98 protein-coding genes, 3 tRNA genes and 2 pseudogenes (1 of these 103 running past the window's edge) are annotated in these 115,343 nt (G+C 43.3%); 51 read left to right on the plus strand and 52 right to left on the minus strand.

The features are described 5' to 3' along the window. Nucleotides 1–84: 84 nt before the first annotated feature. The 3 genes and pseudogenes from NI455_RS01325 to NI455_RS01335 form a co-directional block, all read right to left on the minus strand. Nucleotides 85–1,218, minus strand: a pseudogene (locus tag NI455_RS01325) (carotenoid oxygenase family protein); the annotation flags it as partial. Between the two features lie 147 nt (nucleotides 1,219–1,365). Continuing rightward, the gene (locus NI455_RS01330) at nucleotides 1,366–1,683 is read right to left on the minus strand and encodes a YqfO family protein (protein ID WP_253112048.1); all 318 of its coding nucleotides are present in this window, start codon (nucleotides 1,681–1,683) and stop codon (nucleotides 1,366–1,368) included. Between the two features lie 17 nt (nucleotides 1,684–1,700). Further along, nucleotides 1,701–2,581 (minus strand): annotated as a pseudogene (locus NI455_RS01335) (LysR substrate-binding domain-containing protein). Between the two features lie 170 nt (nucleotides 2,582–2,751). Here NI455_RS01335 and NI455_RS01340 point away from each other — a divergent pair. Next, nucleotides 2,752–4,494, plus strand: a complete 1,743-nt coding sequence (locus NI455_RS01340; RefSeq protein WP_253112050.1) for an FAD-dependent monooxygenase — start codon at nucleotides 2,752–2,754, stop codon at nucleotides 4,492–4,494. Nucleotides 4,495–4,536: 42 nt separating this feature from the next. On the opposite strand, the gene NI455_RS15470 is transcribed toward NI455_RS01340, so the two are convergent. The 3 genes from NI455_RS15470 to purL form a co-directional block, all read right to left on the minus strand. Beyond that, nucleotides 4,537–4,662 carry a KGW motif small protein gene (locus NI455_RS15470; protein WP_290446990.1) on the minus strand — a complete coding sequence of 42 codons (126 nt, stop codon included), beginning with the start codon at nucleotides 4,660–4,662 and terminating at the stop codon, nucleotides 4,537–4,539. A 286-nt stretch (nucleotides 4,663–4,948) separates the two neighbouring features. Beyond that, nucleotides 4,949–5,692: an abortive infection family protein gene (locus tag NI455_RS01345; protein ID WP_253112051.1), complete on the minus strand. Its 744-nt coding sequence runs from the start codon at nucleotides 5,690–5,692 to the stop codon at nucleotides 4,949–4,951. A 120-nt stretch (nucleotides 5,693–5,812) separates the two neighbouring features. Continuing rightward, a complete protein-coding gene (gene purL, locus NI455_RS01350) occupies nucleotides 5,813–9,646 on the minus strand; it encodes a phosphoribosylformylglycinamidine synthase (RefSeq protein WP_253112053.1) in 3,834 nt (1,277 codons plus the stop codon). Nucleotides 9,647–10,949: 1,303 nt separating this feature from the next. Here purL and NI455_RS01355 point away from each other — a divergent pair. The 6 genes from NI455_RS01355 to NI455_RS01380 all read left to right on the plus strand — a co-directional run bounded on the left by NI455_RS01355 (nucleotide 10,950) and on the right by NI455_RS01380 (nucleotide 16,789). Beyond that, on the plus strand, nucleotides 10,950–12,587 hold the full coding sequence (locus tag NI455_RS01355; RefSeq protein WP_253112055.1) for a sodium:solute symporter family transporter: 1,638 nt from the start codon (nucleotides 10,950–10,952) through the stop codon (nucleotides 12,585–12,587). Between the two features lie 11 nt (nucleotides 12,588–12,598). After that, nucleotides 12,599–12,730, plus strand: a complete 132-nt coding sequence (locus NI455_RS01360; protein WP_004645659.1) for a putative transporter small subunit — start codon at nucleotides 12,599–12,601, stop codon at nucleotides 12,728–12,730. 195 nt (nucleotides 12,731–12,925) lie between these two features. Next, a complete protein-coding gene (locus NI455_RS01365; RefSeq protein ID WP_005103835.1) occupies nucleotides 12,926–14,266 on the plus strand; it encodes a deoxyguanosinetriphosphate triphosphohydrolase in 1,341 nt (446 codons plus the stop codon). A gap of 117 nt (nucleotides 14,267–14,383) precedes the next feature. Next, complete coding sequence (gene ruvA / locus NI455_RS01370; protein WP_005106411.1) at nucleotides 14,384–14,986, plus strand: Holliday junction branch migration protein RuvA; 603 nt, start codon at nucleotides 14,384–14,386, stop codon at nucleotides 14,984–14,986. A 335-nt stretch (nucleotides 14,987–15,321) separates the two neighbouring features. After that, on the plus strand, nucleotides 15,322–16,329 hold the full coding sequence (gene ruvB, locus NI455_RS01375; protein WP_064096247.1) for a Holliday junction branch migration DNA helicase RuvB: 1,008 nt from the start codon (nucleotides 15,322–15,324) through the stop codon (nucleotides 16,327–16,329). A 73-nt stretch (nucleotides 16,330–16,402) separates the two neighbouring features. Then, the gene (locus tag NI455_RS01380; RefSeq protein ID WP_168730834.1) at nucleotides 16,403–16,789 is read left to right on the plus strand and encodes a hypothetical protein; all 387 of its coding nucleotides are present in this window, start codon (nucleotides 16,403–16,405) and stop codon (nucleotides 16,787–16,789) included. A 66-nt stretch (nucleotides 16,790–16,855) separates the two neighbouring features. Here the strand turns inward: NI455_RS01380 and NI455_RS01385 are convergent, their stop codons facing one another. Beyond that, complete coding sequence (locus NI455_RS01385) at nucleotides 16,856–17,437, minus strand: hypothetical protein (RefSeq protein ID WP_253112057.1); 582 nt, start codon at nucleotides 17,435–17,437, stop codon at nucleotides 16,856–16,858. A 305-nt stretch (nucleotides 17,438–17,742) separates the two neighbouring features. Between NI455_RS01385 and NI455_RS01390 the strand changes: the two genes are divergently transcribed. The 7 genes from NI455_RS01390 to pal all read left to right on the plus strand — a co-directional run bounded on the left by NI455_RS01390 (nucleotide 17,743) and on the right by pal (nucleotide 24,302). Then, the gene (locus tag NI455_RS01390) at nucleotides 17,743–19,086 is read left to right on the plus strand and encodes an amidohydrolase (RefSeq protein ID WP_168731001.1); all 1,344 of its coding nucleotides are present in this window, start codon (nucleotides 17,743–17,745) and stop codon (nucleotides 19,084–19,086) included. A gap of 267 nt (nucleotides 19,087–19,353) precedes the next feature. Then, complete coding sequence (gene ybgC, locus NI455_RS01395; protein ID WP_004645668.1) at nucleotides 19,354–19,761, plus strand: tol-pal system-associated acyl-CoA thioesterase; 408 nt, start codon at nucleotides 19,354–19,356, stop codon at nucleotides 19,759–19,761. A gap of 27 nt (nucleotides 19,762–19,788) precedes the next feature. Continuing rightward, nucleotides 19,789–20,487, plus strand: coding sequence for a protein TolQ (gene tolQ, locus NI455_RS01400; RefSeq protein WP_004645669.1), 699 nt, complete (start codon nucleotides 19,789–19,791; stop codon nucleotides 20,485–20,487). Next, on the plus strand, nucleotides 20,487–20,936 hold the full coding sequence (gene tolR / locus NI455_RS01405; protein WP_005103851.1) for a protein TolR: 450 nt from the start codon (nucleotides 20,487–20,489) through the stop codon (nucleotides 20,934–20,936). The genes tolQ and tolR overlap by 1 nt, the downstream gene beginning before the upstream one ends. A gap of 3 nt (nucleotides 20,937–20,939) precedes the next feature. Then, nucleotides 20,940–22,187 (plus strand): cell envelope integrity protein TolA, encoded by a 1,248-nt coding sequence (gene tolA / locus NI455_RS01410; protein ID WP_253112058.1) that lies wholly within the window; start codon nucleotides 20,940–20,942, stop codon nucleotides 22,185–22,187. Between the two features lie 204 nt (nucleotides 22,188–22,391). Continuing rightward, nucleotides 22,392–23,675 (plus strand): Tol-Pal system beta propeller repeat protein TolB, encoded by a 1,284-nt coding sequence (tolB, locus tag NI455_RS01415; RefSeq protein WP_171064287.1) that lies wholly within the window; start codon nucleotides 22,392–22,394, stop codon nucleotides 23,673–23,675. A gap of 54 nt (nucleotides 23,676–23,729) precedes the next feature. Continuing rightward, nucleotides 23,730–24,302, plus strand: coding sequence for a peptidoglycan-associated lipoprotein Pal (gene pal / locus NI455_RS01420; protein WP_004279115.1), 573 nt, complete (start codon nucleotides 23,730–23,732; stop codon nucleotides 24,300–24,302). A gap of 79 nt (nucleotides 24,303–24,381) precedes the next feature. Here the strand turns inward: pal and NI455_RS01425 are convergent, their stop codons facing one another. After that, nucleotides 24,382–24,567 (minus strand): NF038105 family protein, encoded by a 186-nt coding sequence (locus NI455_RS01425; protein ID WP_004645674.1) that lies wholly within the window; start codon nucleotides 24,565–24,567, stop codon nucleotides 24,382–24,384. Nucleotides 24,568–24,747: 180 nt separating this feature from the next. On the opposite strand from NI455_RS01425, the gene NI455_RS01430 reads away from it, so the two are divergent. The 5 genes from NI455_RS01430 (at nucleotide 24,748) to NI455_RS01450 (ending at nucleotide 28,046) form a co-directional block, all read left to right on the plus strand. Then, the gene (locus tag NI455_RS01430) at nucleotides 24,748–25,722 is read left to right on the plus strand and encodes a class 1 fructose-bisphosphatase (protein WP_004731742.1); all 975 of its coding nucleotides are present in this window, start codon (nucleotides 24,748–24,750) and stop codon (nucleotides 25,720–25,722) included. Between the two features lie 51 nt (nucleotides 25,723–25,773). Next, on the plus strand, nucleotides 25,774–26,550 hold the full coding sequence (locus NI455_RS01435) for a TrmH family RNA methyltransferase (RefSeq protein WP_253112060.1): 777 nt from the start codon (nucleotides 25,774–25,776) through the stop codon (nucleotides 26,548–26,550). Between the two features lie 167 nt (nucleotides 26,551–26,717). Further along, nucleotides 26,718–27,332, plus strand: a complete 615-nt coding sequence (locus tag NI455_RS01440; protein ID WP_004645678.1) for an RNA polymerase sigma factor — start codon at nucleotides 26,718–26,720, stop codon at nucleotides 27,330–27,332. Further along, nucleotides 27,329–27,646: a hypothetical protein gene (locus NI455_RS01445; protein WP_004279120.1), complete on the plus strand. Its 318-nt coding sequence runs from the start codon at nucleotides 27,329–27,331 to the stop codon at nucleotides 27,644–27,646. Before NI455_RS01440 ends, NI455_RS01445 begins: the two co-directional genes overlap by 4 nt. Then, nucleotides 27,636–28,046: a DUF3106 domain-containing protein gene (locus NI455_RS01450; protein ID WP_005252453.1), complete on the plus strand. Its 411-nt coding sequence runs from the start codon at nucleotides 27,636–27,638 to the stop codon at nucleotides 28,044–28,046. The genes NI455_RS01445 and NI455_RS01450 overlap by 11 nt, the downstream gene beginning before the upstream one ends. Before the next feature lie 56 nt (nucleotides 28,047–28,102). Here the strand turns inward: NI455_RS01450 and NI455_RS01455 are convergent, their stop codons facing one another. The 4 genes from NI455_RS01455 to cxpE all read right to left on the minus strand — a co-directional run bounded on the left by NI455_RS01455 (nucleotide 28,103) and on the right by cxpE (nucleotide 34,383). Further along, nucleotides 28,103–30,514, minus strand: coding sequence for a CSLREA domain-containing protein (locus NI455_RS01455; protein WP_253112061.1), 2,412 nt, complete (start codon nucleotides 30,512–30,514; stop codon nucleotides 28,103–28,105). Between the two features lie 9 nt (nucleotides 30,515–30,523). Beyond that, nucleotides 30,524–32,323: a rhombotarget A gene (rbtA, locus tag NI455_RS01460; RefSeq protein ID WP_005247619.1), complete on the minus strand. Its 1,800-nt coding sequence runs from the start codon at nucleotides 32,321–32,323 to the stop codon at nucleotides 30,524–30,526. Nucleotides 32,324–32,443: 120 nt separating this feature from the next. Continuing rightward, complete coding sequence (gene hda / locus NI455_RS01465) at nucleotides 32,444–33,148, minus strand: DnaA regulatory inactivator Hda (RefSeq protein ID WP_004645685.1); 705 nt, start codon at nucleotides 33,146–33,148, stop codon at nucleotides 32,444–32,446. A gap of 14 nt (nucleotides 33,149–33,162) precedes the next feature. Then, complete coding sequence (gene cxpE / locus NI455_RS01470) at nucleotides 33,163–34,383, minus strand: chloramphenicol efflux transporter CxpE (RefSeq protein ID WP_004279126.1); 1,221 nt, start codon at nucleotides 34,381–34,383, stop codon at nucleotides 33,163–33,165. Between the two features lie 135 nt (nucleotides 34,384–34,518). Here cxpE and purM point away from each other — a divergent pair, with 135 nt between their 5' ends. Beyond that, complete coding sequence (purM, locus tag NI455_RS01475) at nucleotides 34,519–35,589, plus strand: phosphoribosylformylglycinamidine cyclo-ligase (protein WP_253112062.1); 1,071 nt, start codon at nucleotides 34,519–34,521, stop codon at nucleotides 35,587–35,589. 6 nt (nucleotides 35,590–35,595) lie between these two features. Beyond that, nucleotides 35,596–36,225, plus strand: coding sequence for a phosphoribosylglycinamide formyltransferase (gene purN / locus NI455_RS01480; RefSeq protein ID WP_253112063.1), 630 nt, complete (start codon nucleotides 35,596–35,598; stop codon nucleotides 36,223–36,225). A 64-nt stretch (nucleotides 36,226–36,289) separates the two neighbouring features. Here the strand turns inward: purN and NI455_RS01485 are convergent, their stop codons facing one another. Together NI455_RS01485 and sppA are read right to left on the minus strand one after the other, a co-directional pair. Beyond that, on the minus strand, nucleotides 36,290–37,093 hold the full coding sequence (locus NI455_RS01485; protein WP_213687512.1) for an alpha/beta fold hydrolase: 804 nt from the start codon (nucleotides 37,091–37,093) through the stop codon (nucleotides 36,290–36,292). Then, nucleotides 37,090–38,112 (minus strand): signal peptide peptidase SppA, encoded by a 1,023-nt coding sequence (gene sppA, locus NI455_RS01490; RefSeq protein WP_004731760.1) that lies wholly within the window; start codon nucleotides 38,110–38,112, stop codon nucleotides 37,090–37,092. The genes NI455_RS01485 and sppA overlap by 4 nt, the downstream gene beginning before the upstream one ends. A gap of 125 nt (nucleotides 38,113–38,237) precedes the next feature. On the opposite strand from sppA, the gene NI455_RS01495 reads away from it, so the two are divergent. After that, complete coding sequence (locus NI455_RS01495; RefSeq protein WP_253112064.1) at nucleotides 38,238–39,212, plus strand: lysophospholipid acyltransferase family protein; 975 nt, start codon at nucleotides 38,238–38,240, stop codon at nucleotides 39,210–39,212. On the opposite strand, the gene NI455_RS01500 is transcribed toward NI455_RS01495, so the two are convergent. The 3 genes from NI455_RS01500 to NI455_RS01510 form a co-directional block, all read right to left on the minus strand. Then, nucleotides 39,201–41,663 carry a DNA internalization-related competence protein ComEC/Rec2 gene (locus NI455_RS01500; protein ID WP_253112065.1) on the minus strand — a complete coding sequence of 821 codons (2,463 nt, stop codon included), beginning with the start codon at nucleotides 41,661–41,663 and terminating at the stop codon, nucleotides 39,201–39,203. The genes NI455_RS01495 and NI455_RS01500 overlap by 12 nt on opposite strands. 86 nt (nucleotides 41,664–41,749) lie before the next feature. Then, the gene (lolD, locus tag NI455_RS01505) at nucleotides 41,750–42,433 is read right to left on the minus strand and encodes a lipoprotein-releasing ABC transporter ATP-binding protein LolD (RefSeq protein ID WP_004645694.1); all 684 of its coding nucleotides are present in this window, start codon (nucleotides 42,431–42,433) and stop codon (nucleotides 41,750–41,752) included. Beyond that, a complete protein-coding gene (locus tag NI455_RS01510; protein ID WP_253112066.1) occupies nucleotides 42,426–43,661 on the minus strand; it encodes a lipoprotein-releasing ABC transporter permease subunit in 1,236 nt (411 codons plus the stop codon). The genes lolD and NI455_RS01510 overlap by 8 nt, the downstream gene beginning before the upstream one ends. Nucleotides 43,662–43,687: 26 nt before the next feature. Between NI455_RS01510 and NI455_RS01515 the strand changes: the two genes are divergently transcribed. Further along, nucleotides 43,688–44,251, plus strand: coding sequence for a PilZ domain-containing protein (locus NI455_RS01515; protein ID WP_004279140.1), 564 nt, complete (start codon nucleotides 43,688–43,690; stop codon nucleotides 44,249–44,251). 9 nt (nucleotides 44,252–44,260) lie between these two features. Here NI455_RS01515 and NI455_RS01520 read toward each other — a convergent pair whose 3' ends face one another. Then, a complete protein-coding gene (locus NI455_RS01520) occupies nucleotides 44,261–45,175 on the minus strand; it encodes a DMT family transporter (RefSeq protein ID WP_004645697.1) in 915 nt (304 codons plus the stop codon). Nucleotides 45,176–45,196: 21 nt separating this feature from the next. Then, on the minus strand, nucleotides 45,197–45,682 hold the full coding sequence (locus NI455_RS01525) for a YaiI/YqxD family protein (protein WP_171054293.1): 486 nt from the start codon (nucleotides 45,680–45,682) through the stop codon (nucleotides 45,197–45,199). 251 nt (nucleotides 45,683–45,933) lie between these two features. On the opposite strand from NI455_RS01525, the gene NI455_RS01530 reads away from it, so the two are divergent. After that, a complete protein-coding gene (locus NI455_RS01530) occupies nucleotides 45,934–46,866 on the plus strand; it encodes a hypothetical protein (protein ID WP_253112067.1) in 933 nt (310 codons plus the stop codon). Nucleotides 46,867–47,277: 411 nt separating this feature from the next. Here NI455_RS01530 and NI455_RS15475 read toward each other — a convergent pair whose 3' ends face one another. Both NI455_RS15475 and serC read right to left on the minus strand, forming a co-directional pair. Further along, nucleotides 47,278–47,409 (minus strand): hypothetical protein, encoded by a 132-nt coding sequence (locus NI455_RS15475; RefSeq protein WP_005103875.1) that lies wholly within the window; start codon nucleotides 47,407–47,409, stop codon nucleotides 47,278–47,280. Between the two features lie 39 nt (nucleotides 47,410–47,448). Further along, a complete protein-coding gene (serC, locus tag NI455_RS01535) occupies nucleotides 47,449–48,528 on the minus strand; it encodes a 3-phosphoserine/phosphohydroxythreonine transaminase (protein ID WP_253112068.1) in 1,080 nt (359 codons plus the stop codon). 360 nt (nucleotides 48,529–48,888) lie between these two features. On the opposite strand from serC, the gene NI455_RS01540 reads away from it, so the two are divergent. Genes NI455_RS01540 through NI455_RS01555 form a run of 4 tightly spaced genes read left to right on the plus strand, consistent with a single transcriptional unit; the run spans nucleotide 48,889 to nucleotide 53,718 of the window. After that, nucleotides 48,889–50,349, plus strand: coding sequence for a TolC family protein (locus tag NI455_RS01540; protein WP_253112070.1), 1,461 nt, complete (start codon nucleotides 48,889–48,891; stop codon nucleotides 50,347–50,349). A gap of 11 nt (nucleotides 50,350–50,360) precedes the next feature. Continuing rightward, complete coding sequence (locus tag NI455_RS01545; RefSeq protein WP_253112072.1) at nucleotides 50,361–51,491, plus strand: HlyD family secretion protein; 1,131 nt, start codon at nucleotides 50,361–50,363, stop codon at nucleotides 51,489–51,491. After that, the gene (locus tag NI455_RS01550) at nucleotides 51,491–52,621 is read left to right on the plus strand and encodes an ABC transporter permease (protein WP_253112074.1); all 1,131 of its coding nucleotides are present in this window, start codon (nucleotides 51,491–51,493) and stop codon (nucleotides 52,619–52,621) included. The genes NI455_RS01545 and NI455_RS01550 overlap by 1 nt, the downstream gene beginning before the upstream one ends. Then, complete coding sequence (locus NI455_RS01555) at nucleotides 52,618–53,718, plus strand: ABC transporter permease (RefSeq protein WP_253112076.1); 1,101 nt, start codon at nucleotides 52,618–52,620, stop codon at nucleotides 53,716–53,718. The genes NI455_RS01550 and NI455_RS01555 overlap by 4 nt, the downstream gene beginning before the upstream one ends. An 18-nt stretch (nucleotides 53,719–53,736) precedes the next feature. Here the strand turns inward: NI455_RS01555 and NI455_RS01560 are convergent, their stop codons facing one another. From NI455_RS01560 to NI455_RS01585, 6 genes are all read right to left on the minus strand, one after another. Next, nucleotides 53,737–54,171 carry a DUF3887 domain-containing protein gene (locus NI455_RS01560; RefSeq protein WP_253112078.1) on the minus strand — a complete coding sequence of 145 codons (435 nt, stop codon included), beginning with the start codon at nucleotides 54,169–54,171 and terminating at the stop codon, nucleotides 53,737–53,739. Between the two features lie 68 nt (nucleotides 54,172–54,239). After that, nucleotides 54,240–57,221, minus strand: coding sequence for a DNA gyrase subunit A (gene gyrA, locus NI455_RS01565; RefSeq protein ID WP_253112080.1), 2,982 nt, complete (start codon nucleotides 57,219–57,221; stop codon nucleotides 54,240–54,242). 319 nt (nucleotides 57,222–57,540) lie between these two features. Beyond that, nucleotides 57,541–58,200: a hypothetical protein gene (locus NI455_RS01570; protein ID WP_148334287.1), complete on the minus strand. Its 660-nt coding sequence runs from the start codon at nucleotides 58,198–58,200 to the stop codon at nucleotides 57,541–57,543. Nucleotides 58,201–58,380: 180 nt separating this feature from the next. After that, entirely contained in the window at nucleotides 58,381–59,313 is a 933-nt protein-coding gene (locus NI455_RS01575; RefSeq protein WP_005252481.1) for an FAD-binding protein, read from the minus strand. Between the two features lie 18 nt (nucleotides 59,314–59,331). Continuing rightward, the gene (locus NI455_RS01580; protein WP_004280496.1) at nucleotides 59,332–60,084 is read right to left on the minus strand and encodes an electron transfer flavoprotein subunit beta/FixA family protein; all 753 of its coding nucleotides are present in this window, start codon (nucleotides 60,082–60,084) and stop codon (nucleotides 59,332–59,334) included. A gap of 523 nt (nucleotides 60,085–60,607) precedes the next feature. Then, nucleotides 60,608–61,213, minus strand: a complete 606-nt coding sequence (locus NI455_RS01585) for a LysE family translocator (protein ID WP_253112082.1) — start codon at nucleotides 61,211–61,213, stop codon at nucleotides 60,608–60,610. A 112-nt stretch (nucleotides 61,214–61,325) separates the two neighbouring features. Here NI455_RS01585 and NI455_RS01590 point away from each other — a divergent pair, with 112 nt between their 5' ends. Next, nucleotides 61,326–61,820, plus strand: a complete 495-nt coding sequence (locus NI455_RS01590) for an Lrp/AsnC family transcriptional regulator (RefSeq protein WP_004645712.1) — start codon at nucleotides 61,326–61,328, stop codon at nucleotides 61,818–61,820. 209 nt (nucleotides 61,821–62,029) lie between these two features. On the opposite strand, the gene NI455_RS01595 is transcribed toward NI455_RS01590, so the two are convergent. The 7 genes from NI455_RS01595 to NI455_RS01625 all read right to left on the minus strand — a co-directional run bounded on the left by NI455_RS01595 (nucleotide 62,030) and on the right by NI455_RS01625 (nucleotide 68,170). Further along, entirely contained in the window at nucleotides 62,030–62,413 is a 384-nt protein-coding gene (locus tag NI455_RS01595) for a hypothetical protein (protein WP_164543195.1), read from the minus strand. Nucleotides 62,414–62,644: 231 nt separating this feature from the next. Next, complete coding sequence (gene xerA, locus NI455_RS01600) at nucleotides 62,645–63,580, minus strand: site-specific tyrosine recombinase/integron integrase (protein WP_005252485.1); 936 nt, start codon at nucleotides 63,578–63,580, stop codon at nucleotides 62,645–62,647. Next, nucleotides 63,581–64,186, minus strand: coding sequence for an alpha/beta fold hydrolase (locus NI455_RS01605; protein ID WP_253112084.1), 606 nt, complete (start codon nucleotides 64,184–64,186; stop codon nucleotides 63,581–63,583). A gap of 87 nt (nucleotides 64,187–64,273) precedes the next feature. Next, nucleotides 64,274–65,119 carry a diaminopimelate epimerase gene (dapF, locus tag NI455_RS01610; protein WP_253112086.1) on the minus strand — a complete coding sequence of 282 codons (846 nt, stop codon included), beginning with the start codon at nucleotides 65,117–65,119 and terminating at the stop codon, nucleotides 64,274–64,276. A 12-nt stretch (nucleotides 65,120–65,131) separates the two neighbouring features. After that, nucleotides 65,132–66,376, minus strand: coding sequence for a diaminopimelate decarboxylase (gene lysA, locus NI455_RS01615; RefSeq protein ID WP_253112088.1), 1,245 nt, complete (start codon nucleotides 66,374–66,376; stop codon nucleotides 65,132–65,134). Between the two features lie 24 nt (nucleotides 66,377–66,400). After that, the gene (gene lptM, locus NI455_RS01620) at nucleotides 66,401–66,634 is read right to left on the minus strand and encodes an LPS translocon maturation chaperone LptM (protein WP_195726050.1); all 234 of its coding nucleotides are present in this window, start codon (nucleotides 66,632–66,634) and stop codon (nucleotides 66,401–66,403) included. A 132-nt stretch (nucleotides 66,635–66,766) separates the two neighbouring features. After that, a complete protein-coding gene (locus NI455_RS01625) occupies nucleotides 66,767–68,170 on the minus strand; it encodes an amino acid permease (protein ID WP_004731814.1) in 1,404 nt (467 codons plus the stop codon). Nucleotides 68,171–68,489: 319 nt separating this feature from the next. Here NI455_RS01625 and NI455_RS01630 point away from each other — a divergent pair, with 319 nt between their 5' ends. Beyond that, nucleotides 68,490–69,836, plus strand: a complete 1,347-nt coding sequence (locus NI455_RS01630) for an alanine/glycine:cation symporter family protein (RefSeq protein ID WP_253112090.1) — start codon at nucleotides 68,490–68,492, stop codon at nucleotides 69,834–69,836. A 95-nt stretch (nucleotides 69,837–69,931) separates the two neighbouring features. On the opposite strand, the gene NI455_RS01635 is transcribed toward NI455_RS01630, so the two are convergent. After that, nucleotides 69,932–70,336, minus strand: coding sequence for a hypothetical protein (locus tag NI455_RS01635; protein WP_354269257.1), 405 nt, complete (start codon nucleotides 70,334–70,336; stop codon nucleotides 69,932–69,934). 174 nt (nucleotides 70,337–70,510) lie between these two features. On the opposite strand from NI455_RS01635, the gene radA reads away from it, so the two are divergent. From radA to NI455_RS01695, 12 genes are all read left to right on the plus strand, one after another. After that, complete coding sequence (gene radA, locus NI455_RS01640) at nucleotides 70,511–71,902, plus strand: DNA repair protein RadA (protein WP_004731817.1); 1,392 nt, start codon at nucleotides 70,511–70,513, stop codon at nucleotides 71,900–71,902. Nucleotides 71,903–72,020: 118 nt separating this feature from the next. Next, entirely contained in the window at nucleotides 72,021–73,025 is a 1,005-nt protein-coding gene (locus tag NI455_RS01645; protein ID WP_253112094.1) for a Tim44 domain-containing protein, read from the plus strand. 226 nt (nucleotides 73,026–73,251) lie between these two features. Then, nucleotides 73,252–73,608, plus strand: coding sequence for a hypothetical protein (locus NI455_RS01650; protein WP_253112096.1), 357 nt, complete (start codon nucleotides 73,252–73,254; stop codon nucleotides 73,606–73,608). A 1-nt stretch (nucleotide 73,609) separates the two neighbouring features. Then, on the plus strand, nucleotides 73,610–75,331 hold the full coding sequence (locus tag NI455_RS01655) for a PepSY-associated TM helix domain-containing protein (RefSeq protein WP_253112098.1): 1,722 nt from the start codon (nucleotides 73,610–73,612) through the stop codon (nucleotides 75,329–75,331). Then, nucleotides 75,328–75,666, plus strand: coding sequence for a DUF3325 family protein (locus NI455_RS01660; protein ID WP_253112100.1), 339 nt, complete (start codon nucleotides 75,328–75,330; stop codon nucleotides 75,664–75,666). The genes NI455_RS01655 and NI455_RS01660 overlap by 4 nt, the downstream gene beginning before the upstream one ends. A gap of 97 nt (nucleotides 75,667–75,763) precedes the next feature. After that, entirely contained in the window at nucleotides 75,764–76,288 is a 525-nt protein-coding gene (locus tag NI455_RS01665) for a tetratricopeptide repeat protein (protein ID WP_005103918.1), read from the plus strand. A 378-nt stretch (nucleotides 76,289–76,666) separates the two neighbouring features. Beyond that, nucleotides 76,667–78,049 (plus strand): adenosylhomocysteinase, encoded by a 1,383-nt coding sequence (ahcY, locus tag NI455_RS01670; RefSeq protein WP_218209267.1) that lies wholly within the window; start codon nucleotides 76,667–76,669, stop codon nucleotides 78,047–78,049. A 182-nt stretch (nucleotides 78,050–78,231) separates the two neighbouring features. Beyond that, complete coding sequence (metF, locus tag NI455_RS01675; RefSeq protein ID WP_253112101.1) at nucleotides 78,232–79,068, plus strand: methylenetetrahydrofolate reductase [NAD(P)H]; 837 nt, start codon at nucleotides 78,232–78,234, stop codon at nucleotides 79,066–79,068. A 37-nt stretch (nucleotides 79,069–79,105) separates the two neighbouring features. Further along, nucleotides 79,106–79,816, plus strand: a complete 711-nt coding sequence (locus NI455_RS01680; protein WP_253112103.1) for a 16S rRNA (uracil(1498)-N(3))-methyltransferase — start codon at nucleotides 79,106–79,108, stop codon at nucleotides 79,814–79,816. A gap of 176 nt (nucleotides 79,817–79,992) precedes the next feature. Then, on the plus strand, nucleotides 79,993–82,869 hold the full coding sequence (locus NI455_RS01685; protein WP_253112105.1) for a putative bifunctional diguanylate cyclase/phosphodiesterase: 2,877 nt from the start codon (nucleotides 79,993–79,995) through the stop codon (nucleotides 82,867–82,869). Between the two features lie 140 nt (nucleotides 82,870–83,009). After that, nucleotides 83,010–85,289 carry an NADP-dependent malic enzyme gene (locus NI455_RS01690; RefSeq protein WP_004645736.1) on the plus strand — a complete coding sequence of 760 codons (2,280 nt, stop codon included), beginning with the start codon at nucleotides 83,010–83,012 and terminating at the stop codon, nucleotides 85,287–85,289. A gap of 94 nt (nucleotides 85,290–85,383) precedes the next feature. Then, nucleotides 85,384–86,619 (plus strand): multifunctional CCA addition/repair protein, encoded by a 1,236-nt coding sequence (locus tag NI455_RS01695; protein ID WP_253112107.1) that lies wholly within the window; start codon nucleotides 85,384–85,386, stop codon nucleotides 86,617–86,619. Between the two features lie 83 nt (nucleotides 86,620–86,702). Here NI455_RS01695 and epmA read toward each other — a convergent pair whose 3' ends face one another. The 5 genes from epmA to greB all read right to left on the minus strand — a co-directional run bounded on the left by epmA (nucleotide 86,703) and on the right by greB (nucleotide 89,957). Further along, nucleotides 86,703–87,677 carry an EF-P lysine aminoacylase EpmA gene (epmA, locus tag NI455_RS01700; RefSeq protein WP_253112109.1) on the minus strand — a complete coding sequence of 325 codons (975 nt, stop codon included), beginning with the start codon at nucleotides 87,675–87,677 and terminating at the stop codon, nucleotides 86,703–86,705. Further along, on the minus strand, nucleotides 87,674–88,741 hold the full coding sequence (locus NI455_RS01705) for a 4-phosphoerythronate dehydrogenase (protein ID WP_253112111.1): 1,068 nt from the start codon (nucleotides 88,739–88,741) through the stop codon (nucleotides 87,674–87,676). The genes epmA and NI455_RS01705 overlap by 4 nt, the downstream gene beginning before the upstream one ends. 180 nt (nucleotides 88,742–88,921) lie before the next feature. Next, nucleotides 88,922–89,011: transfer RNA gene (locus tag NI455_RS01710), tRNA-Ser, on the minus strand. A 273-nt stretch (nucleotides 89,012–89,284) separates the two neighbouring features. Continuing rightward, nucleotides 89,285–89,374, minus strand: a tRNA-Ser gene (locus NI455_RS01715). Between the two features lie 88 nt (nucleotides 89,375–89,462). Then, complete coding sequence (greB, locus tag NI455_RS01720; protein ID WP_253112113.1) at nucleotides 89,463–89,957, minus strand: transcription elongation factor GreB; 495 nt, start codon at nucleotides 89,955–89,957, stop codon at nucleotides 89,463–89,465. Nucleotides 89,958–90,319: 362 nt separating this feature from the next. Between greB and NI455_RS01725 the strand changes: the two genes are divergently transcribed. After that, a complete protein-coding gene (locus tag NI455_RS01725; protein WP_153566826.1) occupies nucleotides 90,320–91,435 on the plus strand; it encodes an MltF family protein in 1,116 nt (371 codons plus the stop codon). A 93-nt stretch (nucleotides 91,436–91,528) separates the two neighbouring features. Here the strand turns inward: NI455_RS01725 and NI455_RS01730 are convergent, their stop codons facing one another. Next, the gene (locus tag NI455_RS01730) at nucleotides 91,529–91,915 is read right to left on the minus strand and encodes an SCP2 sterol-binding domain-containing protein (RefSeq protein WP_004280536.1); all 387 of its coding nucleotides are present in this window, start codon (nucleotides 91,913–91,915) and stop codon (nucleotides 91,529–91,531) included. A 206-nt stretch (nucleotides 91,916–92,121) separates the two neighbouring features. Next, the gene (gene ttcA / locus NI455_RS01735; protein WP_004280538.1) at nucleotides 92,122–93,048 is read right to left on the minus strand and encodes a tRNA 2-thiocytidine(32) synthetase TtcA; all 927 of its coding nucleotides are present in this window, start codon (nucleotides 93,046–93,048) and stop codon (nucleotides 92,122–92,124) included. 499 nt (nucleotides 93,049–93,547) lie between these two features. On the opposite strand from ttcA, the gene NI455_RS01740 reads away from it, so the two are divergent. Both NI455_RS01740 and htpX read left to right on the plus strand, forming a co-directional pair. Beyond that, on the plus strand, nucleotides 93,548–94,420 hold the full coding sequence (locus tag NI455_RS01740; protein WP_253112116.1) for a lytic transglycosylase domain-containing protein: 873 nt from the start codon (nucleotides 93,548–93,550) through the stop codon (nucleotides 94,418–94,420). Between the two features lie 176 nt (nucleotides 94,421–94,596). Continuing rightward, the gene (gene htpX / locus NI455_RS01745) at nucleotides 94,597–95,502 is read left to right on the plus strand and encodes a protease HtpX (protein ID WP_004280540.1); all 906 of its coding nucleotides are present in this window, start codon (nucleotides 94,597–94,599) and stop codon (nucleotides 95,500–95,502) included. An 80-nt stretch (nucleotides 95,503–95,582) separates the two neighbouring features. On the opposite strand, the gene NI455_RS01750 is transcribed toward htpX, so the two are convergent. The 5 genes from NI455_RS01750 to NI455_RS01770 form a co-directional block, all read right to left on the minus strand. Further along, on the minus strand, nucleotides 95,583–96,164 hold the full coding sequence (locus NI455_RS01750; protein WP_247143075.1) for a DUF4112 domain-containing protein: 582 nt from the start codon (nucleotides 96,162–96,164) through the stop codon (nucleotides 95,583–95,585). Between the two features lie 74 nt (nucleotides 96,165–96,238). After that, nucleotides 96,239–97,579 (minus strand): magnesium transporter, encoded by a 1,341-nt coding sequence (gene mgtE, locus NI455_RS01755; protein WP_253112118.1) that lies wholly within the window; start codon nucleotides 97,577–97,579, stop codon nucleotides 96,239–96,241. A 162-nt stretch (nucleotides 97,580–97,741) separates the two neighbouring features. Next, nucleotides 97,742–100,870, minus strand: a complete 3,129-nt coding sequence (locus NI455_RS01760; protein WP_253112120.1) for an efflux RND transporter permease subunit — start codon at nucleotides 100,868–100,870, stop codon at nucleotides 97,742–97,744. Nucleotides 100,871–101,042: 172 nt separating this feature from the next. Further along, the gene (locus tag NI455_RS01765; protein ID WP_253112122.1) at nucleotides 101,043–104,138 is read right to left on the minus strand and encodes a multidrug efflux RND transporter permease subunit; all 3,096 of its coding nucleotides are present in this window, start codon (nucleotides 104,136–104,138) and stop codon (nucleotides 101,043–101,045) included. A 257-nt stretch (nucleotides 104,139–104,395) separates the two neighbouring features. Further along, nucleotides 104,396–105,997 (minus strand): isocitrate lyase, encoded by a 1,602-nt coding sequence (locus tag NI455_RS01770; RefSeq protein WP_004280550.1) that lies wholly within the window; start codon nucleotides 105,995–105,997, stop codon nucleotides 104,396–104,398. A 662-nt stretch (nucleotides 105,998–106,659) separates the two neighbouring features. Here NI455_RS01770 and NI455_RS01775 point away from each other — a divergent pair. The 3 genes from NI455_RS01775 (at nucleotide 106,660) to NI455_RS01785 (ending at nucleotide 109,440) form a co-directional block, all read left to right on the plus strand. Then, nucleotides 106,660–107,649: a LysR family transcriptional regulator gene (locus tag NI455_RS01775; protein ID WP_253112124.1), complete on the plus strand. Its 990-nt coding sequence runs from the start codon at nucleotides 106,660–106,662 to the stop codon at nucleotides 107,647–107,649. A gap of 127 nt (nucleotides 107,650–107,776) precedes the next feature. Then, a complete protein-coding gene (gene paeA, locus NI455_RS01780) occupies nucleotides 107,777–109,099 on the plus strand; it encodes a polyamine export protein PaeA (protein WP_253112126.1) in 1,323 nt (440 codons plus the stop codon). Between the two features lie 62 nt (nucleotides 109,100–109,161). After that, on the plus strand, nucleotides 109,162–109,440 hold the full coding sequence (locus tag NI455_RS01785; RefSeq protein WP_004731860.1) for a hypothetical protein: 279 nt from the start codon (nucleotides 109,162–109,164) through the stop codon (nucleotides 109,438–109,440). A 42-nt stretch (nucleotides 109,441–109,482) separates the two neighbouring features. On the opposite strand, the gene NI455_RS01790 is transcribed toward NI455_RS01785, so the two are convergent. Then, nucleotides 109,483–109,989, minus strand: coding sequence for a hypothetical protein (locus NI455_RS01790; protein WP_253112129.1), 507 nt, complete (start codon nucleotides 109,987–109,989; stop codon nucleotides 109,483–109,485). Between the two features lie 174 nt (nucleotides 109,990–110,163). Between NI455_RS01790 and NI455_RS01795 the strand changes: the two genes are divergently transcribed. The 3 genes from NI455_RS01795 to NI455_RS01805 all read left to right on the plus strand — a co-directional run bounded on the left by NI455_RS01795 (nucleotide 110,164) and on the right by NI455_RS01805 (nucleotide 111,924). Next, nucleotides 110,164–110,892 carry a hypothetical protein gene (locus NI455_RS01795; protein ID WP_253112218.1) on the plus strand — a complete coding sequence of 243 codons (729 nt, stop codon included), beginning with the start codon at nucleotides 110,164–110,166 and terminating at the stop codon, nucleotides 110,890–110,892. 168 nt (nucleotides 110,893–111,060) lie between these two features. Then, nucleotides 111,061–111,146: transfer RNA gene (locus NI455_RS01800), tRNA-Leu, on the plus strand. A gap of 91 nt (nucleotides 111,147–111,237) precedes the next feature. Next, nucleotides 111,238–111,924, plus strand: a complete 687-nt coding sequence (locus NI455_RS01805) for a hypothetical protein (protein WP_243474395.1) — start codon at nucleotides 111,238–111,240, stop codon at nucleotides 111,922–111,924. Between the two features lie 31 nt (nucleotides 111,925–111,955). On the opposite strand, the gene NI455_RS01810 is transcribed toward NI455_RS01805, so the two are convergent. The 4 genes from NI455_RS01810 to ftsH all read right to left on the minus strand — a co-directional run. After that, nucleotides 111,956–112,270 (minus strand): DUF5713 family protein, encoded by a 315-nt coding sequence (locus tag NI455_RS01810; protein ID WP_004280560.1) that lies wholly within the window; start codon nucleotides 112,268–112,270, stop codon nucleotides 111,956–111,958. A gap of 108 nt (nucleotides 112,271–112,378) precedes the next feature. Next, the gene (gene folP, locus NI455_RS01815) at nucleotides 112,379–113,230 is read right to left on the minus strand and encodes a dihydropteroate synthase (RefSeq protein ID WP_253112131.1); all 852 of its coding nucleotides are present in this window, start codon (nucleotides 113,228–113,230) and stop codon (nucleotides 112,379–112,381) included. 78 nt (nucleotides 113,231–113,308) lie between these two features. Continuing rightward, the gene (locus NI455_RS01820) at nucleotides 113,309–113,923 is read right to left on the minus strand and encodes a GNAT family N-acetyltransferase (protein ID WP_253112133.1); all 615 of its coding nucleotides are present in this window, start codon (nucleotides 113,921–113,923) and stop codon (nucleotides 113,309–113,311) included. A gap of 106 nt (nucleotides 113,924–114,029) precedes the next feature. Further along, on the minus strand, nucleotides 114,030–115,343 hold the 3' portion of the coding sequence (gene ftsH, locus NI455_RS01825) for an ATP-dependent zinc metalloprotease FtsH (RefSeq protein ID WP_004280565.1). It continues 576 nt past the right edge of the window; the window shows 1,314 of its 1,890 coding nt (coding positions 577–1,890); its start codon lies beyond the right edge, outside the window; its stop codon occupies nucleotides 114,030–114,032.

Below are 115,343 nucleotides of genomic sequence, written 5' to 3' on the forward strand. Positions count from 1 at the left end.
GAAATTATCAAAGTTCTGTTGCTTTAGCCTGTATATTTTTATGGCTACCTTTATAGGGTTAATTATGAACAGTAAATGTCAACAGACCCTATAGATATAACGATACTGTCGTCCAATAAATGCTTCATTAATCCGTGGAAATTCCTGCTTGATATTTGATAATACGGTACGTGTCACTTTTCCCGTTCCTTGTTCAAAAATAAAGCGCTCTAGTCGTATATCCTGATCTTCGATCGGTCCCTGAATTGAACGGATCAATGCTTTGGAGTGCACTACCGCATCCATCACTATATCGCCAGTATTCAGATCATAGGCATTCACGGTATAAAAAATAAAACAGGCATCAATCTCATACCAGCGCATGTCAGTGACTTTGCCACCAAAAGGTAATACACCTATACGTGCCTGCCGTTTTGGATTCCATTGATAAGGCAGCATTGAACCTTTTAAAGCACTGCGAACCGAGAAATTCACATTCAGATCCATAATCAGCACCTGAGATTTGGTAATGGCACAATCATGAATCATCGGTCCATGTTTCACTGGAATCTCGACCTGGTGTTTCAATTTACCGTGCGAATCTATATGCAGATAAAAAACTTTATTTTGGCTCAAGACATCATAGCAAACTGCATGAATATCCCCTGTTTCGGGATCAACATGCGGATGAGCTGTGAATGGCAAATCCTCTTCATTTTCAAAAAGATGATGTCGTTCGGATTCCAGCTTACTATTGACTTCAACTGGATAAGCACCCGCTTCAACTAAAGCCCAGATTTTTCCGGCAAAGTTAATAATATTGGTATTCACGGCATCAGCAACACCTCGTGTTTTGCCTGGAATCAGTGGTCGGTGAAGTTTCTTCTGCACGCTGGCAGCTCCGACGTAGCTGCTCTTATACCAATGTGCCTTACCGCCTTTCAGTTTCAAGGCATGAATCATGCCATCGCCAGTGAACCAATGATAATTTCTGGGATTTTTGACCAGAATTGGATTTGGGCCAATCCGCATTAGTGCACCATCGAGTTCTACCGGAATCTGTCCTTCTACCATGAGTTGAGTAGAGAAATGCTCCTGCCGTTGCGGGGCAAATATACTATCCAGATAAGGATTATCATTGGAATAGAGAATACGACTATGCAGAATTTCTGCACTGTATTGAATGGATTTACTAAGCGTATTTTTGAGCATTCTGCTCAGCGGTTTTGGCCACTGCATTGTTATTTTCCTTATTGTATTTTTTATCTGGAGTGCTAGGGCAAATTTTATAATAACAAAAGCAGTTTGACTGTTTTTTAAATGTAGACTGACGGCGCGCCAGGATGAACACGCCGTAATGAATATGATATGAATAATACTTTGAGTTTAGACTTTGATATACAGCAGCTGGATAAACTCAAAAGCTGGCTCTTCATAAGGATGGCTTTCTTTTAAGGCTTTAGCGACCTCGACTGCCTTTTCATGTGGCACCAGAATTTCTACCCGCCATTCCTCTACCTGTTCCATTTTACCGACTTCACCAATATGAGGATCTGCACCTTCTTGCGGCTTAAACTGTCCGGTTCCTAAAACCTGCCAAGCGCAATTGCTATATTCCCCAATGCCACCGCCTCCTGCTGCAAAGACTGCATTTTTAGTGTCTTCCAGATTTTCGTCCGGTACGTAATAAATCAGCTTTAACATATATTCTTTCCTGAAATTCAGATATTTATTGTATTTTTAAGGGCTTGGGTAATTATCTTCAATGCAGGATTTTGAGAATTCTTGTTAAATGTTGCATACAAGCCCAGTTTTGGCAGTGCCTGATCAGTCTGGACAATTTTTACATGCTCATTCAAAAAACGCAGTAAATATTCGGGCGCAAAACTAAAGCCCATTCCCATATTGGTCAGATTGATGTGTTGCAAAACATTGGTCACCCACAACAGCTGCTCATGTTCGAGTTGATCAATGCAGAGCAGTTTATCCAGCTTCTCATAAAATACGGGCGAAGCATTCTGCTCGCACATAATCATATTGTGATTTTTCAGTTCCTGTAATTTCAGGATTCGATCTGTAGGATGTAAATGCTGAGCGGCAACCAGATAAATTTGCTCGGTTAATAAATGAATATTGTCAAAATCTGGATGATCGAGATGAAAACGGGTAATACATAAATCCAGTTCAGCATTTTTTAGCCGCTGAATCTGTTCCATACAGGTCAGGCTATGCAGATGTATTTTCAAGTCCGGCATGGTTTTTTAAGCTGTGCCAGAATCTGAGGCATCACTTTGATTTCTGCCACGTTTAGAAAGCCAATATGAATCTGGTTATTTTTCTGCTGTGCAACCTGACGTGCTGCTGCCACCGCCAGCTTGGCATTTTCCAGTGCTTTTTCGGCATAGACCTGAAAAGCCCGTCCTTCATCGGTGAGTTTGACTTTTCTGGATGAACGATCAAACAGGACAACGCCTACTTCCTGTTCCAGATCCTTAATTTGCTGGCTTAATGACGGCTGGGCAGTAAACAGCTTTTCGGCGGCCTTGGTAAAACTTTGTTGCTGCGCCACGGTGATAAAATAGCGTAAATGTCGAAGTTCCATAGCCTGCCCGGTTTCTGATCAGGTCAGCATCTTAAGATTATGACCCACGTATTGCAAATAAGAATAGGTCGATAGTTTATATGAATATCGCTATATCAACAGATCCTGTTTTACTAGACTGCCTGATCATATAGATAGCTTGTTCTTCACGCATATACATGGAGTCTTGTATGACACAACACTATGACACTGATGTTCTGATCATTGGTACCGGTCCTGCAGGTTCAACATTAGGTCTGGCCTTAGCCAATTATGGCATCAAGGTACAACTGTTTACCCAGTTTAGCTGGCTGGCCAATAGTCCGCGTGCGCATATTACCAATCAGCGTGCCATGGAAGTATTACGTGATCTTGGTGTTGAAGAACAGGTCAAAGAGATCGCTACACCTTGGGAGCAAATGGGTGAAAGCCTGATTACCACCAGCCTGGTCGGCGAAGAAATCGCCCGCATGAGTGCCTGGGGTACGGGAGATGAACGTCATGGCGATTACATCAAAGGCAGCCCATGTCCTTTAGTTGATTTGATCCAACCCAAAATGGAAGCTTTACTGGTGAAGAATGCCGGTGAACGTGGTGCAATTTATAACTTCAATACTGAATACCTGTCACATGTGCGAGATGAAGATGGCGTGACTGCGACCTTCCTGAATCGCATTACCAATACTGAATTTAGCTTAAGAGCAAAATATCTGGTGGGTATGGATGGTGCTAAATCTCGTGTATTGGAACAGCTTGATTTACCTCTTGAAGGTGTCATGGCACGTGCCGGTACAGTGTATGTGACCTTTAAAGCTGATTTGACTAAATATGTACAGCACCGTCCTGCGATTCTGCAATGGATCGTGAATCCTGAAGCCAGCTTTGGCGATCTCGGTATGGGATTGTTACGTGCCATTACGCCATGGCATGAATGGATTATGGGTTGGGGCTTTGACGTTTCCAAAGGCGAACCACAAGTGACTGAAGAACAGGTACGTGCCCGCCTGAATGCCTTTGTCGGTGCAAAAGTTGAAGAAGTCGAAATCCAGAAATTGTCGTACTGGTATGTGAACCAGACCTGGGCAACTGAATATTCTAAAGGTCGCGTATTCTGCGGTGGTGATGCGGTACACCGTCATCCACCATCGAGTGGCCTAGGTTCAAATACCTGCATGCAGGATGCCTTTAACCTAGGCTGGAAACTAGCATACGCGGTAAAAGGCTGGGCTGCACCTTCCCTGCTGGATTCCTATACGACTGAGCGTGCACCGGTCGGCAAGCAAATTGTGGCGCGAGCGAATCAATCACGTTTTGATTATAAATACCTGAAAGAAGTCTTTGGTTTTGACAATGGTGTGACTACACAAAAACAAATGCTGGAACGTATTTTTTCGGAAGATGAGCAAGGTGCTGAAATCCGCCAGAAATTGTTCAAAGCATTAGCAGTAAAAAATTATGAGTTTAATGCGCAAGGTATAGAGTTAAATCAGCGCTATACCTCCAATGCAGTCATTAGCGAAGCTGAGCCTGAAAGATTTGAGCGTGATCAGCAGCTTTATCTGCAAGCAACAACACGTCCGGGTGCTAAAGTGCCACATACCTGGCTGGTTAATACCAATGGTCAAAAGCAGTCGACACTGGATATTACGGGTAAAGGTCGTTTTACCCTGCTCACAGGTTTATCCGGTAAAGGCTGGAAACAGGCGGCAGAAGCATTGGATTTGCCATATCTGGATGTGACTCAGATTGGTTCACGTGACTATCGTGATGTGTATGGAACCTGGAATGCCAAGTCTGAAATTCATGAATCTGGTGCAGTACTGGTTTGTCCGGATGGTTATGTGCCTTGGCGTTATCAGGACAGTACCAATAAAGCTTTTGATTATGAAAATACGTTAAAGGCGGTATTGAAGCAGGTTCAATTGGTTATTTAAATTATAAAGCCACCTTAATGGTGGCTTTCTTAAAGCTGATGATCAAGAACCCTGCAGCAAGTAACTGCCCACAACGAACAATATTTGTAGTCCTAGAACAATACAAAACAACATCCAGCCTTTCTGACGCATTGCCGCCTTATCCATTATTCTAAGTGTTTTAGCCATGTCATCACCTCATCTTTGAGAATTGATACTGAACCGATCTATTCCATCTTTCTTTTATAGTGCAATAAAGTTGTGCATAAAACATACCATAGCACTTTATATACAATATAAAAGCAAAATCTAAACCAACTCAGCAGGAAGAAAAAAAATTAAAAAATCAGAATGCTTAAAAAGCAAAAATCCACCAAATTGGTGGTTGAATAATCCTATGTTAGTGAATTTATTTTAATTTTTCCATACAGTAAAATTAAGATACTATTTAAAAACAATATTTATAATAAAAAATTCATTCACCTTGTTTTAATTTCCAAGATGAGAATAAAAACACGGACATTGTACCAGCCAAATTCACTGCTAATTCTGCATGTCTTGGAGAAGGTTTAAAGTTTATTTTACCTTGCCCATGAGCATCACCCACTTTATTTCTCAATGATCCTAAACCTTCAATGATGGAACTACATCCTCCGAGAATTTGTTTGAAAGTCTGCTCCGTATGTTGAGATGGAGCAAGGTTTAATTCTTTACTCACCAATCTATACAGTTGATTTATATCTGGAGCATTGCCATAACCGACTTCGTATTCATCAAGAATATATTTGCAGGTCGATTCTAAAAGTGTTCGAGCTAATGTAATCGCACCTTCGGGATCTGTACTTCTTCGCTCTAATGCTTTCTGCCATATTTGATGTATATAATCCGAGCTTAATTCAGCAATCTTCAACTGTACTACCTGATCCAATGGAGGAACATCTAGACTTTCTAATACATTAAAGAATTCTTTAAATTCCGAATAAATATAATTTTCACGTTCAGCGTAAGATTCAAAATCCCACTTAATCCTAGCTTCAAATTCATCTAATGTGCGTGTGTCTTTAATAAAAAATGGAATATATTCATAAAAGTTTTTAAATGTCAGTAACTCTTGTCTAAGCTGCATAAATGCCTCTGCAGAACTTTTTTCATAAGTATCAGTAGCTCTAGCTATTAGCAATTCTTGTAAAAGTAAAACTTTTTCAATTAAATCGGACATTTGAGGACTCTTTATTCATTTTTTAATCTTTTTCAATTCTATATCTAATCACCTATAAATCTATAATTTGCTTATTAAAAAAGCCCCTTTCGGGGCTTTTTTAATTCTTGATTATATCAATTAGCCAATAAATTTACGTGCATTACGGAACATACGTAACCAAGCACCGTCTTGATCCCAGTCTTCTGGTTTCCAGGAATGCTGGAGCGCGCGGAAGTTACGTTCAGGGTGCGGCATCATAATCGTTGCACGGCCATCCTGAGAGGTTACACCGGTAATACCTTCCGGTGAACCATTCGGGTTCAACGGATATTGTTCAGTTGCATTGCCATGGCTGTCGACATAACGTAGAACCACCTGATTCGATGCATTCAGTGCAGCAAAGTTTTCCGCCGTTGCAACTGCACGACCTTCACCATGCGCCACAGCGATCGGCAGAATCGAACCTTGCATGTCTTGTAACAATACTGAATTCGATTTTTCCACACGAACGTTCACTGCTCGCGCTTCAAATACTTCAGACGTATTGCGATGGAAACGTGGCCAAGCATCCGCACCCGGAATTAATGGAGCCAATTGAGACAACATTTGACAACCATTACAGATACCGAGCGAGAAGGTTTCTTGACGGTTGAAGAATTTCTCAAACTGGTCACGCAATTTAGCATTGAACAATACGGATTTCGCCCAGCCCCCACCAGCGCCCATCACGTCACCATACGAGAAGCCACCACACGTTACCAAACCTTCGAAATCATCCAGGCTGATACGACCTGCCAGCAAGTCACTCATGTGGACGTCAACGGTATTGAAACCGACTTTGTCGAAAGCTGCCGCCATTTCAATATGACCATTCACACCCTGCTCACGCAGAATTGCCATATTTGGACGACGCAAGTTAATGAAAGGTGCTTCAATCGCTTCGTTCAAGTCGAATGTTGGTTGGACGATAATACCTTTGTGCGCTTTATCAGTAATTAAGGCAAATTCCTGATCTGCAGTTTGTACGTTGTCACGTAGGCGCTGGATTTGATGAGAAACTTCAGTCCATGCCACTTGCAGGTCAGCACGTTCAAGTACCAGACCATTGATAGACAATTGGTCCGTATTGTTTACACTACCAACCACTGCAATTGCATCTTTAAGCGTAGATGCTGCAACTTCAGCTTGTAGATCTTCCCAGTCTGCTTTGGCAATTTGCAGAACTACACCGATTTCTTCAGCGAACAATGAAGCAACAGATTGATCTTCAAGTGCGACACCAAGACGTGAAGCGAACATCATTTCTGCAACAGTTGCCAATAAACCACCATCACCGATGTCATGATACGCTTTGATTAAGCCACGGTTGTTCCAGTCTTGAACCAATGCGAAGAATGCTTTGAAGTCATCGAAGCTATCCACATCAGGAGTAACTGAACCAATTGCTTTGTATACCTGCGCCAGAATCGAACCGCCTAAACGGAACTGACCTTTAGACAGATCAATACGAACCAATATAGATTCAATATCTTTCAGTTCAGGAGTCAATGTTTGACGCACATCAGTCACTGGCGCAAATGCAGTGATCACGCCCGACATTGGAGAAGTCACAGACTTGTCTTCACCTTCATCATTCCAGGTGGTACGCATAGACAATGAGTCTTTACCGACTGGAATCGCGATACCCAGTGCAGGACACATTTCCATACCGATGGCTTTCACGCCTTCGAACAATGCCTGATCTTCGCCCGGTTGACCCGCAGCAGCCATCCAGTTTGCAGACAATTTGATGTCGCTGATTTTTTCAATCTTCGCAGACATGATGTTCGAGATCGATTCAGCCACCGATAAACGTGCAGAAGCAGCAGGATTTAACAAGGCTACTGGAGGACGCTCACCCATTGCCATCGCTTCACCAGTGTAACCGACAAGACTTGTTGTAGTCACAGCAGCATCTGCGACAGGAACCTGCCAGCGACCTACCATTTGGTCACGTGCGACCATACCGGTAATTGAACGGTCACCAATACTGATCAGGAATGATTTAGAAGCAACAGTCGGGTTTTTAAGAACGCGATAAATCGCATCTTTTAAATCGGTGACTTTAGCCGCATCAAAGTCATCGCCTTTGCGTTCAATCGTTTCATAGGTACGGCTCATACGTGGCGTACCACCAAGCATCACCTGCATTGGCATATCCACTGGTTTGTTGCCGAACAATGGATCTTCAACAGTTAAATGACGTGCTTCAGTCGCCTCACCCAGTACTGCGAACGGACAACGTTCACGTGCACAGATTGACTCAAATAATTCTAAAGAAGATGGACGAATCGCCAATACATAACGCTCTTGCGCTTCATTTGACCAGATCTCCATTGGAGACATGCCAGGTTCTAAAGATGGAATCTTACGAAGATCTAGCACTGCACCTAACTCATGATCATTCACCAGTTCAGGCATAGCATTTGATACACCACCCGCGCCTACATCATGCACCGACACAATTGGGTTGTGGTCTTCCATGCGCCAGCAAGTATCGATCACTTCTTGACAACGGCGTTCCATTTCCGGGTTTTCACGTTGTACCGAAGCAAAATCTAGGTTTTCGCCCAATTTACCGCTATCTACAGAAGATGCAGCACCACCGCCAAGACCGATCAGCATGGCTGGACCACCGAGTACGATTAACAAATCACCCGGTAAAATCGGATCTTTTTCAACGTGATCTGGACGGATATTTCCGTAACCACCCGCGATCATGATTGGCTTATGGAAACCTTTAACATCGCCATTGACGTTTTGTTCAAAAGTACGGAAGTAACCGTTTAAAGCTGGACGACCAAATTCGTTATTGAATGCAGCACCACCCAATGGGCCTTCAATCATGATTTGTAACGGCGATGCCATACGTGATGGTTTGCCGTAGTTTTCTTCCCAAGGCTGTTCAAAGCCTGGAATATTCAGGTTAGATACCGTAAAGCCGGTTAAACCTGCTTTCGGTTTACCACCACGACCGGTCGCGCCTTCATCACGGATTTCACCGCCTGAACCTGTCGCTGCACCGGCAAATGGCGCAATCGCAGTTGGATGGTTGTGGGTTTCCACTTTCATCAGGATGTGAGCAGCTTGGCTCTTGTATTTATAAACCTGATGGCCGTTGTCTTCTTGAGTTGGATAAAAACGCTGGGTATCTGAACCAACAATCACCGAAGCGTTATCCTTATAAGCCGACAATACATCTGTTGGTGATTCTTTATAGGTGTTCTTGATCATCTGGAACAATGATAATGGCTGAACTTCACCATCAATCGTCCATTCCGAACCGAAAATTTTATGACGGCAATGCTCAGAGTTGGCTTGCGCAAACATCATCAGTTCGATGTCATTCGGATTACGACCCAGCGTGATGAAAGCTTCAGTCAGGTAATCAATTTCGTCCATTGACAATGCAAAACCAAACTCGTTGTTGGCTCTTACCAGTGCTTCTTTACCTTCACCCAGAATATCAATCGAGTTCAGTGGTTTTGGCGCCGTTTCCACAAATAATACCGCAGCATCTTCAATCGCATTGAATACGCTTTCGGTCATACGGTCGTGAAGTACTTGCAATGCTTCTTTAGAAAGCTCTTTTACGCCCTTCAAAGTAAATAAAACGCCGCGTTCTAGTCGATGAACCGGCGTATTACAGTTTTTGAAAATGTCCGTCGCTTTAGAGGACCAAGGAGAGATGGTTCCGACGCGCGGTGTGACTAAAATCTGGATTTCATCACTTGCAGCCTGGTGCAATTCAAAAGATTGACCATCGTTGAGAAGCTGTAAAGCTGATTGCTGTTGTTGCTCGCTGAGCGCTTGGTCAAAGAGGTAGACCCATTGACTTTCAATTGATTGAACAGAACTAATTGACGTCAAACGCGATAATAGTTGAGTTTTCTTAAAAGAAGAATGTGCGGGTGCACCGGCAACGATAAACATGCTGATTTTGGCTCCACGGGATGGTCTGAACAACCATGCCACAATGTGACTTGAGAGAGCGCATATTCTACTGTGAAATAAGGAAATCGGCTAGATGCCAAAGCAGAAAACTACGCCTGAAATATCTTGGACTTTTAAAATATTTTGTTTATTTTCAGGCAAGAAAATTGAATGTAGTCGCACAGGTTATCACATTTTTTAAAAGAAAAATCAAAACCGGTTCAGAATAATTTTCTATATAAAAATTGTATTATTTTTCAACAACAATCAGTGCAAAATCAAATTCAGGTTTTATTGTCATAATCTGTCAAAGCTCCGATTTAGGCCAAAATGAAATACTTGATTACAAGATTTCATAAAGTCGTATTTTTGCAGACTGTTTTTAATTATTTTGATTGACTCTTAACTTTGACTTTTAAGATTAGAAAACTGGTTAAAGGTCTTCTGCCGTTCTGCACCACAAGGAACAGTTCTCCGCTCATCTCCTCCATTACAGCACCAGAGGAAAATTACTACCCTCTATGAAAGAATAATTAATACTGAGTGGTATTTTAATCTGACATCATCTGCGGGGGAAAAACCGGACATCCATTCTCACCTTCTAAAAGAATAAAAATAAAGTTTCTTATTTGGGCCTTTTATTTTTTTATATTTGATTTTTATCTTCTCAGATCATAATTAAGCGAAATTTACTCATCTAAAAGACCAAAAAATATATCGACAAAATCCCCCACCATATCCAATATTTTAAAATTTCATCATTTATTCATGAGCTCTATTATGCGTAAAAAACACAATATAAATAGCAAAATACCACTTATATTTATGAGGAAATTTACCAGGAATTATGAGGCTTATATAAAAAAATAATGAAGAAATGATTAATAATAAAATTTTGTTACCTTTTTTATTTAATCCGTATTCTCAGGTTTTATTTAACTCTAAAATTTTAAAATAAATATTTGTAATTAATAGAAAAAATATCAAAAATTTTCTTTTTTATTCAACTAACAGAGCTACAGACTCACATGTCTATATCAGCTAAAAATCTTACCAAATAGACACTTCATCAGTAAATTTGATGATTTTATGTTAAGCTCTAGCCGAATTGCTGAGGAAATGTCCAAATTCTGGGCCTAGCAATGGTTTTTCCTTTCTGCTGTAGAGATGAATATAAATTCTATATTCGGACACTAATTTTTTGATGTTCTATAGCTTCACTGCTCTGTCTATTTTAGAGCCTTAATCTGTCACCAATGATTTAATTTTCAAAAACAAAAGGTGACCCGCTTAAGGAGTATGTATGTTTCAATTCACTAGTACAGCAACTGTACTATTGATGGTGCTTTTCTATGGCATCACCTTTCTACTATCGTTACGTATTAAACAGAAAAATGAAAATGTTGATGGCTACATGGTCTCGAATGGCTCCATCGGATTTGGAATGTCTGCGGCCAGTATGACCGCCACCTGGATCTGGGCCGCCTCGTTTTATGCAGCAGCTTCATCCGGATATACATACGGCGTTTCCGGTGCCCTCCACTATGGTTTATGGGGTGCGCTGATGATTTTATTTATCTATCCCTTTGGTAAGCGCTTTCGTGAACTGGCGCCTAATGCCCACACCCTGGCAGAAATTATGCATGCCCGGCATGGCAACCAAAGCCAGATGATTCTGGCAGGTTCCAATATTGTGGGTAGCGTCATCAGCCTGATGGTGAACTTTACCGCCGCTGGGGCACTGGTTGAAATTTTATCTCCTTTAAGCTTTATCCATGGCGTGCTGATTACCGGTATCGGTGTACTGTCCTATACCCTTTGGTCGGGCTTTCGCTCCTCGGTCTTTACCGATTTCGGTCAGCTGGTAGCGATGATTGTCGCGGCTGTGATCATTATTCCAACCTTATTCTTTACCTTAGGTGGTCCATCCCTGTTTCAAAGCGGGATTCATAACCTGCAACCGGAGCAGCTGGATTTTTTCTCTAAAACAGCCTTCTTGGAACAAGGCGCACCATTTTTTGTTGCCGTATTGGCCTACGCGATTGGTAATCAGACCATTGCCCAGCGCCTGTTTGCAGTCCGTGAAGACCTGATCAAACCAAGTTTTATCACTGCAACCATTGGTTATGCTGCAATTGTCATTGGTCTAGGCATGCTGGGGTTATTGGCACTATTTGCAGGTATTCAGCCCATTGATGGCAACCTGAATAACCTGATTCCGCAAATGGCAGCGACTTATCTTTCTCCATTTATGGTCGCGCTGTTATTCATCATGGTGATTGGAGCATTGTCTTCTACCGCTGACTCGGATCTGTCTGCCCTGTCTGCGATTGTCATGACGGACATTTATGGCAAACAGATTGCGAAAAACCGTCCTGATCCAAAGAAAATGCTGTTTATTGGCCGTATGACCATGATCGTTGCCACCATGCTGGGGATTGTGATTGCCACCTTGAAGTTTGACATTTTGTCGATGCTGATTTTTGTGGGTGCGCTTTGGGGCTCTATTGTATTCCCGGTGATTGTCAGCCTGTATTGGGACAAGGTGAATGCCCGGGCCTTTAACTGGTCAGTGGGCCTCGCATTTTTCAGCTTTCTGATAGTACGTTTTGAATGGCTTCCCATTCAGGGATTGATCGCACTTGGCTTTGAACTCGTTGCGACCCTGGGGATTGGTGTGGTGCTGGGTTTGATGACCTTTGGTTTCTTCGGCAAGAAAGTGGGTCTGGTCGTTGGCATATTGGCCAGTATTGGCTTCATGCCATGGACCATCGGCTTCTTGCGTGAATACGGCACCTTGTTAAGCTCACTGACAGCGTATGGCAGTAGTGCGCTGGTATGTACTGTGTTGACGCTACTCTACAGCAAAGAAAAATTTGATTTTAAGCAAATCAACAAGATGGTGATTGAATTTCACCAGCTATCTGAGAAAAGTAAATAAGGAGATTTCAGATGACAAGTCAATTATTGACCCTATATGTACTTTTTTGGCCATTGGTGGCAAGCCTGGTCTTGTTCACGATTTGCCTGAATGTCTATAAAGACACACAACAGGCCAAGAAAAATGGTGAAGAGCTAATTTGATTCTTCATCCTAAACAAAAAGCAGGCCATTGAGCCTGCTTTTTATTGTTCATTTGATGATTTCGATTTTTAATTCTCAGTCTTTTCCAGCTGACTAAAATAACCATATGCAGCATGACAATTCATGTCGCACTGCCCTAGTGCAGGAGCTAGTTTTTTGGCATGATGCAAATAGTGGATCACTGAATAATGATAAATGACTCAAATGCGTTGGTTAGAACTGCTTTCGACAGTTCGGATTGGTAGTAAAAAGCAGAGCACTGAACTGGCACGCAGCCCGTTTCATAAAGATTATGACCGTATTATTTTTTCGCAAAGCTTCCGGCAATTAAACCGCAAAACCCAAGTCCATCCACTGACCCAGCATGATGGTATTCATACCCGTTTGACCCATTCGCTAGAAGTCTCCTGTATTGGCCGTTCATTGGGTATGCTGGCTGCCGAAAAAATCAAAGATAATTTACCTGCCTGGATTTCTCCGGCTGATGTCGGTGCCATCATTCAGGCTGCCTGTCTGGCACATGATATTGGCAACCCGCCTTTTGGTCATGCCGGTGAATACGCCATTCGGGAATGGTTTGACGATGCTTCTCATACCGACTTTTTAAAAGATTTAAGTCCTGAACAGGAAGCCGATGTCCGCCAGTTTGAAGGCAATGCCCAAGGCCTGCGCCTGCTGACCAAGATCGATTATCATCCTTATGATGGCGGCATGCGCCTGACCTATGCCACACTCGGTGCCTATCTTAAATACCCGTGGCTCTCTGAGGCCATTGACCCGACTGGTAACACCCCGGCCAGTCGACGTCCAAAATTTGGTTGTTACCAGTCTGAAAAAGAGATTTTGCAGGAAATTGCTGAACAGCTAGGATTAATCCAGCTTGGTGAATATCATTATTGTCGTCATCCGCTGACCTATCTTTTAGAAGCTGCGGATGACATCTGCTATGCCCTGATTGATCTGGAAGATGGTATTAGCCTGAATATGCTCAGTTATGCCGAAGTCGAGCCAGTTTTCCTAAACTTGCTGGGAGAATATGGCACACCTGAAGAAATCAATCTGCCTAATACCACCTGGCAACAAAAAATTGCCGCCTTACGTGGTCGGGTCATGAAACGTCTGGTAGATGAAGTCACCACGGCCTTTGCCCGACATCAGCAGGAAATTCTGATGGGCCAATTGCAAGGCTCATTGCTGGGTTATTGTAGTGCCGACATTGAGATTGGCATTAACCGGGCCAAAGAACTGGCGCGAGACAAGATCTTCGAACATCCGCAAAAAGCCGGTCTGGAAATTATCGCGCATCAAAGTTTACAAACGATTCTGGATGCCTTTATTCCACTGACCACACCGCACAAAACCTTGAGCTTTAAGGAACAGCGTTTGATGGCTATTTTAAAACGCTCGGGTGCGCAGTTTAGTGCTGATCATTATGACAACATTATGCAGGTGCTAGATATTGTCTCCAAGTTTTCTGATCACCAGGCTTATAATCTGGCGCAGGAACTGCATGGCAATAAAGCCGGGTTACTCTAATGTGAACGAGCGCCTGATGATAATCTCAGCAAAATCACTGGATTTGAATGATAGAGTTTTGCCTTTATCGAAAATGCTGACTACTATGCCTGTATTAAATTTGAGTATGTATAAAAAATGATTGGATGCCTAATTGGGGAAGTGCTGGCGCTGGAAGCACCGACTGTTTTATTAAATGTAAACGGCGTAGGTTATGAGATTGACACCCCTTTAACCACTTTCTGTCAGTTGCAAAAAGGCCAGAAAATTACCCTGTGGACCCATCTTGCTGTTCGTGAAGATGCCCAGTTACTTTATGGCTTTATCAATACGCAGGAAAAAACCATTTTCCGTACCTTATTAAAGGTGAACGGCGTAGGTCCGAAAATGGCGCTTGGTATTCTTTCAACTTTAAGTGTGGAAATGCTGATCCATACCGTTGAACATGAAGATATCAATACTCTGGTCAAGGTTCCGGGGGTGGGTAAAAAGACTGCAGAACGCCTGATGATTGAATTGCGTGACCGCTTTAAAGCCATGGCTTCAGGTGCTGCACCAAGTAATTCAACTGCACCACAAATTCAGTTTATGGGTAATTCAGCCGTGGCTGAAGCGGAAGCTGCATTACAATCCTTGGGCTATAAGCCTGCTGAAGCACAAAAACTGGTGAATGCCGCCAAAGGCGAATTTACAGAAGCCAGCGATATTATCCGCGCTGCATTAAAGTCGATGAACAAATAGAGATGATATCCAAGTTACAGGATAAAATCTGATACGCGTAAAAGTCATTCGCAACTGTTTGAGGCAGGAGACATTTATAGTTAAATGTTTCTGCGATATATTCGATAAGAATCAATATTCGACGAGTTTTGCGAATGACGGTGGTTTTGCTTACTTTTGCCGAAACAAAAGTAAGGCGAACCGCAGGTTAATACTCAGATATAAATCTGATTGGAAAGACTCTGCAAAAATTCAATTCCTCGCCTAGGCGAAAATCTTAGGATTCAGATCCATATTTGAGACCGTGTCAAAATTACCAGCTCAAAGGATCACTAAAATATTGGTATATAAACGTTATGCAAGACCGTCTCATCAGTGGTTCTGAAAAACCCGAAGATCATTTCGATCGTGCCATCCGCCCGACTTCCCTCGATGACTACATCGGTCAGCCGGTGGTCCGCGAGCAGATGGAAATTTTCATTGGCGCAGCACGTGGCCGTGAAGAAGCCCTTGATCACACCCTGATTTTTGGCCCGCCAGGTCTGGGTAAAACGACATTGGCCAATATTATTGCCCGAGAAATGGGTGGTAATCTCAAGTCAACTTCTGGCCCGGTACTGGAACGTGCTGGTGACTTAGCCGCGATGCTAACGAACCTGGAAGAAGGCGATGTCCTGTTTATTGACGAGATTCACCGTCTTTCACCCGTGATTGAAGAAATCCTGTATCCGGCGATGGAAGATTATCAGCTCGATATCATGATTGGTGAAGGCCCTGCTGCTCGCTCGATTAAACTGGATTTACCGCCATTTACCTTGGTAGCTGCAACTACACGTGCCGGTCTACTCACCTCTCCGCTGCGTGACCGCTTCGGAATCGTGCAACGTTTAGAGTTTTATTCGGTTGAAGATTTAACCCACATTGTCAAACGTTCAGCCAACTTGATGGATGTGCCTATGACCGGAGATGGCGCAAAAGAAATTGCCCGTCGTTCACGAGGCACACCACGTATTGCCAACCGTTTATTACGCCGTGTGCGTGATTATGCTCAGGTCAAAGGTACCGGTGAAATCAACCAGGATATGGCCCAACGTGCTTTGGATATGCTCAAAGTCGATAAAGATGGTTTAGACACACTCGACCGTCGTTATTTATCTATGCTTCTTGAGCGTTTTGATGGTGGTCCTGCCGGTGTTGAAGCCTTGGCTGCTGCCATGGCGGAAGATTCTGGTACGTTGGAGGATGTAATTGAACCTTACTTGATTCAGCAAGGTTATGTGATGCGTACTGCGCGTGGTCGTATTGCCACCAATATGGCCTATTTGCAGTTTGGTATGACTCCACCTGAGCCAAAAGATAAATGATTAAAAACAGCTTAGGCTGCTTTTAATAGTATTCAATTACCTTTATTTCGCACCATTTTGCTCGTGATCTTTAATGAAATTATCTCGTTTTGTTGTAATCAGCTTTTTGATGACAGCTCCAAACCTTTATGCGGCTCAGAGCTGGTCATGCAGCAATACACTGACTGAAATTTCCTGCACAGAACATCAGTGTGATATTAAAACTGAAAGTTTCACCCCTTTCCAGATTAACATTGCGCAGGACAATAAAATCAGCATCTGCGCCTATTCAGGCTGTTGGTCGGGACAAACCAATTCCACAAAACATCTGCATTTTACTAGCTATTCTACCCAGACATTAACTTGGAATGAGCACACATCAAAAGCTGAAGCATTTTTGCTAGGCATCGATACCCGAAATCATACGGGATTTTTATTGGGAGAAGGTTTTAGCCTACCATTAAACTGCACACCAGAATAAAATGGCTCTGATTAGAAACTGCTTTATGTTGAGCATCTAGAGTGATTTTCCTCATCAGTTCGACATTTATAAATTAGAAACAACACGTACTTCCTCCACCAGCATCAACTCACATGCACCATTGCCAGTATCCTCACGACTTAAAGAACTACGCCAGGTCCATCCATCTGAAGACTTCACTTCCACCAACTGCCCTTTTAAATAAATCAAATCATCTTGATCGATTTGAGCGAGTTGTTGAGCAATCGCTTTGCTTGCAGGAATCAAATGAGTATTAGCACTCTGAATTTCAATTTCACGTACCGGAATAGGAGGCGCATTTTCATAACGCCAATAATACCAGCGGTTACTTTGCCGGATCGACAACTGCTTATAAACAGCCGGATTGGTCATGCTTCCCCAGCCCAGGGCAAAATCGACAGGACTAAGTTCCGCTTCTCGCCCAAAACTATAATCTTCTCGTGATAAAACCCGAAACTCTCCCGCATAAGGTTCTAAATTTGTCATGGTATAACCCTGAAACTGATGAATGCCCTCTGTGACTTGATAATCAGTAGCATCTGAAATACCTTTATCCGGTTTTAGCCAATAGAACCACAGTGTAAAACCCATGACGAAAATAATAAGATATTTCAAAAAACGGTTCATTTTAAACTCGAATATTTATCCATAATATAAAGCGTTATCCCCTAGGTGAATCAAATGAAATCACTAAGTATAAATCCGAAAAGCAAGTACCATATACAAATTTTATAAACTCAATTTCACATGAAATACATATTCTTACAATGTAAAAGAACAAATAAAGCTCTTTGAGAACAGCTATTAACACCCAAAATACCTTTAAGGTATCGAAAAATACTTAGAGGGTTTTGGTCGAATTAGATCAGTATGCCATCCTAAAGAATCACTTTAACCATTTCAAATTCTTAAGGTTCTCCCGAAGTATGAATATGTATAAGCAGATATCCCTTTGTCTTCCTCTTCTTTTCTGTAGCCAGTTCAGCCTGGCCGACTGGATTGATGATTCTGTACAAGCTGCTGAAGCACACACCATCAAATTACGCCAACATATCCACCAGCATCCTGAACTGGGCAATATGGAATTCAAAACCTCGGAGCTGGTCCAAAAAGAATTAAAATCCTACGGCATTGAAGTACGTAAAGGCTATGCCAAAACTGGTGTAATCGGTGTATTAAAAGGTGTAAAACCCGGCCCTGTGATGGCCTTACGCGCAGATATGGATGCATTGCCAATTAAAGAAACTGCGCCCGTGCCTTTCGCCAGCAAGCAAAAAGCCATTTATCAAGGCAAAGAATCTTATGTGATGCATGCCTGTGGACATGATGCACATACCGCCATGTTATTGGGTGCAGCCAAAGTTCTGGCCGCCAATAAAGATAAAATTGCGGGGACAGTGCTGTTTGTATTCCAGCCGGCTGAAGAAGGCGGTGCAGATATTGATAACTTCACTCATGGCGATCAAATTGGCTCACGTAAAATGATTGCCGACGGTGCCTTAAAAAATCCAAAACCTGAAGTGATTTTCGGGATGCATGTCATGGCAGGCATGCCAAGCGGCAATATCTTCTACAAAGATGGTGCGATTTTAAACAGTGCCGATCATTTACGTATTCAGGTCAATGGTAGTCAGGTGCATGGCTCCATGCCTTGGGCAGGTAAAGACCCAATTTATGCCTCTGCCCAGATGGTGACCAATTTACAAAGCCTGATCAGCCGTAAAGCCGACCTGACCAAAGGGATGGGTGTGGTCAGTATTGGCAGTATTCAGGGCGGCACTACCGGTAACGTCATTCCAGATCAGGTCAATATGGTCGGGACTATTCGTTCCAATAGTGAAGATGTACGTCAGGGCATTTTAAAAGACTTGCCGAAAATGCTGGAACACAATGCCGCAGCCAATGACGTTAAGGTGAAAGTCGAAATTGCACCTTATGCACCAGTGACCACCAATGATAAAACCTTGACTGAATTGATGCGCCCGACATTGGCGAGCGTGCATGGTGAAGATAAATTGCATGTTTTAGACAACAATGCCAGCGCCAGTGAAGATTTTGCTTATTATGGCCAGCTCATGCCATCCTTATTTGTCTTTGTTGGTGCTACACCGGCAGATCAAGATCCGGCAAAAGCCGCACCCAACCATAACCCGAATTTCATTGTCGATGATGCGACCTTGAAAACCGGGGTCGAAAGCCATGTCCGTTTTATTCTGGACTATCCAAAAGTAGCTGAGCAGGTTCAGGCCAACTGGAAACAGAAAAATAAAGGCTAATCTTCTATTACTAAAAATGCGCGGCTCCAAGGACTCGCGCATTTTAGTATCTGCTGCTGTTTTATAAATGAGCTGTTAAGCGATCAGTACTTCATCTTGGCGACTTCTCTCCAGATTTGACATCTTGTGCCATTGGTCTCAAAACTCACAATGCTAAACTTTGAACCGCTAAATTGCTTGACTTTTGGCAGGAATCCGGCAAATTCTAATCCCTCTCCTGCATCTAAAAACAAGCAAAAATTTCGAAAATCTGCATGGAACAAAACTATGGCGAATCACTTTGAATTCAATATCCGCGTTTATATTGAAGATACTGATGCGGGTGGCATTGTCTATCACGCCAATCATATTCGCTATATGGAACGTACCCGTACCGAATGGTTACGTGCCGCTGGAGTGAGCCATTACTGGCATCAGACAGACTACAATTTTGTGGTGCATAAAATTAATGTCAAATATATGCGTCCGATCCTGATGGATGATTTAATTACTGTTACGGCACGTGTCATTTCATGTAAAGCTTCATCATTTGTATTGCAACAAAATATTTATCGTGGTGAAATCATGCTTGCATCAGGTGAGGTTGAGTTGGCATGTATCAGTGCAGAGATGCGACCACGTCGACTCCCGGATGAAATCCGCGAACTAATTCAAAAAGAATTGGAACAAGACTAAAAAAATTTATTGGCACACGTAACAACTATGGCGACTCAGTTAGAATCATCTCTTCAAGTTTCAGATCTTATTTTACAAGCAAGCCCTGTCGTACAACTGGTGATGCTTTCTCTCCTGTTAGCCTCAATATATAGCTGGTATCTGATTGCCAGGCTCTATATGAGTTATAAAAAAGCCCAGGCCGATGATGAACATTTCCAGAAAATCTTCTGGTCTGGTGCTGAGCTGAATACTCTATATAACAATGCACAACTCAATTCTAAACGCACTGGCCTTGAAGATATTTTCTATCAAGGTCTGGGCGAGTTCCTGAAACTGAAAAAACGCCATGCACCAACTGCCCAGTCGATTGAAGGAACTGAGCGTATTCTGCGTGTCGGTTTAAGCCGTGATCAAGGTCATCTGGAACAAGGTTTGGGTGCGTTGGCGAGTATCGGTTCGGTCGCGCCTTATGTCGGTCTGTTTGGTACGGTCTGGGGCATTATGAATGCCTTTATTGGCCTGGCAGATGTTGATCAGGTGACTTTAGCGACAGTCGCACCTGGTATTGCAGAAGCCTTAATTGCAACAGCGATCGGTCTGTTCGCAGCCATTCCAGCGGTATTGGCTTTCAACCATTTTACGGCCAAAGGTGAAACGGTCTACTCCGACCGTGCACTGTTTGCTGAAGAAATGGTGGCGCTATTGCAACGTCAGTCTGTGGGCGTAACTCAGGACAAAGACTAATGGCGATTCAAGGTTCAGGACGCTTTCAGCGTATTAAAAAACCACTAAAAAGTGACATGAATGTCGTACCGTATATCGATGTGATGCTGGTACTGTTGGTGATCTTTATGGTCACTGCCCCGATGATTACCAGCGGCATTAAGGTTGACTTGCCTCAGGCCAATGGATTGCCGATCGAATCCAAGGACGCTCCGACCATCGTCACACTCAAAGAAGATGGTTCATATTATTTAGAATATAAAAATCAGGCGACTGGCCCAGTCACATTGGAAGAATTGACGCGTACGCTGGTTGATGCCCAAACCCAGGCGCAAAATGACAACAAGGTGCTGAATGTCGTAATCAATGGCCACAATACTCGTCCTTATGGCGATGTCATGGCCTTGATGTCCAGCCTGCAGGATGCTGGCCTTTCTCAAGTCGGTTTACTGACCAAGCCATTAGAATAAAGTATGAAAGACTATAAAAAGCCACCATTTCAGAAAAAAGCCATCGCACTTGGATTCACCTTAGGCATCCATGCAGTGGCTTTGGTGGGCTTACTTTATCTGGGCATGAGTAATCCCCCTGAACCGCCAAAACAGATCAAAACCGTTCTGATCAAGCCAGAAGACCTTAAACCGGTGACTCGCGAAGAAACCGAATTTGAGGAAACTGCACATGAAAATGTCGCAGAAGAAATTACCCAGACTGCTGAACCCAGTATAGAACCTGCTCCAGTGGTTCCAACGACGGCGCCTGCCACACCTCCTGCTCCACCTACACCTAAAGTCGATACACAAAAAGCCCAGCAGGAACTGAAAGCGGCAGAGGCAGCACAAGCCAAGGCTGCGCAGCAAGCAGCGGAAGCAGCAAAACGTGCCCAAGCCGCTGAACAGGCCAAACAAGCAGCAGCCAAAGCCAAAGCGGATGCAGCGCAAAAATCAAAGGCGGAAGCCGAAGCTGCACGTCAAGCTGAACTAAATGCACAGCGCAAAGCCGATGCTGCTCAAAAAGCCAAACTGGAAGCACAGAAAAAAGCTGACTTAGCTGCCAAGCAAAAAGCGGATGCTGCCACAAAAGCCAAAGCAGAGGCTGATGCCAAACGTAAGGCTGAAGCTGCTGCTAAAGCAAAGGCAGATGCGGCGGCGAAACGTAAAGCAGACGCTGATGCGAAAGCTAAAGCAGACGCGGCAGCCAAGGCTAAAAATGATGCAGAGGCGAAACGCAAAGCGGACGCTGATGCGAAAGCTAAAGCCGATGCAGCGGCTAAAGCAAAAGCCGACGCTGATGCCAAACGCAAGGCAGATGCCGATGCTAAGGCCAAATCTGATGCAGATGCCAAGCGCAAAGCAGATGCCGAAGCAAAAGCCAGAGCTGATGCAGATGCCAAAGCTTCAGCCGCGAAACAGGCTGCTGAAGAAGCTGCACAGAAAAAAGCGGAATCAAAACGGATTGCATCCACTGCGAAGCGCGATTTTGAAAACAAAATCAAACGCGCCTGGGATACACCAGTCGGATCATCAGGCCAGCGTGCCACTGCACGTGTAACCCTGAATGATAATGGCGGTGTGGTCTCGGTCATTGTGAATTCAAGTGATTCAGACATGAAAGCCAGTGTAGAAGCTGCAGTCCGTGCTGCAGCACCTTATCCAATGCCATCCGATCCAGATGCACGCCGTGAAGCACGAAGCTTTACTTCAACCTTTACTGCGCAATAAAAACGGAGCCATCACATAAATAATGTTGTGATGGCTTTTATTTTTTAAGCTAAACTTCACTTTAAATTGATTAAATAATATTCACTTTTCACAGTGTCATAACAGTTTGGTCATAAATTCATGGTTTTATTCTATTAAATCCATGCGATGATGTAGCCCAAGCACCTATACAATAAATCCGTTGATTTGAGTAAATAACGAATGATGGAAAAGACTCGCAAACATCTACTCTGCCTCGCAATCATTAGCGCTTTAAGCCCTGTATTGGCAACCCAGTCCTATGCCCAATTGCATCTGGAAATTACCAAGGCACCTGAGGCAGCACCTAAAATTGCCGTTGTACCTTTCAGTCAGGATCAGAGCATTTATCCTATTGTGGAAAATGACCTGAATCGTTCTGGCCGCTTTACCAGTGCTTCAAAAAACCTGCCTGCAACAGCAACATTGAATAATCCGAATGCAGAAGCTTGGGCATCAGCTGGTGTTCCCTATGTGGTCACCGGTTCATCCAAGGCCACAGCCGATGGTTCTTTTGAAATCCAGTATCAGCTTTATGATGTCGAAAAAAAACAATATCTATTAAATGAATTGCTAACTGTTCCAGCCTCACGCACCCGTCAGGCAGCGCATATGATCAGTGATGCCATCTATCAGGCATTGACCGGCATTCCAGGTGACTTTAGCGGACGTATTGCCTATGTGCTGCGTAATCCTGCTACCCCAGAACAACGCTATACCTTGCAAATTGCCGATACCGATGGCGAACAGCCAAAAACCATTTTAACCTCGCGTGATCCAATCCTTTCTCCGGCATGGACACCAGATGCCAAAAAAATCGCTTATGTGTCCTTTGAAACCAAACGCCCGGCGATTTATGTACAGGATCTGGCAACAGGTCAACGTGAAAAACTAGCCAGCTTCCGCGGTTTGAATGGCGCGCCGAGCTTCTCTCCAGATGGCAAGAGCATGCTGTTTACTGCTTCTATGCACGGCAATCCGGAAATCTACCAGATGAATCTGGAAACGCGTCAGCTACAACGTATGACCAATGACAGTGCCATTGATACTGAAGCACGTTATTCGCCAGATGGAAAATCTTTTATTTTCACTTCTGACCGTGGTGGTTCTCCACAAATTTACCGCCATGATCTTGAATCAAGTAGCAATAAACGCCTGACCTTCCGTGGTGCATTCAACGCGCGCGGCACGCTGAGCGCAGATGGTAAAAAACTTGCATTAGTTCATCGTCCAAGCGGCAGTAACTATCGAGTTGCGGTTCAGGACATGACCTCCGGTGTGAACAATATTCTGACGCCAACGACGCTGGACGAATCGCCGAGCTTCTCACCAAATGGCCAGATGGTGGTCTATGCCACCCGTGAAGGTGCACGCGGACTCTTGTCGATCATGTCGCTGGATGGCCGCTTCCGTATGAATTTACCAAGTGAAACGGGTGAAGTCCGTGAACCGGCTTGGGCGCCAAAATAAGATTTTTATATTGATAAACCCTTTACCCCATAATCAAACTTCATGGAGATGAAGATGAACAAAGTAAAATTATTTGCCTTGCCACTTTTAGCAGCAGCTGTTGTCATGACAGGTTGTGCGAGCCGTAAGCCTGCCGCTGAAGTTCAAACGGGCGGTTTAGATACGACCGGTACAACAACTGTGAATACTCAAGGTCTGAGTGAAGATGCAGCACTGAATGCACAAAACATGGCAGGTGCTTCTGCAAAAGGTGTTACTGCAGAAAATAAAGCATTCTTGGCAAAACGCGTGGTGCATTTTGACTATGACAGTACTGAACTCAGCAATGAAGATCTAAATACGCTGCAAGCCCATGCGCAATTCCTGATGGCCAATGCCAATTCACGTGTAGCACTCACCGGCCATACCGATGAACGCGGTACCCGTGAATACAACATGGCACTTGGCGAGCGTCGTGCCAAAGCAGTAGAAAGCTTCTTGGTGACGACTGGTGTTAATCCTGGTCAACTAGAAGCAGTTAGCTATGGCAAGGAAATGCCAATCAATGCGGGCCATGACGAAAATGCCTGGAAAGAAAACCGCCGTGTAGAAATTAATTATGAAGCGGTACCACCATTGTTGAAATAATTTTCATTCATGATGGTTTCATCAAATAAAAAGCACTCAATCATGAGTGCTTTTTATTTGCTTCAATGAAAGAATCGGTCTACTTGGGAAGCTGATCTTGTTCAGCCGGATGCATCGATTCGATCAGGTCATGTTTATTGAATTGTTTGTACTCTGGTTTTGCTTCATAATCCCGCCAGGCTTCTTTCATCTTGTCTTCAGAGATATCATCTAAAGTAATGCCTTCGCTTGGCGTTGGAGTCGCATCAAACTTCAATGTTGTCATATCTGTGCTCCTATTCTCAATTTTCCTTTGTCTTCAACATAGCACTTTCCGCAGGAGTTGCAAGGGCAAAATCGATACAAATAATCCAGTTTAATTTTTCTTTTAGTACGTTCTCATCTAAAATATAGCCGCATATCGTTTTGATCATTTTTTCCCGATTTAAGTTTTGGAGTTTCCCCTATGTCATACCGCACTTTATCCCAGTTTTTACAACAACAAAGCGGGAATCTCACACCTGAACTTGCGCAAGTTATTGAAACAATTGCAAACACTTGCAAAGATATTGATCAATTACTGCAAAAAGGTGCTTTAGCGGGTGTATTGGGAAGTGCACAGCATGAAAACGTTCAAGGCGAAGAGCAAAAGAAGCTGGATGTCATTTCTAATGACTATTTGATTGATGCCTTGCAGCAACATCCAAATGTGGGTGGTTTGGCCTCAGAAGAACTGGATGAATTCACCCCTGCACAAGAAAATGGTCAATTTCTGGTATTGTTCGATCCATTAGACGGTTCAAGCAATATCGACATCAATATGTGTGTTGGTACCATTTTTTCGATTCTTCCTGCAAAAAATGCCGTGACTCAGGCAGAAGACTTTATGCAAGCCGGTGTTCATCAGGTAGCTGCAGGTTATGTGCTTTATGGTCCATCGACCATGTTGGCATTGACCGTCGGCGCAGGCGTAGTGTTCTTTACCTATGACCCTGAGACTCAAGAATTCCTACTGACTTCTGAAGCAATTCAGGTAGCTGCAGATACTAAAGAATATGCGATCAATGCGTCGAATCAACGTCATTGGGAAGCACCAGTACAGCGTTATATCGATGAATTGTTAGCAGGCAAAACCGGTCCTCGTGAAAAAGACTTCAATATGCGTTGGGTTGCTTGTATGGTGGGCGACATTCACCGTATTCTTTGCCGTAGCGGTATCTTCATGTATCCATATGACCTTAAAGATCCGGCTAAAGCTGGTCGTCTGCGTTTAATGTATGAAGCTAACCCAATGAGCATGCTCATGGAACAGGCTGACGGTGCATCAACTACAGGTCGTGTGCGTATTCTTGAGATCGAACCGACAGATCTACATCAACGTGTGCCAGTGATCATTGGTTCTAAAAACGAAGTTGATCTTGTGACCAGCTACCACAACTAATTTTTATAGCGGTAGTCGATATTGAATCGGCTGCCGTGGATTATATCTCCCATGCCAACTTTTTTTCTTGATTCAAAAGACAATCCAAAGATTAAACACTTACGTGGTTTAATCGAACAAAATACTTATCGTAAAAAACAAGGTCAAACGGTTTTAGAAGGCACGCATCTGTCTCTCGCCTGGTTACATGAAAGCCGTAAAATTGATTCTATTTTCACCACTGAACATGCACTTTCACATCCTGATTTCGAGAAAATTCTCGCAAAATACACAGGTATGGTCTTTGTTCTAAGCGAGTCTTTATACAAAGATTTAAGTACCTTAGGAACATCTTTAGCCTGTTTAGCTGTGGTGACTTTACCAACAGCAAATTATGCATTGGATTTTAAAGCAGACACTTTGATTCTGGAAAATGTACAGGATCCGGGTAATGTAGGCACCCTGCTTCGCTCTGCTGCTGCTGCCGGTATTGAACAAATTGTGTGTACCAAAGGTTCTGCATCGCTCTGGTCTCCACGCGTATTACGTGCCGGTATGGGTGCACATTTCACACTGCAAACCTTTGAAAATATTTCGCTTGAACAAATTCTTGAGCAATTTCAAATCCCTGTTTATGTAACCAGCTCACACCGTGCTGAAAGCCTATATTCAAAAGACTTACGTAAACCTTGCGTGTGGATTCTGGGCAATGAAGGCCAAGGCGTGTCTGATTATGCGATGCAACATGCTGAAGCCGTGAGCATTCCGCAACCTGGGGGTCAGGAATCACTGAATGTCGCCATTGCGGGTTCGATCTGTTTTTTTGAAATGGTACGTCAACGTATCTAATTAGGGATTTAGGTTACAGTGTTTTAATACGACCCTGCCCGTGTATAAAATAGATTAAACTACAAAAATAATAAACTTAATTGTCAACCAAACCAGGATTCCCAACGTTATATGATTATGAACTTGGGAATAATGGTGGGTGTCCAATGACAGGATTTTCCATCTCTATGGATTTAGCACCAAAACAGTTGCAAACACACGATGTAAGTATTCTGAAGAGTACGGCTGAAGCACGTCTGAAGAATTTCATGCAGGATGTGACTGGGCGTGCCTTGGTGATGATGGAAAGTGCGACTCAAGGTCATCATGGTATTGCCATGGATCTGGTTCAGGAAGCTTTCATTTCCTTACACAAATCCTATGCAGAAAAAAGTACTGAAGAATGGTATCCCCTATTTTATACCATTCTCAACAACAAGTTACAGGACTGGCGTCGTAAAGAGTCACGGCGTGGTCAAATGTTTTCATTTTTCAAGAAAGTCAGTCTCGATGACGACGAAATTGAATTTGATGATGTCGTCGATGAATCAACACCAACGCCGCTGGACTTTCTCGATCAGGCAGTCACTGCTGAAGAAATCCAGGAAGCGATTGCAAAATTGCCTGTGCGTCAGCAGCAGGCATTTATGCTAAGAGCTTGGGAAGGATTTGATACGCATACCACCGCACAGATTATGAACTGCACAGAAGGCAGTGTAAAAACCCATTACCATCGTGCTATCCAAGGCTTACGCGCCTCTTTAGCACATTTAAATCCATATCTGGGAGGGTCATCCGAATGAATCAAGATGATTTCTTAAAACAAGTAACTTCCAAACTTGATGGACTGGCACAACAACATAAAGACAAACCTGTTGTCATGCACCATGTTCTTGAAGAAATTCAGGATTCAAAACATTCACGCTTTGCATTTCTAAAAATGTCAGGTTTTGCTTTGGCAGCTGCGATTGCAGGCATTGTGGTATTACCGAATCTTTCGGACCATAACGAGCCGCAAACTCAAATGGTGTCAGTCCCAAAACTGTCTCCGCAAATGCTTGAAGATTTAGAAATGTTAATGGTTTTAGGTGAGGACAAAGTTCCACATGGCAGCTAAAAAATTGGCGATTGCTTTTTGTGCATTCAGTTTTCTGCAAACCAGCTTTGCAGGATTTGAACGTTTTTGGCTATTTTCCAAGGATGCGAATACCCAAGTAACTGATACTTGGGATAGTCTTTCTGATTCTGAACAATTGGCACTGATTAAACGTTATCAATCTTTAAAAGAAATCCCCGAACAACAACGTGTTAGCTTACAGCAGCGTATGGACTGGTTTACTCAACTCCCTAATGCGGAAAAACAAAGAATGCGTGAGACTTGGCAAATGATGAGCAGTCAGGAACGCAAAGAACTGGGCGCACGTATGCAAAAAGCGTCTCCTGAGCAACGCCTTGCCATTCGCGAAGAATACATTCTCAAATATCAGCAAGTGACTCAGCAGCCTAACTCGCATTAAACACTTAATATAAAAAAGCCTCCATATGGAGGCTTTTTTGATGTTTCAATCATATTTTATTTTCTTAAGCGTCGATAACCTGCAAGCCCTAATAATCCTAGTAGCCCCCACATTCCAATTGCCCCACCACCACTTGAGGACGTATTCGTATTTTTAACTGTATTACGTAACAAGATTGTCGCTTTTTCTGACATTTTTTCATCAGCATCAAAAATCGCATAATCCATGCTGTAATTTGCCTGGCTTAAATTATTTTTTACAGTAAATGTCAGCTGTCCACCATAACAGGTCTGATTTTGATAGGTATCAGGACATGCTCCTTGTCGCTCTGCCTTCAGTGAAACTCCCGCAGGCAGCTTAACAATATGAATCGGGATCTCTTTTCCATCTTTATCTTGATAAAAAGCCGACTTTCCTGATGGTAGAGGCCCATCCCCATCATCACTATCATTTTCAAGCGGATTTACCGTCACTGTAAGATTATTCTCTGGACTAAGCCGATATTCATCATCTTTTGCAATCGGTGCAATGTTGTTAAAAGCTGCTCTTAAGAGGCCAGCACTGCTGGCACCTGTAGCCCGGTCTTTAAGGGTATAACTACAGAACTCCATATCAACCGAACTAGTCTGCTTACCATCAGTGCGATACATCATGATCCGGTTTAAATCAGGTTTCCACTCACATTTAAGATTTGGATCATTTGGATTTCCTTCCACAGTGGTCGAATTGCCTGTACCAACTAACTTACCAACACCTAAAGTTTTTACACTGACCTCATAATTTTGTGAATTTAAGGCTTTAATTTGAATCTTATCATTGGTTAGAGTTTCTTGAGGCATAGCCAAGATAAAAGGATTAATATAGATTGCACGATATTTCTGATATTGCTTGGTATATTTAAGCAAATCCTGATAACTTTTCAATTCTTCCTTTAAACCAGAAAGCTCATTTTCTGGAGTATTTTTATCAGCAATGATTTCTTCGAGATCATCTATATTCTCCTGATAAAAGTCATTGAGTTCTACCAAACTCTTATTTTGCAAGTCCGTAATATCGGCTGCAGTCAAACGTCGGATTTCAACTGAGCCGATCTCGCAGGTATTTTTTGCACTTGGATCAAATGTTAATGTGGATCCAATCACACGATCAATACCACGCTGGTCTTGTTCAATACAGCCACTCACCCCGATATCTACCAAATCCGTTGCGGTCTGATTATCACGCGGGTAATACAGCCCTAAATAGCGATTATCAATAGCAGGCTCAATATAATTTGTTAATAAACTGCTGATTATATTGTTAGAGACATCAAGATTATTTGAAGTAGTATCTTCGTCTAATTCTGGCAATACGCAACGTGATGGCCCAGTCGTTTGAATTGCATTTCGAATTGTAGAAAATTCAACACGTTGTGCCTTGGTCGGATTTCCCTGATTTAAGGCATATTCACAAGACAGACCTTGGTTAAAGGCTAAAATATTGAAATTAAAATACCTAAACCCGGTATTGTCATAAAATAAAGTAGATTGGGCTGTATTTTCAACAATAGTATTACTTAATGCAGTTAAACTGGAGAATTTACTGAGCGGACGATTAACTTCATTCGTCATACGCACAATATGTCCTGTGGTACTGGCAGTATTCTTCGCAATAGTAGAGTTAACAATTTCTACTGTGGCATAGCCACAAAAATCAATAATACTGTTAGTAGTGTCTGAACCGTTTTTAACAATACTACTGGAATTAATTTTCACATTGGTTTGAGTTGTCCCTAAATTTCCCTGACAGTCCATCGCCAAAACACTACCATATGAACTCGCCTGATTTTTTTGAATCAAAGAATCCTGAATGACAATATTCCTTTCCGTATTCATTGCTACACTATAAATCGCCCCACCTTCTGCAGCTGCTCGGGAATTTACTATTTCACTGGTATTAATACTTAAAGGCCCAGCTACATAAAAAGTACCGCCATTACCTTTATCCAAGGTATTTATTGCTGCATAGCCATCCTTTAAGATCAGATGATGAATTTCCAGACTGGATTGGCTGGCCATACTATTAAATAATCTGGTTTTCCCCTGGCCTGAAATAGTACTTTTTAAGGCCTCCCGGGTTGGATATAACAGCGTAATCGGACTACGACTAGCATAGTTAAGCGGAGTTTTCCCATAAATTTTGAGCGCTGACTCTACGATCAGCTCTTTATCTAATTTGTACTCGCCTGCTTCAAGCTGAATCACATCTGCAGCTGAACCATCCAATCGAAGCGTACGTCCTACATTACATCCGCCATAAGATTTATCCAGTTTTGCAGTTTTAATGGCTTCTCGCAAAGAACAGGCATTATTATTCTCGCCATCTTCATCAGCAAAAGTAGTTACATATATCGTTTTATCTTCGGCTGCCATCAAACTCATGGCAGATAAAATCATGGCCGCAAGCAGTCCTTTTTTATAATTTTTCATGATTTTTCCTTAATCTTTTAATCCACGGCGTAAACCTATTAATCCGAGTAAAATCAGTAGCCCACCACCACCCCATGAGCCGCCTGAAGTTTTGACTGCTTTGTCTTCCATTTCATTTTTTGGCTCCTGAACAATTTGAGTAGTAATAGTCAAATAAGGTTTACTTTTATTAAACCGTGTCGATGAGGTCACCACTTGTAGTTCGAAAATATCTGCTCCATGCCAGGTAGAATCCGGGGTATAAACGACATTGCCATGAATATCGATGATTGTTTTACCCTTGGAAGCTGTTTTGGTTTGTACCACTTTCAAACAGCCATCTTGCCAAGGCTCCCCCGTCGGATTCTGACCAACAATGGCATTACACTGTTCTTTTGGAATTAAATCACTATCTCCCAGATAAGATTCAATTGAAAACTTGGCAATTTCACCCTTTAACAGATCTTGTCCCACCAGACTGCCTGAGATTGGTATCGTGATTTCAACAGCACCACGATCACAAAACAGATTATCCATCAAACGGTTGATCCCGCGCTGATCTGCCGCTTCACATGCTACCGTTGGATTTGCTAAACTCAATCCTGTGCCTCTATTCACAATCGGTGATTCACTCACAAGGATATAGTTCAACAAAATTCGTGGGCGCATATAACCGAGAAATTGTCCTTTAGGAACGCTATATGGACAAAGTATGGCATTATTATTTTCTTGTAGGGTCTGACAAATACCTTCACTTTTATCTGAGGATTCAGCAAAAAGTCGTGTACCATTCCAGAACTGGTTCGGCGCGACGGCATCCCCTACACCACACGAGGCTGTCAGCAGATTATTTTGCGACACAGACTTATCACCAGTGATAATTTGGCAATCCTGTGTACCATTTCTTAAAATAATACTATTCGCTACATAAGCTCTTCCATACGGTGCATGGATATTTAAAGCAGTATTTTCATTGTCAACTATGGTGAGATTATTCAATCCCATCCCGTCCAGGACATTAATAAATACACCCTTATTTTTTAGTATCGTACTACTTAATACCTCCCCACTAATACCTTGATCTTTACTGGAGTCAGCAAACTGTCCCGCGCTATAAATATTGGTCGCGGAATTATCCAGTGTCTGATTATTTTTAAGTACACTTTGATAAATGAGGAAAGCAGGTAGCTCGCTATACAGGATCCCGCCTCGTTGGGCTTTATTATTTTCGATCAGACTATTTTTAATTTGTGCACGGCTTGTTAAGTTCTGACCAAACTTGCCAGCATTATAAATTGCCCCACCCAAGTTGGCAGCAGCATTAAATAGACGGTTATATTCTAGAATTAGCTGACCTTTATTATAAATTAGGCCACCTTGTTCAGCACAACTGGTTTTACCACAGCCTTCAAGATCCAGTTCTTTCAAATTTAACTGAACCAATGTATCTGTACTGTTGATCCGGAAAAGGTTATCAGTACCTTTCATTTGAATATGAGCATTATGCAAGCCTAATGCTTTTTCATCCGTACTGAATTCGCCATCACTTTCTGCGACCGCACGGATGGTAAGAGATTTTTTAATCGCGATATGCTGGTTCAACACATAGGTATTTTTTTCTTTTAAAATAATGGTACTGGATGAGTTCTCCCCACCACACCCCATAAAACCTGATTTAGCTAAGCCACGGTTAACATACTCAACAGCTTCTCGAAGTGAACATTCCTTGTCATCTTTTTCAATATCTTCTGTAGTGGTTACAATAATATCTGCACTATACGACTGCCCCGCTATACATAGCAAAGCTATGCCTATGCTCTTCTTGAGCATAACCTTCTCCTTAATTTTTATTTCTTTCTTTTTCTTCTAAAGTTGCAGAATCCTTGCAACAGCGAATTATTTTGCCTTACTGTGTCATAGACTGAGTAATTACTCAAGAATTTTTATATTTTACCGATATTCGTCAATCAAGGCATATATCTGCCGCAGATTAGCATTGCTGACTTTCAATTTTTCCCCTTTAAGCAATTGAATAATCTGCTCTAATCTTTGAAGCAGCACTGAAGTTTGATGTGGCCCATGGCTTAGTAAATAGTCAAAGATTTGAGGGTCTAAATGGATCCCACGACGATCGAGTACCGAGGAAACCAGCGCATAGCGATCAGCATACAAACTGCCACTCGGAACACGGGTACTGACCGCCTGCGTGAGACGGGATTGTAAATCTGGCAATTCGAGTTTGAGTTCGATAGGTGCAAAACGTGACGAAAACACCAACTGCCCACCACCTTCATTATTATAATTAATCAAGTGAAATACTGCGCGTTGCCAATGGGGTACGCCACTAATCGCTTCGATATCATCAAGTGCTACCAGATCAAAACGATCTAGAGAAGTAATCGCCTCAGTCGGTGCATCTAAAAGCTCAAGCAAAGATACCTGAATTGCAGATTTACCTACTTCCAGATAAGAGTCACAGATGGCAGACAACAAATGACTTTTACCTGTACCGGCTCCCCCATAGACATAAAATTGGTTGATCAGGCCTGCATGTAATTGACGGACAGCATCAATGACATGCCCCCAACCCGGCCCTGAAAAATCACTGATTCGGGCATCGAGCTGAGGTTCTATATCTAACTGCAATTGACGCATACGATTTTTTGGCCTTATGAGTCTTTACGATGTGGATCATGAATTTTACTTGAGTTCTCCTCTGCTTGCAGCGGTTTTTTCTGTGGCTTTTTCATTTCAATATCAACATCTAAGTCTGCTGTTTCAATATTGATTGAACCGGTAGATGCATCTTGTATGATAACAGCCTGATCACCATAAAATGGCGTATGTTCATAATACTCACGGATATGCCGCAGCAGTACTACAATCACGGCTGCCACTGGTAAGGCAATCAGCATACCCAAGAATCCGGCCAGTTGCGCACCTGCCAGAACTGCAAATACTACAGCTACAGGAGAAAGACCAATTTTATCACCTAGTAAGAACGGTTGTAGGATATAGCCTTCTACAGCCTGACCCACCATGAATACAATCCCCACCAGTACCAGCTGCCACCAGTCGATTCCAAATTGGAAAAAGGTTGCAATGACTGCGGCAATAATTCCAACCGCAAAACCAAGATACGGAATGATACTGCACAATCCGGCAATCATCCCGATGATCAAGCCAATCTCCAGGCCAATCAGTTGCAGTCCCACTGCATAAACCACGCCCAACAGAACCATGACCAGGAACTGACCTTTGACAAAGGCACCTAAGACACTATGACATTCACTCACAATATTTAAGGTTGTTTTTTCATAAGGACGGGGAATCAGGCGGCGTAAGCTGTCCAGCATACGATCCCAATCCAGCAAGAAATAAAAGGCAATAATCGGAATCAGGACAATCGTGCCACCAATCTGGATAAAATTCAGACCAGATTGTGCCAGTTTCAGCAGCATTGCCTGAATACTGTCAGCACTATAATTGGTCTGGACATAGTCCATCACCACGGAGGAAATCTGATCGGTATCAATCTCCATCGGGACCAGATTAAAGCTATCGGAAAGCCAAGGTAGAAACGTGTAATTGATCCAGTGAATCCCGGCCGGAATGCTATCACGCGCATACATCAGCTGCTGCCAGACTAGTGGCACCAGATACCACATCACCAATGTAACCACGATCCCAATCCCGATAAATACGATACTGATCGAGAGCCATCGAGCCAGCCCAATGCGGTGCAAAACATTAACCAAGGGGCTAAATAAATAAGCAATTAGAAAAGCTGCAACAAAAGGAACTACAACTGGTTTAAGCAGATATAAAACCCAAAGTATCAATGCTATACCAGCAAGTATAAGAATGCGCCGTAAAGTACGATCGACCATAGAATCTTGCCTTTTCTCTATTAATCATTCTAAAAATTAAAATATTTTAATAAAGATAGCATTTTAGGCCACAAATACCATAAGAGTTTTACATATTCAGGTTATAATCGCACCCGCGAATGCGGAGACTTCATTATGAGCAACTCAATTTCTACCCCAAACACTGGTTTAAGCTACAAAGATGCAGGTGTCGACATTGAGGCGGGCGACGCGTTAGTCGATCGTATCAAATCTGTCGCTAAGCGTACCTCACGTCCCGAAGTTATGGGCGGTCTAGGTGGCTTTGGTGCACTTTGTAAAATTCCTAAAGGTTATGAAGAACCTGTTCTCGTATCTGGCACAGATGGTGTTGGTACAAAATTACGTCTGGCACTGAATTTGAACCGTCATGACACAATTGGTCAAGACCTGGTTGCAATGTGCGTGAATGACCTTCTTGTCTGTGGTGCTGAGCCACTGTTCTTCCTTGATTATTATGCAACTGGTCACTTAAATGTTGATGTTGCTGCAAATGTAGTCACTGGTATTGGCGCTGGTTGTGAACTTGCTGGCTGTGCATTAGTTGGCGGTGAAACTGCTGAAATGCCAGGCATGTATGAAGGCGAAGATTACGATCTTGCAGGTTTCTGTGTCGGTGTTGTTGAGCAAAGCAAAATTATTGATGGCTCTAAAGTCAAAGCGGGTGACGTTTTAATTGGTGTAGCTTCTTCAGGTGCGCACTCAAACGGCTACTCACTGCTTCGTAAAATCCTGGACGTGAAAAACGTTGACCTGAATCAAATCGTGGATGGTCGCCCACTTGCAGATGCTGCAATGGAACCAACACGTATTTATGTCAAACCAATTCTTGAACTGTTAAAACACGTTGATGTGCATGCGATGGCACACATCACGGGTGGTGGTTTACCAGGTAACTTGCCGCGCGTACTTCCAAACGGTGCTCAAGCGCTTGTGAATGAATCTTCTTGGGAGTGGCCTGAGCTATTCAAGCTTCTACAACGTGAAGGCGGCGTAGAACAATTTGAAATGTATCGTACTTTCAACTGTGGCGTCGGCATGGTGCTGGTTGTTGATGCAGCTGATGCAGACAAAACTGTTGAACTACTTAACCAGCTTGGCGAAAATGCATGGGCGATGGGTCAGATTCAAGACAATGCTGAATCAGTTGCAGGTGCAGACGAAAAAATTCGTGTGATCTTTGCGTAATTTCGCATGATTAAAATTGCTGTACTTGTTTCAGGTAGTGGATCAAATCTGCAAGCCTTGATTGATGCCAATCTTTCAGGGCAAATTGTGGGCGTAATTTCCAATAAACCTGAAGCCTTTGCTTTAACGCGTGCACAACACGCAGGCATTCAGACTGCAGTTATTGAACACAAGCAATATCCAAGTCGTGAAGCTTTTGATGATGTGATGCATCAACAGCTTTTGGACTGGGATGTGGATCTGGTCGTGCTTGCCGGCTTTATGCGAATTTTAAGTGAAAAATTTGTGAAAGCCTGGGAAGGAAAAATGTTGAATATTCATCCTTCCCTGCTGCCTAATTATAAAGGCATGCATACGCATCAGCGTGTACTCAATACCGGTGATGTTCTGCACGGTTGTACGGTGCATTATGTTACGGCTGAACTGGATGCAGGCCAAGCGCTTGCCCAAGGTGTTCTCAAGGTTTCTCATCACGATACGGTAGAAAGTTTGGCAACACGTGTGCATAGCCTCGAACATGTGATCTATCCACAAGTTGTAGAATGGATTTGTAGCGGAACGATTCAACATACTGAAGATGGTGTGCTGTATCGAAATGAGAAAATGCAAGCGCCTGTTCAATTCTGCAAGTTTTAAAAAAGTTTAGAAATAAAAAACGCATCCTCGGATGCGTTTTTTTATTTCCAATACATTCGATGACTCAGGCAGACTGTTGCTGAATCAATTGCTTTACCAAGCTCGCGACTTGATCAGGTTGTTCCAATGGGAACATATGTCCACCATCCACCACGGTAAAAGGAATACCAAATTTCTTTTGCACTTGCTGCGGGAACTTGCGGGCCAGAAATGGACCTTTCTTAGCCACAACTAAATGCACAGGAATTTTGGGTTTTGCCTGAGGCAACCACCATAGTGACGGATTGGTTCTAAAGACTGCGACCTCATCCATTTTAGGAATAGTGAGTTCTACCCCACCCCGAATGTGATCATCCTGCAAGGCATGGTCAATATAAGCTTGGAAGCAATCTGCATCAAAATCCTGATAAAAACCTTTAGGGCGCAGCAATTCAGCGGCTTGTTCACGTGAATCCCAATGGTCACGACGGCGTTTGGACAGACCGGCCGGAGACATTTTATCCAATGCTTTTAAGCGAAAAGTTTTCGCAATATGCAAGGCAAAGGCTTCTTTGCCCATAATCATCGGCGGGTCCAGCATGATCATTTGTGAAAACAGTTCCGGACGCTGCAAAGTCGCCTGCAGAGTTAACACAGATCCCAAAGAATGCCCCAGACCAATGACAGGTCGCCCATGTGACTGACGTACAATACTGTCAATCACTTGCTGGGTCAGGCTTTTCCAATGGTTATCAACCGGATAACGCTTATCCGGCCCTAAAAGCGGCACATAGATAATATCGTAATCATCTTGCAATTCATCAAACAGCTTTTGATAGACTTTAGATGGCACGCCATTGGCGTGCGCGAAATGAATCAGTGGTTTCATTGCAGTGTCGTGCTATTTTCTGACTGAAGCTTCTGTGCAACTGAAGAAGCAATTCCATCCCCAATCGATGAACCCATACGACCCAAGACTGATTCAAATGGACTATATTCAATGGTGTAATTCAACGCTTTTTCAGTTTTCAGTTCGCGTTTCAAGGTATTTAAGCTACCGATACGATCCGCAATACCTAATTTCACCGCCTGATCACCGGTCCAGAACAAGCCAGAGAAAATAGCAGGATCATTGGATTTCAATTTATTGCCACGTCCTTGTTTAACTGCATTAATAAAGTGACCATGTACATTATCCAGCACACCCTGTACGTGGGCTTTTTGCGCAGGATCAACCGGCTGAGTCATAGACAGCAAAGCTTTATTTTCACCTGAAGTCATGGTGCGATCTTCAACACCTAATTTTTGCAATAGATTAGTCACACCATAATTCGGCATGATCACCCCAATTGAACCGACCAAACTCGATGGATTGACAATAATTTCATCCGCAGCTGAAGCAATATAATAAGCACCTGAAGCACCAGTATCGCCAATCACGGCATACAATTTTTTCCCAGAATGCTGTTTTTTCAGATACTGAATTTCCTGCCAGATTTCATCAGACTGTACCGGTGAACCGCCAGGTGAGTTGATATTCAGCACCACTGCTTTACTTTGTTTATTTTCAAAGGCTTTTTTCAATGATTTGATGGTATTGCTACTGTTGACGCTCTGCTTGTCGGCTGCAATCGTACCCACAATATCCACGACTGCGATATGCGAACCCGCAGCAGCGCTAGCATCTGAAGAAACTGAACTACAGCTTTTGCCTAATGCCAAAATGACAACAAGCAGATAAGCAAAAGTCAGAAATTTAAAGAAAATTCCCCAACGGCGTGCACGGCGCTGTTCTTCTACCGAAGCTAAAACTGCTTTTTCAAGCAATTTCCATTCCGGACCAGTCGGTTGAACTGGCTGTTGCGTATTTTGTATTTGATTTTCAGGTTTTGGTGGCCAATCGGACATAAATAATCCAATAAATTGATTTATATTGAATCCATTATATACACTGAATCGGGTAATTCTGTCTAAACAAAACGTTTTCGCCTATAATAAATTTTGTTCTCTTTTTTTGTACTTAGACGAAATCAATGACGAAACAGGGCTCACGGAATTCAGCTTACGGATTACTCAAATACATTAGCCGCCAACCGCTTCCGGTTTCTCGCTGGATGGCCCGTATTCTGGCCTTTATTGTGAACAGTTTTAAAGTCACTAAAACTTCGGAAGTCATTCGTCTCAATCTTGAAATCAGTCTTTCTGAACTGTCCGGCCAGGAACGTGAACAGATTAACCGTGCTGCGGTTCGCAATGAATTAATGTCATATTTCGAGTTCTTTACTATTTGGGGCTCAAGCAATCAGAAAAATCTTAAACGCGTTCATCGCGTTATTGGCGAAGATCTACTTCATGATGCCATTGCACAAAATAAAGGCCTCGTGTTAATCGTGCCGCATTTTGGTACCTGGGAAATTATGAATGCCTATATTGCCCAGTTCACCTCAATGACCATTATGTACAAACCTGTGAAAAATCAGGCTGCAGATCAATTTGTACGGGCCGCCCGTAGTCGTGAACAGGCGCATCTGGTGCCGACCGATGAATCTGGCGTCCGTCAGATTTTTAAAGCCTTAAAACAAGGTGGCACTACGGTCATCCTTCCGGATCATACCCCGAATATCGGTGGTGAATATATTCCCTATTTCGGCGTGCCTTTGGCCACCAGTAATTTAAGTGCCAAGCTGATTCAAAAGACCAAAGCGCGTGCCCTGTTTTTATATGCTCTACGTAATACTGAAGATGGATTCGATATTTTTATCGAAGCAGTTGATGAAAAAATTTATAATGGCAATGCCAATCAAGGCACACAAGTCATTATCAATAGTATTGAAAATTTAATTCGTCGCCATCCGGAACATTATCATTGGAGTTATAAACGCTTTAATGCGCATCAAGACTTGGGAAATCTCTACAAACTTGAGCATGAACAAGCTTTGGGCAAAGTAAATGCATTAAGAACTCAAGAACTACATAAAGTTTCGCCCATATTGGAATCAGTCACTTAAGGGCTGACGATACAACCACTGCCATTCATGTCGTTCGGCAGAAAGCACCAGTTTTGAGCCTTGTTGCTGGAAGTGCACACTCCCCTGTTCTGCTGTAGTCAATAAGGGAATATTAAGTGCTTTCAACCGTTGCTGGGTCAGTTGGCTCGGGTGGCCATAACGGTTAAATTTCCCAGCCGAGGCAATCGCCAGTTTAGGCTGCAAAACCTGTAAAAATTGATAGGCTGAACTGTGCTGACTGCCATGATGCCCGAGTATCAGCACATCGACCTGAAGTTCGGGATAGTCTTGGAGCAGCTGATATTCAGTTTCCCAACCCGCATCCCCCATCAGTAAAAAGTTTTGATACGGTCCGGCATTTTTGATTTGTAGATATACCACACAAGAGCGGTCATTTTTATTGAAGTTTGACGTGTTTAACTGCTGCTGCCGAGGTGCCAGAATTTTAAAGTTACTCTCTTCAGACCATTGCCATTGCTGTCCTTCATAGCAAAACTGAAAACGGGAAGCTCGGGCTGTTTCAGGCATCTGATTAGATGATACTTGCTTGATATTCAATTGATCTTTAATACTGTGATATGCACCGCTATGGTCCTGATCCAGATGGGTCAAAATCAGTTGATCCAGTTCCCCAACACCTTGCACAGATAGAAACGGCCTAATCACTTGTCGACCAATACTGAATTTTTCTTCATTATAATAACCACCCATATCGATCATCATGCTCTTTTGCCCTTCCCGAATGAAGATGGCCTGTCCCTGCCCGACATCCAGAACAGACAGCTGAAATGCATGCTGATTAAGTTGAGGAATGCACAGTGGTAAACAGGCAAGTGCTGTCCAGCTTTTGGGCACTAAGCCACGCGGCAAAAAGACAATTAATAAGCCCAAAATACATAGAGCAATCATCCAGACATTCATGGCCACAGGAATCAGTTGCGGTGCAAACAGCCGATCAAGCAGATTCAAAAATGCCAGCAGTATATGAATAAAAATATCATTGAGCTGAAACAGCAGACTCGAAAGTGGTTCAGAAATGAAAAATAATAAAGCCGCCAGAATATCTACGGGAACTATCAGCAGGCCAATCCACGGGATAGCCACCAGGTTGCTTAGCGGGGTAATCCAAGCCACCTGCTTAAAAAACAACATCATTAAGGGAAACAGGGCCAGAAAGATTTTCCACTGCGACTCCATCAAAACTTTTATTGCAAAATACAGTCGTTGTAATGCTGTTTGTACTGTTTGATGCGGTTGCTGCTGAATGGTTTGATAGATCCGCAGCAAGACAAAACAGGCCCCATAAGACAGCCAGAATGCGGCCGACAAAATGCTAAAAGGATCAAAGAGCAACAATAAGGCAGCACTTAAAATCAGCAGTTTTAATGGCTGCATACTTTGCCTGAGCAGCAGCGTAAAAGTCACAATCACACAAATCAGTAAAGTGCGTAACGCCGGAATTTCAAAACCGACAAAGGCACAATACAGCAATACACATAACAAAAAAGGCAGACTCAAAAAATACTGCCTTGGCCATTTCAGATAAATCTGCGGTACGTACCTTGAAATCAGATATTGCAACGCTCCACAAACGATAAAGGCAAAGATCAGGACATGCGGTCCGGAAATCGCCAGTAAATGACTCATGCCAAAACGCTGGAATTGCTGTTCCGTCGCTTGATCCAAGAGACTTTCATCACCACTTAATAGAGCCAGTAACAAGCCTTTCTGCTGTACTGGTTGTGTGGCCACAAACTCTCTTAAGGTCAGTCGCTGCTGTTCTACCCAAAGCAAAAATCGCTGATTCAAATTTTTCTGCTGACGTAGATATTTAGCATGACCTAGTGCATAGAGTTGTTGCGGTTGCAACTCTTGGATATGTTTAATCCTAAACCCGGCCATAACATTTTGCTGCAAGGCCCATTTTTCTGCATCAAAAGCACCCGGTGTCGCATAACTATGGTTAGGTCGAATCTGGCCTTGTAATAAATAATAGTGTCCCAGTTCAAGAGTCTGCTGTTTGGTTACATCATTTCCTAAACTGGATATGACAGGATCTGAAACTGGCAGAAAACCCATCCACTTAACTGTAATGCCATCAGGGTTAAGCACATGCAGGGCTTGCTGGATATTCTGATCGCCCAGTTTATTCAGCTCTTTGATATAGACCACGATTTCTTTTTCAGATACCTCGTGTTCTCGCTTGGATAAACGTTCAGCCAGTTGCAGATTGGCATAAGCATGACCTAAAAATAGTCCCAAAAGCAGGCTTGATCCAGTGATCAACAAGCTTCGCAGTGGTGTATTCAAGATGAGCTTTAATTTATGGCAACACAGATACCACAACAGCGCAACGATCAAAACTGCCGTTCCGCTCAGTTGAACAGACAGGAAACTTTTCCCCATACACGCAAGGCCTAAAATCCAGCCAATACATAGCCACTGCAACATTGAATCTTATTCTGTCTTGTTATTATTTTGCCCAATAATAAAGCCCACCGGAGTGAGCTTCAATCAAATGCGAATATTCTCGTTATTTATGGTTCAATCCAGAGACCATCCTGCATATGTAAAATCCGATCTGCTGCATGGGCTAGCTGTTCATCATGCGTCACAATCAGCATCGCCATATTGAACTCACGTTGCAATTCGGTCAGCAGTTCAAAAATCTTTGCTGCAGTCTTGCGATCCAGATTTCCGGTCGGTTCATCGGCCATCATCAGTTTAGGTTTACCGACCACTGCACGCGCCAAAGCTACACGCTGACGCTCACCTCCGGATAATTCACCCGGCTTGTGAGTCAGACGATGCGAAAGACCAACACGTTCCAGCAAATATTCGGCCTGCTGTTTGGCTTCCTTAAACTTCATGTTGTCGCGTAACATCAGCGGCATAGCCACATTTTCCAGTGCCGTAAATTCTGGCAACAGGTGATGAAACTGATAAACAAAGCCCAAATGCTCATTCCGCACATAACCGCGTTCTGCTTCAGACAAGGTATCAAAACGGCGGCCATTCACCATGACCTGACCTGACGTCGGGCGATCCAATCCACCCAAAACATGTAATAAGGTACTTTTGCCTGAACCACTTGAACCTACAATCGAAACAAACTCACCTGCTTTTACCTGTAGCGACAAGCCGCGAATCACATCGACAGTGGCCTTGCCATCGGTAAAGGATTTGTGAATATTCTGGGCATCTAAAATCAGATTACTCATAACGCAAAGCCTCTGCCGGTTGAATTTTTGCTGCACGTAAAGCCGGATAAATTGTCGCGACAAAACTGAGTGCCAGTGACAAGCCTACAATCACCAAGACATCCTGCCAGCGCAGATACGAAGGTAAGTAGTTAATAAAATAGGCATCAAACATATTCAGGCCTAAAGTATTGTTGAGCCAGCCAATAAAGCTACTGATACTGGTTGCCGCAATAATCCCGAGGATGGCCCCTGCACAAGTTCCAATCACCCCAATCACGGTACCTTGCACCATAAAGATTTTGGTAATGGTGGCAGGTGAAGCCCCCAAAGTCCTTAAAATGGCAATGTCCGATTTTTTATCCGTCACCACCATCACCAGTGAAGACACAATATTAAATGCCGCGACTAGAACGATCAGGAATAAAAGCAGGCTGACCATGGCTTTTTCCATCTGAATCGCGCTGAACAGATTACCATGGGTATAAGTCCAGTCCGAAGCATAGAAATTCCCCGGCAAATCATGCACAATTTCCTGAGACACTTGTGGTGCCAGGAAAATATCATCCAGCTTCATACGCACACCCTGCGCACCATCCGGTAGACGCAGCAAGGTCGAGGCATCATTTAAAGCGATATAACCCATCATCGAGTCAACTTCAGCACCAATACTGAAGATTCCCACCACTTTAAAACGCTTGAAACGCGGGACGACACCAGCTGGTGATGGGGTGGCTTCTGGCAAAACCAGAGTAATATTGTCATTTAAACCCACACCCATGGCATCGGTCATTTGCTTGCCCAAAACAATACCAAATTCACCTTTTTTCAGGCTGTCGATACTGCCCTCAACCATATGGTTTTGTATAATTGAAACTTTTTTCTCATACTCGGGTTCAATCCCGCTGACCATAATGCCGGCGACCTGACCCTGTGCGGTCAGCATGCCTTGTAATTGAGTAAAAGGTGCGACTCCCTGAACATGCTCATGCCCTTCAATTTGCTTTGCAAGTTCTGGCCAATTTGTTAAAATTTGTGTTGAGGAAACAGTCGCTTGAGGTATCATTCCTAAGACACGATTCTTTAACTCTCGGTCAAAACCATTCATCACAGACAACACTGTAATGAGGACTGCCACACCGAGTGTGAGGCCGATCATTGAGACCAACGCGATAAAAGAAATGAAGTGGTTACTACGCCGTGCGCGAGTATATTTCAACCCTATATACAGCGAGATTGGTTTGAACATAACCATCTAGTCCGAGGTAATAAATTATGGAAAATGTACAGCATCCAAACGGATTTACGGAAAGACGCGTCATGTCTCGAATCGATGCTGCCTTACGAATTAATTATCAGATTATTTCCGATGATGTTGCCTTGAATGATCCTTACGATCCTAACTTCGTCTTGCCCCGCTATTTTCTACTACTTGCAGAACTAGATCAATTTGATCATGCGGTTAACTACGAATTAGAACAATTATCTGAAAAAGATCAACAAATTGCTCGAATCTTATCCTTATTTAATCAAAAGTTAAACCTTATTACCGGTTCTTTGTATGACGCAATTGTACAAAGCATGTTACCTGTGCCAGAGCAAGTGAACTTTTCAGAAACCGGTTTTAGTTTCTTTAATGAGCGCCCTATCGCTGAAGGCACCTATCTGCACGTGACTTTGAGTCATCCGGAAAATTTCTTCCATATTGCAGCAACCGCTCAGGTGGCCTACAGTCGCGAAGAAGAAAATGGCAAATATCGGACTGGTGCATATTTTATTACCATGCATCCCCAAGACCGTGTCAAACTGGGTGAATGCGTCAAGGCTCACTTTGTTTAAATTACTGCTTTAGTCAGTGCTGCTGGGTGATGAAAGGCGAGCGTTATAGCTCGCTTTAATTTCTCTGGAAAAATATAACAACAAACCAGCCAGTAAGATAACGACGCCAAAGACTGCTCCACCCGATAATTTTTCATCATTCAGAATCACCCCGACAAATAAGGCCAGCATCGGCGTCAATACGGTGGTCAATGACAAAGTGGTCGCCTTGATTTTCTGCACCAGTTTAAAATAACAGAACATCGCAATCAGGGAAGCCATGATTACAGCATAACTGAGTCCAATCAGCGATTTTGCCTGTGGGATCTGGGTTGGTGCAAATTGCCAGATAAATGGCAACATGGTACAGGCCATGACCGCTGAAACAGCAATAGAACCAGCCGCTTGTGCCATAGGTTCGAGAGGTGCATTAACTTTTTTCACCCAGAACATCGAAACACAGTAAATAAAAACACTGAGCAACATCAGGCCAATCCCGATCGGCTGAATATGCTGATCTTTGCCACCCACACAGATAATGCCCAGACCTAGCAGCGCAATTGCCATGCCACCCCACTGCGAAGGATAGAGCTTGAGCTGAAATACAAAACGGCCAATCAAACCGGTAATAATCGGCGCCAGTCCGAACATCAGGGCAATAATGCCTGAACTCAGATAATCCGTGGCCAGATAAGTGAAAATCTGTGAGCCGATAAAACTGCATGCGCCAGCCAGGTAACTGTGCATGGATAATTTATCTAAGGGAAAACGGGTTTTAAATAGCCACAACAAGGCAAATGCAAAAGGCAAAGCCAAAAAGAAACGCAATGCCAAAGCCCAGAGCGGATGCAAATCCGTCACACTCCAGACAATAGCTAGCGGTGTCGTCGCCCAGATAAAAACCAATAAAAGATAGGTGGCAATCATATTGGTTTGTGTGGGCATGCGAGTCACTCTGAATAAGGCTTAAAGCGCGGAAGTTTTACGTTTTTGTTTTTGGATGGTCTGATCGAGTGCGCTGGAAAATTCGCGTTTATCCCGTTCTGAAATCGGGGGTGGCCCGCCCGTTTGCACACCTGCACCGCGTAAGCTGTCCATAAAATCGCGCAGATGTAAGCGCGCTTTGACATTGGCCGTAGTATAAATTTCACCACGGGGATGAATCGCAATTCCGCCTTTTTCAATCACTTCCGCAGCCAAGGGAATATCTTGGGTCATGACAATATCATGCTCTTTCATGCGCAGAATAATCTCTTTATCCGCAGCATCCGCCCCACTCATCACCTGAATTGAATTAATTCTGACCGAAGGTGTGATTCCGACTGGCTGGTTGGCAACAAAAGTGACTTCCAGCTGATAGCGATCCGAAGCACGAATAATCACATCTCGCAGCATACGGGGCAATGCATCGGCATCGACCCAAAGTTTGAATGGCAACACAGGGCTTCCCATTAAGGTATAAATCATGGTTATTCTAGCAAATTGCAGTGATCAGGTTGATGATTAAATCGCTCCATTTTCATTGCATCTGTCATCAGTATTTTAAATAAGTATGTGCCCGGTAAAACTGGCATGATTCACGCGAGAAAAAAAATTGACTTCATTTGACTGGCATTTTAATTTTAAAATTCATTCGATTGACTTGAAAAATCGCAATGACCCTCGATTAACTATAAATACATCATCCAAGATCAATTGTGCATATGAAAAATCAGAATAGCCCAGAGATCATCACCATTGATGATCAAAATTTCGGTAGTCATGTCGAACATTGGACCTTGCTCACCGACAACCCTGGCACAGATGTTCCACAGTGGTTAGGCAAAGCTCTTGATGAACCAATCATGCCGATGGGCCTTTGTACACAAGAATGTGATATGGATGCAGAGACCTGGCTGATTCAGGGACCGAGCAAAGCTGCGGTACAGTTGAGTCAAGTGATTGCCGTCGAAAACAACAAACCTCAAGCAGTAAAAACTGCATTTCCGTGCTTTGACAGTCCTTATCAGGTGAAAGCCACGATTGACCGGATTATTAGTTGTAAATCCAATACTCAGGCTGTATTGCGCCTGAATCTGGGTGCTAATAATATTATTTACGCTTTCGATAACCTGTATAGCGTCAATCATCCGCATTATGAAAAAGACCAGTCCTATGTGGTGAATCTGAATGGCTGGGCCTATGAACTTGAAGCGGTCGCAGATCATGAGCATCTGGTGGTTGATGATCCGGCTTCGATCAAGCACCACCGTGCCTTGAATGATATTCTGGCTGTCAATAATGGTGTAGCACCGGATAATTTGCAGGAACAGATTGATGCCTGGCAGCCGCAGTGTGAAGAAGATAAAGAACCTGTAACCGTAGATTTTTCTAAAATGGTAGCTTATCTATACGGCGAAACCATGGGTCAGGAAGATGAAGCCTGGTTCCAGGGCAATATTGTCGGTAAAACGACTATGCAGTTTATGGGTCAGGACTATACCCTTTATGATGTCACCCTCATTCATGATGAAGGCCAGCCTGCGACCTTGATCCGGATTGCAACGCGGAATGACCAGTACAGAGACTTCCAGATTGGCCAGTATATTCGTGGCAACTTGTGGATTCAGGCCAATATTTATAGAAAAGCGGCCTAAGTTCAAACAGAAAAAGAAGATATTCATTTTGATGGGTATCTTCTTTTAATCCATCTATATCCTTACTTGTCATTTTAATTTTTGATTATTTTTTATACATATTTTCTGGCTTAATAATCTATTTAAATTCATTAAAAACCGAGTTATCCACATTTTTAAATTCAAATAAATTCATTTTAAATATTTAAAATAACCCTAAAAACCTTGTAAAAATAAGCGATTGATTTCTCATATAAATAATCTGTTGTCATACAAATCTAATATTTAAATAAAAATGAAAATTTATGCTCTTTAATTAAAAATGTACTTTATTTAATCAATTTTTTATGATAAAAATACTCACAACAAATTAGTATTAACGATAAATAGATCGGACAATAAATATCTATGAAAATCGTGCAAGAAGAAACATTACAACAGGTCGAGCATCATCTTAGCTCCCGCTATAATATTGATATGATGTCCTGCCTTTTTTTCATGTTGGGGATGCTGATCTGCGGATTCATCCTGCATACTTTTATTTTCTAAAATTATTGTATTCATAAAAAACCCAGCTTGTGCTGGGTTTTTTCGTTTCAGGAATTAACCATTGCGTTTGGCAAAGTCATCCATAAAGTTCACTAATGCCTGCACGCCCTCTAAAGGCACGGCATTATAAATACTTGCGCGCATACCGCCAACCGAACGGTGACCAGCAAGATTTAATAAATGCTGCGCTTCAGCTTCTTTCAGGAACTGTTTCTCAAGATCAGCATTGGCCAAAGTAAATGGTACGTTCATGATCGAACGGTTTGCTTTTGCAATCGGATTCGCATAAAAATCGCTTTGATCGATATAACCATAAAGTAAGTTAGCTTTCTCAAGGTTCACTTTGTGCATGGCATCTACACCGCCATTTTCTAGCAACCACTCAAACACCAGACCAGACAAGTACCATGCATAAGTTGATGGTGTGTTGACCATTGAGCCATTTTTCGCTTGATCTGAATATTTCAAGATGCTTGGAATTTCAGGTTTAGCTTGATCGAGTAGATCATCACGAATGATCACCAGCGTTAAACCAGCAGGCCCGATATTCTTTTGCGCACCCGCATAGATCAAACCAAATTTAGAGACATCTAAAGGTGCAGATAAAATGCTAGATGAATAGTCACAAACTAATGGCTTGTCTGTTTCAGGAATTGAGGCAAATTGCAAACCGCCAATAGTTTCATTATCCGCATAATGCACATAAGCTGCATCATCAGAAAGATTCCATTCGCTTTGTGTACTGATCGCATATTTGCCATCAATTTGGATACCCGCTTTTACAACATTGATATCGCCATAACGCTGCGCTTCTTTCAAGGCTTTTTCAGACCAGATGCCGGTATCGATATAGTCTGCTTTGTTGTTTTTGCCAAGCAAGTTCAATGGAATTGCCGAGAACTGTAGTGATGCCCCACCCTGCAAGAACAATACTTTGTAGTTCTCAGGAATATTCATGAGTTTGCGCAGGTCTGCTTCCGCTTTTTCAGCCATGGCAACATAGTCGGAACTACGGTGGCTCATTTCCATGATCGAAAGACCTTTGCCATACCAGTCAAGCATTTCAGCTTGAGCTTTTTCAAGTACGGCAGTCGGTAATGCAGCAGGACCAGCACAGAAGTTGTACGCGCGCATGATTTTTCCTTTCAGAGTGAAACACAATAAAATGATGGCATTTAACCATATCTGGCAGGGTCTTGCACAAAATTATTTCAATCTATGAGTCAAGATAGAGTCAAAAAATCAATGTAGATTCACAAGATAAATTGACCGGTATTTTAGCCTGCTGTTTTTATCATCTTTGAACTAATAATTGAAAATATTCAAGATTAAGCCACTTTTTAATTCTGGATACTCTCTCAAAAACAGCCGATAAGTATTTGAAATACAGATGTAAAAGAAACAATACTATAACTTTACACTAGTTCTATCTGCATACCTTTGATTTATACTAGCCGGATAACATCACCGGCTTAAAATCAGTTTAGCGACTTTATGAACTTAAAGAAAAATAAAAGACAGCTTGTCTGGGGTTTAAATCTGCTTGCATCAATGATGTATGGCAGCTTTGCTCATGCGCAGAGCATCAGCTTTCAGGACGCTGAACGTCAGTTGTTGCAAAATTCTTATAGCAGCCAAGCCTATCAAAGTCTGGAACAGGCCTCAAAACTTGAAGCTGAAGCGGTGAAAGGTATAGGTCTGCCACGAATCGATCTGAATGTTCGTGCGTATGCCTTTCATAATGAACTCGATCTACCTTTGGGCGCATTAAAAAATAATTTAGAGCAATCCTTAACGGATGGTGTCAATAATAGAATTGATGAACTGAACTTAGGTGATCTGGCTGACCCGCTAAAAAATAGTTTAAGACAACCTATTCAAAATGGGGTGGGCTTAATTCCTGATAGTTCGCATGTCGTGCTGGATGACCAGGTGATTCGTCCGACGATTTCAGTCATGATGCCGCTTTATACTGGTGGACTGACAAGCAGCGCCAAAGAAATCGCCAATATTCAGGTCGGTCGTAGTCAGCTCAGCAACAAACAGCAGCAAGACACGCAGCGTTTTGAACTGATTCAAAGTTATTTCAATGTGCAGCTTCAAAAGCAACTGCATGCAGCTGCGCTGTTTAACCTGAATGCCATGCAGCAGCATTATCGCAATGCCTTAAAGATAGAACAGCAAGGTTTTATCAGTAAAGGCCAGCGCATGCAGTTTGAAGTGGCACGCAATAATGCCGAGCGCAGTCAGCAAAATACGCAGGCCAATTTGAATGCTGCCCTGTTCCAGCTGAATAATCTGCTTCAGGAAAGTAGCATCACCGAACTTTCGACGCCTTTATTTGTCAATAAAACCGAGCCACAGGCCTTAAATCATCTGCTGAAAACCTTTAGTCAGAACTCTGCGCTAATTCAAAAAATGCAGCTGGATACCCAATTGGCTCAAGCCAATGTCAAAGCCCAGCAAGCAGCGAAAAAACCGAATGTTTTTGCTTTTGGCGAATATAGTCTGGATCAAAAGGAAAACTGGATTGTCGGGGTTGCCGCACGTTATAACCTGTTTTCCGGAATTGATAAAAACAAAAATATTCAGGCTGCCGAACTCAAACGCTCTGCCACAGAACTGCTCACTGCACGCACCCAGCAGGAAATTGAAAATCTGATTTATAAATCTTATAGCGAAGCCCTCAGTGCACAGCAAAGTGATGCGCTTCTGGCACAAAACTTGAAAGCCGCACAGGAAAATTTACGCATCCAAGAATTGTCCTTTAAAGAAGATACGGGCACCGCCACACAGGTCATCGATGCACAAAACTTGCTGAGCGGATTACGAGCCGAAACTGCCTTGAATGCCTACAAATATGTGATGTCACTGGCCACACTATTACAAAGCCATGGCTCGATTACAGAATTTCCGACCTACATTCAACATACCAATACCCACTATATTCGCTAATGGAGCCGAACATGAACGAAGATCAAAAACCGAATGATCCTGTGAATGAAGCGGCTTCATCCAGCGATACAGAAAAATCGCCTGCGCAACAGGTAGAAACAAAAACTGGAATAGAAAACAACGCGACGACTTCGACCGAGCAACAACAAGCTCCTGAAATCGCTAAAAAGAAAAAATATTTATTGCTTGCCCTGATTCCAGTTCTGCTGGCAGTCATCGCATTTGGATTATGGAAAAGCTACCAACCGGCTCCGCTGGAATTGCAGGGTCGTGTAGAAGCTGAAACGGTTCAGGTAGCGACCAAAGTGCCAAGCCGTATTGAAGAAATTTATGTAGAAGAAGGTCAGCAGGTCAAAAAAGGTGATGTACTGGTGCGCTTAAACAGCCCGGAGATTCAAGCAAAAAAACAGCAAGCCGTAGCGGCTTTACAATCTGCATTGGCTTTACAATCGACTGCTGAACGTGGCTCGCAGGAAGAAAATATCGCTAGCCTGTATGCCAACTGGCAATCGCTGAAAGCACAGCAAAATTTAGCCAAAGTTTCTTATGAGCGTGGTGCAAATTTATTTAAGGAAGGTGTGATCTCACGCCAGCGCCGTGATGAATTATTTGCAGCCAGTCAATCAGCGGCGCAAATGACTGAAGCGGCGTATCAGCAATACGCACGTGCCAAACGTGGCAGCACCTCGCAGCAAAAGAGTTCTGCCGATGCACAGGTAGATATTGCCCAGGCTGCGCTGGATGAAGCCAATGCTTTAGAAGCAGAAACCCAATTAGTTGCACCTGTAAACGGAACGGTGTCTAAAACCTATGGCAAAGTCTCGGAGCTGGTAGCCACCGCAGTCCCTGTGGTCAGCCTGATTGAAGATCAAATGTGGGTGAGCTTGAATATTCGTGAAGACCAATATGCTCCATTTCAAAAAATGAGCAGTATTGAAGGTTATATTCCCGCCCTAGATAAAACCGCTACTTTTAAAATCAAACAGATCAGTGCCGAGGGCGAATTTGCCACCATTAAGACCACACGCCAAACCGGCGGTTATGATGTCAGAAGTTTTAAGCTGCATCTTGTGCCCACACCAGCGATTCCTGAACTGAAAGTTGGGATGAGCGTGTTGTTTAAACTGAAAGAGACCCCATAATGTGGACGGGTATATGGCGCGAACTGCGCTATCTGCTCCGAGAAAAATGGGATCTGTGTCTGGTCACGCTGGCACCTGCACTGGTGATTATTTTATTCAGCAGCATGTTTGCTCAAGGGAAACCGGATCATTTACCGATTGCGATTATTGATCAAGACCAGAGTGCGCTGAGTCAAAGCATTTATCAGCATGTGGCGCTGAATCATACTCTTAAAATTGCTACGGTGTCGGAACAAACAGCTGAGATTGAGCGCCTGCTAAATCAAAATAAAATTTGGGGTTATATCCATATTCCAAGCGGCGCCGAGCAACGTCTGGTTCGTGCTCAGGATGCTGACATCAGTATTGCCTTTAACCAGAGTTATTTCAGTATCGGAAATACCATTTCGTCTGCCATGCTGGTTAGTACCCTGCAAGCACTCGCTGAATTTAGCGGACAGCAATATCTGGGCAACCGGCTGCCCTCTCTCGAAGCACCGTCACCGCATATCAAAATATCGCCACTGTATAATCCGCAGCTGAATTATGAATTCTATCTGGAACCCTATGCCATTCCGGCAATTCTGCATTTACTACTGTGTTGTTGTGTGGCATTTTCCGTCGGTCAGGAACTGAAGCGGCAGACCTTAACAAGCTGGGTCAGCAACTCATCCATCTGGATGGCATTGCTGTCTAAGAACCTGGTCTATGTGGCTATTTTTAGTCTATGGACCTGGATCTGGATGTTCTGGCTGATTGAAATTCGCGGCTGGTTTGTTGCCGGTTCGCTCAGCCTGATTCTATCGGCACAATTTCTGCTATATAGCGCTTATGCATTTTTAAGCAGTGCAGTGGTTCTGGCAACCAAAGATTTAAGTAAATCTTTTGGCATCATTGCGGTCTATGGCGGTTCATCTTTAAGTTTTGCCGGTGTGACTTTACCTTTAAATAATGCGCCCCTATTCACCCAGTTTTGGTCCAATATTATTCCGTTCACGCCCTATGCCAAATTACAAACTGAACAATGGGTGATTGGTAGTCCATTGCATATTTCACTGCAAGCTGGATTAATGCTGCTGATCTATGCCCTAGTCTACGCTCTGCTGGCTTATCTGTTTCTTAAAAAAATCGCCAAAGGAGCAACACCATGAAATCCCTTTGGTTTTACTATCTACAAAGCTTCAAAGATATTGTCAGTCACGGCACAATCTTTACCACGCTGATTCTATCTGTCTTGTTTTACAGCTTTTTTTATCCAACTGCTTATCAGGCGCAGCAGGCTGAAGCCTTACCGATTATCATTGTCGATGAAGAACAAAGTAGCTTAAGCACCCGCATTATTGGTCAGGTGGCACAAAGCCCCAATGTCGAAATTCAGGCGATTACCGGAAATTTTGCCGAAGCCAAACAATGGATGGAATCTCAAAAAGCCGATGGAATTTTACTGCTGCCGGACAATTTATCGCAAAGCTTAAGGCATGGTGAAACAGGTGGCATTGGCCTGTATTTAAGTACAGCCAACTTTTTAGTGACCAAACAAATTGGTCTGGGCTTAGCCACATCAGTTGAGCAAACTTTGGCAGATTATGCTGAACGCTTTGGCGAGGTCTCGGATTTTTCACCAGCCCTTTCTGTGCATCAAATTCCTTTATTTAATCCACTGTCCGGCTATGGCAGTTATGTCTTTCCTGCGGTTGCACCCTTAATTATCCACCAAACCATTCTTTTGGGTTTGAGTATGCTGATTTTGGTATATCGGGAAAGAAAAATAGAATTAAACGCAAATGCACTCATGGGAATGGGTTTAGCAGTCTTTACTATTGGCTGTCTGGGATGTTTCTATTTATTCGGTTTCAGCTTCTGGCTGTTTGATTATCCGCGCGGTGGCAACCTGTTCGGGATGCTACTGGCTGTTCCGGTTTTTATCTACACGATAATTGGCATGACCTGCCTATTTGCCAGTTTTCTGGATCTGCCAGAACGTGCGGGTCATGTGATTGTATTCACTTCCATTCCACTGTTCTTTTTATCTGGTGCGGCCTGGCCACATGCTGCCATGCCTATCTGGATGCAAGTCGTTGGCGAAATCCTGCCTTCCACCCAAATTGTGCAGATGTTTATTCAACTCAATCAGATGGGTGTACCTACCGCACTGGTCTTACCTAAACTGCTCTATCTTGGAATGATCGGCAGCATGTGCTTTTTCTTGGCTTATCGACGTTTAATTTCTGGTCATCAAAGCAGATAGAACATTATAGCAATGCGCCTATTCTACTTTTTTACTTGATTCGCCAAAGACCTGAATATTGAAATTACGAATCTTGTTGCTACCATTCGGCTTATCAAAACTCACATCATACTGAACCAGATTCTCCGGATAGGCAATTTCATAACTGACCTTATATTGTCCAGGCTGATTGGTTGCTTCTTCAATCTCTTTGGTCATTAAAGTCTTAGACTTGTATTCACCTTGAGGAATTGAACGTGAAAAGCGTTTCATCAGCTTTTCATTATCCTTAAACTGGGTTTGCAACTGCGGTTCTAACTGATCCAGAAATTCCTCATATTTCCCGTCACGCAAATCCTCATAAGCCAGCTGTGCCGCCTTTTCCTGTTCAGGACTCGGATTCGGAATATTGTCCATTGAATTACAGCCAGTCAATGCAACCGCTGCTGCCAACAACATTAATTTGGTTTTCATCGCTTACCCTTATGCAGTCAAGGTTTATAAAAAAGGACGCCGAAGCGCCCTTTTTATCAGTAAAAAACTTATTCTTCTACTGAATTTTCACCATCTTTTGCAACTTGCTCAGTTTCAGCTGCTACATCTGTTTCTGCTACTAAAGATTCTGCACCTTCAATCGCTTCAACAAACTCATCTTCTTCAACCGCTTCGATTGAAACGACACCAACCAGCAATTCCTCATTACCTAGGCGGATCAGACGAACACCCTGTGCGTTACGACCGGTTTGCGCCACTTCAGATGCACGGGTACGAACCAGCGTACCGCCATCAGAGATTAGCATCAGTTCTTTAGAAGCATCGATGGCAACAGCGCCCACCAATTGACCGTTACGTTCAGAGGTCTTGATCGCAATCACGCCCTTACCGCCACGTTTCTTGGTCGGGAAATCATCTACTGGAGTACGTTTACCATAACCATTTTCAGATGCACACAGTACTTCGCCAGTTTCAGGTACAACAACCAGTGATACGATTCGGCTAATCAATGCTGAATCTAAGCCATCTTCGTCATCAGACTCGATCTCAGTTTCATCATTTTCTTCTAGCTGTGCAGCTGCACCAATAGTCACGCGCATACCACGTACACCTTTGGCAGAACGGCCCATTGAACGTACATCAGTCTCTGCGAAGCGAATGGCTTTACCTTCGTTCGAGAACAACATGATTTGCTGTTCGCCATCAGTAATCGCTACACCAATCAAGGTATCATCGCCATTCAGCTCAATCGCACGTAAACCGTTTGAACGAACATTTGAGAACTGTTCAAGCTCTACACGTTTAATCGTACCGTATTCAGTCGCCATAAACACATAGAAGTTTTTACGTACCGCTTCAGCCTGCTGAGCAAAGTCATTGATAATGTCATCATCAAGGTCTGTTGCAGAAAGCTCCAAGCCCAACTGTTTCAATTGAATACGCAATGCATCAGAAATATCATCCGCACCATCTTCAGATTCAGTCAGGGCAGCTTCAAGCTCGGCAAAATGAGCATTGATCACTTCATTGGCTTGCAACTGCGCTGCATTGGCTTTTACAAATGCCTTGAAGTCAGCCAGACGTTCTTTAAATTTCTTCGGCGCGTCAATGACAGGCAAGATCGCAGTAATGGTCTCGTTTTCATCCAGTGGCAGCAAGTTCACCATTGGGCGGCCTTTGGCACCACGTGATGCTTGCGGCACTTCATACACTTTCAGACGATAGACCTTACCAACGTTGGTAAAACAAAGTACTGTCGCATGACTTGAAGTCACAATCAGATGTTGAATGTAATCATCTTCTTTCATGCTAGTCGCAGACTTACCACGGCCACCACGACGCTGTGCAGCGTAGTCAGACAATGGTTGAGTTTTCGCATAACCTGATTTCGATACCGTCAGAACCATTTGCTCTTCAGGAATCAGATCTTCACGAGAGAAATCGATACGTGACTCGACAATCGACGTTTTACGCGCATCGCCATACTGCTGAAGAATCAAGGCCAATTCTTCACGAATCACGTTCATCAACAGATTAAAGTCATTCAAAATTGCAGTCAGTTCAGCGATTTGTGACAGAATTTCGCTATATTCAGCATGTAACTTGTCTTGTTCAAGACCAGTTAAACGATGCAAGCGAAGTTCCATAATTGCATTCACCTGGGTTGGTGACAGACGATAAATCTCGCCATCCAAACCAAACGGGCGACTTGGGTCTTCACCTTCAATCTCATCTGGGCGTACAGAAACTGAACCGGCTTTTTCCAGCAAGGCCAAAACACCGCCACCAGCCCACTCACCTGCCTGCAAACGCTCACGCGCTTCAGCCGGATTCGCAGAACTCTTGATGGTTTCGATGATGGCATCAATATTCGCCAGGGCAACGGTTAAACCTTCCAAGATATGACCACGTTCACGCGCTTTGCGTAATTCGAACATAGTACGACGCGTGACCACTTCCTGACGGTGACGGATAAACGCGGCAATGATGTCTTTCAGGTTCATCAATTTTGGTTGGCCATTGTCCAGACAAACCATGTTGATGCTGAAAGAGTTTTCAAGTTGCGTGTTCTGGAACAGGTTGTTCACGATCACTTCAGCGTTTTCACCGCGCTTCAGGTCAATCGCGATACGCATACCGTCTTTGTCAGACTCGTCACGAAGCTCTGAAATACCTTCCAGTTTTTTCTCTTTAACCAGTTCAGCAATACGCTCAATGGTTTTTGCTTTATTAACCTGATATGGAATTTCAGTGAAGACAATCGTGGTGCGGCCATTCTTCGGATCTTCTTCGAAATGGTATTTACCACGGATATGCAAACGGCCCTTACCGGTACGGTATGCATCGACGATACCTGATTTACCGTAAATGATGCCGCCTGTCGGGAAATCCGGACCAGAAATATATTCCATCAATCCTTCAATGCTGATTTGAGGATCATTGGCATAGGCCAGACACGCATTCACAACTTCAGTCATGTTATGCGGCGCCATATTGGTCGCCATACCAACTGCAATACCAGTGACACCATTAATCAATAAGTTCGGCACACGGGTTGGCATGACTTGAGGAATACGCTCAGAGCCATCATAGTTGTCTTCCCACTCGACGGTATCTTTTTCAAGATCCGCTAACAGTTCGTGGGTCAGTTTACGCATACGCACTTCGGTATAACGCATGGCTGCTGCGCTATCGCCATCAACCGAACCGAAGTTACCTTGACCATCAACCAATTGGTAACGCAAGCTGAAATCTTGCGCCATACGTACAATGGTTTCGTATACGGCAAAATCACCATGCGGGTGATATTTACCGATGACGTCACCGACTACACGTGCAGACTTTTTATAAGCTTTGTTATAGTCATTGCCTAATTCGTGCATTGCGAAAAGCACACGACGATGAACAGGTTTTAAACCATCTCGTACATCGGGCAATGCACGTGACACAATCACGCTCATCGCATAATCGAGATATGAGCTTTTAAGTTCATCCTCAATGGCAATCGGTCTAATTTCCGATACGCTCATGCATACTCCTTATTCTACAAGCCAATTTTGGCTTGTATTTATATGTCGTAAAACTAGCAAAATCATTAACTCAAACGACTGAGTTAAAAACTAAAATACAGCCCTAAATTATAGCATAAACACTTGTATTTTTGTGTCGAAATATTCAGCTTAACCTTGTTAATTATCTTCATTTTAGTGATCATTTTCTTGTTATTTCAAAACCGAAAATCAGCGCATCCAGACAGGATTTTTCAATACCCAAAATTTTGAGAAATACAGTACTACAAAAACAAAATGCGCCAATCAACTGGCGCATCTTCATCGTTTTTCTATATTTTTATTGTGCCTGGTTCAGTACTTTACGATAGCTCAGCACAGCCACAATCAGTAAAACTGGCAATAACATCTCCACCCCTTCCTCAATGGTCATAATCATGATTTGAGTATGCGGCACCAACTGGATGCCGAATTCATCTTTCAGGGTTGAAGTCGTGCGATCGAGCACCTTGCTTAGTCCGCCACAGGCAATGGTAAGGAAGATAAAAAAATGTGCAATATTCAAAGAATCTTTCATGCTTCGTATAGTTTGAACCAGCTTTTTTGCCAGTACCAGAAAGACAAAAATAATCCCGAGCAATAAAATAAATCCGAGCAGCTTATCCATGAGCGGAATTTCAGCACTGCGATAGAAATTAGTTTTGATAAAACTCATTTCAAACACCTGCTTATGGAAATCCATTTCCCGTAATCCCAACAATGTCGCTGCTATAGCCGTAAACACTCGGGTATTAGGTTTGATTTCAACATTGAGCAAACACAGCACTGCCAGCAAGTACCATAACCATGGACTCATGACTTCAAAAGCGCCTGATTCACTAAATAAATACTGAGTCACCGCAGGCGGTGCATTCAGGGCAGTATGAATACAAATACCCAGATAAAGCGCAATCAGCAGAAAACTAATGAACAGGATATGGGCGGCTTTGGAAAAGGACATGATTAAAAACAGGAGAAAAAGCAAACTGGGATTTTATCACTTTTCATGCAAATGAAATACTCTAGTTTCGGCTGTAGAGTATTTTTAAAATTTTTGCATAAAAAAAACGCCCTTGGACAAAACAGGAAAGCATTGCTTTCACTGCTTGCACAAGAGCGTATTTTGAACCCGATTCAGAAATTAGATTTTAGAAACCAATTCTGGAATTACAGTGTTCAGGTCACCGACTAACCAGTAGTCAGCGACTGCATTGATTGGCGCTTCTTCATCTTTGTTGATCGCAACGATCACTTTAGATTCTTTCATACCAGCCAAATGCTGAATCGCACCAGAGATACCTACAGCGATGTACAGGTCAGGTGCAACGATTTTACCAGTTTGACCCACTTGCATATCGTTTGGTACGAAGCCAGCATCTACCGCAGCACGTGATGCACCTTGAGCAGCACCAAGCTTGTCGGCCAATGGATCAAGGATCTTGTGATAGTTCTCACCAGAACCTACACCACGACCACCAGAAACCACAATACGCGCAGCTGTCAGTTCAGGACGTTCAGATTTTACGATTTCTTCGTTGATAAACTTAGAAATACCCGCATCACCAGTAGACGCAGCAGCTTCAACAGCAGCAGAACCACCCTCAGCAGCTACAGCATCAAATGCTGTACCACGAACAGTCGCCAATACGATGCTTTCGCCTGATTCTACAGTCGCAATTGCGTTACCTGCATAGATCGGACGTTTGAAAGTCTTAGGACCATCTACCGCAATGATGTCAGTGATCATGCTTACGTCAAGAAGCGCAGCTGCACGTGGCAAAATGTTTTTACCAGTTGTTGTAGAAGCAGCAAGGATATGTGTATAGCCTTTACCTAATTCAGCAACAAGTTTAGCCACATTTTCAGCCAATTGGTTTGCATAAGCAGCGTCATCAGCAAGTAATACTTTGCTTACACCCGCAACTTTAGCCGCTTGGTCAGCAACTGCCTGAGCGCCAGAACCAGCAACCAATACAGTGATATCACCACCGATTTTTTGCGCTGCAGCAACAACGTTTAAAGTAGCAGCGTTTAATGCTTTGTTGTCGTGCTCAGCGATAACTAAAATACTCATGATTTTTATCCTTCTGTATTAGATCACTTTCGCTTCGTTTTTCAATTTTTCTACAAGCTCGTCTACAGACTTCACTTGTACGCCAGCTTTACGCTCTGCAGGTGATTCAACTTTCACTGTTTTCAGTTTAGTTGCAGGGTTTACACCGAAATCTGCAGGTGACTTGGTATCCAGCGGTTTTTTACGCGCTTTCATGATGTTTGGAAGTGCCGCATAACGAGGCTCGTTCAAACGCAAGTCCGTGGTAATGATTGCTGGAAGTTTCAGCTCAACAGTTTGTAAACCGCCGTCTACTTCACGTGTTACTTGTACTTTATCGCCATCTACTTTTACTTCAGAAGCGAATGTACCTTGACCTGCACCCATTAGAGCGCCAAGCATCTGACCAACCTGATTCGAGTCATCATCAATTGCTTGCTTACCAAGAAGGATCAATTGTGGTTGTTCAGCGTCAACAACGCCTTTCAGAATTTTAGCGATTTCCAGCGCACCCAGTTGGCTGTCATCAGCTTCAACCAGAATACCGCGGTCAGCACCAAGCGCCATTGCAGAACGGATCTGTTCTTGGGCTTCTTTAGGACCAATAGAAACAACAATGATTTCTGAAACAGTTCCTTTTTCTTTTAAACGAACCGCTTCTTCCACTGCGATTTCACAGAATGGATTAATTGACATTTTAACGTTAGTTAAGTCAACACCACTGTTGTCCGGTTTAACACGAACTTTAACGTTGGCATCAACCACACGTTTTACAGCAACAAGAGCCTTCATGTAATCCTCGGCTGTTTTAGCAAATGTAAATGTTGAGAAAAGTTAGTGTAACTCTTCACTTAAATTTTTTTAGGTGCCCTATCTTGCAATGTGTACGGCATTTCGGTCAAGTCACAATTCAACAAAGAGCTGTAAAAATGCGTAATTTTCCCTGAACGATGCGTTCACAATTAATTGTTATCGTTTTATTACAATGAAATGCATCAATATTTACTTAAAATTTAACCATTGATTTATATTATTTTTTTATCTGATTAATCACATCAGAAGTTTTGATTGATGACATTTAATTTAAACTGATTTAAAGCAGCTTGAAGCAAAACAGCCGGAATATACGTATGTCAGCTTTTGTCATTTTGGACAGAACTCTTTTTGAGAGCGAATTAAACCTAATATAAAGACAAATTGACCAAATAATAAACCAGCGCATTGAATTCTACGCCGACAAAGTGAATATTTAATTTCAAATCTTCACAATTATAAAAAAAGCATACTGCGAACAGTATGCTTCTTTGCAATCCGATTAATTAATGATTAACCAGCTTGCGGCAAGTGCCAGTAAACCACCAGAAGTTCCATCTACCCATTTTTGTTTACGTTCATCCATTTGGGTTTTTTGGCTGATTTTGCTGAACAAAATACTTAAGCTACAATACACTACAAAAATCAGACTGATAAAAATAAAGGACAGGACCAAACCTTGGCTGACAGTATTGGCGGATTTATCAATAAACTGCGGCAAAATCGCAAAATAAATCAACATGCCTTTTGGATTTAACAGCGCAGTAAAAAAACCTTTTTTAATCGGATTGGCTGAGGTCTTTTTCTCAATGTTCAGCGCTTTTTTACTGAATACCGATTTGAGCAAATTAAAGGCCAAATACAACAGATACGCAATCCCAAGCCAGCGAATTGTTTCAAACAGCACCGGAAAAGAGATAATAATAGCCGCAATTCCGAGTGCCACCAGAATAGAATGCACCAGATAACCGCAACACACCCCTAAGGTTGCCATCATGCCTGCTTTTGCATCTTTACCCATCACTTGAGACAGGATAAATAACATATCGGGTCCAGGCGTAAAAATCAGGGGAAGTACGGTCAGTGCAAAGAGTACAAATACAGACATTTCCTTTTCCTTTCAAACTCCAGAAAGTGAAACAAGTATCTGCGATTTTTTACAAAATTGGCTTTCAATTTATTTTATAATAAGTATTATTTTTCGAATATTATTCTAATTTATGAAAATATCCACCAAGTCTGTGCGGGTAAAACTTGATCGAATTGATAAAAATATCATTCGACATTTACAGGCCAATGGCCGTATTCAGAATAATGATCTGGCACGTGAAATCGGACTTTCACCTTCATCCTGTTTACGCCGGGTAAAATTACTGGAAGATGCAGGCGTGATTCAGAATTACACGACTATTGTCGACCAACAAAAAATTGGTTTTCAGCTGATTTTATTTTCACGCATCTGGTTAGTCGGTCAGGATGCCGAAACCATTGATACCTTTATTGAGGCGATGAAAGAACTGCCTCAGGTGATGGAGTGCTACATTATTTTGGGAGAGAGCGATGCCATGTTGAAAGTCGTGGTGCCTGATCTGGAAAGTTATCGCAAATTCCAGTCCACACATCTAACTAAAAAAAATGGTATTACCAGTGTCAAAACGGATTTACCCAGCCAGATTATTAAACAGAGTTTCCAGCTGCCTTTAGAAGATTTATAGGCAAACTGATTTTAGATAACGAAGCTATGTTCTTAATTTAGGATTTAAATAATCGTAGCTTGCTTAAATCACAACCTGTGTTACAAACACATAGATGGCAAGTCCTACCATAAGGAAAAGGTTGCCTATAGAAGACAACCTTTTCCTTTTAAACAAAGCCAAACCACAAGACTGAATCTTATTTTTATGCTGTGTGGATGCTTCAGAATTTACTCAGTTTCTTGTGCTAAAAAATCACGATGTACATGGCTTAAATCTACCAGCTCATAGTCTGCCAATTCAAAAATTTGCCAAATTGCAATCGCATCTTCTTTTAAATCGACTGCCTGGGTCGCACGATTCGACAATTGCCATTGCAAATCAGAAATCCATAAATAGTATTGTCCAGTCGCCGCATTAAAGGCCTGAACTTTTCCATCGGCATTAATCCCTTGAATGATGGCGCCTTCAGGTAAGGTCGCTTCAAGATTGGGTAAGCTAATTTCCACAAAATGCTTGATTTGTCGCAGACCATAACCCGCAAACATTTCTTTTTGAGCTTCACTTAACTGTGCATATTTTTGCTCAATATCTGCAATTACCAGTGTGTCCATGTCACCTCCCATCGGTCAAATACTGAGACACTGCTCAGCAATATTTCATTTTAAATATTAAATACTAGTTATTGTTATACCTGAAATGGCGCATTTAACGAATAAGACAATAGTGAAATGCTTACCCGAACGCCAATGTTCAGTTCAATTCCATTTTAAGGTTTATATATGAAAGTTTTGTGCCAAAAATACAATTTTCATGATTTTTATTCTTTAAAACTGGGCACATGATCAATCTTCTTTATGCTGCGCACGCGGATGGGCCTGATCATAAATCTGGGCCAGATGGTCAAAATCGACATGAGTATAAATTTGCGTAGTGGTTAAATTACTGTGTCCCAGCATTTCCTGCACCGCGCGTAAGTCCCGGCTATTCGACAACATATGACTCGCAAAACAATGTCTTAATAAATGTGGATGTAAATCTACATTCACGCCTGCGCGCTGCGCCTGAAACTTGACCCGATTTTCAATTTGTCGTGCACCGAGCGGATTGCCTTTCTGGGTAATAAATACATTCGCCTCCGGCACAAAATCACCATTCCATAAGGGATAAACTTGCAACCAAGCCATCACGCTGTCTTTGGCCTTGGAACCGAAAGGCACTATCCGGGTTTTATTGCCTTTACCAGTAATGCGTAATAACTGCCGGTTGAAATCAATATCTTTAATTCTCAGGCTTTGCAGTTCTGCCAGACGCAGCCCACTGGAATAAAGCAATTCTAACATCGCTTTGTCCCGGAGCCACATTTGCTGTTGTATTTCATTTTCAGGCGCAGGCTGATCAATAATTTGGTTGACGGTTTCAATATCCACCATGCCCGGCAAAGGACGCGATTGACGTTTTAACTGAAAATCATCCGCCGGATTAAAAGCCATATGCTGAGCCTGCTCGGCCCATTTCATAAACTGACGAATAGCCGAAAGCATACGTTGCAGGCTGCTAGGACTGAGCTGATGCTGTTCCACTTTTTCAGCCAGAAACTGGCGTAAATCGGTGGCTTCTACATCGTTTAAATTGAGCTGCTCACGCTGGCAAAACTCTAAAAAATCTGAGACATCACGTTCATAGGCTTGCAAGGTATGTTTGGACTGGTTTTGAATTTCACGTTCTTTCAGCCACATGTTAAGCAAGAGTTGAGGTGGGACAATCACTGCTTGCTCCATTTAGAGTTGCTCCAAATAATCTTGAATCAGCATTGCAACCTGATTTGCATGAGTATTGGCAAAGAAATGATCTCCACCTTGGATAATATGCAATTTTGCATTTTTAAAAATTCCTGCCAAGTATTGTCCAAGCTGAACAGTGCTTAAAGGATCATGATCTCCCCAGATCAGTAAGATCGGAACGTCAAGACTTTCAAGCTGAATGCGGCTAAATTCAGTTTGGTCTTGTACAAACCAGTCCGGTGCTGTTTTAAAATGTTCACGATAATCTGTTCGCCAGTCTGCACAATGAAATGATTGCAAATTCAGGCCACCAGATGTCGCCAACAATACCAGTCCTTTGACTTTCTGTGGATGCTTAAGTGCCAACCCAACGGCCAAGACACCGCCCATAGACTGGGCAATCAGAATGGAATCATTCTCAATTTTTTCTTTCACGAATTCTTGCAGATCATACAGGTTTTGAATGACCAAATTTGGTGCTACGCCATCAAAGCCCGGATAGGCAATGACTTGCTGATCTTGATATTCGGTTAATGCTGCTCTTAATGGCTGCCAAAAGTGCTGGCTTCCTGAAGCACCCGGCAGGAACACAAGCTTATTCATCTCATTCAAATTCTACGGTTTTTCCCATCCTAGCATAAAAAAAGCACCATCGATCAGACAGTGCTTTTTTCTCAAGCGGAACCAAGCTTAACCCTGGAAATAACGTAAATCCAGACGTCCTTCATATACGGTCGCCGTTGGTCCAGTCATCCAGACCACATCACCTTCTTTCCACTCAATTTGCAACTTTCCGCCAGCCAGCTCAACTTCAACTTTACTCGAAAGCAGACCACGGCGCATACCTGAAATTGCGGCAGCACAGGCACCTGTACCACAAGCCAAGGTCTCGCCGACCCCACGTTCATAGACACGTAAACGGGCATGCTTTTCATCAATGATCTGCATAAAGCCAGCATTGACCCGTGCCGGAAAGCGCGCATGCGATTCAACTTGTGGGCCAATCCGTGCGACATCGGCAGCAATCACATCCGGTACAATCGTCACCGCATGTGGATTACCCATATTCACCACATCAATCGTCAGCTTTTCACCGCCAGCGAGATCAATGTCATACAGGCTTTCTGGTGCATCGGCCAGGAATGGAATTTCCTGAGGCAGGAATTTTGGATAGCCCATATTGACCCGTACCCAACCATTCGCACCCAATTCAGGCTCTACAATGCCAGATTTGGTTTGCACCTTGATTTTGGTTTTGGTAGTCAGCTGACGATCATGCACAAACTTAGCAAAACAGCGCACGCCATTGCCACATTGTTCCACTTCTGAACCATCGGCATTAAAAATCCGATATTTAAAGTCTGCACTCGGGATATCAGGTGGCTCAACCACCAAGAGCTGATCAAAACCAATGCCGAAGTTACGGTTAGCCAAACGCTGAATGGTCAAAGTGTCTAAATAAGCACGCTGGCTGATCAGATCAACCACCATAAAGTCATTGCCCAGACCATGCATCTTGGTAAATTCTAATAACATCCTGATTTATCCTTAAGGCAATAAACGCTCACGTTCCCAAAGTGATTCAATCGTCTCACGTTCACGAATCAAATGTGCCTGATCAGCATCGACCATTACCTCAGCAGCACGTCCACGGCTGTTGTAATTTGAACTCATCACAAAACCATACGCACCTGCACCGAGTACTGCCAGCACATCATTTTCCTTGATCGCAAGCTCACGCTCTTTACCCAGAAAATCACCAGTTTCACAAATTGCGCCCACGACATCCCATTCTTTCGTTTCGACATCGGTACGAGGTGTAACAGATTGAATGTCCATCCATGCTTCATATAAAGCAGGACGAATCAGGTCATTCATCGCAGCATCAATAATCGCGAAATTACGGTGATTCGTTGGTTTTAATAGATCCACTTTAGTCAGCAGCACACCTGCATTGGCAGAGATACTACGTCCCGGTTCCATATACACTTTCAAGCCCAATTTTTCTAAAGCTGGACGTAGCGCATTGGCATATTCTTCAACCGACGGCGGGGTTTCATCTTTATACGTCACACCCAGACCACCGCCGATATCGATGTGTTTGAGGTGAATGCCCAGCTCTTTTAACTGGTCGATCATCACAATGACACGATCCAGTGCATCCACAAATGGCTGGGTTTCAGTCAGCTGTGAACCGATATGGCAGTCAATCCCGACCACATCCAGATTTGGCAATGACGCTGCATATTGATAAGTTTCAAACACGCTATCCGATGGAATACCGAATTTATTTTCTTTTAAGCCGGTTGAAATATAAGGATGGGTTTTGGCATCGACATCCGGATTCACACGCAAGGAAATCGGCGCTTTGACATTCAATTCAGCCGCAACTTTCTGGATACGATCCAGCTCGGCATACGATTCGACGTTAAAGCAGGCAATCCCGACTTCCAACGCTTTTTTGATATCCGCTTCAGATTTACCCAAGCCCGAAAATACGATTTTCGATGCATCACCACCGGCTTTCAGCACACGCGCCAATTCACCACCGGTCACAATATCAAAACCGGCACCCTGTTTGGCCAACACATTCAATACCGCAAGATTAGAGTTGGACTTTACCGCAAAACAGATTTGATGGTCGATAAAATCAAAAGCACGATCCATATCTAAAAAATGCTTTTCCAAAGTAGCTTTAGAATAAACATAGAGTGGTGTGCCAAATTGCTCCGCGAGCTGTTGTAATGAACATTGCTCAGCGTGCAATACCCCATTAATGCGGGTGAAACTCATGAAGGTATCCTTTCTGTGAAAGCGTTATGGTGTGGTTTTAACGTCTGAATCGGTAGGTGCAGCAAACTGTTGTTGCACGGGTGCCTCGCGTTCTTCATCGGACGCTTTAGGCTCAGTTTCAGTATTTTTGTATAACAGATACTTGGCACGCTTGTCGTAATTCGGATCATTTGGCAAGTGCAAAGCACCTGACTGTCCACAACCTGCAAGAACAAGACCTGTCGCTAAGATACTGATGTAGCAAATGACTTGGCGCATCTGACCACCTAATGTAATAGTTTCGATGAAGTATAACGCGATCATTCGGCATGACCCAAGCGTTAAACGCTAGAGAGTATCTTTAGACAAAAAAAAACGCCAGCAGATCGCTGACGTTTTTATTGATAAGGTTTATTTATGTTTCTGTTTATAGAAACCAAAATAGCCAATGATTAGCAGGATAAACCAGATCGGACTGATCATCAGTGCCTGGCGAGTATCCTCTTCCAGCGCTAAGACCACGATCATGCTCAGGAAGAAGATAATCACGATCCAACAGGTCACTAAACCACCTGGTAATTTAAAGGTCGATTTGGCATGCAGCTCTGGTCGTGTTTTGTAATACACGATATAGCTCCAGATAATGATGATCCAGACACAGATAAACAGAATCGTGGATAAAGTCGTTGCCAAGGTAAAGGCCCGAACGGTATCCGGAACAAAATACTGAAGTGCTGCACCCAGCAACAAACACACGGCAGAAAAATACAGGGCATTTGCAGGCACTGCGCGACGGTTCAAGCGACCAAAGGCAACCGGTGCCTGCTCTTCACGCGACAGGCCAAACAGCATACGGCTGGTCGAGAATACGCCACTGTTCATCGATGACATCACCGAGGACAATACCACCAGGTTCATGATAATCGCAGCCGCTGCAATGCCAGCCTGACTGAACAGGTTTACAAAGGGCGAAACATTCGGGTCAATCTGGTTCCATGGAGTTACTGACATCACAATGAGCAGTGCCAATACATAGAAAATAATGATACGGATCGGAATAGAGTTCACCGCTTTTGGCAGGTTCTTTTCCGGATCTTTGGTTTCAGCCGCGGTAGTCCCCACCAGTTCCACCCCCACAAAGGCAAAGATCGCAATCTGGAAACCGGCCAGGAAGCCCATGGCACCCGTTGGGAACAAACCGCCATGCTCCCAGATATGACTAAAGGATGCGACCGTACCAACATCATTGGTAAAGCCAGTAAACACCATCCACAGACCAACAGCAATCAGCACCACAATGGCGATAATTTTGACCAGGGCAAACCAGAATTCCATTTCACCAAACAGTTTTACCGTGACCAGATTCAGCCCCATGATAAACACAATCGCGGCAACACTGATCATGACGCCTTCTTCAGGGCTAAAGGGCAAGCCATTATTGAAGAATTGCAGATAGTAAATAATGGCTGACAGATCTGCGATCCCGATGGTGATCCAGCACAGCCAGTAGGTCCAGCCGACAAAGTATCCGGCCCAAGGCCCGATCAGATCCGTGGCAAAATCAATAAATGATTTATATTGTAAATTGGAGAGCAACAACTCACCCAATGCACGCATCACCAGAAAGACCATAAAACCGATGATCATATAGATCACCAGAATCGAAGGACCTGCGAGACTGATGGTTTTACCCGAACCCATAAACAGGCCGGTTCCGATGGCGCCCCCAATGGCAATTAACTGTAGGTGCCGATTGGACAAACTCCGCTTTAATTCACCGTGCTCTGCCGACGAATTGTTATATTTTTCTGACATTATTAATTACAACTTTGAGTTTTACTCGCGACAAATTAACGTAAAAAATGCTGAATACAAAAATAAAATTTGCATCATTTGTATTTCCTGATTAATTGAAGAAGTTAATTTATTTTTCTTATATCGCTCTACGGTTACACTTCTGCTTTATTTTTGACCTGCGATATTCCAGTAATTTCTTGTCAAATTTTTAAAACTGTGTAAAAAATAGAACACTATTCAGTCAATTTATGCATTCAGGATGAATGTATCTGGCATAGCAATTGCTTTTTAATCAATACCTCGAACTACACAGACATGGATCAATAAGAAGAATTTTATGCAAAATTTACAAAGTTTAATGGAAACTTTAAGCGGCTGGGTGTGGGGCCCTTATATGCTGGTACTGATTGTTGGTACCGGGATCTTCCTCACCTTCCGTTTATTGTTCTGGCAGTTCCGCATGTTGCCCCTAGCCTTCAAACAGGTCTTTGGCAAGCATCCTGACCACTCAGGGGACATTTCCCAATTCGCTTCACTCATGACCGCACTCTCTGCCACGATTGGTACCGGTAACATTGCCGGCGTAGCCACTGCCTGTGTCCTCGGTGGTCCGGGCGCCGTGTTCTGGATGTGGATGACTGCCTTGTTTGGTATGGCGACCAAATATGGCGAAGGTGTTCTGGCAGTCAAATACCGAGTGAAAAATGAGAAAGGTGAAATGTCCGGTGGTCCGATGTACTACATCGAACGTGGTCTGAAATGGAAATGGCTGGCACTGATTTTCGCTTTGTTCGGGACACTAGCTTCTTTTGGGATCGGCAGTTCAGTACAGTCGAATACTGTAGCACTGGCGGTTGAAAACAGCTTGGGCATCGAAACCTGGATGACAGGCATTATTATTACTGCCTTTTCAGCACTGGTGATTTTGGGCGGGATCAAATCGATTTCCAAAGCTTCTTCTGTGATCGTGCCGATTATGGCAGTGGGTTATGTTGCTGGCGGTTTGATTATTATTTTAAATAATCTGGAACTGGTCGTGCCGGCACTAAAAATGATCTTCACCTATGCCTTTACCGGCGAAGCTGCAGTGGGCGGTGCGATTGGTGCAGCGATTCGTTATGGTGTAGCACGTGGTGTATTCTCTAACGAAGCCGGTATGGGTTCTGCGCCGATTGCTGCCGCAGCGGCAAAAACCGATCATCCAGCCCGTCAAGGTCTGGTGTCTATGACCGGTACCTTCATTGATACGATTATTGTCTGTTCAATTACCGGTATTGTTCTGGTGATGGGTTATATCATGGCCGGTAATTCATTCGGAGATCAAACCGGTGCCGTATTGACCATCGGTGTGTTCGACAAGCTGCTGCCGGGTGTCGGTGGTTGGGTGGTCACTTTCGGTATTATTTTCTTCGCCTATTCCACCATTTTAGGCTGGAGCTACTACGGTGAAAAATGTGCCACCTATTTACTCGGTGAAAAATTCGTACTGCCTTACCGTATCATTTACATTGCTACAGTTTTCATTGGCTGTGTGGCCACACTGGATCTGGTCTGGCTATTTGCCGACACCTTTAACGGCCTGATGGCGGTTCCAAACCTGATTGGCTTATTACTCCTGTCTGGTGTTATTGCCAAAGAGTCGAAAGACTTCATTGCAAGACGTAAATCTGGTGAACTTTATTAATTGATAAGTTATTTAACTACTCAACTCAAATAGTAAAAAGCCACGTTAATCGTGGCTTTTTATGCTTCATCTTTTCTATTCTTCATCGTAAAAATTTAGCAACGTAAACCACTAAAAGCGAGCTTGTCCCACTCAGATTCAAGTTCCAGTGCCAGTCCTAAAGATAAAACAAAAAACTGAATGCCTTCAATTTTCATATTGCCCTGTTCATCTTCCAGATACTCACTCAGTTTTTGATAGGTTTTATGATGCAAATCAAAAGGTACATCCAGATAAAGACCACCTAGGTAGATTTCACTATGGACGGTTTGATCCACACCTAAACACGGCATATAGACAATGCCCTGTTGCTCTAGCCAGCCGATCAACATTTGGCGAACCGAGTTTGCGTCCCGATCTGGATGTACATAATGATCAAAATGCACAAACAGCACATCACGGTTTTTTTCGCGTGCGATCGCATCAATATGTTTCAACAATTGTGACAAGATCTGTTCCATTCCAGCATAACAAGATGGGCATTATAGACGGCGTTGACGCATAGCATTCAAATCAGCATAAATAAAAACGACAAGCCTTGTCGTAAAAACCATGATTTTTCAGGTGAAAGGCTTGGTTTTCTATAGCATTCACCGCTATGCTGTCACTCAATTTCAATCGCTACATCTTCAAATATGGCTAAAGCAAAAAGTGTGTATCGTTGTGAACAGTGTGGTGCCGATCATCCAAAATGGTCGGGGCAGTGTTCTGAATGCGGGGAATGGAACAGCCTGGTTGAGGTGACCATTGCACCGGCAGTGACGCATCGCGCCCAGCCAAAAATCGGTGGTGGATATGCAGGCCAGGCGTCCAGCATCACGACTTTAAATCAGGTCTCAGTCTCTCATGAAACTCGTCTGCCGACGGGTATCAGCGAATTTGACCGGGTCTTGGGTGGCGGACTTGTCACTGGTTCGGTGGTCCTAATCGGCGGTGATCCCGGGATTGGTAAATCTACCATCTTGCTACAAACAGCCACACACATGGCATCTGCCAAAAATCCGGCCCTGTATGTGACCGGTGAGGAATCCTTGTCTCAGGTGGCTTTACGTGCCCAGCGTCTGGATCTGCCGACCGACCAGCTCAAAGTCATGGCAGAAACCTGCGTCGAACGTATTTGTGAAGTACTGGCCCAGCAACGTCCTGCGGTGGCAATCCTGGACTCGATCCAAACCCTGTACACCGAAACCCTGCAATCTGCACCAGGTGGTGTCTCACAAATTCGTGAATCAGCGGCCTTGTTGACCCGTTTTGCCAAAAATAGTGGCACGTCTTTGTTTCTGGTCGGTCATGTAACTAAAGAAGGCGCACTGGCCGGCCCACGTGTACTGGAACATATGGTGGACTGTGTGCTGTATTTTGAAGGCCAGTCGGATTCACGTTACCGGATGATCCGAGCGGTCAAAAACCGTTTTGGTGCGGTCAATGAGCTCGGTGTGTTCGGCATGACCGATAAAGGTCTGCGCGAAGTTTCCAATCCTTCAGCCATCTTTTTAAGCCGTTATGATGAAGCGATTCCCGGTTCGATTGTAATGATCAGCCGCGAAGGTACGCGCCCGCTACTGGTTGAGGTTCAGGCACTGGTCGATGATGCACATGGCCAACCAAGACGCGTAGCGCTTGGTTTGGATCAGAACCGTCTAAATATGCTCCTTGCAGTCATGCATCGGCATGGTGGTGTGCAAACCTCCGGCCAGGATGTTTATGTCAATATTGTCGGTGGATTGAAAATTACCGAAACAGGTTCGGATCTGGCGGTACTTCTCGCCTGCGCTTCCAGCATTCGTGGCAAAGCCTTACCGCAACAGCTGGCGGTTTTTGGGGAAGTCGGACTGTCTGGAGAGATTCGCCCTGTGCCGAACGGTCAGGAACGGCTGAAAGAAGCGATTAAACATGGTTTTAAATACATTATTGTCCCTCGCGGCAATGCACCGCAAAAATCCATCGAGGGCGTGCAAATTATTGCAGTTGCGCGTTTACATGAAGCCTTGAGCGAGGCAATGGCGCTGAGTGATGAACTCAATTAACTGTAAACCGGCTCATTTCGTATAAAGAGCAAAAAAATACAGATTTTTGATTGAAATTCCACACAAAGCCTATATAAATAGACTGTACAAACAGGTTTTATTCTCATAGGAAAAATGAATGGAAGTTCGACAGCGCGGTTTGATCACAGGTATCTTGACAGCAGTTTTATTGGTTGCGCCTTTTGCAGCTGAAGCAAAACGTGCCGGTGGCGGTAAAAGTCACGGCATGCAACGTTCTGCACAACCTACTCAATCTTATCAACAACCTCGTCAAGCTGCGCCTGCTCAACAAGCGCCAGTTGCCGGTGCTGCAACCCAGCAAAAATCTGGTCCGGGTGTCGGCGGCATGGTTGCCGCGGGTGTAGCCGGTGCTGCGATTGGTGCAGTTGCTGCCAATGCCTTGGCGGATGATCAAAGTGTAGCAGCATCTGAAGCTCAGGCTGCTCAAGCAGAAGAGGAAAAAGGTGGTATTCCGGGCTGGATCTGGATCCTTCTTGCTGCTGCTGTTGCCTTCTTCATTTTCCGTAAAATGGGTGCAAAAAAAAAAGTAGCTTCTAACCCATACGCGCCAAATAGCGGTGCTGGTAATACAGCACCTTTTGGTCAGGCACCGACTGCACCTCGCGGTGGTGACAGTACCAATATTTTTGGCCAGAATGTAGGTGGTCAAACGTTAAGCAATAATGCTCCGTTTGGTTCTGCTCCGGTAAATAACGCGCCTTTTGGTGCAGCTTATACCCAAAGTGGCAGCCAGTTACCGGATGGTACTGAACCTGCAGCATTCTTGCGTGTAGCGCGTCAGCGTTTTAACCATATCCAGTCTATGAATACAGCAAGCAACATTTCTGAAATTCAGCGTTACTTGACCCCTGATCTTTATCAGTCAATGTATAACGACATTATGAGCAATCAGGATCAGGATGTTGCCGAGTTTTCAAATCTGAATGCGATGGTCGTCGATTCATCGACTGACAATGGCCAGTATATTGTGAGCGTACGTTTTACCGGTACGGTCAGCGAAGACTTAAACAGCTTGCCGCAACCGTTCGCAGAAATCTGGCATTTCACCAAACCAGCAGGTTCAAATCAGGACTGGGTGGTTGCAGGTATTCAGCAAGACTAATCGTGAATAAATGAAGTGTAGACAGCGGCCCTCGAGCCGCTGTTTTTATTTTTAAGCCTTATATTTTGATCTATTTTAACTCTATTTCCTTCTCTCTTTTTTAACCTCACTTCCAGTTTTACTTATTTTTCATATAAATAGTTCAGCAACCTATATTTAAAATCTAAACAATAATTGTTATCATTCTCATAAAACAACTTTCTCAAGTATACAGACAGATTTCTCGATGATGAATAGTCCGAATATGCAAGCTATAGCGACTGAAACAGTCACTGCACCGAAACCATCAAGCAAAAATAAAGTCAAAGCCAATATGCTGGCTTACCGTGGGATGATTTTATATCGCTTTATTCTGGCGGGTGCTGGCGGTTATCTACTGGCTACACTGGCAACGATCGTGATTGCCCAGCTTTTTATCGGCAGTGGAAGCAGTGCTGCCATGTCCGCGACCCTGATTGGCTTTAGCTTGAATACTGCTGCATTTATCTGGGTATTTATGGCGAATAAAACCCTCAAAGCTACGTTCGGGATCGCGATTCCCGGTGTTTTGCTCTATATCGCCTATAAGCTTTTAGGAAATTAAAATGAGAATAGATGCAAAACCCGAAGGTCCGCGCCAGTCGATGGCATGGTTGCATACTTGGGCCAGTCTGATTTTAGGCTGGCTTTTATATGCGATATTTTTAACGGGAACCTTAAGTTTTTTCCAGAACGAAATTACCGTCTGGATGAAACCGGAATTTCATCAATCAGTTCCACCAAAGACTCAAATCGAACAAACCCGTGTGGCACTGGCTTATCTGCAACAGCACCATGCGGATGCTGGCAGCTGGGCAATCCAGCTTCCTAACTCACGCCAAAATATCACCACACTCAATATTCGCAGTGCTGGCGAAGATCCGCGCGCCCGTCGTGGCGGTACCCGTGTAACCATTGACAGTACAACCGGCGAAGTTTTGCAAGTCCGTGAAACACGTGGTGGCTCCTTCCTATACCGCTTCCATTTTGAACTGTATGGCCTACCCCGGATCTGGGCGCGCTGGATTGTCGGTATTGCCACCCTGCTTATGCTGGTGGCAATCATCAGCGGTGTAATTACCCATAAAAAAATCTTCAAAGACTTTTTCACTTTCCGTTCGGGCAAAGGTCAGCGTTCCTGGCTGGATGCGCATAATGCTACTGCGGTATTTGCCCTGCCATTTCATATCATGATTACATTCAGTGGATTGTTATTGTTGCTTTTTACTCTGATGCCTTGGGGCGTGAACCAGATTTATGAAAATCGTGGAGCATTTCTGCAAGATCAGCGTAAGAGCTTGATTCAGGATAATAGTATTCAGACTGAATCCCGTGACAGCGAACAGCGCCGACCGCGGGGCGAAGAACGAAATCGTGGTGAGCGCAGCGAAATGTCTGCACGCAGTGAAGGTCGCCGCTCTCGTGATGGAATGCAAGCTGCACCTCCTGCACCGTTAACCGATCTAGCTCCGATCTTGGCAACAGCAGAGAAAGAATGGAGAAATAACCCGATTGGCACGATAACTATTATCCAGCCAAATACCATAAAAGCTGAAATTGAACTTCGTGCCTTAAACGGAGTCAGCGTAGCTTATCGTAATGTTTATCCGAGCCTTGCTTTTAATGGCGTAACAGGTGAATTAAAGCCGGATCAAACCACACTGAAAACGCCTTCGGTTGCAAATGGTATTTATAATGTATTCACCACACTGCATGAAGCTCGGGGTGTAGATTTGGCGCTTCGCTGGTTACTGTTTATGTCTGGCGTGGTCGGCACCTTGATGATTGCCACTGGCTTGATTCTATGGTGTGTTAAACGTGCACCGCAACAACAGAAACAAGGCTATAAATCGTTTGGTTATCGTCTTGTGGAAGTCACCAATATCGCTGCCATTATTGGTTTACCTGTTGCCTGTGCTGCCTATTTCTATGCCAACCGTTTTATTCCGGCAGACATGGACATGCGACTGAACTGGGAGATTCGTAGCTTCTTTATTGTCTGGTTGCTGACCTTAGTTTACGCCATGATTCGTAGCAATCGACAAGCCTGGCTAGAGCTACTCGTGCTTGCAACTGTGGCATTCGCATTGTTGCCAATCATTAATTTCCTGACTGGAGGTCAGGCGATCTGGAATACCGTCCTGAATGCTCAATGGATGATTGCTTCTTTTGATCTGGCGATGTGGGTGCTTGCAATCCTGTTCTGGTTTGCATTCAAGAAAGTGAAAAATCATAAAAGCTTGCCACCGAAAAAATCCAAAGTGATGCTCAAGGAGAATCAGGCATGATGTTCTTCTTATTGATTTGGGCTTTGACGTCTCTCGGTTTATTTGCGCTTGCCGCATCCATGTCCAAACATCAAAAACAGATCTTTGCTCAAGAATTAGATACGTCCAAAACCAGACTGGCCAGCATTCTTGGCTGGATAATATTGATTCTGGCACTTATCCTGTGCCTGTTCGCTGGAACGATCAGCAACATGATCAGTTATTGGCTCGGCAGTTTAACTTTTGCGGCCTTGGTCGTAGCTTCAAGCCTGAGTTATCTGGCAAGTAGAATTAAAGTGATCGTAATGTTCTGTGTGTTCATCGCTTCGATCTCAGGGATTATTTGCTTGATCTAATCATTTGATTGATCAATCTCTTTAAAAAGCTGGCCTTCGGATTGGCTTTTTTTCTTTAAACCTTTTAGTCTACCCACAATATTTTTGAGATGTTGATATGACCCAGCGTGTTTCTCCCTCTGCTGTCCTGACCAATCTTGCCTTAGCCGGTAATGCTGAAGCGCAATTTGAACTGGCTGAGCTGTATATGCAAAGCGAGCATGATGATGACATCATTCTGGCTGAAGAATGGGCATTGAAAGCTGCCAACGGCGGGCTGGTGGATGCAATGTACTGGTTAGGTGAAGGTTATACCGTTTATGCCAAAGAATTAGCAGAAGAAGATCCGGAAGAATCCAAAGCTCACTTTGAGTTAGCCTATTACTGGTTAAGCAAGGCCAATATCGAGAAGCACCCTGCTGCGACTTTAGAGCTGGCCGGTTTCTACCGTCGTGGTGATGTGATTGAAAAAGATGTAGAGAAATCGATTTCTTTAGTCAAACAGGCTGCGGAATGGGGTGAAGTTCAGGCCATGCGCGATCTTGCTTTTATTTATGGGAACGGTTTAGGTGTTGTCGCTGATGACATACAGGCAGATTACTGGACACAAAAAGCAGATAAGATTGAACAGGAAATAGAATAAATAAAAAGCCCGTCAGATGATGGGCTTTTTTAAACGCATAATCATGACGATAAAATTAAATATCGTGCTTATTCCCCTGTAAGGCGGGAGAATCAAAAAAAGAATAAATAGAAAATATTCGATTTTAATGCCTACAGGCTGACAGGCTTTTGATCAACTAAAAACTCAAAACTTAGAAAACAATTAATATTATCTTTTTTCAACTTGGCTCATTCATAGAATCCAAGTACAATACTGCGCTAGTCGAGGGATGCTGCGACGTTTTACAGGCACTAAATGTAAAATCGCTAGGCTCGACCATCGGTCAGACATTCGTTCTGATCAACAACGGCATCCGCGAACAGAACGATCCAATCTATTTTTTCCTAGGAGATCCTGATGAACGCGGTTACTGCTTCATTTACAGATTACAAAGTTGCTGATATTTCACTTGCTGATTACGGCCGTAAAGAAATTAAACTTGCTGAAGCTGAAATGCCAGCCCTCATGGGTCTGCGTAAACGCTATTCGGCAGCAAAACCACTTGCAGGCGCGAAAATTCTCGGCTGTATCCACATGACTATTCAAACAGCTGTTCTTATTGAAACACTGGTTGAATTAGGCGCAGAAGTTCGTTGGACGTCATGTAACATCTTCTCAACTCAAGACCATGCTGCTGCTGCTATCGCTGCTGCAGGCATTCCTGTGTTTGCCTGGAAAGGTGAAACTGAAGAAGAATACATGTGGTGTCTTGAACAACAAATCAATGTAAATGGCACGCCTTGGGATGCCAACATGATTCTTGACGATGGCGGTGATTTAACGCTACTTGTTCACGAAAAATACCCAGAAGTGATTGCAAAAATTCACGGTGTAACTGAAGAAACAACGACAGGTGTTCAACGTCTGTACGAAATGCTTCGTGACGGTACTTTAAAAGTTCCTGCAATCAACGTAAACGATTCAGTAACCAAGTCTAAAAACGACAACAAATACGGTTGCCGCCATTCACTAAATGATGCAATCAAACGTGGTACAGATATGCTTTTATCTGGCCGTCGTGCGCTTGTAATCGGTTACGGTGACGTAGGTAAAGGTTCTGCTCAATCTCTTCGTCAAGAAGGCATGATTGTACGCGTAACTGAAGTTGACCCAATCTGTGCTATGCAAGCATGTATGGACGGTTATGAAGTTGTATCTCCATACAAAAATGGCGTACAAACAGGTAAGAAAGAAGACATCAACGTTGATCTTCTTCAAAACACTGACCTTATCGTGACTACAACGGGTAACTACCACGTTTGTGATTCAGCAATGCTTGATTCATTAAAAGCTGGCGCAGTTGTTTGTAACATCGGTCACTTTGATACTGAAATTGATACAGCTTACCTACGTGGCTACAAGTGGGTTGAAGTTAAACCTCAAGTACACCAGGTGTATCGTTCAGAAAATGAAAATGATTACCTGATCCTTCTTTCTGAAGGCCGTTTGGTGAACCTTGGTAATGCGACTGGTCACCCATCACGTATTATGGATGGCTCATTTGCCAACCAGGTATTGGGTCAAATGCATTTATTCGCTGAGAAATTTGCTGATCTTCCAGAATCTGAAAAAGCTGCACAAATTCGTGTAGAACTTCTTCCTAAGAAATTAGATGAAGAAGTTGCTGCTGCGATGGTTGCTGGTTTCGGTGGTGTCTTGACTCAATTGACTCAAGAACAAGCGGATTACTTAGGCGTTCAAGTTGAAGGTCCGTTTAAATCGGATGCTTATAAATACTAATTAAACTCAACCCTCTCCCTAACCCTCTCCCATAGGGAGAGGGAACATTCATTACCAAATGTATGTCATCGAGGGTAAGTCCTCTCCTGAGCGTGCTTAAAGCACTGCTTTGAAGCTCAGCGCAAGAGAGGATTTAGGAGAGGTAAAACTAATTAAAAAGTATTTATAAAAAGGATTTGAACATGTCTAAACAGATTCCAATTTCATTTGAATTCTTCCCAACCAAAACCGATGTAGGTGCGGAAAAACTCAAAGTTGTGCATCAAGAACTGCAACTGTTAAACCCAGAATTCTTCTCTGTGACCTATGGTGCTGGTGGTTCCACTCGTGAACGCACCCTGTCTACTATCAATGACTTTAATGGCAAAGGTGCACCTGTTGCCCCTCACCTGTCTTGTATTGGCGATGACAAAGCGCGTATTGCTGAACTTCTAGACCTGTACAAATCTCAAGGCATTAACCGTATTGTTGCCCTGCGTGGTGACTTGCCTTCTGGTCAGGTCGGTTTAGGTGAATTGCCTTATGCACAGGATCTGGTCCGCTTTATCCGCGAACATTCAGGCGATCATTTTAAAATTGAAGTCGCAGCTTATCCGGAAATGCATCCTCAGGCAGAAAGCTTTGACAAAGACATTCAGCACTTTGTTGAAAAAGTTCAGGCCGGTGCCAATGCCGCTTTAACTCAGTTTTTCTTCAATCCAGATGCTTACTTTTACTTTGTAGATCGCATCCAGAAAGCAGGAATCGATATTCCAGTTGCGCCAGGCATCATGCCAATTACCAATGCCAGCAACCTGATTCGCTTTGCTGATGGTACCGGTGCTGAAATTCCACGCTGGATTCGCAAGCAACTGGCAACTTATGGCGACGATACTGCCAGCATTAAAGCCTTTGGCCATGAAGTTGTGGTTAAATTCTGTGAGCGTCTGCTTGCAGGTGGTGCACCAAGTTTGCATTTTTACACCATGAACACTACTGACCCGACCCGTCAGCTGGTCACCGATCTTGGTTTAGCTTAAGCCCTTTATTTCACCGATTTTTTGAGTAGAACGATCAATGCCACGTTTTTATATAGATGCTGATTTAACTATTGATGTCAGCCTTGAGCTTACGGAAACTGTATTTCATCATTGGGTAAAGGTTTTACGCGCGCAAGTCGGTGAAAGCGCGACCCTGTTCAATGGACAGGGTGGCGAATATGACGTGACTTTAACCGAGGTTGCTAAAAAATCAGCCACAGTTTCGGTTAATGTATTTAATCCTGCCAATCGCACACCAAAGTTCCAGGCTTTGCTCGGTCAGGTGATGAGTAAAGGCGACCGTATGGATTATGCGATTCAGAAAGCAGTCGAACTGGGCGTTTCCGAAATTCAGCTGCTGACTTCGGATCGTTGTGAAATGCGTTTAAAGTATGATCGCGACCAGAAAAAGCTGGATCACTGGCAAGGCATTGCTATTGCGGCTTGTGAACAATGTGGTCTAAACATTGTACCCAAGATTTTAGCGCCCATTTCCCTAGAAAAATGGCTAGAAAATGAATTGCCAAACACCAAACTGGTTTTAGCACCCAATAAAGATGAAACAGATGTACTGGCAGAGGCGACCTTAGATCTTGCCCTGCTTATCGGCCCTGAAGGTGGCCTGAGTGAGGCAGAAATTAGTACTGCAAACCAGAAAGGTTTTCTCAACTGGTGTATAGGTAAGCGTGTACTACGTACCGAAACCGCTCCGGTTGTTGCCCTGTCAATTTTGAATTATGTGCTTTAGTTCATCGGATGGGTAAAAATTTGTCTTTAATTTTGTTGATTTTTACTTTTAAGACATCTAATCTCGACTAAAGAATAACAAATACTTATTAATTAATTTCACACATTTCCTGGGGTTTTTATAACAACAATGCACAAGGACAAAACCGTTTAGGATGAATACAGGCATTGAATCACATGGTTGATAATCAGGACGACTATATTCAGCAACATTTACATGATGCTCAGATTGCGAACACGCTTCGCCATAGTCGCTATTTTTTGCTCAGTATAATGGTAATTTGCCTTTATATTTTTTGTATTTATCACATTCAATATAGTCCCTCTAATACGTATTTTAATACCTGGTTTATTCTGACAGAACTCCTGGTCAGCATGTGCTGGCTGGTGAGTACGCTGTATTTTAAACCTGAACACTATAATCAAAAAAGTGCACACCGCTGGTTACAGATACAGAGTCTGGCTGTGGGCATCAGTATCGCGGCAGGTATTTTTACGATTTATTATTATTTGCCACAGGCCAATCCTGCATTTGAAGATATTGAAGCACTGACCTTGTCAGCCTTGTTGCTGATTGTTACCCAAGCCTTTGGTTTAACCTATTTAACCCAGAAACTGAGTTATTTCTGCCTGGCATTTTTACCGTCTTTACTGCCCTTTTTACTATCGCAAATTTATCATATCGGTCATTCCAATCCTTTCTTTGCACTGGCTTTAAACTTCGCCATGATTGTGATTCTGCTGTGTGCGACAAGTAGTTACCGCATTCATAGCCGTACCTCACGTCTATATGCGGAAAATGAGATTCTGGTGAAAAATGCCGAACAGCAAGTGCATTGGACTGATGAACTGTGCCAACAACTCAAAACTGAAGTCAATAAACCCAAAGACATTGAACTGCAATTACAGCTCAGTAATCAATTGCTGGAACAAAAAGTACGGGAACGTACTTATGATATTGAACAGATCAATCATGACCTGAAGAATCAGCAGCAAAACCTGGAACTTGCCCATGAAATTGCCGGCATTCGTCCATGGGACTGGAATATTCAAGAGCGCAGCATTACCTTAACCAATCATAAAGATGAAAAGATTCTGCGCGACTCCAAAGATCACCATCTGCAATTACAGTATCTGATTCACCCCGAAGATCTGGACTATTTTAAGCGCAATATGAAACAGCATTTGCGTGGCCAGATTGAACGCTATGATGCCACTTACCGGATCAAGCTCAGTGAAGGTGGCTGGAGTTGGGTGCATGATATTGGCCGTGTGATCAGTCGTGATCCTAAAAATAAAAAACCCTTGCGTATGGTGGGCATCCGTCGTGATATCCAGCAGGAACGTCTGTCTCAAGAACGTTTAAAGCTGGTGGCCAGTGTACTGGAACAGGCTGCGGAAGGGATTTTCATTCTGAATCCTGAATTAGATTATATCGATGTCAATCCTCACTACGAATACTTGAGCGGTTTTGAGCGTGACGAGATTATTGGTAAATCCTTATTTGATATTGCGGTGCAAAATAAATCCCAGCAACGTACTTTTCAGGCCAATATTGTCAAACAGATTCAAAAGATTGGCTCTTATGATGGAGAGGTCTATGCCAAATTTCTGTCTGGCAAAGAGTCGACCTTATGGCTGCATATTAATGCCGTGACTGATGATGAAGGCCGGATTACCCATTATATTGGCATTGTCTCGGATCTGACTGAACGTAAATTACAGGAACAGCGCCTGTCCTATCTGGAAAATTACGACACACTGACCGATTTACCAAACCGCTTCTACTATAACTATCAGCTACATCAATATCTAGTTTCGCAAAAAGACTCTATTAAAGAGATGGCTGTGATTCGGCTTAACATCGACCGTTTCCGGCCATTGAATGAATACCTGTCCAATAACGGCGGTGATGAACTTTTACGTCAGGTGGCGCAGCGGCTGCGCATGACCAATGCAGAAGCGCTATTTGTGGCACATCTAAATGGCGATGATTTTGCGATTCTCTATGAAATTTCACATATTCGCCCGTCAGTTCAGCACCATTGTGAACGCATCGCTCAGGCCTTTAGCAGACCGTTTAATATTTACGGTCAGGATCATGTGATTACTCTGTCCATGGGCGTGGCATTTTATCCGGACCATGGCCGTCAACTGGATTATTTAAATAACTGCGCCGAACAGGCATTGAACGAAGCCAAAAATCTCGGTGGCAATACCATTCATTTTTATTCTAGTGAAAATAATGCGTTACACAACAAAGGAGGTTTTCTGGAACGGGATTTGCGTAAAGCGATCCAGAATAATGAACTGGTTGTGTATTATCAGCCCAAAATCAATTTTAGTGATCAAAGCATTTATGGCTTTGAAGCGCTGATTCGCTGGAATCATCCAGAAAAAGGCATTATTGCGCCGGGGCTGTTTATCCCTTTAGCGGAACAGACCAGCCTGATTTCAGACATTGGCCGTCTGGTAATCCAGCAGGCCGCTAAACAGATTCGCCAATGGAATGATCTGGGTTTTAATCATATTTGTGTATCAGTCAATATCGTGGCACAGCAATTGCGTCGTGGTCAATTGCTCGATGATCTGGATCAGGCCATTGCAGACAACCAGATTTCTGGTACCAGTCTGGAACTGGAAATTACCGAATCTTCTTTAATTGAAAATTCGGAAGCGGTCAAAAATCTGCTGAATGAGATTAAACTGCGGCATATTCATATTGCCTTGGATGATTTCGGCACAGGTTATTCCTCCCTCTCCTATCTTGCTGATTTTCCGATTGATACCTTAAAAATTGATCGCAGTTTTGTTTGCAAGATTGGGGAAAACAAGCAGGCAGCCATTGTCAGTGCCATGGTGGCCATGGGTAAAGCCATGGGCATGACCGTGGTCGCAGAAGGGATCGAGACTGAAGAGCAGCTAGAATATCTACGTGATTTAGACTGTGATATTGCCCAAGGTTACTTATTTTCCAAACCGCTTCCTGAGCAGGATGCAACCGCTTATTTAGTGCGAGACAAGACACATCAGACTTATATATCTCAAGTCTAAGTCCATACCCGACCACAATAAGTTTGTTGGAAAAACGGACGTCTTTGTCTGTCCGAACTGGCCAACAAATGGTATATTCAGGAACATAAATAAATTTTTTGCCCGCTGACCGGGTAATCTTTACAACGATCGAGAGACTGATGGACGAACAATCTTTAAAGCAACAGGCCCTTTATTATCACGAATTTCCTACCCCGGGAAAAATCAGCGTTACACCAAGCAAACAATTGGTCAACCAACGTGACTTGGCCCTTGCTTACTCGCCTGGCGTAGCTGCACCATGTCTTGAGATTGAACGCGATCCTTCAACTGCTGCATTGTATACGGCTCGTGGCAACCTGGTTGCTGTCGTGACTAACGGTACTGCCGTGCTTGGCCTAGGTAATATTGGTCCTTTAGCCTCTAAACCAGTGATGGAAGGTAAAGGCGTATTATTCAAAAAATTTGCTGGCGTTGATGTATTCGATATCGAAATTGCTGAAAATGATCCAGACAAAATTGTGGATATTGTCGCTGCATTAGAACCGACTTTCGGCGGGATTAACCTTGAAGATATCAAGGCGCCAGAGTGTTTCTATATCGAGCAAAAATTGCGTGAACGCATGAATATTCCAGTATTCCATGATGATCAGCACGGTACTTCGATTATTGTCGGTTCTGCGCTCCTCAACGCGTTACAAATCAACGGTAAAAAAATTGAAGACATCAAGATCGTGGCTTCAGGCGCGGGTGCTGCTGCACTGTCTTGTTTAAATCTGCTTTGCGCTCTGGGTGCTAAAAAAGAGAACATCATCGTTGCCGATTCACGCGGTCTGCTGACTACACATCGCGAAGGCCTGGATGAATCTAAGAAAGCCTATGTACAAGACATTGAAGCTACTCAGCTTGGTGACGTGATTTCAGGTGCAGACATGTTCCTTGGTCTTTCTGCTGCGGGCATTTTGACCAAAGAAATGGTCAAGGTCATGGCTGAAGATCCGATCATCTTTGCCTTGGCGAACCCGGATCCAGAAATTCTGCCTGAACATGCGCATGAAGTTCGTGATGACGTGATCATGGCGACTGGTCGTTCTGACTATCCGAACCAGGTGAATAACGCACTGTGCTTCCCGTACATCTTCCGTGGTGCGCTGGACGTTGGCGCAACCACCATTAACGAAGAAATGAAAATTGCCTGTGTCCACGCGATCGCGCGTATGGCACACGTTGAAGCTGATGCGGCGACTTATGGTGAAAAATCGGCATCATTTGGCCGTGAATACCTGATTCCGGGCCCACTGGATCAACGTTTGATTCTAGAAATCGCACCTGCTGTTGCACAAGCAGCAATGGATTCTGGCGTGGCAACACGTCCAATCACGGATTTCTCGCATTATCGTCAACGTTTGTCTGAGTTTGTCTACAACTCTGCATTCATGATGAAACCAATCTTTGAACAGGCTAAATCTGATCCTAAACGTATTGCTTATGCAGAAGGTGAAGACCTGCGTGTACTTCGCGCAGTTCAAATCGCGGTAGATGACGGTTTGGCAATTCCGATTCTGGTAGGCCGTCCAGCTGTCATTGAAGCCAACATCAAAAAATTGGGTCTGCGTCTTGAAGATGGCGTGAATATCACGATTGTTGATCAGGAAAAGAACCCCAACTATGAAATGTTTGCAGACGATTACTACAACATTATGCAGCGCAAGGGTGTAACACCTGAATATGCACAGCGTGAAGCACGTCGCCGCTCTACCCTGATCGCAGCCATGCTTGTGAAACATGGTATGGCAGACGGTATGCTGTGTGGTACATATTCAAGCTATGACATTCACCTGGACTTCGTCAGCAATATCATTGGCAAGAAAGATGGTCATAACACCTTCTTTACCCTAAATGCCTTGATGCTTGAAGACCGCAACCTGTTCATTGCCGATACCTATGTCAACACCAATCCAACGGCTGAGCAGCTGGCTGAAATGACCATTCTAGCCGCTGAAGAAGTTCGCCGTTTTGGTATGACACCACGTATTGCCCTGCTGTCTCACTCAAGTTTCGGTTCAGACCAGCATGATGCTAGCGCGCAAAAAATGCGTAAGGTATATGACATCCTGTCTGAAATCGCGCCTGAGCTGGAAGTTGAAGGTGAAATGCACGGTGATGCTGCTCTGGATGAAAACATTCGTCAGTTTGCATTCCCGAATTCACGTTTCAAAGGCTCTGCAAACTTGCTAATCATGCCGAATCTAGATGCTGCCAATATCTCGTTTAACCTGTTAAAGGCAACTTCAGGCAACAACGTAACGATTGGTCCAATTCTTCTAGGTGCTGCGAAACCTGTGCACATCTTGACACCGACTGCGACCACGCGTCGTGTGATCAACATGACTGCACTGACTGTTGCAGAAATCCAGCAAGCGGAACAAGATGCACTTTAAGCCGATGACAAGATAACGACGCATCAGCCTCGTTTCTTAACTTGAGAAAACCTCTATTCTGTAGCATGATGCTTGTAAGAATAGAGGTTTTTTCATGCAAGTTTATTTAGTAGGCGGCGCAGTTCGAGATCATTTGCTCGGACACCCCTATCACGAAAAAGATTATGTAGTCGTTGGTGCAACTCCCGCGCAAATGCTTGACTTAGGCTATCAGCCCGTAGGCAAAGATTTTCCTGTTTTTCTACATCCCCAAACAAAAGAAGAATACGCACTGGCACGTACCGAACGTAAATCTGGCGCCGGTTATCATGGTTTTGAGTTTCATACCGATGTCAGCGTTACACTGGAGCAGGATCTGATTCGTCGCGATTTGACCATTAATGCCATGGCCATGGATGATGCCGGCCAGGTTTATGATCCCTATGGTGGTCAACAGGACTTGGAAAACCGGATTCTACGTCATGTTTCCGATGCCTTTATCGAAGATCCATTGCGCGTACTGCGAATAGCCCGTTTTGCTGCCCGTTATACGAGTGCAGGTTTTGTGATTGCCGATGAAACTTTGGCGTTAATGCAACGCTTGACTGAAACCGGTGAATTAAATGCATTGACACCGGAACGCGTCTGGAAAGAAACTTCCCGTGCATTATCGGAACGTCATGCTGATGTGTATTTTGAAGTATTACGTCAATGTGGTGCTTTAAAGGTACTCTTCCCTGAGATTGATGCCTTATATGGCATTCCACAGCGCCCTGAATATCATCCGGAAATTGACTGCGGCATTCACACCATGATGTCCTTGCAGCAGGCGTGTCGTCAAAATTATAGTCTGGATGTACGTTTTGCCGTTTTAGTGCATGACTTAGGAAAAGCTTTGACGCCGCTTGAAGAATTACCGCGACATATCATGCATGAAGAGCGAGGCATCAAGCCAGTGAATGACCTGTGTGACCGTTTAAAAGTGCCGACGTATACCAAGCAGCTGGCTTTGGCTGTGTGCAAAGAGCATCTGAAATGCCATCAGGCCTTCAATCTTAAGCCGGGAACCTTATGGCGATTATTGCAACGTCTGGATGTGTTACGTCGCCCTGAACGTGTCGAAGCTTTTGTTCAGGCGTGTGAATGTGATTCACGTGGCCGTCTAGGTCTGGAAGATCGTGCTTATCCACAAGCCCAATACGTCCTTGATGCAATGCAGACCGTACGTGCCATCAAGGCACAAGACCTGCCTGCCGATATTCAGGGACCGGATATTGGCGAAATGCTGATTGAACGACGGATTCAGGCACTTGGTGAGCTTAAAGCACAACAAACCGCAACAATTGAATAATAAAAAAAGCACCTTCGGGTGCTTTTTTTATAGCTTAATTTCTCTTTATCAAAAAAGGAATTAAAACTATCTAATTCGCTGGATCAGGAAATATCTGCCGGAAAAGTAATCACCTTTTCCAGTTTCATTTGATTAGTTGCAATCATCAATAAACGGTCAATTCCCAAGGCAATCCCTGAACATTCCGGCATCTTCGGTAAAGCCGCCAGTAAATATTCATCGATGGGCATGACATGCAAGCTAAGTTTGGCTCGTTCAGCATTATCTGCCTCAAAGCGCGAACGTAATACGTCAGCATCAATCAGTTCATCATAAGCATTGGCCAATTCTAAACCTTCGATATACAGCTCAAAACGTGCGGCGACCAGTTCACCCTCTTCATCGATTCGGGTTTTGGCCAAAGAAGCCATTTCAGGGGGGAAATCGGTCAGGAATACTGCGGTATCAAACCCCAGACTCGGTTCAACCATATGTGAAAATAACAAGTCGATATAGCCAAGACAGTCATTTCCCAGATCCAGATTAAGACCAACGCGGCGGCAGCAATCTTTCAATTCCTGTAAAGTTGCCTGAAGCGGATTGAGATCCAGACGATCCATGAACGCGTGCTTATAACTCAAAATGGTCGGACGTATTTCGCCAAAACGTGCTTTCAAGGTCACATTCAACAGATCAGATACTTCAAACATCAAATCTTTTAAACTAAATCCCGGACGATACCATTCCAGCATGGTGAATTCGCTATTGTGCTTACGCCCATGTTCATCATCACGGAAGACTTTACAGATTTGATAAATGGGTCCAGAGCCACTGGCCAATAAGCGCTTCATGGCAAATTCAGGTGAGGTGTGCAAATAATGTGTATGCACTTTACCCAGCACATAGCGCTGTGCCTGTACCGAAGCTAAATGCACATCGGTCACACCGGCTTGAGACAAAATCGGTGTTTCCACCTCTAAGACATCGCGCTCAGCGAAAAACTGACGGATTTGACGATATAAATTCGCACGCGCATGCATGGCTTGAAGGTCACAAGTGGGTTGATACGTCATTGTCATGCCTTCGGCCCACCGTGTGCTGCCCACTCACGACGTAGTGGGTAGGTTTTACGTAAATGATCAAATGCCTGCTGATCCACCACCCTTTCTTTGAGACAGGCACGTAGATTGGCATCATCACGAGCAATATCATAAATTTGGGATAAATGCTGTTGCAATGCCATTTTTAAATCCTGCCCCTGAAAAAACTGCTCACAGATAGGCAGCTGGGATTCAAACTGTTTATTGGCTGCAAAACCGAAAGTTTGACAAAAAGCTTCGTAAATCATCTGGGTACCACGTGCCTTGCCTTCCAGGCTATAGCCGGCAATATGCGGAGTCACCAAAGTCACCAGATCCAGAAGTTCTGCTGAAATCAGCGGTTCGTGTTCAAAAACATCCAAAATTACGGGGCGTTGTGTCGCTTTAATATCTTGAATTAAGGCAGTTTCTTCAATCACTGGCCCACGCGCTGAGTTAATCAGGATCGCGTCAGGCTGCATTTTTGCCAACGCAGTAGCATTAAATAAATGATAGGTTGGATATATGCCTGTTTTGGTTAAAGGGACATGAATTGAAACGGCGTCCGCCTGCTGCAGCAGTTCATGAAATTCGACTTGATCAACCTGCTCTCTTTGCACAAAAGGATCGCAACCGATCACGCGCCAGCCCAAGAGCTTCGCCATATAAGCCAGTCGGGTTCCGACATTACCCAAACCGACAATACCCAGGGTAAATGTCGTATTGGCATCGAGTAATTCAGGACGTACCTGCAATAATGCGGTAATGACATATTCAGCCACTGCTTGCGCATTACAGCCGGCTGCATTACTCCACTGAATCCCATGTTGTTCTAATGCAGCAATATCCAAATGATCTGTACCAATGGTGGCACTGCCCACAAATTTGATCGAACTATTCTGTAGCAGTACTTCATTGACCTGAGTCACTGAACGTACCAGCAAGCTATCGGCATCTTTGACATCATCTGCGCTTAAGGTTCGCCCTGCACAATGTTGAATGTCACCAAATTCGGAAAAGAAATAATCGGTAAATGCCAGATTTTCATCTGCGACAATTTTCATAATGAAATCCATATGATGCTTGGGCGTATGATAGCGCGTTGGCGCCTCTGACTCTATATTTGGCCGATACGCCCATTTTTCAAGATTTTATGCCTTGAGTTCAGGACTGAGGAATTGAGTATTCAATATCTGCAGCCTAAAAAGAAAAACCCCAATCTTTCGACTGGGGTTTTAAAAATTTGGCGGAAGCGGTGAGATTCGAACTCACGGAGGACTCACACCCTCGTCGGTTTTCAAGACCGGTGCATTAAACCGCTCTGCCACGCTTCCTTGGCCGCCATCATATAAATAAATTAGATTTTTGGCAATAAAATTTAGCGAAACTTCTATAAAAAGCGGCTTATTCAGCTAAAAATCATCCGAAATCAAAGCCAACCTGGGCATTTTCATTCAAAGATTTGAATCTTGAAATGATCTTGAGTTGTATTTAACTCAGTAGAGAATAATGAGAGAAATAACCACATTCAGCATCAAGCGGATCAACAACTGAAAAAATATTCAGACATAAAAAAACCCAGTCAAATTGACTGGGTTTTTAAAATTTGGCGGAAGCGGTGAGATTCGAACTCACGGAGGACTCACACCCTCGTCGGTTTTCAAGACCGGTGCATTAAACCGCTCTGCCACGCTTCCATGGCCGACATGATATAAACAAAAATCATGCTTGGCAAATATTTTTATGCTTTCACTGCATCAACTGCACAAAATAAAATCAATTACATTAATCTGCTGAATTTTCTGGCTTTTCATAACGAATTGAATTGATGAACCAAAGTTTCTTGCCGGAGGGGGTCAATACCTCGGCTTCATCATTGACCTGCTTGCCTAATAACGCGCGTGCCATCGGTGAACTGATCGAAATATGCTGCGGATGATGATCATAAATTTCATCTACACCGACAATACGTAAAGTTTTTTGTTCACCTTCTTCATTTTCAATTTCTACCCAGGCACCAAAATAGACCTTGCCCTCTTGCTCCGGGGAAAAATCGATGATTTTCAGTTCTTCGAGGCGCTTGCCGAGATACCTGACCCGTCGATCAATTTTCCTTAAAATTTGCTTGTTATATTGGTAGTCTGCGTTTTCAGAACGGTCGCCGAGACTGGCAGCCCAGTTCACTTTTTTGGTAATTTCAGGACGTTCTTCATGCCAGAGATTCTTAAGTTCTGCCACCAATTTATCGTGTCCAGCACGGGTGATTAAGTTGGATTTCATACGTCTTGCTGATCATATTTTCAGTGTTTTAACTTACAAACAGCTTATTTTATTTACCATTTTAACACAATGGCAAAATTTCAAAAAAATTAACTTTATATTTCAATATCTTAAAATTATTTTAAAAAATAATTTGTGTACAAAATTTGACAATCGTTTTTTAGATCATTAATATGCCAGCAACTTCCGGAAATGCTTACTTTTTAATCTATGTAGTTTTTCTACATAATTATCTTTAAATCTCTTGTCATTTTGAATGACGTCATGACTGCCCAACCCTTATTGAATTTATCAAACTGTTAAAATTTCTGGCTTTGTTGGCTATGATTTTTAGGGCATAAATTACTTGTAGCGGAGACAACATGCACAGTAGTTCATCCACTGGGTCGAGGCTTTGCCTAAGATCTGTAATTTCTTCTCTCCCTTTGAAAGCACTTGTACTGAGCACTGCATTTATTCCCCTACACAGTATCAATGCAAGTAAGACCACACTTCAGTTTGATCATGTGGTCAATAGCAATAAGTTGACCGTAGTTGCGGTTGAAAATCCGACCACCGTATTTCAGGATGGACAACATCTACATGGCTTCGGTTATGATCTGGTTCGTAACTATGCTAACAATCTGAATGTAAAGCTCGATTTTAAAATCGTCCCTGATAATAATACGGCACTACAATGGGTTGCTCAGGGTAAAGCCAATCTGGCTATGACGACTACCGATATACGCACCATTGAAAACAAGCGTTTGACGTCGTTCTCAGCCACTTGTGGCGATGAATCGATTCTGTCAAGTAATGGCTTGAATACCAATTTAAATCTAGTGTTTAAATCTGCTACAGATCCTTTGAGCCAGACGGCCAGTGCTTTTGTCTGCAAAGGCAAACAAAGTGGTGCCATCAAGCAGCTTGCTTCATTTTATAATCAGAATGTGGTGAAAGAGGAATCTTGGACCACCATTCAACGTGATTTGAACAACCGTCTGCCGATCTATGAAGCGAGCTTTAAACAGACAGCTCAGCAGTATGATCTGGATTGGCATTTACTGGCGGCCATTGGTTATCAGGAATCTTATCTGAAACCGAATTCAGTTTCTCCGACGGGTGTGCGTGGTTTGATGATGCTGACCAACAGTACAGCCAAAGCCATGGGTGTGAGTAACCGTACCGATCCGGCTCAAAGCATTCAGGGTGGCGCCAAGTATTATGATCAAATGCTTAGTCGCTATGATCATATTCCTTTTCCAGATCGAAACTGGTTTGCACTAGTGGCTTATAATATGGGCCCAGGTGCAGTGAATCAGTTGCAAAAGCGTATTCAGTCGCAAGGCAAGAACCCGAATAACTGGGTGAACTTATATGCCTATCTGGATCAGAATAAGGCCAATAATGGTCGTTACCGTCAAGCGGTGCAATATGTAACCCGTATTCGTGCTTATCTGGAGCATATCAAGACTACACCGCAATTGGTGAATATCTAAGCTGAAATCTTAGCGTTAATCAAAATGCCATAAAAAAAGCTTACCTCAGGATAAGCTTTTTTCGTCTTCATTCAGGTTAATGTCTTAGCAGAATTAAGCTGTGGTATTTTCAAGCACTTTCTTGAACAAATCTTTTTGTTCCTGACTTGGTTTTGCAGTCTGAAGTGCCATCAATTGTGACATATCACCTTGTACTTTAATTTTACCCGTCATAAAGGCCTGCATCGCAGCCGCCATATCAAACTCCAGGAAAACTTTACGTAGAGTTTCGCCATCCATATTCAGCGTGGTTTTGGCATTTGAAGACAAACCTTTCTTGATTGCCCCACCATCTAAAGATAGTTCAGTATTACCTGTAGTGTCCGCTACAACCAAATTAATCGCAAGGTTCGCCAAAGCTGGTGGCAAATTCAAATCGCCAGCTTGCGCAGTTAGAGTTTCTACAGTTGAAAACCAATCATCAGTTAAAAAAGCAGGCATGATCTTTCCTCAAATTATTTGTTCATTTGTGTCGACTATCCAGACGACATCATGTTGAAGCTATTATGCTTGTGCTTTGTTATATCATGATCATTAGCGCAAAGGCTAACGAATTTTGTACGCGCCGTTCAATTTTTGTAGTTCTATTTTTATTTATGTTTATAAGCAGACATCAACCCGCAGGCTGATGTCTACACGTTCTAAAATTAGTCTGCAGCAAAGCCCAGATTGACCATATTGATCCGGCGGTTCTCGCCTTCCACCGCTTCTTCAGTTGAATCACCGCCTTTGAAGTCGAATTCACGCTGGCTATCCAGAACTTCAAAATCAAATAATTCACGATCGACTAGCTGTGATGGCGAAACATTTTGCAATGCGCCAAAAATGCTATGCAGACGTTTTGGATGTGCTTTATCCCAATCACGTAACATGTCATTGATAATTGCGCGCTGCAGGTTGTCCTGAGAGCCACATAAATTACATGGAATAATTGGAAATTGACGCATTTCTGCATATTTGATGATGTCTTTTTCTTCCACATAGGCCAGTGGACGAATCAGAATGTTCTTTTTGTCTGAAGACAACAGTTTTGGTGGCATGGCTTTCAAGCTGCCGCCATGGAACAGGTTCAGGAAGAAAGTCGCCAGGATATCATCACGGTGATGGCCTAAAGCAACCTTGGTCGCGCCAATTTCCTGTGCAAAACCGTATAAAGAACCACGACGCAAACGCGAACAGACTGCACAGTAGGTTTTGCCTTCAGGCGTCAACTTTTTGGTAATGCTGTAGGTGTCTTTTTCCAGAATGTAATACGGAATGTTATTTTCTTCTAAATAACGTGGTAGAACATCTTCGGGGAAGCCTGGCTGTTTCTGGTCCAGATTCACAGCCACTACATCGAAGTTGATCGGTGCGATACGCTTGAACTGTAGCAGGATATCCAACAGGGTATAACTGTCTTTACCACCAGAAATACACACCATGACCTTATCGCCTTCTTCAATCATCTTGAAGTCACGAATGGCATGTCCGACCTGGCGGCGAAGCTTCTTCAACAAACGGTAGTAGGCTGAGCTTGTTGGCAGTTCAGGTTTGAAATTAAATCCTTGTTCGGACTCAACTGGCGAGTACATAGACGAGATTAACCCATAAAAAAAATACCGCGCAATTTTAGCCGATTCGGACCGCTATCGCATCAAAAGAATTTATTTTCATGAAAATGTCTTATTAGTTTCATTTTCATGTTTTATTTAGATTGATATATTGAACGATTGCATTCATTTTTTAGTCAAGATGCTTATCTTTTGGACTTTTCCACAGTTGTCCACAAAAGCTGTGGATAACTTTGTGGATTGAAACAGACTTGACAACTTGTCCGGCTCAAAAGATAAGGCTTTTCTTTAAATTGATCATTTTTTGATCAATTTAATTATTAATAAAAATCAAACAGTTAACCCTGTCAAGCCTAAGGTTTTAAATTAAATCATATTTTTTTTTCTACTGCTAAAATGTAAAAAATGACTTGCATTTACAAACTCGTTTATAAATGCAGCGCACAAGTCTTTTCATTCCGTAATTTTTTGTTAAACTCTTTATTAAATTTATCTCGCTTGTGTTTACTTAATATAAACAATGAAAATAAATGTGCATGTTTTGGGGCGTTATGGGATCAGTGGTTTGCTATTGGCAAGCTGTTGTCATTTTGCTTATGCTGGTCAAACGATCTATCAGTTACGCGACAGTAATGGCAGTACTTTACTGACCAATAAGAAAAGTCGCTATAATCATCTACAGGTAGAAAAGAAAACTTATTATCCAGACAGCAATATTCACAGTTATAGCAACTGGGGTTCGAGTGAAGCTTCAGTGTTGCCTAGCTATAGTAGAAATAAAAATGCCTATGACTCGATCATCCGTCAGGCAGCACAAACCTATGGTGTATCTGAAGGCTTGATTAAAGCCGTGATGCATACCGAATCCGGTTTTAATGTACAGGCACGTTCTCCAGTCGGTGCACAGGGCTTAATGCAACTCATGCCGGCGACTGCCCGTCGTTTTAATGTCAGCAACGCTTATGACCCGCAACAGAATATTATGGCAGGCGCCAAATATCTGGCCTGGTTATTGAAACGTTTTAATGGCAATACCACCTTGGCACTGGCCGGCTATAATGCCGGTGAAGGTAATGTCGCCAAATATAAGGGCGTGCCACCGTTTCGTGAAACTCAGGACTATGTCCGTCGTGTCAGCAGCCGTTATCAGAACCTATATGCCCAAGGAATTGGCAATACTAGTGCTGCCTATACAGCATCTTCTAATACTGGCCGGGTAATTGCCAGTTCTGAAAATTATTCGACTGAAACCACCACAGCTTCCAATATTCAGGCTGCAAAATATCAGCGTCAGATCATTGCTCAAGCGGATGGCAGTTTCACCGATGCACCGGCAGGCTCTTATGCCACCGCGAATGCATCAGCATCTGCAAAAATATATTTGAGTGAATAATTCCTAAACAGCTTTGTTTTTAAAGACCTATGTTTTAATTTGCACAAAAAACATCCTGTGTTTTTTGTAGCCAAATGCTATTTTTTCCTTGAATTCTTCCCAATTTCACCGCATATTGATTTCAATGATTTACATTTAATAATCAGATTATTTTTCTGTAATAAGAGGATTTCTCAATGATGCGGATTGGTTTGTTCTTGCTAACCAACCTCGCGGTACTGGTTGTAGCTGGCATTATCTTGTCACTCTTCGGTGTCGGTAGTTACCATGGCGCAGGTGGCTTGAATCTAGGCAACCTGTTGGTCATCTGTTTTGTGTTCGGTATGGTCGGCTCAATGATTTCCCTGTTCATGTCTAAATGGATGGCGAAAAAGACCACGGGTACTGAACTGATTGACCCGAATGCACCTCGTAACCAAGCTGAAGCCTGGTTGCTCCAAGAAGTTGCACAACTTTCTCAGCGTGCAGGCATTAAAATGCCGGAAGTAGGTATTTTTCCTTCTTACCAGTCGAATGCCTTTGCCACCGGCTGGAACAAAAATGATGCTCTCGTTGCGGTATCAACTGGCTTGCTTGAGCGTATGAACAAAGACGAACTTCGTGCAGTATTAGCGCATGAGATTGGTCATGTCGCCAATGGTGACATGGTCACTCTGGCACTAATCCAAGGTGTTGTGAACGCCTTCGTGATGTTCTTCGCACGTGTCGCAGGTGATTTTATTGACCGCAATGTCTTTGGTCGTGAAGAAGGTGAAGCCCCGGGTATTGCCTATTTCGTGATTACTATTGTGCTGGATATCGTGTTCGGTATCTTGGCATCGTCGATTGTGATGTGGTTCTCTCGTCACCGTGAATACCGTGCTGATGAAGCAGGTGCACGTCTGGCAGGTAAACAAGCCATGATTTCAGCATTACTGCGCTTACAGGCAGAATCTGAAATGCCAGATGCCATGCCGAAAGAAATGAAAGCATTTGCGATTTCTGCGGGTAAAGAAGAAGGCTTTAGCCTTGCTGCATTGTTCCAGACGCATCCAAGCATCGAACAACGTGTCGCTGCATTGCAACAACTTGATTGTGCTTAAGTAAAACTTGAGTTTTGATTCAAGAAAAGCCTGCAATTGCAGGCTTTTTTATTGGATTTAATTATTCTTTAGCTGACCTATCATTGGCTGAACCATTGATACAGCGCCATAGCACCCCACCCGATCGCGAAGATAAATAAAATCAGGAATAAAGTGCCTAAAATATCCGGAATATGAATCCAGATCCAGGCCACCACAGGATTGCGCCAGAATCCAGATTGCTGTTGTTTGCGTTCCAGACTTTCATGCAAAAATGGATGCACCACATGTCGATCGCTATTAATCTGATATTCCTCGCGAATATGCAGGTGCACGACATCGAGCGCTTTGCGACTGGGCCGAATAAAAATATCAAAGACCGTGCCTGCCACCGGAATAAATCCTACTACCGCATCGATCGCCGCCATTTTCATCACCGGATTGAGTTTGGCACTCGGAACCCCGATCTGTTTGGCCTTATGAATGGCATAACAGGTCAATACAAAACCGGCAATATCTCCAGCAACCGGAATCGTACTCAAAGCTGCGTCTGCCCCCACCCCTTGCTTGGTAAACGGAATACGCACCACGGAGTCCATCATATTGGCAAACTTGGCCAGATCACGTTCCAGACGTATCACCTCTTGTTGGCTTAATTTTGGTTTTTGTCCAGACTCAGGCATAAGTTATTCCAGAAATAATGCTGATTTTCTTGAGCATAAAGTATTTTTTCTAGGCTGATGTATCAATCTGTGAATTAAAACAATAATTTGGAAGCAACGAATAAATACAGAATCACACCGGTAGCATCGCAGATAGAAGTCACTAACGGCGCCGAAGCACTGGCAGGATCAAGTTTGAGTTTATTTAAAATAAAAGGCAGACTCATGCCGATCAGGCAGCCCGTCAACACAATCCCGAGCATACTGATGGCCAGCACCACAGCTACCATAATATCTCCCCGAATATAACCCAGAATGGATACCGCAATCGCCATAGTGCCGCCTAAGCACAGCGCCACCAGAGATTCGCGACTGAGCAAATTAAACCAATCCTTAAATTCGACATCGCCTGTGGCCAAGGCACGCACCATCAAGGTGGCTGATTGCGAACCGGCATTCCCGCCACTCCCCACCAAAAGCGGCAAGAAAAATACCAGCACGATATGTGCGGCAATGATCTCTTCAAAGTGTGCAATGCCGATTCCAGAGAGCAGACTGCCAAAAACCAGAATGACCAGCCAAAAGACCCGCTTCTGATACAGGGTCAAAATCGGGGCAGTTTTAAGGCTCATTTCAGTCAACGGCGTCACTGCACCCGACTTTAAAATATCTTCCGTAGTTTCGGCTTCGACAATGTCCATAGCATCGTCATAGGTGACAATCCCTAAGAGTTTTTGCTGCGCATCAACCACAGGTAGGGCAATAAAATCATAATAGGCCAAGGCTCTAGCCACAATTTCCTGATCATCTGTTACTTGGGCAGAAATCACTTCGCTTTGCATCACCTCGGCAATGCTCAGCTCAGGTAAGGCCTGTATGATCTGCCTTAAGGAAATCACACCGATCAGCCGTTTTTCTGCATCGACAATATAAATCAAATACAGGGTTTCCTGCCCGGCGGCCACCACACGTAAAGCCTGTATCGCTTCATCCATGGTTAAATCGGGTGAGAGCGTCACAAAACGTGAGCTCATCATGGCACCCGCTGTACCTTCCGGATAGATGGCCAGATCTTTGAGTGTCTGCTGGGATTCTTCAGATAATGCGCTCATCAATTGCAGCTGTAGCGGCGGCGAAAACTGCTTATAAATATCGACAAAATCATCAGAAGGCATTGCATCCAGAATGGGAACAAGTTCTGAAATAGATAAGTGCTGTGCCACGTTTAACTGCTGCCCTAGGGGCATAAAAGCATAGACCAAGCTTGGTTCATTCAGTTCCCTTAAAATTCGGGCCTGTTGCCGAGCATCTAAACGACTTAAAATGCGCGCCTGATCGGCGACATTCAGCTGACTGAGTAAACCTACAGCGATGTCGTGATTTTCAGAATGTAATTGTTGTTGGATATGCTGGATTTTTTCTGAAATTGTCGGCATAAGCAGCTCATTATAAAAGTCTGGCATTCAAGAGATGTTTGTCCTGATCCCTATGTATCCTAATTTTTCATGTGAATAATTTTAATGATCATGCTGCAATATGACGATATTTTTTGTATAAATCAATTCCTCGATATTTAGCCAGAAAAAAGCCTGCCTGAGTCAGGCTTGTTCACTTTCTAAAGATGGATGCTCTATCACCACTGATTTAGAAACCGTTTTTTTAACCATCAGACCACGGATCAATACATACATAAAGGGAATAAACAGCAGTACCAGGACAGTGGCAAATAGCACCCCACCAAAAACACTACTGCCAATCTCCTGCCGGCTGATTGCACTGACACCGGTGGCAAACATCAAAGGCAGTACGCCCGCTGCAAATGCAATGGAAGTCATGACAATAGGACGCAAGCGTAAGCCCGCAGCCATTATCGCGGCCTGAACCGGAGTATGACCTGCCCGCTCTGCTTGTGCAGCAAACTCTACAATCAAAATTGCATTTTTACAGGACAGACCGATAGTCGTCAGCAAGGCGATATGAAAGTAAATATCGTTCGCAAAACCAAACCAGACACAGAACAGAATACTTCCTCCCACGCCCAGAGGAATCGCGGTCAACACCACAGCAGGTATCGTCCAGCTTTCATAGAGTGCCGTTAAACATAAGAAAATAAAGGCAATCGAAATTAGATACAAGAAAATAGCTTGCCCACTGCTACGTTTTTCTTCTAAGGCGGCTCCACTCCAGGCCAAATTTACTCCGTCTTGTTCATCGACTAAAGCTTCAACATCTTGCATGGTTTGACTCGAAAATTGATCTTTGGGAATACCTGCATATACAGGCACGGCGTTATAGCCCATATAACGATTGATACTATTCGGTCCACCTTGCCAATTTAGCGTAGTGAATTGATTAAACGATAACATTTCGCCTGTGCTATTGCGGACATGCCAATGTGCCAAATCTTCAGGTTTAGAACGGAACTCCGCTTCGCCTTGCATGATGACCCGTTTGATTTGTCCACGATCAATAAAGTCATTGATATAGGTACCACTCCAAGCCGCAGCCAACGTACTGTTAAAACTTTGCTGAGGTACGGCATATTTGAGTAAACGTTCTATATCCAGTTTAATATTCAGCTCGGCACTTTCTTTGGGTACATCAAGTTGTAAATATTCAATCGATGATTTTGCTTTGGCACGGGTTTCAATCTCAGAGAAGGATTGCTGTAAAAACTCGCTGCCCCGTGAATCTAAATCTTGTAACCAAAAGTCGACCACACGTCCATTACTAGACATAGAAGGCGCCATAAAGAAAATCTGGGCATTGGCATGATTGGCAAAGTGCTTTTGTGCACGATCTACAATAGCAAAGACGGTATCTTCAGGATTTTTACGCGCTGCCCAGTCCTTTAATACGACAAAGAGCTGACCACGATAAGGCCCAACCCCAACATTGTTTCCGCTATACCAAATCCCAATGCTTTGGATGCGCTCAGATTCATGCTGCATTAAATAGTCTTGGACTTCACGCCCGACTTTTTCTATCTCAGAACGTGGTGCATTACCCGGCATCACAATTTGACCCATGACAAAGCCCATATCTTCCGTTGGCATCAGCCCTTCGGGCAAGGTTTTATAAAGCCAGCCAAAGCCTAAAACACATATACTAAATACAGCCAACATCGTCATTTTAAACTGCATGCTACGTGCAGAAAGCTTTTGGTAATGCATGGTGAGCTTATCCATGCCACGATTAAAACGCTGTGCCCATTTTGGTTGATGTGGTTGACGCTTTAGCAGTTGCGCTGCAAATGTAGGGGTGATGATAAGTGCCACCAATAAAGAAAGTAGCATTGCAACGACCAACGTGATGGAAAACTGACGATAGATGACCCCTGTCATACTGCCAAAAAATGCCATGGGAATAAATACAGCAGTTAAGACCAAAGTAATCCCGATCAATGCACCGCTAATTTCCTTCATTGACTTTAAAGCTGCAGCCTGAGCATCCAAATGTTCTTCATGCATCAAACGTTCAATGTTTTCCACGACTACAATGGCATCATCGACCAACAGACCAATCGCCAAAATCAGGGCAAACAAGGTAAAACTGTTTAAGCTCATTCCCAGTACATACAGCACCGCAAATGTGGCTAAAACTACAATCGGAATGGTGACTGCAGGAATAATAGTGGCGCGCCAGTTTTGCAGGAAGATAAACATTACCAAAACCACCAGTACCATCGCTTCAACCAGAGTTTTCGCGACTTGTTCAATTGAACTGGTAATGAATGGGGTTCTGTCCATGGTCATACGCAATTGATAATGTGCAGGCAAATTGGCTTGGGCATTTTTCAACACCGTTTGCATCTGCTCTGAAACCGCAATCGCATTACTCCGTGGCGCCAATTGAATCGATAATGCAGCGGATAAATGACCGTTGGTATAATTTAAATGGTTATAACTTTCTGCCCCCAACTCAACACGTGCGACATCTTTCAAGTACAGGACCGAACCTGAATCTGTTGTCTTCACAATAATTTTTTCAAATTCATGAATACTACTTAAACGTGATCCCGCACTAACCTTGGCATTCATGTATTGATCTTGTGCTGTTGGTAATCCACCAATAGAACCAGATACAAGAGGTGCATTTTGTGCCTCGACTGCATTGCGAATATCACTCGGCATCAGATTAAATTGGCGTAGTTTATGTGGATTGAGCCAAATGCGCATCGCATAGCCTGCGCCATAAAGCTCCACTTCACCCATTCCGTCAATACGGGAAAAACGCGGTTCGACATGCACCATTAAATAGTCAGCAAGCTCTATAGGTGTCGCTTTCCCTGATTCATCATATAAACTCAGTAAGGCAAATTGATCATAACCTTGTTTATAAACAGCCACTCCATTTTGCTGGGTTTCTTCAGGCAATCGACTTAGCACACCATTGACTGCATTTTGCACTTGCAACAGTGCCTGATCGAGATCCACGCCTTGCTCAAACGACAGGGTCAGATTTGCACGTCCCACGCTACTGTTGGACTGAAAGCTTTCCAAACCTTCAATGCCTTTTACCGCTTGTTCTAAAATTTGCGTGACCGATTGCTCAACGGTTTCCGCAGATGCACCACGATACCCCGCAGAAACCCCTAACGCAGGTGCGTCCATATTCGGCATATGCTCAATCGGAATTTTTTGCAGTGCAAAAATTCCTAATACCATCATGATAATGGCGATGACGGCTGCAAATTTAGGTCGATAAATAAAAAAGTGTGACAACATGAATAAAAATCCCCATCAGATGCATTCTCACGACACATTCTTGTATGAATAGATGATTTTTATAGCAATTTTCACACCATGCTGAAAATGCAACCAGTCATTGGACGAGTTTTGGCGATAAAAAAATCCCCGTATAAACGGGGATTTTTCAGCTCTAGAGTTTTCCTTTATTTTAAGCACGCGATTTTTTGATGATGAGTCGACGAATTAAAACATACATAAATGGAATAAAAATCAGCACCAGCAATGTTCCAAAAATGACACCACCAAATACACTCACGCCAATTTCCTGACGACTCACCGCACCAGCGCCTGTAGCAAAGACCAGCGGTAAAATCCCTGCGCCAAAGGCCAAAGAAGTCATTAAAATTGGACGTAGACGTAAAGACGCACCTTCTAGTGCGGCTTCTACTACCGATTTACCTTGTTGCTGCGCTAATGAAGCAAATTCCACAATCAGAATGGCATTCTTACAGGACAGACCAATGGTAGTCAGCAAGGCAATCTGGAAATAGATATCATTCGGGAAACCAGCCAGATAACTGAAAATAATATTGCCGCCAATCCCGAGTGGAATAGCTGACATCACGGCGGTTGGAATGCTCCAGCTTTCATATAAAGCCGCCAGACAAAGAAAAATAAAACCAATTGAAATCAGATACAGCCAGATCGCCTGATTATTGGACTGTTTTTCCTCGAAAGAAAGACCGCTCCAGACCACATCCACCCCTTCCTGCTCGGCAATTAAAGCTTCCACATCTTGCATGGCCTGGCCGGAACTGCTGTCTTTGGCCCGATCGGCTTCCATTTGCAATGCGGTATACCCCATAAAGCGGTTGACCACTTCAGGACCACCACTCCAGCCCACTTGCGAGAAGTTACTGAAAGGCACCATCTGATTTTGGTCATTTCGTACATGCCACTGTGCCAGATCTTCCGGCTTAGAGCGGAATTCAGCATCACCCTGCATAATCACCCGTTTAATCCGACCACGATCAATAAAGTCATTGATATAACTGCCGCCCCAAGCACTGGATAAAGTACTGTTGATTGCCGATTGAGTCAGGCCGTTGGCCATGGCCTGTTTCTGATCAATATTGACACGTAGTTCTGCTTTGTCAGGATTAGAACGCTTGCCCAGATTTTCAAAGCTTGTATAGTTGCCCGCCCGAGCTTCCAGCGCTTTAAATTGCTGTTCCAGATATTGCCGGCCATTGCCATTGATATCTCGAATCCAGAAATCCAGACCATCGGTTTGTCCCAGACCATTGACTGAAGCTGGCATGGACACATTAAGTTGTGCATTGCGATTACTCTGGAAATGCTTCAAAGCCCGTTCACGAATCGATTGTGCAGTATTGTCCTGACCGGAACGCTCATCCCAATGTTTCAACGCTACAAAACCGGTCGCGAGGTTCTGACCAGTTCCAGAGAAATTTCGCCCATAACGGATCATCACCAGATTGACATTAGCTTGTTCCTGATCCAGAAAATACTTACGGACTTCTTCACCGATCTGAATGGTATTTTTCATCGGAGCGCCTTCCTGCAATTTGATTTGCAAGCTTAAGATCCCCTGATCCTCACTCGGTAAGAAACTGGTCGGCAAGGCACGATAGAACAGCGCAAACACACCGATCAATCCGGCAAACAGCAGCAAACAGATTGCCTGACGCTGGACCGTGAGTTTAGACAAATTCAGATAACGATGTTTTAAATGATCCAGTTTCTGGTTAAACCAGGATGCCCATTTTGCCGGTTTAGGATTCGGTTTTAGAATAAGCGCGCACAATGCTGGGGTTAGAATCAATGCCACCATTAAGGACAGCGACATGGCCGCAACCAAAGTGATAGAAAATTGGCGATAGATCACGCCAGTCGAACCACCAAAGAAAGCCATGGGAATAAAGACTGCGGTTAAGACCAGTGTAATCCCGATCAGTGCTCCACTAATTTCCTGCATGGATTCCAGGGCAGCATCCTTGGCGGACAGTTGCTTTTCATGCATCAGCCGTTCGACGTTTTCTACCACAACAATGGCATCATCCACCAACAGGCCGATCGCCAGAACCAGCGCAAATAAGGTTAAGGTGTTGATACTCATACCCAGTGCATACAGCACCGCCATCGTACCCAAAATCACCACTGGAACAGTCACGGTAGGAATCAAAGTGGCACGCCAATTCTGCAAGAAAATGAACATCACAATGATGACCAAAATCACGGCTTCGATCAGGGTTTTGACCACTTCTTTAATTGATTCTTGTACAAAAGGCGTATTGTCACGTGGGTAAGCAATTTTATAGCCTTCAGGCAATTGCTGGGAAATACGGGCAATTTCAGCCTTAATCAGATTAGAGGTGGCAATGGCATTGGCCCCTGAGGCCAGTGAAATACCCAGACCTGCTGATGGATAACCATTATTGGTACTATAAGACTGATAATTTTCAGCACCCAGTTCTACCCGCGCAATATCTTTCAAATAAATAAAGCTGCCGGCACGATCCGATTTGACAATAATATTCTGGAATTCTTCTACAGTTTTTAGCCGTGAACCCGAAGTAACTTTGGCATTCAGGTATTGCTCGTCTATGGCTGGAAGATCACCAATCGCACCAGCAGCGACCTGAGTATTCTGGGCTTCAATCGCAGCACGCACATCACTTGGCATCAGGTTATATTGTTTTAATTTTGCCGGATTCAGCCAGATCCGCATCGCATATTGTGAACCAAAAACATCCACCTCACCAATGCCTTCAATCCGGGAAATGTCCTGTTCCAGATGGGTCATCAGATAGTCGGAAAGTTCAATATTGTTGCTGCGCCCCGACTCATCATACAGGCTGATCACCATATGGGTATCACCGAGCGATTTAAAGACATTAACGCCTTGGCGTTGTACATCTTCCGGTAATCGGTTTAGTACCCCATTAATCGCATTTTGTACCTGAACCTGTGCAGTATCTGGGTCGGTGCCATTTTCAAAGCTAATACTGACCCGGCTGCGCCCTGAAGAATCACTACTCGAACTGAAATACAGCAGATGATCAATGCCTTTGATTTGCTGTTCCAGCACTTGAGTCACACTTTCTTCCACAGTTTCTGCAGAAGCACCGCTATAAGTTGCTGCCACCGTTATCCTTGGCGGGGCAATGTCCGGATAACGTTCCACTGGCAGGTTCATCACTGCGAACAAGCCGATTGCCATGACAACAATCGCCAGTACCCCAGCAAAGATCGGGCGGTGGATAAAAAATTTAGACAGCATAAGTCCGGGTCACTTTTAATTAAATAGGGGTAAATTGATGCAGAACATAAGTATGCTATATCCAAATATTCAGTGACATAGCACTAGAATGCAAGAATTAAACACATAAAAGCTGCGATAAAAACCAATCATGGAGAAATTATGGATAATCCCTTTTGAGCACGTTCTTGAGATTGCTCTTCCCTATTTATTAATAGCATTTTTCCAAACAAAAAACCCTGCAGATGCAGGGTTTTTTGGTGAATCAATTAAGCGGATTAAGCGCTGAACTGGTTCATTGTGTTTTTAGAATCATCACCAGCTTTCAATGCATTGTCACCAGCGAAGATTTCTTTGTGGTCATCACCGATGTCAGAACCAGCCATTGCTTGGTGTTTAACACATGCGATACCGCCGCGGATTTCTTTACGTTGTACGCCAGCAACATAAGCCAACATACCTTCAGTACCGAAGTAACCTTGAGCAAGCTCATGAGTAGAAAGTGCAGCTGTGTGGTAAGTCGGAAGTGTGATCAAGTGATGGAACACACCCGCTTCACGAGCAGCGTCAGCTTGGAATGTACGAACTTTTTCGTCAGCTTCAGCAGCCAGTTCAGTTGCATCGTACTCAGCGCTCATTAACTTAGCACGGTCGTAAGCAGAAACGTCTTTACCTTCAGCAACCCAACGGTCATACGCTTGTTGACGGAAGTTTAAAGTCCAGTTGAACGAAGGCGAGTTGTTATAAACAAGTTTCGCATTTGGAACTGTTTCACGTACACGGTTAACCATGTGAGCAATTTCAGCAACGTTAGGCGTCGCAGTTTCGATCCAAAGAAGGTCAGCACCGTTTTGTAGGCTAGTTACACAGTCAAGTACAACGCGGTCGATTTGAGTGCCTTCACGGAACTGGTATAGACCAGAAGCAAGACGTTTAGGACGGTGAAGTTTACCATCACGCTTGATCAGGATTTCGTCTTCTTGAGCTTCTGAAATGTCGATTTCAGTTGTGTCTAAGTAGCTGATGTATTGAGAAGCGATGTCGCCTGGCTCTTTAACTACTGGGATTTTTTGAGTCAAGTCAGCGCCTTCAGAGTCAGTACGTGCAACGATGATACCGTCATCAAGACCCATTTCTAGAAATGCATAGCGAAGAGCGTGGATTTTCGCGATGAAGTCTTCGTGTGGAACTGTTACTTTACCAGCTTGGTGACCACATTGTTTCGCGTCAGAAACCTGGTTTTCGATTTGTAGTGCACAAGCACCCGCTTCGATCATTTTCTTAGCAAGAAGGTAAGTCGCTTCTTCGTTACCGAAACCAGCGTCGATGTCCGCAATAATTGGCACAACGTGAGTTTGGAAGTTGTCGATTTGTGAAGTGATTTCAGCTGCTTTAGCAGTGTCGCCCGCTTCTTGTGCTTTTTTAAGGGCACGGAACAAGTCGTTTAATTCTTTCGCGTCAGCTTGACGTAAGAAAGTGTAGATTTCTTCGATCAATGCAGGAACAGACGTTTTTTCGTGCATTGATTGGTCAGGAAGTGGACCGAATTCTGAACGAAGCGCTGCAACCATCCAACCAGAAAGGTAGATGTAGCGACGTTCAGTTGTACCGAAGTATTTTTTGTTCGCAATCATTTTTTGTTGCGCGATGAAACCGTGCCAGCAACCTAGTGATTGAGTGTATTTGCTAGAGTCTGCATCATAAGCAGCCATATCACGACGCATAATTGCCGCTGTATATTTCGCAATGTCTAAACCAGTTTTGAAACGGTTTTGAAGTTGCATACGCGCAGCATCTTCAGGACTGATGTCTGCCCAAGTGTTACCGAATTTCGCTTTTAATTCGCGGATTGCATCAATCGCTGTTTGGTATGTAGTCATGATATATTCCTGTAATAATATTAGGATTTTTCTGCAACGAACCGCTCAAATCACACCCTCAATGACTTGTTCAGATTTTCGACGATCCGTTGGGATAGCTAAAGATTAGTAGGCTTATGAAAATTAATCCAATAGTCTGCAAGAATCTTCAGTATTTATTTAAAAAATGAGTAGATCAAAGTCTTAGTACAATCTTAATAAATTATATTAAGATACTGTTTTATATAAATTTATTTGAAAATAAAAATGAATAAAATTTCTGCATGTTGCTTAAAAATAATTCATTAGACTTAAGTCTGGCTATGGGTTTTATGTCCTTTTATTTTTAAAAAATGCTGATCTTTGATGATTTATTCAACTCAAGGAATTCTTGATTTAGTTTACTTTTCACTCAAATCTTGAATGCAAGAATAGCCTTTATGATTTTCTTTTAAAGCGAAAAGAGGGCTTTCATCCCAATCTATAAAAAAGGCTAAATGATGGTCCATTTAACGTGCATCTTTTTTCTTATGTGCACTGTAAATAATAGAGCTTAAGCCTGTGTTAATTCTGTAAACTTTATCAGTGAGCACATGGCTTTTTTTCATCGGCGCTTTACACAAGGCCCGGCAATTATGGCATAATCATCATAATTTCTTGTATTTATTCTCGGTATTTCTTTTATGAATCTGGAGCGGGTCGATCTCAATCTATTAATTTATCTTGATGTACTTCTTCGCGAAAAAAATGTCACACGTGCAGCAGAACAATTGGGCGTTACCCAGCCTGCCATGAGTAACATCTTGCGCCGATTACGCAATTTATTTAATGATCCCCTCCTGATTCGTTCTTCTGAAGGCATGACCCCGACCGAACGTGCCTTAGAATTACAACCACGTATTCGGGATGCGCTTGCTGATCTATCCATGATTCTGGAACCACGTACCGAGTTCCGTCCTTATACTTCTAATCGTGTCTTCCGGATCATGACTTCGGATTATGCGGAAGCAACGCTGGTTCCGCGTCTGGTCAAAGCCTTACGTTCAGAAGCACCGAACGTAGTACTAGACTTCCTAACCCCAAGTGACGTGTCATATCGTGACATGGAACAAGGCAAGGTCGATCTGGCAATTAACCGCTTTAATGAGATTCCGCAAAGTTTTCATCAGGTATTGGTCTGGCGTGACAGCTTTTCTTGTCTTTTAAATAACAAGCATCCTGCTGCAAGCAACCTGAACTTAAAAAGCTATTTGGATGCACAACATATCTGGGTTTCTAAAACCGGTATGGGGGTTGGTTTCGGGGTCAATCCTGAAAAACAGGCCGGTTTAGGCTGGATCGATCAGGCTTTAGAGCGTATCGGTCAGAAACGTAAAATTTCGGTTTTTACCCGTCATTATCAAATGCCGGGGTTATTGGCTTCCAATGTTGATTTGGTGGCAACACTTCCTTCACGCATTGCACGTTTGCAAGCCAAGAATCACAATTTAATTCTAAAAGATCCGCCGTTTTATATTCCTGAATTTGAATTAAAAATGGCATGGTGTCCTTTATTGCATCATCATCCGGCACATCGCTGGTTACGTCAGCTGATTCTGTATGTCGCCCGTCAAATGATTGAAGAAGAAAATCGTGAATTCCTGAACAATAATTCTCAATTTTCACCCTATTAAACTCAAATTCTTCTAAATTCTTATTTTTTAAGATTATACTTTGAAGACTTGAGATGTCGTTGTTACACCTCAAGTCTTTTTTTGTGTTAAAAATATCCCAAGATACTATTCATCCACAGGTGGATTTGTGAGCCTCTTACAAAATATCGTGATTATCTTAATACTCATCGCGGGGGCCGGTTTTTTATCTTTAACAGAAATCGCCCTCGCAGGTGCCCGTAAAGTCAAACTCAAAATTCTGGCTGAATCGGGTGAACATCGCGCTCAAAAAGTTTTAGATCTACAAGAAAATTCTGCTGACTTCTTCGCAGCCTCTCAAATCGGTTTAAATGCAGTCGCTATTCTCGGCGGTATTTTAGGTGAAGGCGCTTTCCGTCCTTATATTTATAATTTTGTTTCCCGCTTTTACCAGGGACCTTGGGCTGAAAATATCAGCTTTGTGCTTTCCTTCACGGTCGTCACTTCATTATTTATTTTATTTGCAGATTTAATGCCGAAGCGTCTGGCCATGATTGCGCCAGAAAAGATCGCAGTCTCGGTCATCGAGCCAATTCAGATTTTCATTAAAGTCTGTAAACCTTTGGCATGGTTCATTAATGCGATTGCCAACATGCTGTTCCGTCTGTTTAAAGTAAATACTATCCGTGATGACAATATTACTTTTGATGATATTTCCGCAGTGATGGATGCAGGTGCACAGGCCGGTGTCCTCCAGAAGCAGGAACACCATTTCATTGAAAACGTATTCGAGCTGGAAGAGCGTAACGTGCCTTCGAGTATGACCACACGTGAAAATGTGGTGTTCTTTACCTTGAATGAACCGGAGGAAAGTATTCGGCAAAAGCTGGCGGAATATCCCTATTCCAAGTTTCTGGTATGTAGCAATGACATTGACAGCGTGATTGGCTATGTCGATGCCAAAGACATTCTGGTGCGTATTCTGAACAACCAGTCGCTGCTGCAGCTCAATGAAAATACGATCCGTAATGTCCTGACCATTCCGGATACTTTGACCTTATCAGAAGTTCTGGACCGTTTCCGCTCTACCAAGGAAAAGTTTGCCGTCGTCATTAATGAATATGCGCTGGTAGTCGGAGTGATTACCCTTTCCGATATTATGATTACCGTGATGGGTGACTGGGTGACACCAATTGAAGCCGATCAGCAAATTATTAAACGTGACAATAATTCCTGGCTGATTGAAGGCAGTACACCGATTGAAGACATCAAGCATGCGCTTGAAATTGATGAAATGCCTGATGATGAAAACTATGAAACCATCGCTGGCTTCATGATGTATAAATTACGCAAGATTCCACGTCCTGCAGATGCAGTAATATTTGGGGCTTATAAGTTTGAAGTGGTGGATGTCGATCATTTTAAAATTGACCAGTTACTGGTGACCCGCTTAATCGAAACCAATTCAGTTATTCAAGAAGAATCAGATTAGTCTGGTTCTTCCTTCTAAGAAATAGTAAAAATTATTCTAATAAAAAAATCATAAGGTGAGTGATGAATATTTCTGCATTATTGGCATGTCTGTTTTTTTATTCAGCCTTGTATTTGTTTTACTTCTTCTTTGCCAAACAACAGAATCCCCTGCTTTTACTCGCAGCCATCATTCTGATGGCTTTAACGGTTTTCATTATTCCCTACCCACATGAACGTCGCCGTCAAGGATTCGACTCCACCTTGAGATTTGGAGAGTATTTTTATTGGCCCTTGATTACCTGGTGGCGTTTATTTATTTTGCCCATCAGTTGGCTGATTGCACTGATGTATCGTGATTAAAAAAAGCACCCGAAGATGCTTTTGTTTATATCTAGTTACAGCTTAGATTTTTGCTAATAAAGCCTCAAGAACGGCTTGATAGTGAATCTGGATATCATCTTCTAAAATTTTGTAGGCATTATCGAATTGCACCATAGGCCAGCCTTCTTTCCAGAATGGGAAAATATTATGCAGGTCATGGGTGACAATTGCATCTTCACGCACAATTGCTTGGGCAATTTGTGACAGTACCTGTGCAGTTTCAGCACCATCAATTGCCATATAATCAATACCGCGCGCTTTTAAAATACGGATCCGGTCTTTTTTATAACGGATTTTTTTGATTTGTGCTGCATTTAGACCCAAAGCCAAAGATACGGCTTCGACAAAATTGTCTTCAAATGACTGATTCAATGCTACTAAGGCTGCTTTATGCGCTTCCTGACGACCAGCTTTACCACCCTGACGAATTGCTGCTTGCGCCTCAGTATTTAGCTCATCCTTTTTCATACTTTGCAAGATGTCTAAAATTTCGATGTCGCTTAACGCCTGAGGAGATTGATCAGTCATAAACTGTCCTTAAAAAAATAAATCTTGAATCGGCTATTTTCGCATAATTCGTCGCTAAAAAACTAAAATCTTCATGATTAAAACAGTGCTACGTTCTGAAACTGCATTTCTTCTGCGATTTTGCGCAAAATCGACTATAGTGCTTCATCTATATATTAAATTAATCTCTGGATGATGCCCACTACGCAAGTGACTTTGTTGCTACAGCAACTTAAGCGCCAATATCCGACTGCATTTAAAGGAAATTACCTGTTTTACAGTCAGATTAAAATCCGTGGAATCTGGGGTAAAGCCAAGCTTTTAATTCCTTGGGCCTTGGCCGCCATGATTTTTGTTCCCATCAGTTTGATGTTAGGAGATTTCGTACAGCAATCTTTTGTGCAAATCAGCGAATTTCAGGCGCAGAGTTATGCCATGTTGGCCATTCCACTGTTCCTGATGTTGAGTCTCACCTTGATTCTGTACCAGATTCAGCATTCTTCTTATTCGCTGTATCAATTATTACGGCATACCCCGATCAAGATGGCTATTGTGATTCTGATGCAAGCTTTAAATCTGGTCTTTATACAAAGCAGTTTGCTGATGTGGAGCTTATTCTTCTTTGGCGTGAGCTATGGCTTTGTGCGTTTTTATCGGGAAAATTTATTCAAGGAAAATAGTAAAAATACTGAGTACTATCAGCTGCAACAATTACGTAAAATCTGTTTTTGGGCTTATAAACAGACCTGTCTGATCCGACTAAAATTACGTTTTTATTCAAGCCATGATCCTCGGCATGCCGAACTAAAACAGCAATTAAATCACTTTGCTGGGTTATATACGCGGCTGCTGAAATATGAGCATCAATATTGTAAAACGATCAAGCATCTAGATGTCGACAGCTATCTGGATGAAAACTCATAGTTCTTTATCACTTTCCATTGGCCGTCTTAAAGATCTGCAAATATTGACTTTTAAAAAACGTTGATTTGCTGGTTTTTAGAGTAGAAGCCACGGAATTGCTTGAAAAGAAAGCAATCATTTCTGAATTTGCTTGCCAAGCTTTATTTCGTCCTCTATTATTGCGCACATGCCCGAGTGGTGAAATCGGTAGACACAGGGGATTTAAAATCCCCCGCCCACAAAGCGTGCCAGTTCGAGTCTGGCCTCGGGCACCATTTTAATATTTATTAAAATGGTGCAATAAAAAATCCAGCATTAGGCTGGTTTTTTTGTGCCTGCATTTTATTCTTTTAACGCGAAATCCCCATGTCAGAATTAAAACACTTCGATCTCGCTACATTACAATTACGTCATCCAGATGCTTTTTTCCTGAAGCTACGTTATAGCCGCTTTAAATTTAATGCCCTGCAAAATATCCAGTTTGTTATCGCGATTAATTTACTCTCCCTTCTGGTCTGTATAGCCTGTAGTATCAGCTCAGTATTTCTGGAATATTATTTTTTTAAAAACGCCACAATTGCCTTTAATGTCACCTTAATTGTGCTGATGGCACTACTATATCCCTATATTTGGTATGCACAATATCAGGCGCAATTCAGCTCCAAAGCCTATAGTCAGCGTTTGCAAAGCTGCCTCTATCTGCAAATTCCAATTTTTCTGTGCTTATTGTTCAACCTTTATCTGATTCATTCAGATGTACTGGTCATCATCAGTATGATCATTTTAGCGCTTTCCTCTTTTGGCGCAGTGACCTTGGAACCTTTATTTAAAAGTTCCTGTAGCGTAATTGATCAGATCAGGTTGCAGAAACTCCGGCAACTGGCTTTTTGGGCTTATCAACAGTCCAGATCCAAAACACCACAACAGATTCAGGGTCAGTCAAATCTGCAGGCTTATTACCAAAATCTTTATCAGCAATGTATGAATGAAGAGCAACTATTATTAGGCTCGATTCGCTTTAATAACTTTAAAGATTATTTCAACAGACATTAAAAAACCCTGCAGCTGCAGGGTTTTTTATGCATCACCATTCACGGTTGGTAATCAGTTCTTCCATTTCAATCTCGAACAGGCCGTGCTCTTGCACCACCATCATCATGGCTTCGGCAATATAATCCGCGGCAGTATCATCCAGAGACGAATCCAGATCTTCGAACTGAGGTTTCATGATATTGATATCAGCCACAGTCAGATTGGCAAGCTGGTAAATTTCTTGATCTGACAAACCTGATTTAGCGACTTTTTGGGCAAAACGTTCGATGTGCTGCTTGATTTCAGCAACCAGAATATCGGGATAATACTCATCATCGAACATGGGGAGAAGTAAATCTGCAAACATTACAGGCACTCTAAAGGATGACTATCTAATCTAAGCGTGCCTATATAGCATATTGTTGCTTAAAAGCCAAACAACATTGCCAATGTAGGGATTTCCCAGCCTCGATTTTTAAACCATTTGCATAGCTTGCCAGACTTTAATCGCATCGGCTGTGACTTTAACATCATGTGCCCGTACCATACATGCACCCTGCTGAATACTCAACAAATGCGCTGTTGCTGAACCCACTGCACGCTCTTGTGGTTCTGCCCCATCCAAAACTGCTCCGATAAAGCGTTTACGTGATAAAGCAGACAAAATCGGATAGCCCATTTCTGTCAATTTATAAAACTCTTGCAACAGCTTTAAATTTTGCTGGGCATTTTTAGCGAAACCAAAACCTGGATCAATCATGATATTTTCCGCTTTTACTCCAACATCTAAAGCATCCTGAACACGTTGGGATAACTCGCGTATCACATCTTTAGTGACATCCTCATATTGATCCAGATTGTTCATGGTGGTCGGCTCACCGCGCATATGCATGATGATCACTGGAATATTGAGTTCTGCTGCGGTCTGCAATGCATTCGGCCGAGTCAAAGCACGGACATCATTCCAGATATGTGCTCCGGCCCGAACCGCTGCGCGTATGACTTCAGGTTGCGACGTATCAATCGAGAGAATGACCTTATGTTTAGCTAGTTCTTCCACCACAGGCACTACGCGGCGAATTTCTTCTTCCACTTCTACCACTGAGGCACCTGGACGGGTCGATTCACCGCCAATATCTATTACGGTTGCTCCTTCGGCCATCATTTCCAGTGCGCGGGCGACTGCATCTTCTTTTTGATTATGCCGACCACCATCACTAAAAGAGTCTGGGGTGACATTAAGAATCCCCATCACATGCGGCTGGGATAAGTCCAATTTTAAATCACCAAATGTCCATACATGTGGTAACAAAGGCATCAGCTGCATGATTCAATACTCACTCAAAATAACCCCAATATTGTCTTATGGATAATTAAATAAAGCAAAGCTGAATAAGGTCAGGACCTAGATTTCGAAGTAATTATTTCGGGAATATTGCATCAGTTTAGTTTGTAATAATACTTTCACATCTGCCCATTCACTTTCTAAAATACTATAGATGTAGCTATCTCGAATAGTCTGTCCATCTTTACGTAGCATATGACACCTGATAATGCCATCTCGCTTGGCACCTATTCCTTCAATCACTTTTTGGCTGGGAAGATTCAAGTGATCAGTCCGAAAGCCGACCACCTGAGCATTTAAACTTTCAAAAGCATGTCTTAACAAAAGATATTTACAAACGCGATTCACATAAGTTCTGTGATAGCGCTTGGCATACCAGGTATAACCAATTTCAAAACGTGGAATTTCTGCCTTAATATTATGATAACTGGTGGTTCCAATTGCTTGGCCGGAGTTTAAATCAATTACGGCAAAAACCATTCTTTCACCTTGAGCCTGTTGTTCGAAAGCTTGAGAAAAATATTTTTTTAAGTTATGCAGATAAGGCACCGAATTATATAAAATCTTACCTAAATTTTCTTCAGCGCATGCGATGGCTAAATCAGAAAAATGTTCCCAGCTCAACGGTTCAAGACGAAGCTGGTAAACACTGGATTCCAGAACAGGCATATTCATTTTGGTTTTTCTTATTCATTTTTAATCGCTCAATATAACACTCAAAAAGATATGACAAAAATGACAAGCATAAAAAAACCACCCGAAGGTGGTTTTTTTATTGAGCTTAGTTCGCTGGCAATGGCGGAGGAGTCAACGGACCATCATCTGGCGTTACATCAATCACAGGATTATCTGCAACATAGACTTTTGGTGGCTGAGGCTCACGACCTTCCATGATGTCACGGATTTGATCACGATCAATGGTTTCCCATTCCATCAAGGCTTTCACCATCGCATGGGCAATATCTTTTTTGCTTTCCAAGATATCGCGTGCGATTTTATATTGCTCATCTAGAATTCGACGAATTTCACGATCGACTTCTAGTTGTGTGGTTTCCGAAATACTGCGGCTACCAATACTGCCCATGAAAGATTGCTGTGCATCTTCTTCATAGACCATGACACCGAGTTTGTCCGACATACCATATTTGGTCACCATCGCACGTGCCATTTTGGTTGCACGTTCGAAGTCATTTGAAGCGCCGGTCGACATCTGGTTAATGAAGACTTCTTCAGCAATACGGCCACCAAACAAAATCGAAAGTTCATTCAACATTTTGTCTTTGTAATGGCTGGTCTGGTCAAATTCAGGCAGCTGCCAGGTAACACCTAAAGCCCAGCCACGTGGCATGATTGTCACCTTATGCACAGGATCTGTACCTGGCAAGCTTTCAGCAACAATCGCATGCCCTGCTTCATGATAAGCCGTCGCACGACGCTCTTCATCACGAAGTACCATCGATTTACGCTCAGGACCCATATACAGCTTGTCTTTTGCATCTTCAAAGTCATGCATATCGACGGTGTTTTTGTTACGGCGTGCAGCAAATAAAGCAGCTTCATTCACCAGGTTTGCTAATTGCGCACCCGAGAAGCCCGGTGTACCACGTGCAAGAACTTTAACATCCACACCTGTCACTGAAGGCAATTTTTTCAAATGTACATTCAGGATTTGTTCACGACCTTTAATGTCTGGCAAACCAACCACAACTTGACGGTCAAAACGGCCTGGACGAAGAAGTGCTTTATCCAGTACATCTGCACGGTTGGTTGCAGCAATCACGATAATGCCTTCATTGCCCTCAAAGCCGTCCATTTCAACCAGCATCTGGTTCAGTGTCTGTTCACGTTCATCGTGACCACCACCAGTACCTGAACCACGATGACGACCGACTGCATCAATCTCATCAATAAAGATGATACATGGCGCATGACGTTTTGCCTGTTCGAACATGTCACGTACACGGGATGCACCGACACCGACAAACATCTCAACGAAGTCAGAACCTGAAATACTAAAGAATGGAACTTTCGCTTCACCGGCAATGGCTTTGGCAAGTAAGGTTTTACCCGTACCTGGAGGACCCACCATTAACAC

The organism is Acinetobacter lwoffii (assembly GCF_024129435.1).
In the GTDB taxonomy this organism is placed as follows: domain Bacteria; phylum Pseudomonadota; class Gammaproteobacteria; order Pseudomonadales; family Moraxellaceae; genus Acinetobacter; species Acinetobacter lwoffii_F.

Excerpts from the sequence above, each read along its gene's own strand:
- ahcY (WP_218209267.1), top strand. The coding sequence starts at position 76,667 with ATGAACGCGGTTACTGCTTCATTTACAGATTACAAAGTTGCTGATATT.
- NI455_RS01760 (WP_253112120.1), bottom strand. The coding sequence starts at position 100,870 with ATGTTGTCACACTTTTTTATTTATCGACCTAAATTTGCAGCCGTCATC.
- NI455_RS01650 (WP_253112096.1), top strand. The coding sequence starts at position 73,252 with ATGATGAATAGTCCGAATATGCAAGCTATAGCGACTGAAACAGTCACT.
- NI455_RS01705 (WP_253112111.1), bottom strand. The coding sequence starts at position 88,741 with ATGAAAATTGTCGCAGATGAAAATCTGGCATTTACCGATTATTTCTTT.
- tolA (WP_253112058.1), top strand. The coding sequence starts at position 20,940 with ATGAAAGACTATAAAAAGCCACCATTTCAGAAAAAAGCCATCGCACTT.
- NI455_RS01435 (WP_253112060.1), top strand. The coding sequence starts at position 25,774 with ATGCCAACTTTTTTTCTTGATTCAAAAGACAATCCAAAGATTAAACAC.
- greB (WP_253112113.1), bottom strand. The coding sequence starts at position 89,957 with ATGAAATCCAACTTAATCACCCGTGCTGGACACGATAAATTGGTGGCA.
- mgtE (WP_253112118.1), bottom strand. The coding sequence starts at position 97,579 with ATGCCGACAATTTCAGAAAAAATCCAGCATATCCAACAACAATTACAT.
- ybgC (WP_004645668.1), top strand. The coding sequence starts at position 19,354 with ATGGCGAATCACTTTGAATTCAATATCCGCGTTTATATTGAAGATACT.
- NI455_RS01545 (WP_253112072.1), top strand. The coding sequence starts at position 50,361 with ATGAACGAAGATCAAAAACCGAATGATCCTGTGAATGAAGCGGCTTCA.
- purN (WP_253112063.1), top strand. The coding sequence starts at position 35,596 with ATGATTAAAATTGCTGTACTTGTTTCAGGTAGTGGATCAAATCTGCAA.
- NI455_RS15475 (WP_005103875.1), bottom strand. The coding sequence starts at position 47,409 with ATGAATACAATAATTTTAGAAAATAAAAGTATGCAGGATGAATCCGCA.
- NI455_RS01645 (WP_253112094.1), top strand. The coding sequence starts at position 72,021 with ATGGAAGTTCGACAGCGCGGTTTGATCACAGGTATCTTGACAGCAGTT.
- tolQ (WP_004645669.1), top strand. The coding sequence starts at position 19,789 with ATGGCGACTCAGTTAGAATCATCTCTTCAAGTTTCAGATCTTATTTTA.
- NI455_RS01585 (WP_253112082.1), bottom strand. The coding sequence starts at position 61,213 with ATGTCTGTATTTGTACTCTTTGCACTGACCGTACTTCCCCTGATTTTT.
- NI455_RS01795 (WP_253112218.1), top strand. The coding sequence starts at position 110,164 with ATGCCCACTACGCAAGTGACTTTGTTGCTACAGCAACTTAAGCGCCAA.
- NI455_RS01500 (WP_253112065.1), bottom strand. The coding sequence starts at position 41,663 with ATGTTGCAGTGGCTATGTATTGGCTGGATTTTAGGCCTTGCGTGTATG.
- NI455_RS01580 (WP_004280496.1), bottom strand. The coding sequence starts at position 60,084 with ATGAAGGCTCTTGTTGCTGTAAAACGTGTGGTTGATGCCAACGTTAAA.
- NI455_RS01540 (WP_253112070.1), top strand. The coding sequence starts at position 48,889 with ATGAACTTAAAGAAAAATAAAAGACAGCTTGTCTGGGGTTTAAATCTG.
- radA (WP_004731817.1), top strand. The coding sequence starts at position 70,511 with ATGGCTAAAGCAAAAAGTGTGTATCGTTGTGAACAGTGTGGTGCCGAT.
- ruvA (WP_005106411.1), top strand. The coding sequence starts at position 14,384 with ATGATTGGATGCCTAATTGGGGAAGTGCTGGCGCTGGAAGCACCGACT.
- dapF (WP_253112086.1), bottom strand. The coding sequence starts at position 65,119 with ATGTTATTAGAATTTACCAAGATGCATGGTCTGGGCAATGACTTTATG.
- NI455_RS01685 (WP_253112105.1), top strand. The coding sequence starts at position 79,993 with ATGGTTGATAATCAGGACGACTATATTCAGCAACATTTACATGATGCT.
- cxpE (WP_004279126.1), bottom strand. The coding sequence starts at position 34,383 with ATGGTCGATCGTACTTTACGGCGCATTCTTATACTTGCTGGTATAGCA.
- epmA (WP_253112109.1), bottom strand. The coding sequence starts at position 87,677 with ATGACAATGACGTATCAACCCACTTGTGACCTTCAAGCCATGCATGCG.
- NI455_RS01390 (WP_168731001.1), top strand. The coding sequence starts at position 17,743 with ATGTATAAGCAGATATCCCTTTGTCTTCCTCTTCTTTTCTGTAGCCAG.
- NI455_RS01740 (WP_253112116.1), top strand. The coding sequence starts at position 93,548 with ATGAAAATAAATGTGCATGTTTTGGGGCGTTATGGGATCAGTGGTTTG.
- NI455_RS01725 (WP_153566826.1), top strand. The coding sequence starts at position 90,320 with ATGCACAGTAGTTCATCCACTGGGTCGAGGCTTTGCCTAAGATCTGTA.
- NI455_RS01450 (WP_005252453.1), top strand. The coding sequence starts at position 27,636 with ATGGCAGCTAAAAAATTGGCGATTGCTTTTTGTGCATTCAGTTTTCTG.
- NI455_RS01690 (WP_004645736.1), top strand. The coding sequence starts at position 83,010 with ATGGACGAACAATCTTTAAAGCAACAGGCCCTTTATTATCACGAATTT.
- NI455_RS01440 (WP_004645678.1), top strand. The coding sequence starts at position 26,718 with ATGGATTTAGCACCAAAACAGTTGCAAACACACGATGTAAGTATTCTG.
- NI455_RS01445 (WP_004279120.1), top strand. The coding sequence starts at position 27,329 with ATGAATCAAGATGATTTCTTAAAACAAGTAACTTCCAAACTTGATGGA.
- NI455_RS01695 (WP_253112107.1), top strand. The coding sequence starts at position 85,384 with ATGCAAGTTTATTTAGTAGGCGGCGCAGTTCGAGATCATTTGCTCGGA.
- NI455_RS01775 (WP_253112124.1), top strand. The coding sequence starts at position 106,660 with ATGAATCTGGAGCGGGTCGATCTCAATCTATTAATTTATCTTGATGTA.
- NI455_RS01510 (WP_253112066.1), bottom strand. The coding sequence starts at position 43,661 with ATGTTCAAACCAATCTCGCTGTATATAGGGTTGAAATATACTCGCGCA.
- NI455_RS01385 (WP_253112057.1), bottom strand. The coding sequence starts at position 17,437 with ATGAACCGTTTTTTGAAATATCTTATTATTTTCGTCATGGGTTTTACA.
- NI455_RS01635 (WP_354269257.1), bottom strand. The coding sequence starts at position 70,336 with ATGGAACAGATCTTGTCACAATTGTTGAAACATATTGATGCGATCGCA.
- tolR (WP_005103851.1), top strand. The coding sequence starts at position 20,487 with ATGGCGATTCAAGGTTCAGGACGCTTTCAGCGTATTAAAAAACCACTA.
- purM (WP_253112062.1), top strand. The coding sequence starts at position 34,519 with ATGAGCAACTCAATTTCTACCCCAAACACTGGTTTAAGCTACAAAGAT.
- lptM (WP_195726050.1), bottom strand. The coding sequence starts at position 66,634 with ATGCGCCAAGTCATTTGCTACATCAGTATCTTAGCGACAGGTCTTGTT.
- ttcA (WP_004280538.1), bottom strand. The coding sequence starts at position 93,048 with ATGTACTCGCCAGTTGAGTCCGAACAAGGATTTAATTTCAAACCTGAA.
- NI455_RS01550 (WP_253112074.1), top strand. The coding sequence starts at position 51,491 with ATGTGGACGGGTATATGGCGCGAACTGCGCTATCTGCTCCGAGAAAAA.
- NI455_RS01570 (WP_148334287.1), bottom strand. The coding sequence starts at position 58,200 with ATGTCCTTTTCCAAAGCCGCCCATATCCTGTTCATTAGTTTTCTGCTG.
- NI455_RS01340 (WP_253112050.1), top strand. The coding sequence starts at position 2,752 with ATGACACAACACTATGACACTGATGTTCTGATCATTGGTACCGGTCCT.
- rbtA (WP_005247619.1), bottom strand. The coding sequence starts at position 32,323 with ATGCTCAAGAAGAGCATAGGCATAGCTTTGCTATGTATAGCGGGGCAG.
- NI455_RS01605 (WP_253112084.1), bottom strand. The coding sequence starts at position 64,186 with ATGAATAAGCTTGTGTTCCTGCCGGGTGCTTCAGGAAGCCAGCACTTT.
- NI455_RS01665 (WP_005103918.1), top strand. The coding sequence starts at position 75,764 with ATGACCCAGCGTGTTTCTCCCTCTGCTGTCCTGACCAATCTTGCCTTA.
- NI455_RS01345 (WP_253112051.1), bottom strand. The coding sequence starts at position 5,692 with ATGTCCGATTTAATTGAAAAAGTTTTACTTTTACAAGAATTGCTAATA.
- NI455_RS15470 (WP_290446990.1), bottom strand. The coding sequence starts at position 4,662 with ATGGCTAAAACACTTAGAATAATGGATAAGGCGGCAATGCGTCAGAAA.
- NI455_RS01495 (WP_253112064.1), top strand. The coding sequence starts at position 38,238 with ATGACGAAACAGGGCTCACGGAATTCAGCTTACGGATTACTCAAATAC.
- NI455_RS01655 (WP_253112098.1), top strand. The coding sequence starts at position 73,610 with ATGAGAATAGATGCAAAACCCGAAGGTCCGCGCCAGTCGATGGCATGG.
- NI455_RS01525 (WP_171054293.1), bottom strand. The coding sequence starts at position 45,682 with ATGGGAAGCCCTGTGTTGCCATTCAAACTTTGGGTCGATGCCGATGCA.
- pal (WP_004279115.1), top strand. The coding sequence starts at position 23,730 with ATGAACAAAGTAAAATTATTTGCCTTGCCACTTTTAGCAGCAGCTGTT.
- NI455_RS01680 (WP_253112103.1), top strand. The coding sequence starts at position 79,106 with ATGCCACGTTTTTATATAGATGCTGATTTAACTATTGATGTCAGCCTT.
- NI455_RS01770 (WP_004280550.1), bottom strand. The coding sequence starts at position 105,997 with ATGACTACATACCAAACAGCGATTGATGCAATCCGCGAATTAAAAGCG.
- gyrA (WP_253112080.1), bottom strand. The coding sequence starts at position 57,221 with ATGAGCGTATCGGAAATTAGACCGATTGCCATTGAGGATGAACTTAAA.
- folP (WP_253112131.1), bottom strand. The coding sequence starts at position 113,230 with ATGCAGCTGATGCCTTTGTTACCACATGTATGGACATTTGGTGATTTA.
- xerA (WP_005252485.1), bottom strand. The coding sequence starts at position 63,580 with ATGGAGCAAGCAGTGATTGTCCCACCTCAACTCTTGCTTAACATGTGG.
- metF (WP_253112101.1), top strand. The coding sequence starts at position 78,232 with ATGTCTAAACAGATTCCAATTTCATTTGAATTCTTCCCAACCAAAACC.
- NI455_RS01790 (WP_253112129.1), bottom strand. The coding sequence starts at position 109,989 with ATGACTGATCAATCTCCTCAGGCGTTAAGCGACATCGAAATTTTAGAC.
- NI455_RS01530 (WP_253112067.1), top strand. The coding sequence starts at position 45,934 with ATGAAAAATCAGAATAGCCCAGAGATCATCACCATTGATGATCAAAAT.
- NI455_RS01560 (WP_253112078.1), bottom strand. The coding sequence starts at position 54,171 with ATGAAAACCAAATTAATGTTGTTGGCAGCAGCGGTTGCATTGACTGGC.
- NI455_RS01360 (WP_004645659.1), top strand. The coding sequence starts at position 12,599 with ATGACAAGTCAATTATTGACCCTATATGTACTTTTTTGGCCATTGGTG.
- NI455_RS01595 (WP_164543195.1), bottom strand. The coding sequence starts at position 62,413 with ATGGACACACTGGTAATTGCAGATATTGAGCAAAAATATGCACAGTTA.
- purL (WP_253112053.1), bottom strand. The coding sequence starts at position 9,646 with ATGTTTATCGTTGCCGGTGCACCCGCACATTCTTCTTTTAAGAAAACT.
- NI455_RS01765 (WP_253112122.1), bottom strand. The coding sequence starts at position 104,138 with ATGCTGTCTAAATTTTTTATCCACCGCCCGATCTTTGCTGGGGTACTG.
- sppA (WP_004731760.1), bottom strand. The coding sequence starts at position 38,112 with ATGTCCGATTGGCCACCAAAACCTGAAAATCAAATACAAAATACGCAA.
- ruvB (WP_064096247.1), top strand. The coding sequence starts at position 15,322 with ATGCAAGACCGTCTCATCAGTGGTTCTGAAAAACCCGAAGATCATTTC.
- NI455_RS01485 (WP_213687512.1), bottom strand. The coding sequence starts at position 37,093 with ATGAAACCACTGATTCATTTCGCGCACGCCAATGGCGTGCCATCTAAA.
- NI455_RS01750 (WP_247143075.1), bottom strand. The coding sequence starts at position 96,164 with ATGCCTGAGTCTGGACAAAAACCAAAATTAAGCCAACAAGAGGTGATA.
- NI455_RS01660 (WP_253112100.1), top strand. The coding sequence starts at position 75,328 with ATGATGTTCTTCTTATTGATTTGGGCTTTGACGTCTCTCGGTTTATTT.
- NI455_RS01515 (WP_004279140.1), top strand. The coding sequence starts at position 43,688 with ATGGAAAATGTACAGCATCCAAACGGATTTACGGAAAGACGCGTCATG.
- hda (WP_004645685.1), bottom strand. The coding sequence starts at position 33,148 with ATGCGTCAATTGCAGTTAGATATAGAACCTCAGCTCGATGCCCGAATC.
- NI455_RS01355 (WP_253112055.1), top strand. The coding sequence starts at position 10,950 with ATGTTTCAATTCACTAGTACAGCAACTGTACTATTGATGGTGCTTTTC.
- NI455_RS01425 (WP_004645674.1), bottom strand. The coding sequence starts at position 24,567 with ATGACAACATTGAAGTTTGATGCGACTCCAACGCCAAGCGAAGGCATT.
- NI455_RS01810 (WP_004280560.1), bottom strand. The coding sequence starts at position 112,270 with ATGTTTGCAGATTTACTTCTCCCCATGTTCGATGATGAGTATTATCCC.
- NI455_RS01785 (WP_004731860.1), top strand. The coding sequence starts at position 109,162 with ATGAATATTTCTGCATTATTGGCATGTCTGTTTTTTTATTCAGCCTTG.
- NI455_RS01555 (WP_253112076.1), top strand. The coding sequence starts at position 52,618 with ATGAAATCCCTTTGGTTTTACTATCTACAAAGCTTCAAAGATATTGTC.
- NI455_RS01590 (WP_004645712.1), top strand. The coding sequence starts at position 61,326 with ATGAAAATATCCACCAAGTCTGTGCGGGTAAAACTTGATCGAATTGAT.
- NI455_RS01380 (WP_168730834.1), top strand. The coding sequence starts at position 16,403 with ATGAAATTATCTCGTTTTGTTGTAATCAGCTTTTTGATGACAGCTCCA.
- lysA (WP_253112088.1), bottom strand. The coding sequence starts at position 66,376 with ATGAGTTTCACCCGCATTAATGGGGTATTGCACGCTGAGCAATGTTCA.
- tolB (WP_171064287.1), top strand. The coding sequence starts at position 22,392 with ATGGAAAAGACTCGCAAACATCTACTCTGCCTCGCAATCATTAGCGCT.
- NI455_RS01430 (WP_004731742.1), top strand. The coding sequence starts at position 24,748 with ATGTCATACCGCACTTTATCCCAGTTTTTACAACAACAAAGCGGGAAT.
- NI455_RS01330 (WP_253112048.1), bottom strand. The coding sequence starts at position 1,683 with ATGTTAAAGCTGATTTATTACGTACCGGACGAAAATCTGGAAGACACT.
- NI455_RS01575 (WP_005252481.1), bottom strand. The coding sequence starts at position 59,313 with ATGAGTATTTTAGTTATCGCTGAGCACGACAACAAAGCATTAAACGCT.
- NI455_RS01625 (WP_004731814.1), bottom strand. The coding sequence starts at position 68,170 with ATGTCAGAAAAATATAACAATTCGTCGGCAGAGCACGGTGAATTAAAG.
- lolD (WP_004645694.1), bottom strand. The coding sequence starts at position 42,433 with ATGAGTAATCTGATTTTAGATGCCCAGAATATTCACAAATCCTTTACC.
- NI455_RS01730 (WP_004280536.1), bottom strand. The coding sequence starts at position 91,915 with ATGCCTGCTTTTTTAACTGATGATTGGTTTTCAACTGTAGAAACTCTA.
- NI455_RS01630 (WP_253112090.1), top strand. The coding sequence starts at position 68,490 with ATGCAAAATTTACAAAGTTTAATGGAAACTTTAAGCGGCTGGGTGTGG.
- NI455_RS01455 (WP_253112061.1), bottom strand. The coding sequence starts at position 30,514 with ATGAAAAATTATAAAAAAGGACTGCTTGCGGCCATGATTTTATCTGCC.
- NI455_RS01520 (WP_004645697.1), bottom strand. The coding sequence starts at position 45,175 with ATGCCCACACAAACCAATATGATTGCCACCTATCTTTTATTGGTTTTT.
- NI455_RS01805 (WP_243474395.1), top strand. The coding sequence starts at position 111,238 with ATGTCAGAATTAAAACACTTCGATCTCGCTACATTACAATTACGTCAT.
- htpX (WP_004280540.1), top strand. The coding sequence starts at position 94,597 with ATGATGCGGATTGGTTTGTTCTTGCTAACCAACCTCGCGGTACTGGTT.
- NI455_RS01820 (WP_253112133.1), bottom strand. The coding sequence starts at position 113,923 with ATGAATATGCCTGTTCTGGAATCCAGTGTTTACCAGCTTCGTCTTGAA.
- serC (WP_253112068.1), bottom strand. The coding sequence starts at position 48,528 with ATGCGCGCGTACAACTTCTGTGCTGGTCCTGCTGCATTACCGACTGCC.
- NI455_RS01365 (WP_005103835.1), top strand. The coding sequence starts at position 12,926 with ATGACTCAAATGCGTTGGTTAGAACTGCTTTCGACAGTTCGGATTGGT.